Origin of the sequence: Pseudomonas vlassakiae, from assembly GCF_014269035.2 — a bacterium.
Lineage (GTDB): Bacteria > Pseudomonadota > Gammaproteobacteria > Pseudomonadales > Pseudomonadaceae > Aquipseudomonas > Aquipseudomonas vlassakiae.
In genome coordinates this window covers 1-108032 of record NZ_JABWRP020000018.1, presented here as the reverse complement: position 1 = coordinate 108032, position 108032 = coordinate 1, and the positions used below count along the sequence as shown (strand labels likewise).

Annotated in this window: 96 protein-coding genes; 63 read left to right on the top strand and 33 right to left on the bottom strand. The window is 63.5% G+C overall.

Features of this window, described 5'->3' with window-relative positions; translation table 11 throughout:
- Window positions 1-218 precede the first annotated feature (218 nt).
- From HU738_RS21310 to HU738_RS21300, 3 genes are all read left to right on the top strand, one after another.
- The gene (locus HU738_RS21310) at window positions 219-902 is read left to right on the top strand and encodes a response regulator (RefSeq protein ID WP_027921299.1); all 684 of its coding nucleotides are present in this window, start codon (window positions 219-221) and stop codon (window positions 900-902) included.
- A complete protein-coding gene (locus HU738_RS21305) occupies window positions 899-2221 on the top strand; it encodes an ATP-binding protein (RefSeq protein WP_186603756.1) in 1323 nt (440 codons plus the stop codon). Before HU738_RS21310 ends, HU738_RS21305 begins: the two co-directional genes overlap by 4 nt.
- 152 nt (window positions 2222-2373) lie before the next feature.
- Window positions 2374-3765 carry an aspartate aminotransferase family protein gene (locus HU738_RS21300; RefSeq protein ID WP_186603755.1) on the top strand — a complete coding sequence of 464 codons (1392 nt, stop codon included), beginning with the start codon at window positions 2374-2376 and terminating at the stop codon, window positions 3763-3765.
- Between the two features lie 56 nt (window positions 3766-3821).
- Here the strand turns inward: HU738_RS21300 and HU738_RS21295 are convergent, their stop codons facing one another.
- The 3 genes from HU738_RS21295 to HU738_RS21285 are packed head-to-tail and all read right to left on the bottom strand — an operon-like array spanning window position 3822 to window position 8363.
- The gene (locus HU738_RS21295) at window positions 3822-5237 is read right to left on the bottom strand and encodes an efflux transporter outer membrane subunit (RefSeq protein WP_186603754.1); all 1416 of its coding nucleotides are present in this window, start codon (window positions 5235-5237) and stop codon (window positions 3822-3824) included.
- 3 nt (window positions 5238-5240) lie between these two features.
- Window positions 5241-7205 (bottom strand): MacB family efflux pump subunit, encoded by a 1965-nt coding sequence (locus HU738_RS21290; protein ID WP_186603753.1) that lies wholly within the window; start codon window positions 7203-7205, stop codon window positions 5241-5243.
- Window positions 7206-8363: an efflux RND transporter periplasmic adaptor subunit gene (locus HU738_RS21285; RefSeq protein WP_186603752.1), complete on the bottom strand. Its 1158-nt coding sequence runs from the start codon at window positions 8361-8363 to the stop codon at window positions 7206-7208.
- A gap of 204 nt (window positions 8364-8567) precedes the next feature.
- Here HU738_RS21285 and HU738_RS21280 point away from each other — a divergent pair, with 204 nt between their 5' ends.
- The 3 genes from HU738_RS21280 (at window position 8568) to HU738_RS21270 (ending at window position 11097) form a co-directional block, all read left to right on the top strand.
- Window positions 8568-9044 carry a sigma-70 family RNA polymerase sigma factor gene (locus tag HU738_RS21280; RefSeq protein WP_186603751.1) on the top strand — a complete coding sequence of 159 codons (477 nt, stop codon included), beginning with the start codon at window positions 8568-8570 and terminating at the stop codon, window positions 9042-9044.
- Between the two features lie 171 nt (window positions 9045-9215).
- A complete protein-coding gene (locus HU738_RS21275; RefSeq protein ID WP_054884073.1) occupies window positions 9216-9695 on the top strand; it encodes a response regulator in 480 nt (159 codons plus the stop codon).
- A gap of 70 nt (window positions 9696-9765) precedes the next feature.
- Window positions 9766-11097, top strand: a complete 1332-nt coding sequence (locus tag HU738_RS21270; protein ID WP_186603750.1) for an MFS transporter — start codon at window positions 9766-9768, stop codon at window positions 11095-11097.
- A gap of 66 nt (window positions 11098-11163) precedes the next feature.
- Here the strand turns inward: HU738_RS21270 and HU738_RS21265 are convergent, their stop codons facing one another.
- Entirely contained in the window at window positions 11164-12846 is a 1683-nt protein-coding gene (locus HU738_RS21265) for an electron transfer flavoprotein-ubiquinone oxidoreductase (RefSeq protein ID WP_186603749.1), read from the bottom strand.
- A 531-nt stretch (window positions 12847-13377) separates the two neighbouring features.
- Here HU738_RS21265 and HU738_RS21260 point away from each other — a divergent pair.
- From HU738_RS21260 to HU738_RS21220, 9 genes are all read left to right on the top strand, one after another.
- On the top strand, window positions 13378-14127 hold the full coding sequence (locus HU738_RS21260; RefSeq protein WP_176506508.1) for an electron transfer flavoprotein subunit beta/FixA family protein: 750 nt from the start codon (window positions 13378-13380) through the stop codon (window positions 14125-14127).
- Complete coding sequence (locus HU738_RS21255; RefSeq protein WP_176506507.1) at window positions 14128-15057, top strand: electron transfer flavoprotein subunit alpha/FixB family protein; 930 nt, start codon at window positions 14128-14130, stop codon at window positions 15055-15057.
- 79 nt (window positions 15058-15136) lie between these two features.
- A complete protein-coding gene (locus tag HU738_RS21250; RefSeq protein WP_186603748.1) occupies window positions 15137-15958 on the top strand; it encodes a substrate-binding periplasmic protein in 822 nt (273 codons plus the stop codon).
- A gap of 9 nt (window positions 15959-15967) precedes the next feature.
- Window positions 15968-16321: a DUF4398 domain-containing protein gene (locus HU738_RS21245; RefSeq protein ID WP_054884065.1), complete on the top strand. Its 354-nt coding sequence runs from the start codon at window positions 15968-15970 to the stop codon at window positions 16319-16321.
- Window positions 16318-17130 carry an OmpA family protein gene (locus tag HU738_RS21240; protein WP_176506504.1) on the top strand — a complete coding sequence of 271 codons (813 nt, stop codon included), beginning with the start codon at window positions 16318-16320 and terminating at the stop codon, window positions 17128-17130. Before HU738_RS21245 ends, HU738_RS21240 begins: the two co-directional genes overlap by 4 nt.
- 201 nt (window positions 17131-17331) lie before the next feature.
- Window positions 17332-18774, top strand: a complete 1443-nt coding sequence (locus HU738_RS21235; RefSeq protein WP_054884063.1) for an aminotransferase-like domain-containing protein — start codon at window positions 17332-17334, stop codon at window positions 18772-18774.
- Between the two features lie 67 nt (window positions 18775-18841).
- A complete protein-coding gene (locus HU738_RS21230; RefSeq protein WP_186603747.1) occupies window positions 18842-19312 on the top strand; it encodes a hypothetical protein in 471 nt (156 codons plus the stop codon).
- Window positions 19313-19436: 124 nt separating this feature from the next.
- Window positions 19437-19691, top strand: a complete 255-nt coding sequence (locus tag HU738_RS21225) for a YkgJ family cysteine cluster protein (RefSeq protein ID WP_176506502.1) — start codon at window positions 19437-19439, stop codon at window positions 19689-19691.
- 33 nt (window positions 19692-19724) lie between these two features.
- The gene (locus HU738_RS21220) at window positions 19725-20330 is read left to right on the top strand and encodes an START domain-containing protein (protein ID WP_186603746.1); all 606 of its coding nucleotides are present in this window, start codon (window positions 19725-19727) and stop codon (window positions 20328-20330) included.
- A gap of 69 nt (window positions 20331-20399) precedes the next feature.
- Here HU738_RS21220 and gltA read toward each other — a convergent pair whose 3' ends face one another.
- A complete protein-coding gene (gene gltA / locus HU738_RS21215) occupies window positions 20400-21689 on the bottom strand; it encodes a citrate synthase (RefSeq protein ID WP_054884059.1) in 1290 nt (429 codons plus the stop codon).
- Window positions 21690-22039: 350 nt separating this feature from the next.
- Between gltA and sdhC the strand changes: the two genes are divergently transcribed.
- The 11 genes from sdhC to HU738_RS21160 all read left to right on the top strand — a co-directional run bounded on the left by sdhC (window position 22040) and on the right by HU738_RS21160 (window position 36005).
- Complete coding sequence (gene sdhC, locus HU738_RS21210) at window positions 22040-22426, top strand: succinate dehydrogenase, cytochrome b556 subunit (RefSeq protein ID WP_012315350.1); 387 nt, start codon at window positions 22040-22042, stop codon at window positions 22424-22426.
- Window positions 22420-22788, top strand: coding sequence for a succinate dehydrogenase, hydrophobic membrane anchor protein (gene sdhD, locus HU738_RS21205; RefSeq protein WP_027921320.1), 369 nt, complete (start codon window positions 22420-22422; stop codon window positions 22786-22788). Before sdhC ends, sdhD begins: the two co-directional genes overlap by 7 nt.
- A gap of 3 nt (window positions 22789-22791) precedes the next feature.
- Window positions 22792-24564 (top strand): succinate dehydrogenase flavoprotein subunit, encoded by a 1773-nt coding sequence (sdhA, locus tag HU738_RS21200; RefSeq protein ID WP_176506501.1) that lies wholly within the window; start codon window positions 22792-22794, stop codon window positions 24562-24564.
- Window positions 24565-24575: 11 nt separating this feature from the next.
- A complete protein-coding gene (locus HU738_RS21195; RefSeq protein WP_012315348.1) occupies window positions 24576-25280 on the top strand; it encodes a succinate dehydrogenase iron-sulfur subunit in 705 nt (234 codons plus the stop codon).
- A 246-nt stretch (window positions 25281-25526) separates the two neighbouring features.
- Window positions 25527-28358 (top strand): 2-oxoglutarate dehydrogenase E1 component, encoded by a 2832-nt coding sequence (locus tag HU738_RS21190; RefSeq protein ID WP_054884057.1) that lies wholly within the window; start codon window positions 25527-25529, stop codon window positions 28356-28358.
- Window positions 28359-28400: 42 nt separating this feature from the next.
- Window positions 28401-29624 (top strand): 2-oxoglutarate dehydrogenase complex dihydrolipoyllysine-residue succinyltransferase, encoded by a 1224-nt coding sequence (odhB, locus tag HU738_RS21185; RefSeq protein WP_176506500.1) that lies wholly within the window; start codon window positions 28401-28403, stop codon window positions 29622-29624.
- A 93-nt stretch (window positions 29625-29717) separates the two neighbouring features.
- Window positions 29718-31154, top strand: coding sequence for a dihydrolipoyl dehydrogenase (gene lpdA, locus HU738_RS21180; RefSeq protein WP_186603745.1), 1437 nt, complete (start codon window positions 29718-29720; stop codon window positions 31152-31154).
- A gap of 172 nt (window positions 31155-31326) precedes the next feature.
- Complete coding sequence (gene sucC, locus HU738_RS21175; RefSeq protein ID WP_054884054.1) at window positions 31327-32493, top strand: ADP-forming succinate--CoA ligase subunit beta; 1167 nt, start codon at window positions 31327-31329, stop codon at window positions 32491-32493.
- Window positions 32493-33377, top strand: coding sequence for a succinate--CoA ligase subunit alpha (gene sucD / locus HU738_RS21170; RefSeq protein ID WP_004376004.1), 885 nt, complete (start codon window positions 32493-32495; stop codon window positions 33375-33377). Before sucC ends, sucD begins: the two co-directional genes overlap by 1 nt.
- Window positions 33378-33751: 374 nt before the next feature.
- Entirely contained in the window at window positions 33752-35065 is a 1314-nt protein-coding gene (gene brnQ / locus HU738_RS21165) for a branched-chain amino acid transport system II carrier protein (RefSeq protein ID WP_054884053.1), read from the top strand.
- 187 nt (window positions 35066-35252) lie between these two features.
- Entirely contained in the window at window positions 35253-36005 is a 753-nt protein-coding gene (locus HU738_RS21160) for a DUF599 domain-containing protein (RefSeq protein ID WP_186603744.1), read from the top strand.
- 51 nt (window positions 36006-36056) lie between these two features.
- Here the strand turns inward: HU738_RS21160 and HU738_RS21155 are convergent, their stop codons facing one another.
- Complete coding sequence (locus HU738_RS21155) at window positions 36057-36332, bottom strand: hypothetical protein (protein ID WP_060512806.1); 276 nt, start codon at window positions 36330-36332, stop codon at window positions 36057-36059.
- 152 nt (window positions 36333-36484) lie between these two features.
- Here HU738_RS21155 and HU738_RS21150 point away from each other — a divergent pair, with 152 nt between their 5' ends.
- The 4 genes from HU738_RS21150 (at window position 36485) to HU738_RS21135 (ending at window position 40206) form a co-directional block, all read left to right on the top strand.
- Window positions 36485-36961 carry a PaaI family thioesterase gene (locus HU738_RS21150; RefSeq protein WP_176506497.1) on the top strand — a complete coding sequence of 159 codons (477 nt, stop codon included), beginning with the start codon at window positions 36485-36487 and terminating at the stop codon, window positions 36959-36961.
- Window positions 36958-37440, top strand: coding sequence for a PaaI family thioesterase (locus HU738_RS21145; protein ID WP_186603743.1), 483 nt, complete (start codon window positions 36958-36960; stop codon window positions 37438-37440). The genes HU738_RS21150 and HU738_RS21145 overlap by 4 nt, the downstream gene beginning before the upstream one ends.
- A 69-nt stretch (window positions 37441-37509) precedes the next feature.
- Entirely contained in the window at window positions 37510-39417 is a 1908-nt protein-coding gene (gene htpG, locus HU738_RS21140) for a molecular chaperone HtpG (RefSeq protein WP_054884048.1), read from the top strand.
- 63 nt (window positions 39418-39480) lie between these two features.
- On the top strand, window positions 39481-40206 hold the full coding sequence (locus HU738_RS21135; protein WP_186603742.1) for a dienelactone hydrolase family protein: 726 nt from the start codon (window positions 39481-39483) through the stop codon (window positions 40204-40206).
- A gap of 30 nt (window positions 40207-40236) precedes the next feature.
- On the opposite strand, the gene HU738_RS21130 is transcribed toward HU738_RS21135, so the two are convergent.
- Complete coding sequence (locus HU738_RS21130) at window positions 40237-41100, bottom strand: pirin family protein (RefSeq protein ID WP_176506494.1); 864 nt, start codon at window positions 41098-41100, stop codon at window positions 40237-40239.
- 115 nt (window positions 41101-41215) lie between these two features.
- Between HU738_RS21130 and HU738_RS21125 the strand changes: the two genes are divergently transcribed.
- Complete coding sequence (locus HU738_RS21125; protein ID WP_186603741.1) at window positions 41216-42223, top strand: amidohydrolase family protein; 1008 nt, start codon at window positions 41216-41218, stop codon at window positions 42221-42223.
- A 71-nt stretch (window positions 42224-42294) separates the two neighbouring features.
- Here HU738_RS21125 and fabB read toward each other — a convergent pair whose 3' ends face one another.
- The 5 genes from fabB to HU738_RS21100 all read right to left on the bottom strand — a co-directional run bounded on the left by fabB (window position 42295) and on the right by HU738_RS21100 (window position 49217).
- Window positions 42295-43512, bottom strand: a complete 1218-nt coding sequence (fabB, locus tag HU738_RS21120; protein ID WP_054884044.1) for a beta-ketoacyl-ACP synthase I — start codon at window positions 43510-43512, stop codon at window positions 42295-42297.
- An 11-nt stretch (window positions 43513-43523) separates the two neighbouring features.
- On the bottom strand, window positions 43524-44039 hold the full coding sequence (gene fabA / locus HU738_RS21115; RefSeq protein ID WP_176506492.1) for a 3-hydroxyacyl-[acyl-carrier-protein] dehydratase FabA: 516 nt from the start codon (window positions 44037-44039) through the stop codon (window positions 43524-43526).
- Between the two features lie 200 nt (window positions 44040-44239).
- Window positions 44240-46183 (bottom strand): ATP-binding protein, encoded by a 1944-nt coding sequence (locus HU738_RS21110; protein WP_176506491.1) that lies wholly within the window; start codon window positions 46181-46183, stop codon window positions 44240-44242.
- Window positions 46180-47070 (bottom strand): ABC transporter substrate-binding protein, encoded by an 891-nt coding sequence (locus HU738_RS21105; RefSeq protein WP_186603740.1) that lies wholly within the window; start codon window positions 47068-47070, stop codon window positions 46180-46182. The genes HU738_RS21110 and HU738_RS21105 overlap by 4 nt, the downstream gene beginning before the upstream one ends.
- The gene (locus HU738_RS21100; RefSeq protein WP_186603739.1) at window positions 47070-49217 is read right to left on the bottom strand and encodes a TonB-dependent receptor plug domain-containing protein; all 2148 of its coding nucleotides are present in this window, start codon (window positions 49215-49217) and stop codon (window positions 47070-47072) included. The genes HU738_RS21105 and HU738_RS21100 overlap by 1 nt, the downstream gene beginning before the upstream one ends.
- 276 nt (window positions 49218-49493) lie before the next feature.
- Between HU738_RS21100 and HU738_RS21095 the strand changes: the two genes are divergently transcribed.
- The 14 genes from HU738_RS21095 (at window position 49494) to HU738_RS21030 (ending at window position 63559) form a co-directional block, all read left to right on the top strand.
- Window positions 49494-50519, top strand: a complete 1026-nt coding sequence (locus tag HU738_RS21095) for an NAD(P)H-dependent glycerol-3-phosphate dehydrogenase (protein ID WP_186603738.1) — start codon at window positions 49494-49496, stop codon at window positions 50517-50519.
- Between the two features lie 15 nt (window positions 50520-50534).
- Window positions 50535-50882 carry a DUF4389 domain-containing protein gene (locus HU738_RS21090; RefSeq protein WP_176506487.1) on the top strand — a complete coding sequence of 116 codons (348 nt, stop codon included), beginning with the start codon at window positions 50535-50537 and terminating at the stop codon, window positions 50880-50882.
- Window positions 50879-51337 (top strand): phosphohistidine phosphatase SixA, encoded by a 459-nt coding sequence (sixA, locus tag HU738_RS21085; RefSeq protein WP_186603737.1) that lies wholly within the window; start codon window positions 50879-50881, stop codon window positions 51335-51337. The genes HU738_RS21090 and sixA overlap by 4 nt, the downstream gene beginning before the upstream one ends.
- A gap of 110 nt (window positions 51338-51447) precedes the next feature.
- On the top strand, window positions 51448-51822 hold the full coding sequence (locus tag HU738_RS21080) for a hypothetical protein (protein ID WP_186603736.1): 375 nt from the start codon (window positions 51448-51450) through the stop codon (window positions 51820-51822).
- A 91-nt stretch (window positions 51823-51913) separates the two neighbouring features.
- Complete coding sequence (locus HU738_RS21075; RefSeq protein WP_186603735.1) at window positions 51914-52702, top strand: alpha/beta fold hydrolase; 789 nt, start codon at window positions 51914-51916, stop codon at window positions 52700-52702.
- Window positions 52699-53553 carry an alpha/beta hydrolase gene (locus tag HU738_RS21070; RefSeq protein ID WP_186603734.1) on the top strand — a complete coding sequence of 285 codons (855 nt, stop codon included), beginning with the start codon at window positions 52699-52701 and terminating at the stop codon, window positions 53551-53553. The genes HU738_RS21075 and HU738_RS21070 overlap by 4 nt, the downstream gene beginning before the upstream one ends.
- 109 nt (window positions 53554-53662) lie before the next feature.
- Complete coding sequence (locus HU738_RS21065) at window positions 53663-54457, top strand: DUF4892 domain-containing protein (protein WP_176506483.1); 795 nt, start codon at window positions 53663-53665, stop codon at window positions 54455-54457.
- 12 nt (window positions 54458-54469) lie between these two features.
- Complete coding sequence (locus HU738_RS21060; protein ID WP_186603733.1) at window positions 54470-55516, top strand: AI-2E family transporter; 1047 nt, start codon at window positions 54470-54472, stop codon at window positions 55514-55516.
- Window positions 55517-55737: 221 nt separating this feature from the next.
- Window positions 55738-55827 carry a K(+)-transporting ATPase subunit F gene (gene kdpF / locus HU738_RS21055; RefSeq protein ID WP_033696222.1) on the top strand — a complete coding sequence of 30 codons (90 nt, stop codon included), beginning with the start codon at window positions 55738-55740 and terminating at the stop codon, window positions 55825-55827.
- Window positions 55828-55836: 9 nt separating this feature from the next.
- On the top strand, window positions 55837-57531 hold the full coding sequence (kdpA, locus tag HU738_RS21050) for a potassium-transporting ATPase subunit KdpA (protein ID WP_186603732.1): 1695 nt from the start codon (window positions 55837-55839) through the stop codon (window positions 57529-57531).
- 10 nt (window positions 57532-57541) lie between these two features.
- Window positions 57542-59596, top strand: a complete 2055-nt coding sequence (gene kdpB / locus HU738_RS21045; RefSeq protein ID WP_186603731.1) for a potassium-transporting ATPase subunit KdpB — start codon at window positions 57542-57544, stop codon at window positions 59594-59596.
- Window positions 59597-59606: 10 nt separating this feature from the next.
- Window positions 59607-60152, top strand: a complete 546-nt coding sequence (gene kdpC / locus HU738_RS21040) for a potassium-transporting ATPase subunit KdpC (protein WP_186603730.1) — start codon at window positions 59607-59609, stop codon at window positions 60150-60152.
- A gap of 60 nt (window positions 60153-60212) precedes the next feature.
- Window positions 60213-62867 carry a DUF4118 domain-containing protein gene (locus tag HU738_RS21035; protein ID WP_186603729.1) on the top strand — a complete coding sequence of 885 codons (2655 nt, stop codon included), beginning with the start codon at window positions 60213-60215 and terminating at the stop codon, window positions 62865-62867.
- The gene (locus tag HU738_RS21030) at window positions 62864-63559 is read left to right on the top strand and encodes a response regulator (RefSeq protein WP_186603728.1); all 696 of its coding nucleotides are present in this window, start codon (window positions 62864-62866) and stop codon (window positions 63557-63559) included. The genes HU738_RS21035 and HU738_RS21030 overlap by 4 nt, the downstream gene beginning before the upstream one ends.
- Window positions 63560-63597: 38 nt before the next feature.
- Here the strand turns inward: HU738_RS21030 and HU738_RS21025 are convergent, their stop codons facing one another.
- The 9 genes from HU738_RS21025 to gloB all read right to left on the bottom strand — a co-directional run bounded on the left by HU738_RS21025 (window position 63598) and on the right by gloB (window position 77511).
- The gene (locus HU738_RS21025) at window positions 63598-64503 is read right to left on the bottom strand and encodes a LysR family transcriptional regulator (protein ID WP_054884028.1); all 906 of its coding nucleotides are present in this window, start codon (window positions 64501-64503) and stop codon (window positions 63598-63600) included.
- Between the two features lie 61 nt (window positions 64504-64564).
- Complete coding sequence (locus HU738_RS21020; RefSeq protein WP_186603727.1) at window positions 64565-67495, bottom strand: aminotransferase; 2931 nt, start codon at window positions 67493-67495, stop codon at window positions 64565-64567.
- A gap of 242 nt (window positions 67496-67737) precedes the next feature.
- Entirely contained in the window at window positions 67738-69336 is a 1599-nt protein-coding gene (locus tag HU738_RS21015; protein WP_186603726.1) for an ABC transporter ATP-binding protein, read from the bottom strand.
- 1 nt (window position 69337) lies between these two features.
- Entirely contained in the window at window positions 69338-70357 is a 1020-nt protein-coding gene (locus tag HU738_RS21010; protein WP_186603725.1) for an ABC transporter permease, read from the bottom strand.
- Between the two features lies 1 nt (window position 70358).
- Entirely contained in the window at window positions 70359-71432 is a 1074-nt protein-coding gene (locus tag HU738_RS21005) for a microcin C ABC transporter permease YejB (protein ID WP_027919080.1), read from the bottom strand.
- 1 nt (window position 71433) lies between these two features.
- Window positions 71434-73260: an extracellular solute-binding protein gene (locus HU738_RS21000; protein ID WP_186603724.1), complete on the bottom strand. Its 1827-nt coding sequence runs from the start codon at window positions 73258-73260 to the stop codon at window positions 71434-71436.
- The gene (locus HU738_RS20995) at window positions 73257-75029 is read right to left on the bottom strand and encodes an extracellular solute-binding protein (protein WP_186603757.1); all 1773 of its coding nucleotides are present in this window, start codon (window positions 75027-75029) and stop codon (window positions 73257-73259) included. The genes HU738_RS21000 and HU738_RS20995 overlap by 4 nt, the downstream gene beginning before the upstream one ends.
- Window positions 75030-75206: 177 nt before the next feature.
- Window positions 75207-76631, bottom strand: coding sequence for a lytic transglycosylase domain-containing protein (locus tag HU738_RS20990; RefSeq protein WP_186603723.1), 1425 nt, complete (start codon window positions 76629-76631; stop codon window positions 75207-75209).
- A 100-nt stretch (window positions 76632-76731) separates the two neighbouring features.
- The gene (gene gloB / locus HU738_RS20985) at window positions 76732-77511 is read right to left on the bottom strand and encodes a hydroxyacylglutathione hydrolase (RefSeq protein WP_186603722.1); all 780 of its coding nucleotides are present in this window, start codon (window positions 77509-77511) and stop codon (window positions 76732-76734) included.
- Window positions 77512-77596: 85 nt separating this feature from the next.
- Between gloB and HU738_RS20980 the strand changes: the two genes are divergently transcribed.
- From HU738_RS20980 to HU738_RS20965, 4 genes are all read left to right on the top strand, one after another.
- Window positions 77597-78370 carry a class I SAM-dependent methyltransferase gene (locus tag HU738_RS20980; RefSeq protein WP_176506468.1) on the top strand — a complete coding sequence of 258 codons (774 nt, stop codon included), beginning with the start codon at window positions 77597-77599 and terminating at the stop codon, window positions 78368-78370.
- Window positions 78371-78383: 13 nt separating this feature from the next.
- Window positions 78384-78830, top strand: a complete 447-nt coding sequence (rnhA, locus tag HU738_RS20975; protein WP_186603721.1) for a ribonuclease HI — start codon at window positions 78384-78386, stop codon at window positions 78828-78830.
- Between the two features lie 51 nt (window positions 78831-78881).
- Window positions 78882-79640 carry a DNA polymerase III subunit epsilon gene (gene dnaQ, locus HU738_RS20970; RefSeq protein WP_186603720.1) on the top strand — a complete coding sequence of 253 codons (759 nt, stop codon included), beginning with the start codon at window positions 78882-78884 and terminating at the stop codon, window positions 79638-79640.
- Window positions 79641-79711: 71 nt separating this feature from the next.
- Complete coding sequence (locus HU738_RS20965) at window positions 79712-81961, top strand: Orn/Lys/Arg family decarboxylase (RefSeq protein ID WP_186603719.1); 2250 nt, start codon at window positions 79712-79714, stop codon at window positions 81959-81961.
- Here HU738_RS20965 and HU738_RS20960 read toward each other — a convergent pair.
- A complete protein-coding gene (locus HU738_RS20960) occupies window positions 81945-82163 on the bottom strand; it encodes a hypothetical protein (protein WP_027919089.1) in 219 nt (72 codons plus the stop codon). The two genes, HU738_RS20965 and HU738_RS20960, sit on opposite strands and share 17 nt — an antisense overlap.
- 158 nt (window positions 82164-82321) lie before the next feature.
- On the opposite strand from HU738_RS20960, the gene HU738_RS20955 reads away from it, so the two are divergent.
- Window positions 82322-82882: an NADPH-dependent FMN reductase gene (locus tag HU738_RS20955; RefSeq protein WP_176506464.1), complete on the top strand. Its 561-nt coding sequence runs from the start codon at window positions 82322-82324 to the stop codon at window positions 82880-82882.
- Between the two features lie 111 nt (window positions 82883-82993).
- On the opposite strand, the gene phnX is transcribed toward HU738_RS20955, so the two are convergent.
- Together phnX and HU738_RS20945 are read right to left on the bottom strand one after the other, a co-directional pair.
- Entirely contained in the window at window positions 82994-83821 is an 828-nt protein-coding gene (gene phnX, locus HU738_RS20950; protein ID WP_186603718.1) for a phosphonoacetaldehyde hydrolase, read from the bottom strand.
- A 34-nt stretch (window positions 83822-83855) separates the two neighbouring features.
- Entirely contained in the window at window positions 83856-84962 is a 1107-nt protein-coding gene (locus HU738_RS20945; RefSeq protein ID WP_186603717.1) for a 2-aminoethylphosphonate--pyruvate transaminase, read from the bottom strand.
- A gap of 112 nt (window positions 84963-85074) precedes the next feature.
- On the opposite strand from HU738_RS20945, the gene HU738_RS20940 reads away from it, so the two are divergent.
- The 10 genes from HU738_RS20940 (at window position 85075) to HU738_RS20895 (ending at window position 98351) form a co-directional block, all read left to right on the top strand.
- The gene (locus HU738_RS20940) at window positions 85075-85938 is read left to right on the top strand and encodes a LysR substrate-binding domain-containing protein (RefSeq protein ID WP_186603716.1); all 864 of its coding nucleotides are present in this window, start codon (window positions 85075-85077) and stop codon (window positions 85936-85938) included.
- A 38-nt stretch (window positions 85939-85976) separates the two neighbouring features.
- On the top strand, window positions 85977-86996 hold the full coding sequence (locus HU738_RS20935; protein WP_186603715.1) for an AraC family transcriptional regulator: 1020 nt from the start codon (window positions 85977-85979) through the stop codon (window positions 86994-86996).
- A 69-nt stretch (window positions 86997-87065) separates the two neighbouring features.
- The gene (locus HU738_RS26215; RefSeq protein ID WP_186603714.1) at window positions 87066-91631 is read left to right on the top strand and encodes an NEL-type E3 ubiquitin ligase domain-containing protein; all 4566 of its coding nucleotides are present in this window, start codon (window positions 87066-87068) and stop codon (window positions 91629-91631) included.
- Between the two features lie 90 nt (window positions 91632-91721).
- Window positions 91722-93368, top strand: coding sequence for an acyl-CoA synthetase (locus HU738_RS20925; protein WP_186603713.1), 1647 nt, complete (start codon window positions 91722-91724; stop codon window positions 93366-93368).
- 14 nt (window positions 93369-93382) lie between these two features.
- Window positions 93383-94150, top strand: coding sequence for an SDR family NAD(P)-dependent oxidoreductase (locus tag HU738_RS20920; RefSeq protein ID WP_176506458.1), 768 nt, complete (start codon window positions 93383-93385; stop codon window positions 94148-94150).
- A gap of 11 nt (window positions 94151-94161) precedes the next feature.
- Window positions 94162-95355, top strand: coding sequence for an acetyl-CoA C-acyltransferase (locus HU738_RS20915; RefSeq protein ID WP_186603712.1), 1194 nt, complete (start codon window positions 94162-94164; stop codon window positions 95353-95355).
- Window positions 95356-95363: 8 nt separating this feature from the next.
- Window positions 95364-96491, top strand: coding sequence for an acyl-CoA dehydrogenase (locus HU738_RS20910; RefSeq protein WP_186603711.1), 1128 nt, complete (start codon window positions 95364-95366; stop codon window positions 96489-96491).
- A gap of 13 nt (window positions 96492-96504) precedes the next feature.
- Window positions 96505-97278, top strand: coding sequence for an enoyl-CoA hydratase (locus HU738_RS20905; RefSeq protein WP_186603710.1), 774 nt, complete (start codon window positions 96505-96507; stop codon window positions 97276-97278).
- Between the two features lie 288 nt (window positions 97279-97566).
- A complete protein-coding gene (locus tag HU738_RS20900) occupies window positions 97567-97971 on the top strand; it encodes a TraR/DksA family transcriptional regulator (protein ID WP_003259022.1) in 405 nt (134 codons plus the stop codon).
- A 185-nt stretch (window positions 97972-98156) separates the two neighbouring features.
- A complete protein-coding gene (locus HU738_RS20895) occupies window positions 98157-98351 on the top strand; it encodes a hypothetical protein (protein WP_176506453.1) in 195 nt (64 codons plus the stop codon).
- Between the two features lie 6 nt (window positions 98352-98357).
- Here HU738_RS20895 and HU738_RS20890 read toward each other — a convergent pair whose 3' ends face one another.
- The gene (locus tag HU738_RS20890; RefSeq protein WP_186603758.1) at window positions 98358-98657 is read right to left on the bottom strand and encodes a hypothetical protein; all 300 of its coding nucleotides are present in this window, start codon (window positions 98655-98657) and stop codon (window positions 98358-98360) included.
- A gap of 206 nt (window positions 98658-98863) precedes the next feature.
- Between HU738_RS20890 and HU738_RS20885 the strand changes: the two genes are divergently transcribed.
- Both HU738_RS20885 and HU738_RS20880 read left to right on the top strand, forming a co-directional pair.
- Entirely contained in the window at window positions 98864-99334 is a 471-nt protein-coding gene (locus tag HU738_RS20885) for a hypothetical protein (protein WP_054884001.1), read from the top strand.
- Window positions 99331-99543: a hypothetical protein gene (locus HU738_RS20880; RefSeq protein WP_186603709.1), complete on the top strand. Its 213-nt coding sequence runs from the start codon at window positions 99331-99333 to the stop codon at window positions 99541-99543. Before HU738_RS20885 ends, HU738_RS20880 begins: the two co-directional genes overlap by 4 nt.
- Window positions 99544-99554: 11 nt before the next feature.
- Here the strand turns inward: HU738_RS20880 and HU738_RS20875 are convergent, their stop codons facing one another.
- From HU738_RS20875 to HU738_RS20845, 7 genes are all read right to left on the bottom strand, one after another.
- On the bottom strand, window positions 99555-99920 hold the full coding sequence (locus HU738_RS20875; protein WP_176506451.1) for a Na+/H+ antiporter subunit G: 366 nt from the start codon (window positions 99918-99920) through the stop codon (window positions 99555-99557).
- Complete coding sequence (locus tag HU738_RS20870) at window positions 99917-100195, bottom strand: K+/H+ antiporter subunit F (protein ID WP_103446664.1); 279 nt, start codon at window positions 100193-100195, stop codon at window positions 99917-99919. The genes HU738_RS20875 and HU738_RS20870 overlap by 4 nt, the downstream gene beginning before the upstream one ends.
- Complete coding sequence (locus tag HU738_RS20865; RefSeq protein WP_186603708.1) at window positions 100192-100680, bottom strand: Na+/H+ antiporter subunit E; 489 nt, start codon at window positions 100678-100680, stop codon at window positions 100192-100194. The genes HU738_RS20870 and HU738_RS20865 overlap by 4 nt, the downstream gene beginning before the upstream one ends.
- Complete coding sequence (locus tag HU738_RS20860; protein ID WP_176506449.1) at window positions 100677-102356, bottom strand: monovalent cation/H+ antiporter subunit D; 1680 nt, start codon at window positions 102354-102356, stop codon at window positions 100677-100679. The genes HU738_RS20865 and HU738_RS20860 overlap by 4 nt, the downstream gene beginning before the upstream one ends.
- Window positions 102353-102697, bottom strand: a complete 345-nt coding sequence (locus HU738_RS20855) for a Na+/H+ antiporter subunit C (protein ID WP_176506448.1) — start codon at window positions 102695-102697, stop codon at window positions 102353-102355. Before HU738_RS20855 ends, HU738_RS20860 begins: the two co-directional genes overlap by 4 nt.
- Window positions 102697-105612: a monovalent cation/H+ antiporter subunit A gene (locus HU738_RS20850; protein ID WP_186603707.1), complete on the bottom strand. Its 2916-nt coding sequence runs from the start codon at window positions 105610-105612 to the stop codon at window positions 102697-102699. The genes HU738_RS20855 and HU738_RS20850 overlap by 1 nt, the downstream gene beginning before the upstream one ends.
- A gap of 149 nt (window positions 105613-105761) precedes the next feature.
- Window positions 105762-106712, bottom strand: a complete 951-nt coding sequence (locus tag HU738_RS20845; RefSeq protein ID WP_186603706.1) for a DMT family transporter — start codon at window positions 106710-106712, stop codon at window positions 105762-105764.
- Window positions 106713-106796: 84 nt separating this feature from the next.
- On the opposite strand from HU738_RS20845, the gene HU738_RS20840 reads away from it, so the two are divergent.
- Window positions 106797-107360 (top strand): helix-turn-helix domain-containing protein, encoded by a 564-nt coding sequence (locus HU738_RS20840; RefSeq protein WP_186603705.1) that lies wholly within the window; start codon window positions 106797-106799, stop codon window positions 107358-107360.
- Between the two features lie 12 nt (window positions 107361-107372).
- On the opposite strand, the gene HU738_RS20835 is transcribed toward HU738_RS20840, so the two are convergent.
- Complete coding sequence (locus HU738_RS20835; protein ID WP_176506444.1) at window positions 107373-107921, bottom strand: cysteine hydrolase family protein; 549 nt, start codon at window positions 107919-107921, stop codon at window positions 107373-107375.
- Between the last annotated feature and the right edge of the window lie 111 nt (window positions 107922-108032).

The window sequence follows — 108032 nt, the reverse complement described above, 5'->3', positions numbered from 1 at the left end:
AGTCTATTTCGTTGTTGATGGGGGAGACGGGGCGGGATTGAGGTGTTTTTGCGATGGGTAGGGCTTGAGGGATTTGTTGCCTTTGAGATCGAGCGCCGCCCGCGCGGCGCTCGATCGCATAGGCGCTGAAAGCAGCAAGGCAAACACAAAAAGGTCCATAATCCCCCCTTAATCCCCCCATAGTGCAATGCCGCCACACCACTCCGGGAGCCACCACCATGCACGTTCTGCTCTGCGAGGACGACGACCTGATCGCCAGCGGCATCTGCGCCGGCCTCACCGCCCAGGGCCTGACCGTCGATCGCGTGGCCAATGCCGCCAGCGCCCGGGCTCTGCTGCAGGCAGCGCAGTTCGACGTGATGATCCTCGACCTCGGCCTGCCCGACGAAGACGGCCTGAAACTGCTGCGCCGCCTTCGCCAGCAAGGTGTGGACCTGCCCGTGCTGGTGCTGACCGCGCGCGACGCCGTCACCGATCGCGTCGACGGCCTGCAGGCCGGTGCCGACGACTACCTGCTCAAACCCTTCGACCTGCGCGAACTGGCTGCGCGTCTGCATACCCTGCTGCGCCGGGTGGCGGGGCGGGCGGTCAATGTGATCGAGCACGGCCCGCTGCGCTACGACCCGAGCAGCTGCGAAGCGTCCCTGGCCGGCCAGCCGGTAGACCTGTCGCGGCGCGAGCAGGCGCTGCTCCAGGCGCTGTTGCAGAACCCCGGCCGGGTGCTGTCCAGCGAACAACTCAAGGACTGTGTGTACGGCTTCAGCGACGAGGTCGAGAGCAACGCATTGAACGTCCATATCCACCACCTGCGCCGCAAGCTTGGCAACAGCATTGTCGAAACCGTGCGCGGTCTGGGTTATCGCCTGGGGCCGGCACAGGCGCCAGAGGAAGCCGCTTCATGAGCCTGCGGGTACGCCTCAGCCTGATTCTCGGCACCGCCTTCATCATCATCTGGGCGCTGGCAGCCGCGTGGATGTTGCGCGACCTGCGCCAACAGATGATGTTCTCCCTGGACCAGCGCCTGGTGGCGTCGGCGCGCATGGTCGCCGGGCTGATCGACCAGCTGCCGCAACCGTTGGCAGCCAAGGGCGAGGATGCTCATTTTTCCGCCGACCAGTTGAGTGTGCCCGACGGTATGGCCTGCCAGGTGACTTCCCTGCGCGGCGAGATCCTTGCCAGCAACCACAAGCACGACGGCGCCATGGATGACCAGCGCAGCGGCTTCCGCGATCAGACCATCGATGGTGCGTTGTGGCGCACCTTCACCTACAACCACGGTGACGTGCGCATCACCACCGCCGATCGGCACATGGAGCGTGAGGCGCTGAACCAGTCGATTCTGCTGGCCGCCTCGGCGCCGGTGCTGATGGCCTTGCTCGGCAGCCTCGGGCTGCTGTGGATCGGCTTGGGCAAAGGCCTGGAACCGCTCAATCGGATGCGCGACGCTTTGCGCCGACGGCGTGCCGACAGTGTCGAGCCGTTGCAGGTGGCCGGCTTGCCCAGCGAGCTGCAACCCTTGCTCGATACGCAGAACCAGCTGTTCCTGCGTATCGCCCAGACCATCGAGCGTGAACGGCGCCTGACGGATGATGCCGCGCACGAACTGCGCAGCCCGCTGACGGCGATCAAGACCCACCTGCAGGTGGCGCGCATGACCGACGGTGCGGTGCGCGAGCAGGCGCTGGAGCATGCTGAACAAGGCGCCGACCGCATGCATCGGACCCTGGAGCAGTTGTTGATGCTGGCGCGGGTCGAGGGCAGCCTGTCGTTCGACGACGGCGTGCAGTGCAGCGCCGAGCAGGTTGCCCGTCAGGCAGTGCAGGACGCCGGCGGCGGCGACAACCGGCGTATCGTTTTGCACCTGCCGCAGGAGGCTGCACAGATCTACCTGGGCATGCCTGCGCCGCTGGCGGTGGCGGCCTTGCGCAACCTGCTGGACAACGCCCTGCGCCATGGCGGCGATACCGAGGTGGAGCTGGAAGTGCAGATGGCCGATGGGCAGGTGGGGTTCATGGTGCGCGACCATGGTCCGGGGATTGCCGAAGCCGATCTGCAGCACCTGACCGAGCGTTTCTGGCGCAACGGGCAGAGCGGTGGCTGTGGGTTGGGGCTGGCGATCGTTCAGGCGATCGTGCAGCGCTGTGCTGGCAGCCTCAGGTTCGACAGCCGCAGTGATGGGCTGCGGGTGGTGCTACAGGTGCCAGCGCGTGGGGCAAGCTGATCTTTATTGCCTGTACCGGTCCTTTCCCGGGTAAACCCGCGAAAGGGCCGGTACAGGCTAGCGAATTTCCCGCAACAACCGCTAAATCCTCCCCGCACTCAAGCGTTTTCCAAGCGATAACTGCCCATTCGCTTGCTTGCGAGGATTCACCCATGTCCACCGCTACCAGCCTTGCCCAGGTCCCGCCGGCCAGCGCGCCGCAACCATTGTACGAATTCACTGACTCGCCCTTGCTGCAGCGCCAGCAGCAACAGGAATCCAATGCCCGCAGCTACCCCCGGCGCATCCCGCTGGCGCTCAAGCGTGCCCGTGGCATCTACGTCGAGGACGTCGAGGGCCGTCAGTTCATCGACTGCCTGGCCGGTGCTGGAACGCTGGCCCTGGGTCACAACCACCCGGTGGTGATCGAAGCGATCCAGCGCGTGCTGGCTGACGAACTGCCGCTGCACACGCTGGATCTGACCACGCCGGTGAAAGACCGCTTCGTCCAGGACCTGTTTGGCATCCTGCCTGACGCCTTGCGCCGCGAGGCCAAGGTGCAATTCTGCGGCCCGACCGGCACCGACGCGGTGGAGGCAGCGCTCAAGCTGGTGCGCGGCGCCACCGGGCGCAGCACGGTGCTGGCGTTCCAGGGTGCCTACCACGGCATGAGCCAAGGCGCGCTGAGCCTGATGGGCAGCCACGGCCCCAAGCAGCCACTGGGGGCATTGCTGAGCAACGGCGTGCAGTTCATGCCGTACCCCTATGACTACCGTTGCCCGTTCGGCCTGGGCGGAGAAGCCGGGGTCAAGGCCAACCTGCATTATCTGGAAAACCTCCTGCTGGACCCGGAAAGCGGCGTACCGCTGCCAGCGGCGGTGATCCTTGAAGTGGTGCAGGGCGAAGGCGGGGTGATCCCGGCCGATATCGAATGGCTCAAGGGTGTGCGGTGTATCACTGAAACGGCTGGTGTGGCGCTGATCGTCGACGAAATCCAGAGCGGCTTTGCCCGTACCGGGCGGATGTTCGCCTTCGAACATGCCGGCATCGTGCCGGACGTGGTCACGCTGTCCAAGGCCATCGGTGGCAGCCTGCCGCTGGCGGTGGTGGTGTACCGCGACTGGCTGGATACCTGGAAGCCAGGTGCCCACGCTGGCACCTTCCGCGGCAATCAGATGGCCATGGCGGCCGGTTCGGCGGTGATCGACTACCTGGTCGAGCACCGTCTGGCCGAACACGCCGAGGCCATGGGCCTGCGCTTGCGAGGGCATCTGCAGCGGCTGCAGCGGGATTATCCGCAACTGGGTGATATCCGTGGCCGGGGCCTGATGCTTGGGGTGGAGCTGGTCGATCCACAGGGGCAGACCGATGCATTGGGCCATCCGCCTGCCAACCGGGTGCTGGCACCGAAGGTCCAGCGCGAATGCCTCAAGCGTGGCTTGATCCTTGAACTGGGCGGGCGCCATGGCGCCGTGGTGCGCTTCCTGCCGCCGCTGATCATCAGCGCCCAGCAGATCGACGAGGTGGCGCAGCGCTTTGCCGAGGCCGTGGCCGCCGCTGTGTGAATCCGGAAGGGCCGCGTTGCGGCCCTCCTGTCAGGCCTCGTCATGCCCAGGCTGAATCAGCCCTTGTCCGCATGCGTCAACTGCCAACCACCCCCGAGTGCCTTGTACAACGCCACGCTGCCCTGCAGGCGAGCCAGGCGCAGCCGCGCTTGCTGGTCCTGGGCGAGATAAAGCGTGCGCTGGGTTTCGAGCACGCTCAGCAGGGTCTCGGCCCCGGCCGCGTAGCGCCGTTGAGCCAGGTCGAAGGCTAGCTGTGCTTGCTCGACCTCCCGGTCCTGCCACTGGCGTTGCTGTTCAACGCCGTGGACGGCATTGAGGGCCTTTTCGACATCGGCGAAGCCGGCCAGGATGCTGTTGCGGTAGCTTTCCAGCAGCTCGTCCTGCTCGGCTTCGGCCAACTGCTGAGCCGCCCGCAGCCGGCCGTTGTTGAAGATCGGCGCGACCAGGCCGGCAGTCAACGTGTAATAGGTACTGTCGAAGACCTCGGGCAGGGTGCGTGCGCCGGTGCCGAGGTTGGCGCCCAAGGTCACTTTCGGTAGCAGGGCTGCCCTGGCGACTTGCACATTGGCGCTGGCGGCGGCCAGGCGAGCTTCGGCGGCGGCGATGTCCGGGCGCCGGGCAAGCAGTTCGCTGGGCACGCCGCTGCCAACGGGCGGCCAGTTCACGGTGGCCAACGTTTCGCGGGCGGTGGGCAGGGCCTGGACCGGGTCGCCCAGCAGTGTAGCCAGGGTAACGCGGTTGTCTTGCCACTGTTGCTCAAGCAGCGGCACTTGCCGTTCCTGGGCGGCGACCAGGCTGCGCTGCTGGGCCAGTTCCAGGCGTGTCGCCGAGCCGGCGCGCTGACGCGTTTCGACCAGCACCAGGACATCACGGGCGTTACGCAGGTTGAGGCGGGCAATGCGCAGTTGTTCTTCCAGGGCCAGGCCCTGCAGGTAACTGTTGGCCACGCTGCTGACCAGCGTCAACTCGACCGTCTGGCGATCGAAGCGGCTGGCGTCGAGACTGTGCAGGGCACTTGCGCGGGCCGCACGCAGGCCGCCCCAGAAGTCGATCTCGTAGCTGGCGACCAATTGCATGCCGAACGACGTGCTGGTCCGTTCGTATTGGCTGACATCGAGCTGGTCATAGCCCTCGCCGTGCAGCAGGCGCTGGCGGCTGCCGTCGAGCTCGAACTTGAGTTCCGGCAGCAGCGGCGCTCCGGCGATCACCGCCCGTGCCTGAGCCTGGCGCACGCGCGCCGTGGCGGCGGCAAGGTCGTGGGCATTGGACCGGGCGCGTTCGACCAGGCGGCCCAGCTCGGCGCTGTCAAAGCCCTGCCACCATTGTGCCGAGGGCAGGCTGGCAGCAGGTTGGAGAGTTGTGCTTTGCCAGACCGAAGGTGCAGCGATGCCGCTGGGTGGTACGGGCGGCAGGCTGCAGGCGGCGAGGCCCAGGCTCAGGGACAACAGGCTGATGCGGCTTGGCAGGGTCATGGGTTATTCGCTGGTGAGGGCTTTGACCGGGTCGAGTCGGGCGGCTTTGCGGGCCGGCATGAAGCCGAACACGATGCCGGTGAGAACGGCGCAGGAGAACGCACCGAGCATGGCGGGCAGGGTGAAGGCCACGGCAACCTGGCCCAGCATCAAGGCGCCGCCGATCAGCAGGGCCAAGCCGATGCCGGCCATGCCGCCGACCATCGACAGCATCACCGCTTCGCTGAGGAACTGGCGCAGGATGTCGTGCTGGCGTGCGCCGGTGGCCATGCGGATGCCGATTTCGCGGGTGCGTTCGCGCACGGTCATGAGCATGATGTTCATCACCCCGATGCCACCGACCAGCAGCGAGATCGCGGCAATCGCCCCGAGCATCAGCGACAGGCTGTTCTGGGTGCGTGCCTCGGCCTGGATCAGCGCGGCCGAGTTGGTCAGTTCGAAATCGTGACGGCCCTGGTGACGCTGGCGCAGCAGGCGGTCGACGGCAGCTTCGGTTTCATCGACCCGCGCCGCGTCGGCGGCGGCGACGGTGATGTAGTCGGGGGCCCGCTGGCCGAACAGGCGGATCGCCGCGGCCGAGTAGGGCACCACGATGCGTCCGTCGGCATCCTGGTCGCCGGAACTCGCGCCTTTGCCGGCGAGTATGCCAATGACCTGGAAGGGTACGTTGCCTATCAGCAGGTACTGGCCAAGCGGGTCGCGGTCTGGCTCGAGCATTTTCTCCCGGACTTTCTGGCCGATCACTGCCACCGCTGCGCCACTGGCTTCGTCGGCATCAGTGAAGAACGCCCCTTCCACCGCCGGCCAGTTGAAGATCAGCGGGAACTGGTTGTTGTTGCCGCCCACGTAGAACTGCTGGCTGTTGTTGTCATGGCGCACCATCACCTTTTCGCCCAGCACCGGCATGATCTGCCGGACCTGCGGTAGCTGGGCAATGGCGTCGACGTCGTCGAGGGTGATCGTGCCGGCAGGTTCGCCCAGTGTGGCGGGCTTGCTGTTGAGGTAGAGGATGTTCGAGCCGAAGGCGGCCATCTGCGCCATGACCTGGCGCTTGCTGCCTTCGCCGACGGCCAGCATGACCACCACCGACGCGACCCCGATGACGATACCGAGCAGGGTCAGGGCGGTGCGAAAGCGGTTCACCCACATCACCCTCCAGGCAGCCTGCAGGGCTTCGAGCAGCTCGCCTTTCCAGGCCCCGCGCAGGGTCGCGCCTCGGTCCAGGCGCTGACGCAGGTCGTCGGCTTGCAATGTCTGGCGGGCAGGGCAAGGCGCCTGGTCGGTCGCGCTGTCGCTGATCATCCGGCCGTCGCGTATCTCGATCACCCGCTGGGCACGCGCCGCCACCTTGTGGTCGTGGGTGATCAGGATGATCACATGGCCCTGGCTGGCCAGTTCGTCGAGCAGCGCCATGACTTCGGTGCCGCTGTGGCTGTCGAGCGCCCCCGTGGGTTCGTCGGCGAGGATGATATGGCCGCCGTTCATCAGTGCCCGGGCGATCGACACCCGTTGCTGCTGGCCGCCCGAGAGCTGGTGCGGGCGGTTGGCGCTGCGGCTGGCCAGGCCCAGGCGGGCGAGCAGGGCGGCGGCACGGGCGTGCCGCTCGCTGGCGGGCGTACCGGCATAGATGGCCGGCATCTCGACGTTTTCCTGGGCCGAGCCGGAGGGGATCAGGTGGTAGCCCTGGAACACGAAGCCGAACGCCTCGCGGCGCAACCAGGCCAGTTCGTCGTTACCCAGCTCGGCCACGTGCTTGCCAGCGAAGCGGTAGATGCCCGACGTCGGGCGATCGAGGCAGCCAAGTATGTTCATCAATGTCGACTTCCCGGACCCGGACGCACCCACGATGGCAACGAACTCGCCCGGCTGGATGCTCAGGCTGATGCCGCGCAGCACATCGACCTTGGGGCTGTCCTGGCCGCCGTAGGATTTGCGGATATCGACCAGCTCGATCAGCGGCGCAGTCATTCAGCCTCCGCTGGCGCTGGGGGCGCCCATCAGCAGTTGCTCACCTTCGCTGAGCCCGTCCAGCACCTGGACGCGCAGGCGGTCGCTGAGACCGGTGCGCACCTGGCGCTGCACCACCTTGCCGTGCGGGTCGAGCACGCGCGCGATGGACAGGCCGCCGTTGTCGTCCAGCGCGGCCAGTGGCACGGTCAGGACCTGGCTGGCCTGGCCGGCAACGAAGAATACCTGGGTGGTCATGTCAGCCATCAGCGCGCCATCCGGGTTGTCGACGTCGAGCAACACGGTGTATTGCACCACTTGATTGGCAGCATTCAACGGGCTGCCGCCACCCTGACTGGTCTGTTCCAGTGGTTTGGGTGGAATCGGCAGGATTTGCCGCACCTTGCTGTTCCAGCGGCGTTTGCCTCCGGACAGCGTGGTGAAGTAGGCGGTCATGCCGGGTTTCACCTTGCCGATATCCGCTTCCGAGACCTGCGCCCACACGGTCATGGGCGACAACTTGGCAATGCGCAGGATCAAGGGGGTCTGTTGCTGGGCGTTGAGGGTCTGGCCTTCGCGGGCGTTGACGGCGACCACCGTGCCATCCATCGGCGCATAGATACGCGTGTAGCCCAGTTCCGCCTCGGCGCTGCGCAGGCTGGCCTGAGCCTGGCGGATCTGCGCCTGAAACATGTCGATTCGTGCCTGGGTGACCTTGAGCTGGGCGGCAGCGGCCTGGATGTCCTCATCGCGGGTGGCGCCGGCGGCGGCAAGCTCGCGCTGGCGCTTGAGCTGTCGGTCGGCCAGCTCGAACTGCGCTCGCTGTTCGGCGAGCTGGGCCTTGAGGTTGTCGATGGAGAAGCGCCCGGCGTCCAGCCGCGCCTGCTGGGTGGAAGGGTCGATTTCGACCAGCAGCTGGCCCTTGCGCACCGGGTCGCCGGCTTCCACGTGCAGGGTGCGGATCTGCCCAGAGGCCTGCGCGCCCACATCTACATAGCGCCGGGGCTGCAAGGTGCCCAGGGCCGTGACGCTGCTTTCGATGTCTGCCCGGGTGACCGTGACGGTAGCGAGCGGTTGCGCCCCCATGGGCAGGGTGTGCCAGGCCAGCAGGCAGCCCAGGCTAAGCAGGCCCAGGCCAGCGAGAATGAACTGGCGGCGGGGGGAGGTTGAACGGCTCATGCGGACTTCCAGCCAGGGTAGTGGTCACGCGCTGCCAATCGTGGCACGCACCGAAGTCCCAGATAAACGAAGGCTGGCCGGGTGGATTTAGCCTGAACGAGAGGGTAGAGGGTGTGTTGCTGAGAATAGTTATAATTTGTACTATCACAGCCCGGTATCACTCAGTCCCGCACGTGGGTTGCAAGGACGATTTCAGGTGCTGTTGTGGAACATTATTATCGCGAACTGGTGAGCTTCCTGAGTGCGCGCCTGGGCAATCGCCAGGCAGCGGAGGACGTTGCCCACGATGCCTATCTGCGAGTGCTGGAACGTACCGACAGCGGGCAGATCGAGCATCCGCGAGCGTTCCTCTACCGAACCGCGCTCAACCTGGTGATCGACCGGCACCGGCGCCACCGGGTGCGCCAGGCCGAATCCCTGGATGCGCTGGATACCGATGGGCGCTTGCTCAGCGCGGAATTGCAGCAGGACCTGCAGCTCGACCAGCGCCTGGCCATGATGCAAAAGGCCCTGGATGAGCTGAGCAGCGTGTGCCGGGAGTGCTTTCTGTTGCGTAAGCTCGATGGTCTGTCCCACCAGCAGATAGCCGAGCGCCTGGATATTTCCCGCAGCCTGGTGGAGAAGCATATCGTCAACGCCATGAAGCACTGCCGTGTGCGCATGCGGCTGTGGGAGTCCTGAATCCGCAGTGAAGGGCAGGTGAAAATTCTGTGTGATGGCCACTTGATTTCTCCCCGTTTCCCGACAACTATCTAGATTGACCCCTCCAGGTGCAGCCCTGGTAGTTGCCTGTTGCTGGCGCAGTTCGGTCAGGGAGCTGTCCCTCATTCACCTGACGGCCCAGGTCCGACAATGACAAACAAGACCCTGCGCATCCTGATAGCCGACGAGCACCCGCACCAGCGCCTGCAGCTGGAAAAACTGCTCAATGGCCTTGGCTACTACCGGATTGCCCCGGTCGAGTCCTTTGAAGAGTTGCAGCGGCTGGTGCAGTGCGCCTTGCAACCGTTCAACCTGCTGCTGGGCAATATCGAGCTGGCCAGCCACGCCGGCGTCGACCTGGCACGGTTCTGCCGGGTCAATGCGCAGATTCAGCATGCCTTGCTTTACCATTCGCAACACCTGAAAGTGCCTGTCGTGCCGCAGACCGAGCGCCAGGCCGTCAGTGTGAGCCTGCCCCAGGTACCGGATAACGAGGCACTGCAATCCTTCATGGCAATCATCGACAGCCCCGTGCTGGTCGGCAAGATTGCCCTGCCTTCCGGGCTCAAGGGTGGCCCGGTACCGCCGCGCAAGCCGAGGAACTTCGGCCACACCGTGTTCAGCCGTTAGTGGCGTTGCTGGGGCAAGGCGGCGAGCATTTGCTATCCTCTTGCCCTTTGCCGATCTGCGGACCCCTGCCATGACTGCCATCGATACCGCTCGCCCGCCCCGGTTCAGCCGTAGCGACCACCGGACCCTGGGCCTGGCGGCGCTGGGCGGCGCGCTGGAAATCTACGATTTCATCATCTTCGTGTTCTTTGCCCTGACCCTCAGCCAGCTGTTCTTCCCGCCTCAGATGCCCGAGTGGCTGCGCTTGCTGCAGAGCTTCGGCATTTTCGTCACCGGTTACCTGGCACGGCCGCTGGGCGGCATCCTGATGGCCCACTTCGCCGACCACCTCGGGCGCAAGCGGGTGTTCAGTCTGAGCATCCTGATGATGGCCCTGCCATGCCTGCTGATCGGGGTGATGCCGACCTATGCCGACATTGGCTATGCGGCACCGCTGATCCTGTTGGCGCTGCGCATCCTGCAGGGTGCCGCCGTAGGGGGTGAGGTGCCGAGCGCGTGGACCTTCGTCGCCGAGCATGCGCCAAACGGACGTCGTGGTTATGCGTTGGGCTTCCTGCAGGCGGGGCTGACCTTTGGCTACCTGCTGGGGGCGCTGACGGCGACAGCCCTGGCGCAAGTGTTCACGCCGCAGGAGATTCTCGATTACGCCTGGCGTTACCCCTTCCTGCTCGGTGGGGTGTTTGGCGTGATCGGTGTGTGGCTGCGCCGCTGGCTCAGTGAGACCCCGGTGTTCCTGGCCTTGCGCACGCGTCAGGAGCAACCGGTCAAGTTCCCGCTGCGGCAGGTGTTGGGCGAGCACCGCTCGGCGTTGATCCCGGCGGCACTGCTGACCTGCGTACTGACCTCTGCGGTAGTGGTTCTGGTAGTGATTACCCCGACAGTGATGCAGCAACGCTTCGGCATGACGGCGGGGCATACCTTCGCCTTGAGCAGCGTGGGCATCGTCTTCCTCAATATCGGCTGTGTGCTGGCCGGGCTGCTGGTCGACCGTCTGGGCGCCTGGCGTGCACTGATGATCTACAGCCTGCTGCTACCGCTGGGCATCGGTGCGCTGTATGCCAGCCTGGTGGGGCAGTGGGGCATGACGTGGCTGGCTTATGCGCTGGCTGGGCTGGGCTGTGGCGTAGTGGGGGTGGTGCCCTCGGTGATGGTCGGGCTGTTCCCGGCCGAGATCCGCGTATCTGGGATCTCATTTACATACAACGTGGCTTACGCGCTGTGGGCCAGTACCACGCCGCTGGCGCTGATCGCTCTGATGCCGTGGAGCCCGTGGGTGTGTGTCGGCTTTTGTCTGATCATGGGCACGGTGGGGCTGCTGACCGCCGTGTATTTCGGGCGTCGTGAACCCTTGGCGTTTGCAGCGGAGCCGCTGCCGATCATGTGTGCTGACAAGTTGCACTAGCCGATGCAAAAAAAGCCCCCGACTCTCACGAATCGGGGGCTTTGGGTTGCTGCAAGGGCGGTGGCCTTACATGTTCGGGTAGTTCGGCCCGCCAGCGCCTTCAGGGGTGACCCAGGTGATGTTCTGGGCCGGGTCCTTGATGTCGCAGGTCTTGCAGTGTACGCAGTTCTGGGCGTTGATCTGGAAGCGCTTGCTGCCGTCTTCCTGGCTGACCACTTCGTACACGCCTGCCGGGCAGTAACGCTGGGCGGGTTCGTCGTACAGCGGCAGGTTGCTGGCGATCGGTACGTTCGGGTCGGTCAGTTTCAGGTGGCAGGGTTGTTCCTCTTCGTGGTTGGTGCTGGAGAGGAATACCGAGCTGAGCTTGTCGAAGCTGAGCTTGCCGTCCGGTTTCGGGTAGTCGATCTTTTTCGACTCGGACGCAAGCTTGAGGCAGGCATAGTCCGGCTTGGTGTCGTGCAGGGTGAACGGCAGCTTGCCGCCGAACCAGTTCTGGTCGACATAGTTGAACGCACCGCCCAGCAGTGGCCCGAACTTGTGCAGCGCAGGGCCGAAGTTGCGGCTGGCGAACAGTTCTTCATACAGCCAGCTGGCCTTGAAGGCGCTGACGTAACCGTTGAGCTGGTCACCGCCCTCGCTGCCGGCGATCAGTGCATCGGCCACCGCGTCGGCGGCGAGCATGCCGGACTTCATCGCGGTATGGCTGCCCTTGATCTTGGAAAAGTTCAGGGTGCCGAGGTCGCAGCCGATCAGCGCGCCGCCATTGAACACCATTTTCGGCAGCGAGTTCAGGCCGCCCTTGCAGATGGCACGGGCGCCGTAGCTGATGCGCTTGCCGCCTTCGAGGTACTGGCTCATCACCGGGTGGTGCTTGAGGCGCTGGAATTCATCGAACGGCGACAGATACGGGTTGGCGTAGGAGAGGTCGACGATCAGGCCGACGACTACCTGGTTGTTTTCCAGGTGATAGAGGAACGATCCGCCGGTGTTGTCCTTGCTGGTCACGTCCAGCGGCCAGCCTGCGGTGTGCACGACCAGGCCCTGCTCGTGCTTGGCCGGGTCGATTTCCCAGATTTCCTTCAGGCCAATGCCATAGTGTTGGACGTCGGATTCGCTGTCGAGGTTGAAGCGCTTGATCAGTTGCTTGCCGATATGGCCACGGCAGCCCTCGGCAAACAGGGTGTATTTGGCACGCAGTTCCATGCCCGGGGTATACAGGCCTTCCTTCGGGTTGCCTTCGCGGTCGACACCCAGGTCGCCGGTGATGATGCCGCGGACCACGCCGTTTTCGTCGAACAACGCTTCCTGGGCGGCGAAGCCTGGGTAGATTTCCACACCCAGGTTTTCGGCCTGCTGGGCCAGCCAGCGGCACAGGTTGCCCAGGGAGATGATGTAGTTGCCCTGGTTATGCATGGTCTTGGGCACGAACAGGTCAGGGACCTTGGTCGAGCTGCCCGCATCCTTGAGCACATAGATATCGTCGCGTTTCACTTCGGTGTTGAGCGGTGCGCCGAGTGCTTTCCAGTCGGGGAACAACTCGTTCAGGGCGCGGGGTTCGAACACCGCGCCGGAGAGAATATGAGCACCTACTTCGGAGCCTTTTTCCACCACGCAGACGCTGATCTCGCTACCGGCTTCGGCGGCCTTCTGCTTCAGTCGGCAGGCGGCGGACAGGCCGGCAGGGCCTGCGCCGACGATGACCACGTCGAATTCCATGTATTCGCGTTCCACAGGTTCTCTCCTACTCATCAAGGCTCGTGCTGTTGCTATGTCTTATGGGTGCTTGCGTGCGGCGGCGCTTTACTGGCGCGAAACTGTAGCTACGCAATGGATGGAATACACCGTTTTGTCTTGGCGCGCATTATATCTACACCACTTGGCGGGTCCAATACAAACGTTTGTTTGAATTTGCCGGAGCCCAGTAAAATCACAGGAGCGCGGCTGGAAGGTGACCGATTTGCCGTATTGACCGGATTGGGTGTTACGGTCAAGATACGAGCGGTTTTACGTTCGCCGTAGGCTTGCAGCCGGGCGCAGGTACACCTCTAAAGACCAGGTGTGGAGCAGGGTTGTCGGCATGAATGCCGATTTGTAGTGGAGTTTACACGCCACGACAGAAAATGACCCGTGGGTATTTGCCGCAACAGTCGCGACAAGACTGTTCGGTCACCCTGAAGTATGCCCCTTCCGGTACGTTTTTAGAGGTGCCCTTGTACCCACGCGCATCGCAGGGCTCTGCCCCAGGCGACTATCTATTCACCGGAGAGTAACGAGGAATCCATGAAGGTTCTTGTAGCTGTCAAACGAGTGGTCGACTACAACGTCAAGGTTCGCGTCAAGGCGGACAACTCCGGCGTCGACCTTGCTAACGTCAAGATGTCCATGAACCCCTTCTGCGAGATCGCCGTGGAAGAAGCCGTACGCCTGAAGGAAAAGGGCGTCGCCACCGAGATCGTTGTTGTCTCCGTCGGTCCGGCCACTGCCCAGGAGCAGCTGCGTACTGCCCTGGCCTTGGGTGCTGACCGCGCCATTCTGGTCGAAGCCGCTGACGAGCTGAATTCCCTGGCCGTGGCCAAGGCGCTCAAAGCCGTTGTCGACAAGGAGCAGCCTCAGCTGGTCATCCTCGGCAAGCAAGCCATCGACAGTGACAACAACCAGACCGGCCAGATGCTGGCCGCGCTGACCGGCTTCGCCCAGGGCACCTTCGCCTCCAAGGTCGAAGTCGCTGGCGACAAGCTGAACGTCACTCGCGAGATCGACGGCGGCCTGCAGACCGTTTCGCTGAACCTGCCGGCCATCGTCACCACCGACCTGCGCCTGAACGAGCCACGCTACGCGTCGCTGCCGAATATCATGAAGGCCAAGAAGAAGCCGCTGGAGACCCTCACTCCAGACGCGCTGGGCGTTTCCCTCGCCTCCACCAACAAGACCCTGAAAGTCGAAGCGCCGGCTGCCCGCAGCGCTGGCATCAAGGTCAAATCGGTGGCCGAACTGGTCGAGAAGCTGAAGAACGAAGCGAAGGTAATCTAAATGACTATCCTGGTTGTCGCTGAATACGAGAACGGTGCCGTAGCCCCGGCCACCCTGAACACCGTCGCCGCTGCCGCCAAGATCGGTGGTGATATCCATGTACTGGTCGCAGGCGCCAACGTCGGTGGTGTCGCCGAAGCCGCTGCCAAGATCGCTGGCGTAGCCAAGGTGCTGGTTGCCGATAACGCCGCCTACGCCCATGTGCTGCCGGAGAACGTCGCGCCGCTGATCGTCGAGCTGGCCAAGGGTTACAGCCACGTACTGGCTCCGGCCACCACCAATGGCAAGAACATCCTGCCACGCGTCGCTGCGCTGCTGGACGTGGACCAGATCTCCGAGATCATCTCGGTCGAGTCCGCCGATACCTTCAAGCGCCCGATCTACGCCGGTAACGCCATTGCCACCGTGCAATCGAACGCCGCCATCAAGGTCATCACGGTGCGTACCACTGGTTTCGACGCCGTGGCCGCCGAAGGTGGTTCGGCTGCCGTGGAGGCTGTCGGCGCTGCGCACAACGCGGGTATCTCGGCCTTCGTTGGCGAAGAGCTGGCCAAGTCCGACCGCCCAGAGCTGACCGCTGCCAAGATCGTCGTGTCCGGCGGCCGTGGCATGGGCAACGGTGACAACTTCAAGCACCTGTACAGCCTGGCCGACAAGCTCGGCGCTGCCGTCGGTGCCTCGCGCGCCGCGGTCGACGCAGGCTTCGTGCCGAACGACATGCAGGTCGGCCAGACCGGCAAGATCGTCGCGCCTCAGCTGTACATCGCCGTCGGTATCTCCGGCGCGATCCAGCACCTGGCGGGCATGAAGGACTCCAAGGTGATCGTCGCGATCAACAAGGATGAAGAAGCACCGATCTTCCAGGTTGCCGATTACGGCCTGGTTGCCGACCTCTTCGAGGCCGTTCCAGAGCTGGAAAAGCTGGTCTGATCCGCCTGCTTCACTTATAAAGAAGCCCGGCCCTCGCACTGAGGGCCGGGCTTTTTTGTTGCAGGGCAAGGAGTGAAGGATGGTAATGCGCGAAGCGGGCAGGGTGCTGGCATGCATGGTGGCGCTGCTGTCGTCGGCGGTGATGGCGGCAGGCAAGTGCGAGCGCCTGGTGGCCACTGGCAGTCCGGACGCACCACCCTATTCCTGGCAGGACCCGCTCGACCCGAAACACCTGGTTGGCGCCAATGTCGACCTGTTGCGCCAGGTCCTCGGCGAATTGGGCGTGAAAGTCGAGGTGCTCAGTGCCGGTCGGCGCGATCAGGCGCTGGAGGAGGTGCGCAGCGGGCGCATGGATTTGCTGCTCGACACCCCCATGCAAGTGCAGCAGTTGACTGCGTTGGACTACATCCACCCGCCGTTGCAGCTCAATGAATACCTGGTTTGGACCCGTCACGATGCCACGCTGGAGTTCGACGGCCCGGCAGACCTGGCCAAGTATCAGGGCAGCCTCTCCGAACGCGCGCGCCTGACGCCGGCATTCACCGCTTTCGCCAAGGCTCAGCTGAAGCTGGACCCGGCGCAGAACCTCACCCAGGCCTTTCAGAAACTGGTGCTGGGCCAGGTCGATTATGTGCTGGCCGGGCGCTACTCGGGCATGGCAATGACCCAGAGCCTGGGCATGAGCAATAACCTCATCGCCCGCGGCTTGCCGGTCGACCGCCCAGGCCTGTACCTGGCCGTGTCGCATAATTCGGCTTGCAATGATGCGTGGTTGCGTGGGCAACTGGCGAAAAAGCTGACAGAATTGCCGGTCTCCGGTGCGTCCGAAGCCGTGCTGCAGCGTAATGTCGAGCGCTGGAAAGCGCAGATGCAAGTGCAGGCGGACGCCCCAAAACATTAGGAAGAGTGCGTGAGAACCCAATCCCTTATCCTGGCCGTGGCCATGCTCGGCCTGGCAGGCTGCGCCAACGACCCGGCGCCCAATGAGCAGATGCGAATCACCGAGCAGGCGCTGGAACAGGCCAAGGCAGTTGGTGCCAGCGACCAGGTCGAGGCGCTCAAGCTGGCCGAAGACAAGTTCGCCCGGGCCAAGACCAACATGCTGACCGAAGACTACCGTGACGCACGCATGCGTGCCGAGCAGGCCGAACTGGACGCCCGCCTGGCCGAGGCCCAGGTGCTGAACCAGAAGAGCGAAGAGCAGCTTCAGTTGCTGCAATCGCGGGTCAAGCGCCTGCGCAAGCAGTTGGAGGTGCAGCCATGATCAGCCTCAATGCGAAAACCGTACTGGCGCTGCTGGTGCTATCGGCCGGCTTGCAGGGCTGTGCCAGCCAGCGCAGTTCGGCGGCACTGGATGATGCGACGGTGGCCTTCCAGAAGGTCAAGGACGATGCCGACGTACTGCGCAGCGCCCCGCGTGACGTGCTTCGTGCCGGTGAATCGCTGTCCCGCGCCGAGCGCCTCTCCGGCTACATTGGTACGGGCAGCGACGTGCGCCACTATGCCTACCTGAGCCAGCGCTACAGTGAGATCGCCAGCGAGCACGCCAAGCTGGCGCTGAGCGAGGAGCGTCGGACCAAGCTCGACCTTGAGCGCCAGCGTCTCCAGCTTGCCTTGCGAGAGGCCAAATTGGCCAGTGTGCAGCAGCAGGGCAAGTGGGTGGAGAACCAGATTGCCGCGTTGGCTTCGGAGCAGGCCGACCGAGGTCTGGTGATGACCCTGAGCGATGTGCTGTTCGATACCGGCAGTGCCGACCTGAAGAACTCGGCCAGCCGCACCGTGCTCAAGCTGGTGCAGTTCCTCCAGCTCAATCCGCGCCGCGTGGTGCGGATCGAGGGCTATACCGACAGCACTGGCGCGCCTGAGGACAACCTCAAGCTGTCGCGCGATCGTGCCCAGTCGGTGGCTGACATGCTGGTCGACCTGGGGATCGATGAGAAGCGCATGCAGGTCGAGGGTTACGGCGACCAATACCCGATCGAGGCCAATGCGTCGGAGCGGGGCAGGGCGCAGAACCGCCGGGTGGAAATCGTTTTCTCTGACGATAAGGGCAGGCTTGCCCCGGCACGCTGACTTCGAAACACCAGGGGCCGCTTAGCGGCCCTTTTCGATAGGGCGGAGCGGCCCGCGGTTAATCAGTTAGATGGCGGTCACACACTGTATTGTTGACTAACTTGCCATCTGTCCCAGTACACTTTGCAACTGTTACGGTATGCTCTACCGTCAGTAAAGTCGTACAAGAACAACAGGCCGCCTGCGCATCGAGATACCGCCATGACCAACCTGCTGCTGTACCAGCGTATCGCCCAGCAACTGGCCGATGACATCCGTCGCGGTGTCTATCAGCCAGGTGAGCGCGTACCGTCCGTGCGCAAGATGAGTGCCCAGCTCAACGTCAGCCATGCCACGGTGTTGCAGGCCTACGCCAATCTCGAGGATCAGGGCTTGATCCGGGCCCGGCCGCAGTCGGGCTACTATGTGCACCAGACTCCCGCCCTGACTGCGCAGACCCCGGATATCGCTCGCGTCGAGCGCCCTGGGCTGGTTACGCGGGCCAGCATCATTCAGCAGGTGCTGACCGAGGCGCGTCGCGATGGCGTGTTCCCGTTCGGCGCCGCCGTGCCGCACGTCGACTACCTGCCGGTGCGTGCGCTGCATCAGCAGATCGCCAAGGTCACCCGCTTTCACAGCCCACGTGCCTTCAGCTATATGTTCAGCCCTGGCTTCGAGCCACTGCGCAGGCAGATCGCAATCCGCATGCGCGACGCCGGTGTGCTGGTCGACCCGCGCGAGGTGATCGTCACACATGGCTGTGTCGATGCCTTGCAGATGTCGCTGCGGGTGCTGACCCGCCCGGGGGACCTGATCGCAGCCGAGTCGCCGACCTATTACGGGCTGTTGCAATTGGCGGACCTGCTGGGGCTGAAGGTCATCGAAATCCCCAGTGACCCATCCACTGGGATCAGCCTTGAAGCTTTGCAATTGGCCGCCAATCAGTGGTCGATCAAGGCCTTGGTGCTCACCACGCGCCTGAGCAATCCGCTGGGTGGCACGGTGCCTGAGGAGCGACAGAAGCAGTTGCTGCGCCTGGCGTCGGACTTCGATATCCAGATCGTCGAAGACGACATCTATGGCGAATTGATGTTCGAGCAGGGCAAGACCAAGGCGCTCAAGGCCTTCGACCGGCTGGACCGGGTCATCTATTGCTCGAGCTTTTCCAAGACCCTTTCGCCCGGGGTGCGGGTTGGCTGGATGGTGGCAGGGCGTTACCAGGATGAAATCCAGCGCCTGCAGACCTTCACCACTCATTCGGCGTGCAGCGTGACGCAGATGGGCGTGGCGGCGTACCTGGAGAACGGTGGCTACGACCGGCACCTGCGCTATATCCGCCAGGAGTACCGCAAGAACCTCAGCGCCTACCAGCTGGCGGTGCAGCAGCACTTCCCGGAAGGTACCCAGATGACCCGGCCAACCGGCGGTTTCATCCTTTGGGTCAGCCTGCCGGGGCGGGTCAATACCCAAGAGTTGCATGTGCGTGCGCTGGAGCAGGGCATCAGTATCGCGCCCGGGTTGATCTTCAGTAACACCGAACAGTTCAACCACTGCATCCGGCTCAACTGTGGCATTCCATGGAACAAGGAGGCCGAGCGCGCGGTTATCACGCTTGGCCTGTTGGCCCAGCAATTATGCAGAGAATCGCAGTCCTCGCTTTTGTAGGCTTGCCAGCCGCGGGCGGAACGGGGAGCATACGCACTTTTCCAGCCCCGTCTGCCTGTCGATGTCCATGAACCTGTTGCGTAGTGCTGCCCTGTTTATCTGTATTGCCCCGTTCTACCTGCCTTGCGGTGTGGTTCAGGCTGCCCAGCCTGCTGCCCAGGTGCAGGCGGGGCATGACAAGGCAGCAGGCAAGGCGCCAGCGAAGCCGGTAGCGAAGGCCAAGCCGGCTGCCAGCAAGGCCAAAGCCAAAGTCAAAGCCAAGTCGGTCAGCAAGGCGGTCACGCAGCCGTTGCCCAAGGCCAGGCTGGACTTGAGCCTGCCGACTGACATGGTCAACAATCTCGAGCCTGAAGTCGGCGATCCAGCGACTCGTCGCAAGCCGTTGCTACCCGCCATGTTCGCCGAAAAACCGGAATCCAGCGACAGTCCGTTCCAGCTCAACGGCCGTTTGATCAGCAACGAGATGCAGCTGCAGCTGCGCAACGACAGTCGCCACGAAGTGGAAGGTGCGGCAATCGATTTCCAGTTCCGCAATTGAGCAGGCTCAACTGACTGCTGGGTCACGGCAGATTTCATCGGGCCAGCAATTTCAAACGTATGTTTGAGCGGTTACTATCCAGGGACGTTCGTCCCGTTTTGTTCCAGGGAGTCCTGATTCAGCCATGAAGTGTCGTGAGGGTTGTGGTGCCTGTTGCATCGCCCCATCCATCAGCTCGGCGATGCCGCGCATGCCACAGGGCAAGCCGGCGGGCGAGCGCTGCCTGCACCTGACGCCTGAAAACCTCTGTGACCTGTTCGGCAAGCCCGAGCGGCCGGCGGTGTGCGGTGGATTCAAGGCGGATATCGAGGTGTGCGGCAGTAACCGCGACGAGGCAATCAGGATTCTTGGCTGGTGGGAGCAGATGACGGCGGCGTGAGAGGCTGGATCTTCGACAACAAGGATAAACATGATGAGATCGTTCAAGCGTATTGCACTGCTGTGTGGCATGGGTGTCCTGCTGGCGCCGGCGGCCTGGGCCGAGAACTGGCAGGTGGCCAAGGACGAAGAGGGGATCAAGGTCTCGCTCAGTGAGGTGCCGGGCTCCAAGTACAAGGCCTACCAGGGCGTGACCGTCATCAAGGCGCCATTGGCCAAGGTGCAGGCGCTGCAGGAGGATGTGGCAGGGGCTTGCTCGTGGATTCACGAATGCAGGTCGCAAAAGCTGCTCAAGCACGAAGGCGACCAGAGCTGGACCTACACCCAGTTCAATACACCGTGGCCGGTGACGCCCCGGGACTCGGTGTTGCGCGTGACCACGGTCAAGGGTGCGGATGGCAGCTTGACGCGAAACCTCAAAGAAGAGCCAACGTATATCCCGGAAGAAAAGGGCTTTGTGCGGGTGGCGAAGGTGGAAGGTTTCTGGAAGCTGGTGCCCAAGGGTGACAGTACCGAAGTGACTTACCAGGTGCACACCGAGCCGGGCGGCAGCGTGCCCTCGATGATCGCCAACAAGTTCGTGGTCGATTCGCCGTTCAATACCCTCAAGGCGTTGCGCGAGCGGGCCGAGAAGAACTGAGGTCGACTCGCCGGCAAGGCAATAAAAAAGGCTGCCCGAGGGCAGCCTTTTGCGTTCGGCGGGTAAGGCTTACTTGCGGTCCTTCAGCTCGACGATGTCGCGCTGCAGTTCGCCGGTGTAGAGCTGGCGAGGGCGGCCGATCTTGTACGGGCTGGAGAGCATTTCTTTCCAGTGCGAGATCCAGCCGACGGTGCGTGCCAGGGCGAAGATCACGGTGAACATGCTGGTCGGAATGCCGATCGCCTTCAGGATGATGCCCGAGTAGAAGTCGACGTTCGGGTACAGCGAGCGCTCGATGAAGTACGGATCGGTGAGGGCGATCTCTTCCAGGCGCATGGCCAGTTCCAGCTGCGGATCGTTCTTGATGCCCAGCTCGCCCAGGACTTCGTCGCAGGTCTTCTTCATCACGGTGGCGCGCGGGTCACGGTTCTTGTAAACCCGGTGACCGAAGCCCATCAGCTTGAACGGGTCGTTCTTGTCCTTGGCCTTGGCGATGTACTTGTCGATGTTGGAAACATCGCCAATTTCATCGAGCATGGTCAGCACCGCTTCGTTCGCGCCGCCATGGGCCGGGCCCCACAGTGCGGCGATGCCGGCAGCGATACAGGCGAACGGGTTGGCGCCCGACGAGCCTGCCAGGCGCACGGTCGAGGTGGAGGCGTTCTGCTCGTGATCGGCGTGGAGGATGAAGATCCGGTCCATCGCCTTGGCCAGTACCGGACTGATCGGTTTGATCTCGCACGGGGTGTTGAACATCATGTGCAGGAAGTTTTCCGCGTACGACAAGTCGTTGCGCGGGTACATCATCGGCTGGCCCATGGAGTACTTGTAAACCATTGCGGCCAGGGTCGGCATCTTGGCGACCAGGCGCACCGCGGAGATTTCGCGGTGTTGCGGGTTATTGATGTCCAGGGAGTCGTGGTAGAACGCCGACAGGGCGCCGACCACGCCGCACATCACCGCCATCGGGTGTGCGTCGCGGCGGAAACCGTTGAAGAAGGACTTCAGCTGTTCGTGAACCATGGTGTGGTTCTTGACGGTGCTGACGAACTGGGCCTTCTGCTCGGCATTCGGCAATTCGCCGTTGAGCAGCAGGTAGCAGGTTTCCAGGTAATCCGATTGCTCGGCGAGCTGTTCGATCGGGTAGCCGCGGTGCAGCAGCACGCCTTTGTCGCCGTCGATGTAGGTGATCTTCGACTCGCACGAGGCAGTCGCCATGAAACCAGGATCGAAGGTGAAGTGACCAGTGGCCCCCAACCCGCGGACGTCGATTACATCAGGACCAACGGTGCCGGTTAAAATGGGCAGCTCGACGGGGGCAGCGCCCTCGATGACCAACTGCGCTTTTTTGTCAGCCATGTGGCCTCCTATTAATGCTTGAAATCATCAGACAGCCCCCCACGCAGGGCCCGCACCACTATAGAGAAGTAAATTCGAATGTCAATTTGCCTAAAGGCTGGTTGAAACGGCCTTCGAGGCCTGATTTTTCACGAAATTCTCGCCCATTTACGCCTTTTGCTCGCTAAAGGCAATCCGCTATTTGGGCTACCCCGTCACGTTGTCATAAGCAGCCTAACTGTCTATACTCGGCACCCGACTCCCATGGGCTTGCAAGCCCGAACTGCTGGGGTCGCCGTTCCCTGGGTGGTGGGTACCTGACCAGTACACTTACCAACAACTTTGCCCTGATTCGCTAGGGGCTCTTCAGTGTGAAAAAAGCCGTGAAAAGCCAACGACCTGTAAACCTAGACCTAAGGACCATCAAGCTTCCTGTCACTGCGTACACGTCCATTCTGCACCGTATCTCCGGCGTCATCCTGTTCCTCGGCCTTGCCATCATGCTTTATGCACTGGGCAAGTCGCTGGGTTCCGAGGAAGGCTTCGGTGAGGTGAAGGCGTGTCTGACCAGCCCGCTGGCCAAGTTCGTGACCTGGGGCCTGCTGTCCGCCCTGCTTTATCACCTCGTGGCAGGTGTACGCCACCTGATCATGGACATGGGCATCGGTGAGACGCTGGAAGGCGGCAAGCTGGGCTCGAAAATCGTGATCGTCATCTCCGTGGTGCTGATCGTTCTGGTGGGAGTTTGGGTATGGTAACCAATGTCACGAACCTGTCGCGTTCGGGCCTCTATGACTGGATGGCGCAGCGCGTATCGGCGGTCGTTCTCGCGGCTTACTTCATTTTCCTGATCGGCTACGTGGTCTGCCACCCAGGCATCGACTACACCCAGTGGCATGGTCTGTTCTCCAACAACGCGATGCGGATCTTCAGTCTGCTGGCCCTGGTTGCCCTTGGCGCTCACGCCTGGGTCGGCATGTGGACCATCGCCACCGACTACCTGACGCCGATGTCGTTCGGCAAGTCGGCGACTGCGATTCGTTTCCTGTTCCAGGCGGTATGCGGCGTTGCGATGTTCGCTTACTTCGTCTGGGGTGTGCAGATTCTCTGGGGTATCTGATCCATGGCTAGCATTCCAACCATTTCCTTCGACGCCATCATCATCGGTGGCGGCGGTGCCGGCATGCGCGCAGCGCTGCAGCTGGCCCAGGGCGGTCACAAGACTGCCGTAGTCACCAAGGTCTTCCCGACCCGTTCGCACACTGTATCCGCCCAGGGCGGCATCACTTGCGCCATCGCTTCGGCCGACCCGAACGACGACTGGCGCTGGCACATGTACGATACCGTCAAGGGCTCCGACTACATCGGTGACCAGGACGCTATCGAATACATGTGTCAGGAAGGCCCGGCTGCGGTCTTCGAGCTGGACCACATGGGCCTGCCGTTCTCGCGTACCGAAACCGGCCGCATCTACCAGCGCCCGTTCGGTGGCCAGTCCAAGGACTTCGGTAAAGGTGGCCAGGCCGCCCGTACCTGTGCTGCATCCGACCGTACCGGTCACGCGTTGCTGCACACCCTGTACCAGGGCAACCTCAAGGCCGGCACCACCTTCCTCAACGAGTACTACGCCGTTGACCTGGTGAAGAACCAGGACGGCGCATTCGTGGGTGTGATCGCGATCTGCATCGAAACCGGCGAAACCCTGTACATCAAGTCCAAGGCCACCGTACTGGCCACTGGCGGTGCCGGCCGTATCTACGCCTCCACCACCAACGCCCTGATCAACACCGGTGACGGTATCGGCATGGCCCTGCGTGCAGGCGTACCGGTACAGGACATCGAAATGTGGCAGTTCCACCCGACCGGTATTGCCGGCGCCGGTGTACTGGTCACCGAAGGTTGCCGCGGTGAAGGTGGCTACCTGATCAACGCCCACGGCGAGCGCTTCATGGAGCGTTACGCGCCGAACGCGAAGGACCTGGCTGGCCGCGACGTGGTTGCCCGTTCCATGGTCAAGGAAATCATCGCCGGCAACGGCGTGGGCCCGAACAAGGACCACGTGCTGCTGAAGCTGGACCACCTGGGCGAGGAAGTGCTGCACAGCCGCCTGCCAGGTATCTGCGAACTGTCCAAGACCTTCGCCCACGTCGACCCGGTCGTCGCGCCGGTCCCGGTCGTTCCGACCTGCCACTACATGATGGGTGGTGTTGCCACCAACATTCATGGCCAGGCCATCACCATGGACGCCGAAGGCAAGGACCAGATCATTCCAGGTCTGTTCGCCGTAGGTGAAGTGGCGTGCGTATCGGTACACGGTGCCAACCGCCTGGGCGGCAACTCGCTGCTCGACCTGGTGGTGTTCGGCCGCGCCGCCGGCCTGCACCTGGAGAAGTCGCTGAGCGAAGGCGTGGAATACCGCGACGCCAGCGATACCGATATCGATGTCGCCCTGAACCGCCTGAACAAGCTCAACGAGCGTACTTCCGGTGAAGACGTTGCCAGCCTGAAGCGTGAGCTGCAGAGCTGCATGCAGAACTACTTCGGTGTATTCCGTACTGGCGAATACATGCAGAAGGGTATCGAGCAGCTGGCTGGCCTGCGTGAGCGCATCGCCAACGTCAAGATCAACGACAAGTCCAAGGCCTTCAACACCGCGCGTATCGAGGCGCTGGAGCTGCAGAACCTGCTGGAAGTCGCCGAAGCTACCGCCATTGCGGCCGAAGCCCGTAAAGAGTCCCGCGGCGCTCACGCCCGTGAAGACTTCGAAGACCGTGACGACGAAAACTGGCTGTGCCACACCCTGTACTACCCGGGTGAGAAGCGCGTCGCCAAGCGTGGTGTCAACTTTGCGCCGAAGACTGTTCCAGCCTTCGAACCAAAAGTCCGGACTTACTAAGGGTGGCTGCTATGTTGAAAGTCGAAGTTTATCGTTACAACCCGGACACCGACTCGGCGCCCAAGATGGAGTCGTTCGACGTCGATACCGGTGGCAAGGACCTTATGGTGCTGGACGTGCTGGCGCTGATCAAGGAAAAGGACGAGGGCTTCTCGTACCGTCGCTCCTGCCGCGAAGGCGTTTGCGGTTCCGATGGCATGAACATGAACGGCAAGAACGGCCTGGCCTGCATCACCCCGCTGTCGGGCGTGGTCAAGGGTAACAAGCTGGTCCTGCGTCCGCTGCCAGGCCTGCCGGTCATTCGTGACCTGGTGGTCGACATGAGCATCTTCTACAAGCAGTACGAGAAGGTGAAGCCGTTCCTGCAGAACGATACGCCGGCTCCGGCCATCGAGCGTCTGCAGTCGCCGGAAGACCGCGACAAGCTGGACGGTCTGTACGAGTGCATCCTGTGCGCTTGCTGCTCGACCTCCTGCCCGTCGTTCTGGTGGAACCCCGACAAGTTCCTGGGCCCGGCCGCTCTGCTGCAAGCCTACCGTTTCCTGGCCGACAGCCGTGACACCAAGACCCAGGAGCGCCTGGCGTCCCTGGATGACCCGTTCAGCGTATTCCGCTGCCGCGGGATCATGAACTGCGTCAACGTTTGCCCGAAGGGTCTGAACCCGACCAAGGCAATCGGTCACGTACGTAACATGCTGCTGCAAAGCGGCACCTGATACAAAGCGTTGTAACTGCAGTAAGCCGAGGTGCGGGCGCTGAGCCCGCACTGAGGTAAAACCTGAGCAAGGACCCAAAAAGCCCGCGCTCGATACCTATGAAGATATGAGACCAGCAGGGGCTTTCCGGGCTGGTACCCGGAAAATCAGCAGGATCCAAGTGGCGTGGTTCAGTCGCTTTATTCGGACTTTTCCAGGTTTGCTGTGGCTCTCGCCGATCAGTCCCCTAACCGAGGGTGACCAAGCATGCAAGAAAGCGTGATGCAGCGCATGTGGGATAGCGCCCACCTTTCAGGTGGTAACGCTGCATATGTGGAAGAGCTCTACGAGCTCTACCTGCACGACCCTAACGCTGTGCCAGAAGAGTGGCGCACTTACTTCCAGAAGTTGCCAGCCGACGGCAGCACCGCTACCGATGTATCGCACTCGACGATCCGCGACCATTTCGTACTGCTGGCAAAGAACCAGCGCCGCGCACAACCGGTTTCCGCCGGGAGCGTGAGCACAGAACACGAGAAGAAGCAGGTTGAAGTTCTGCGACTGATCCAGGCCTATCGTATGCGCGGCCATCAGGCTGCCAAGCTCGACCCGTTGGGGTTGTGGCAGCGACCTGCGCCTGTAGACCTGTCGATCAATCACTACGGCTTGACCAATGCCGATCTTGATACGACCTTCCGTGCCGGCGACCTGTTCATCGGCAAAGAGGAGGCGAGCCTACGCGAGATCTTCGAGGCGCTCCAGAAGACATATTGTCGCACCATTGGCGCCGAGTTCACCCACATCGTCGATTCCGAGCAGCGCAGCTGGTTCCAGCAGCGTCTGGAAAGCGTGCGCGGCCGTCCGGAGTTCTCGGTCGACGTGCAGACGCACCTGCTCGAGCGCGTGACCGCCGGTGAAGGTCTCGAGAAGTACCTGGGCACCAAGTATCCAGGCACCAAGCGTTTCGGCCTCGAGGGCGGCGAAAGCCTGATCCCGATGCTGGACGAGATGATCCAGCGCTCCGGTTCCTACGGCACCAAGGAAGTCGTGATCGGCATGGCCCACCGCGGCCGTCTGAACGTGCTGGTCAACACCTTCGGCAAGAACCCGCGCGAGCTGTTCGACGAGTTCGAAGGCAAGAAGATGAACGAGCTGGGCTCCGGTGACGTGAAGTATCACCAGGGCTTCTCCTCCAACGTGATGACCCCGGGTGGCGAAGTGCACCTGGCCATGGCGTTCAACCCGTCCCACCTGGAAATCGTCTCGCCAGTGGTGGAAGGTTCGGTGCGCGCCCGTCAGGACCGTCGCAACGACACCGTGGGTGACAAGGTTCTGCCGATCTCGATCCACGGCGACGCCGCGTTCGCTGGCCAGGGCGTGGTCATGGAAACCTTCCAGATGTCGCAGACCCGCGGTTTCAAGACCGGCGGTACCGTGCACATCGTGATCAACAACCAGGTCGGTTTCACCATCAGCAACCCGCTGGACGCACGTTCCACCGAGTATGCAACCGACGTCGCCAAGATGATTCAGGCGCCGATCCTGCACGTCAACGGTGACGATCCGGAAGCCGTGCTGTTCGTGACTCAGCTGGCTATCGATTACCGCATGCAGTTCAAGCGTGACGTGGTCATCGACCTGGTCTGCTACCGTCGTCGCGGCCACAACGAGGCCGACGAGCCGAACGGCACCCAGCCGCTGATGTACCAGCAGATCTCCAAGCAGCGCACCACCCGTGAGCTGTATGCCGATTCGCTGATCCAGGCCGGTCGCATCGACGCCGAGCGCGCTCAGGCCAAGATCGATGAGTACCGCAACGCCCTGGACAACGGCCTGCACGTGGTGAAGAGCCTGGTCAAGGAGCCGAACCGCGAGCTGTTCGTCGACTGGCGTCCGTACCTGGGCCATGCCTGGACTGCGCGTCACGATACCCGCTTCGACCTCAAGACCCTGCAGGACCTGTCGGCCAAGCTGCTGGAACTGCCGGAAGGCTTCGTCGTCCAGCGTCAGGTCGCGAAGATCTACGAAGATCGCCAGAAGATGCAGGCCGGTGGCTTGCCGATCAACTGGGGTTATGCAGAGACCATGGCTTACGCCACGCTGCAGTTCGAAGGTCACCCGATCCGCATGACCGGCCAGGACATCGGCCGTGGCACCTTCTCGCACCGTCATGCGGTGCTGCACAACCAGAAGGACGCCAGCACCTACGTACCGCTGAAGAACCTGTTCCCGGGCCAGCCGCGTTTCGAACTGTACGACTCCTTCCTGTCGGAAGAGGCGGTATTGGCGTTCGAATACGGCTACTCGACCACCACGCCGAACGCGCTGGTGATCTGGGAAGCTCAGTTCGGCGACTTCGCCAACGGTGCCCAGGTGGTGATCGACCAGTTCATCACCAGCGGCGAGCACAAGTGGGGCCGCCTGTGCGGTCTGACCATGCTGCTGCCACACGGTTATGAAGGGCAGGGGCCGGAGCACTCCTCCGCGCGTCTGGAGCGTTACCTGCAGCTGTGCGCCGAGCACAACATCCAGGTCTGCGTACCGACCACCCCGGCACAGATCTACCACCTGCTGCGTCGTCAGGTCATTCGCCCGCTGCGCAAGCCGCTGATTGTCCTCACGCCGAAGTCGCTGCTGCGCCACAAGCTGGCCGTCTCGACCCTGGAAGATCTGGCCGAAGGCTCGTTCCAGACCGTGATCCCGGAAATCGACAGCCTCGATCCGGCCAAGGTCGAACGCCTGATCCTGTGCGGCGGCAAGGTCTACTACGACCTGCTGGAAAAACGCCGTGCCGAAGGCCGCGAAGACATCGCGATCCTGCGTCTGGAACAGCTGTATCCGTTCCCTGAGGACGATCTGGTCGAAATCCTGGCGCAATACACCAACCTCAAGCATGCGGTCTGGTGCCAGGAAGAACCGATGAACCAGGGCGCCTGGTACAGCAGTCAGCACCACATGCGCCGGATCCTGGGCCGCCACAACAAGGCACTGGTCCTGGAATACGCCGGCCGCGACGCTTCCGCCGCGCCAGCCTGTGGTTACGCATCGAAGCACGCCGAGCAGCAGGAGAAACTGCTGCAAGACGCCTTCACTGTCTAATGCCTTCGCGCACCTGAAACCGAATTTAAGGAAACACAGATAATGGCTATCGAGATCAAAGCCCCAACCTTCCCGGAATCGGTTGCCGATGGCACCGTTGCCACCTGGCACAAGCAGCCGGGCGAGGCCGTCAAGCGTGACGAGCTGATCGTCGACATCGAGACCGACAAGGTCGTCCTGGAAGTGCTGGCCACCGCCGATGGCGTGCTGGGCGCCATCGTCAAGGGCGAGGGCGACACCGTCCTGTCCGACGAAGTGCTGGGTTCGATCGTTGAAGGTGGTGCTGCTGCCGCTGCCCCAGCAGCTGCTCCGGCCGCCGCTGCCCCGGCTGCCGCTGCTGCTGCCGACGCTGGCGAAGATGACCCGATCGCTGCACCTGCCGCACGCAAGCTGGCCGAAGAAAACGCGATCGACCTGGCTACCGTTGCCGGCACCGGCAAAGGCGGGCGCATCACCAAGGAAGACGTCGTCGCCGCCGTCGCCAACAAGAAGTCGGCCCCGGCCCCGGCGGCCAAGCCGGCTGCTGCCGCCGCCGCTGCCCCGGTTGTCGTTGCCGCTGGCGACCGCACCGAGAAGCGCGTGCCGATGACCCGTCTGCGCGCCAAGATCGCCGAGCGTCTGGTCGAAGCCCAGTCGAACATGGCCATGCTGACCACCTTCAACGAAGTCGACATGACCGAAGTCATGGCCCTGCGTTCGAAGTACAAGGACCTGTTCGAGAAGACCCACAACGGCGTACGCCTGGGCTTCATGTCGTTCTTCGTCAAGGCCGCCACCGAAGCCCTGAAGCGCTTCCCGGCGGTCAACGCCTCGATCGACGGCAACGACATCGTCTACCACGGCTTCGCCGACGTCGGCGTTGCCGTGTCGAGCGACCGTGGCCTGGTGGTTCCGGTGCTGCGTAACGCCGAGTCGATGAGCCTGGCTGAAATCGAAAACGGCATCGCCACCTTCGGCAAGAAGGCCCGTGACGGCAAGCTGTCGATCGAAGAGATGACCGGTGGTACCTTCACCATCACCAACGGCGGTACCTTCGGCTCGATGATGTCGACCCCGATCGTCAACCCGCCACAGGCTGCCATCCTGGGCATGCACAACATCATCCAGCGTCCGATGGCCATCAACGGCCAGGTGGTTATCCGCCCGATGATGTACCTGGCACTGTCCTACGATCACCGCCTGATCGATGGCAAGGAAGCGGTAACCTTCCTGGTCACCATCAAGAACCTGCTGGAAGATCCGTCTCGCCTGCTGCTGGACATCTAACCCTCTGGCTGCGTACCGTGCCGGGCCTGGCTTCGCAAGAAGCCACGCCGCGCGGTCCGCGGCCTGTAGCTTGTAGCTGATAAGGAATCTTTTATGACCCAGAAATTCGACGTAGTGGTAATCGGTGCAGGTCCTGGCGGCTATGTTGCTGCCATCAAGGCCGCACAACTTGGTCTGAAGACTGCCTGTATCGAGAAGTACACCGACGCCGAGGGCAAGCTGGCCCTGGGCGGCACCTGCCTGAACGTAGGCTGCATTCCGTCCAAGGCGCTGCTGGACAGCTCCTGGAAGTACAAGGAAGCCAAGGAGAGCTTCAACGTCCACGGTATCTCCACTGGCGAAGTGAAGATGGACGTCGCCGCGATGGTTGGCCGCAAGGCCGGCATCGTGAAAAACCTGACCGGTGGCGTCGCCACCCTGTTCAAGGCCAATGGCGTGACCTCGATCCAGGGCCACGGCAAGCTGCTGGCTGGCAAAAAGGTCGAAGTCACCAAAGCCGACGGCACCACTGAAGTCATCGAAGCCGAGAACGTGATCCTCGCTTCCGGCTCGCGTCCGATCGACATTCCTCCGGCTCCGGTCGACCAGAACGTCATCGTCGACTCCACCGGCGCACTGGAGTTCCAGAGCGTACCGAAGCGCCTGGGCGTGATCGGTGCTGGTGTCATCGGCCTTGAACTGGGCTCGGTATGGGCTCGCCTGGGTGCTGAGGTCACTGTCCTGGAAGCCCTGGACACCTTCCTGATGGCTGCCGACACCGCAGTGTCGAAAGAAGCCCAGAAGACCCTGACCAAGCAAGGCCTGGACATCAAGCTGGGCGCTCGCGTCACCGGCTCGAAAGTCAACGGCAACGAAGTCGAAGTGACCTACACCAACGCCGAAGGCGAGCAGAAGATCACCTTCGACAAGCTGATCGTCGCGGTCGGCCGTCGCCCGGTGACCACCGATCTGCTGGCTGCAGACAGCGGCGTGACCATCGACGAGCGTGGCTACATCTATGTCGATGACTACTGCGCTACCAGCGTACCGGGCGTCTACGCCATTGGTGACGTGGTGCGTGGTCTGATGCTGGCCCACAAGGCTTCGGAAGAGGGCATCATGGTCGTCGAGCGCATTAAGGGCCACAAGGCCCAGATGAACTACGACCTGATCCCTTCGGTCATCTACACCCACCCGGAAATCGCCTGGGTCGGCAAGACCGAACAAGCCTTGAAGGCCGAGGGTGTTGAGGTTAACGTAGGCACCTTCCCGTTCGCGGCCAGCGGCCGTGCGATGGCGGCCAACGATACCGGTGGTTTCGTCAAGGTCATCGCTGACGCCAAGACCGACCGCGTTCTGGGTGTTCACGTGATTGGCCCATCGGCTGCCGAACTGGTACAGCAGGGCGCGATCGCAATGGAATTCGGCACCAGTGCCGAGGATCTGGGCATGATGGTCTTCAGCCATCCAACCCTGTCCGAAGCGCTGCATGAAGCAGCGCTGGCAGTGAATGGCGGCGCCATTCACGTGGCCAACCGTAAGAAGCGTTAATTATAAGAAACCACGGCGGGCTGCCCGTCGTGAGTCTTGCGTGCATGACTCACCGCGGAACGTCCGCCGGACCGGACAACACGGGAAAACCCGGGGTCAATGGTCACAGGTGGTGCGGCGCCAGCAATGGCGCAGCGCCGAAGCGCAGTACCTAACGAAGACGGTAAAAAGCATGAATCTTCACGAGTATCAGGGTAAGCAGCTGTTCGCTGAGTACGGCCTGCCAGTTTCCAAGGGTTTCGCAGTCGACACCCCTGAAGCTGCAGCAGAAGCCTGCGACAAGATCGGCGGGAACGAGTGGGTAGTCAAAGCCCAGGTTCACGCAGGTGGTCGCGGCAAGGCGGGCGGCGTCAAGCTGGTTCGCAGCAAGGAAGACGCCAAGGCGTTCGCTGCACAGTGGTTGGGCAAGAATCTGGTTACCTACCAGACTGATGCCAACGGTCAACCCGTCTCCAAGATTCTGGTCGAATCCTGCACTGACATCGCCAAAGAGCTGTACCTCGGCGCTGTAGTGGATCGTTCGAGCCGCCGTATCGTGTTCATGGCTTCCACCGAAGGTGGCGTGGACATCGAGAAAGTGGCGCACGACACGCCTGAGAAGATCCTCAAGGCTACCATCGACCCACTGGTTGGCGCTCAGCCGTTCCAGGGTCGTGAGCTGGCGTTCCAGCTGGGCCTGGAAGGCAAGCAAGTTCAACAGTTCGCCAAGATCTTCGTGGGCCTGGCCAAGCTGTTCAAGGATCACGATCTGGCCCTGCTGGAAGTGAACCCGCTGGTGATCAAGGCCGATGGCGACCTGCACTGCCTCGATGCCAAGATCAACATCGACGCCAACGCCATGTACCGTCAGCCTAAGCTGAAGACTTTCCACGACCCGTCGCAGGACGACGCCCGTGAAGCCCACGCTGCCAAGTTCGAACTGAACTACGTTGCCCTCGAAGGCAACATCGGCTGCATGGTCAACGGTGCCGGCCTGGCCATGGGTACCATGGACATCGTCAACCTGCACGGCGGCAAGCCAGCCAACTTCCTCGACGTGGGCGGCGGCGCTACCAAAGAGCGCGTTACCGAAGCGTTCAAGATCATTCTGTCCGACACCAACGTCGCGGCCGTTCTGGTCAACATCTTCGGCGGCATCGTTCGCTGCGACATGATCGCCGAAGGCATCATCGGTGCAGTGAAAGAAGTCGGCGTTAAAGTTCCGGTTGTCGTTCGCCTTGAAGGCAACAACGCCGAACTGGGCGCTAAAGTACTGGCAGAAAGCGGTTTGAACATCATTGCGGCCACCAGCCTGACCGACGCTGCTCAACAAGTTGTCAAAGCTGCGGAGGGCAAGTAATGAGCGTCCTGATCAATAAAGATACCAAAGTCATCTGCCAGGGCTTCACCGGCTCGCAGGGTACTTTCCACTCCGAACAGGCCATCGCCTACGGCACCAAGATGGTCGGCGGCGTTACGCCAGGCAAGGGTGGCACCACCCACCTGGGCCTGCCGGTGTTCAACACCGTCAAGGAAGCCGTGGAAGCCACCGGCGCTGACGCTTCGGTCATCTACGTTCCGGCTCCTTTCTGCAAGGACTCGATCCTGGAAGCAGCCTTCGGCGGCATCAAGCTGATCGTCTGCATCACCGAAGGCATTCCTACCCTGGACATGCTGGATGCCAAGGTCAAGTGCGACGAGCTGGGCGTGACCCTGATCGGCCCTAACTGCCCAGGCGTAATCACTCCGGGCGAGTGCAAGATCGGCATCATGCCAGGCCACATCCACCTGCCAGGCAAGGTCGGCATCGTTTCGCGTTCCGGCACCCTGACCTACGAAGCGGTCAAGCAGACCACCGACGCCGGCTTCGGCCAGTCGACCTGCGTGGGCATCGGCGGCGACCCGATCCCGGGCTCCAACTTCATCGACATCCTGAAGCTGTTCCAGGAAGACCCGAAAACCGAAGCGATCGTCATGATCGGTGAAATCGGCGGTTCGGCTGAAGAAGAAGCGGCGGCCTACATCAAGGCCAACGTCACCAAGCCAGTCGTTTCCTACATCGCCGGTGTTACTGCCCCGGCGGGCAAGCGCATGGGCCACGCTGGCGCCATCATTTCCGGCGGCAAAGGCACTGCGGACGAGAAGTTCGCCGCGCTGCAGGACGCTGGTGTGAAGACCGTGCGTTCCCTGGCTGACATCGGCAAGGCCCTGGCCGAGCTGACTGGCTGGGAAGTCAAGAAGTAATACCTGCTATACCCCCCACGCGCACAGAGGCCACCTTCGGGTGGCCTTTGTCGTTTTTGCGGTTCGAACAGGCAGTTAGGTTTTTCGATAGTTTTGATAGGAATTTTCGCGCAGACGAATGTTTCAATCAGAGGATAATTCCTACTGTTCACGGTCACACAGACGACAAACATGTACGCACATCGGACAAGCAGCACTGTGCCAGTGCGTTTGCCGGGTAAAACGGTTAATCTACGCGTTCACTCTGTGCCCGTACCCCAAAAGGGAACGACACGCTAAACGGGTCTGGCCTATCAAGCCGGGCAGCATTTCCCCTCATCCAAAAGGGAAATCCCCTCTCGAATCCCGATTTCAGCAGTGTGGTACTACCTTAAATGAAAGTTCTCAAAGGCCAGGATATCCTGGCGCTTGGCTTTATGACGTTTGCGCTTTTCGTAGGCGCGGGCAACATCATCTTCCCGCCTATCGTTGGCCTGCAGTCTGGCCCGCACGTGTGGATGGCGGCCCTGGGCTTCCTGGTCACCGCCGTGGGGCTGCCGGTCATTACCGTGGTCGCCCTGGCCAAGGTCGGTGGCGGCATGGATGCCCTGAGCAGCCCGATCGGCAAGTTCTTCGGTGGCCTGCTGGCGGCCGTGTGCTACCTGTCGGTCGGCCCGCTGTTCGCGACGCCGCGAACCGCGACCGTGTCGTTCGAAGTGGGTGTGGCGCCGCTGACCGGTGAAAGCCCGACAGCGCTGTTCATCTATAGCCTGGTGTACTTCGCCGTGGTACTGGCAGTGTCCATGTATCCGGGCAAACTGCTCGACACCGTCGGTCGCTTCCTCGCGCCACTGAAGATCATTGCCCTGGCGGTGCTGGGCATCGCTGCCTTCGCGCTGCCGGCCGGAACCATCGGTGAAGCTCAGCCGGCCTATGCGGCCGCTGCGTTCTCCAAGGGCTTCTCCGATGGCTACCTGACCATGGACACCCTCGGTGCCCTGGTATTCGGTATCGTCATCGTCAATGCCATCCGCTCGCGCGGTGTCGAGTCGCCGAAGTTGATCACTCGGTATGCCATCATCGCTGGCCTGATCGCTGGTGTTGGCCTGGCGCTGGTGTACATCAGCCTGTTCCGCCTCGGTGCCGGCAGCCATGAGATTGCCGCCGGTGCCACCAACGGTGCCGCTGTCCTGCATGCCTATGTGCAGCACACCTTCGGCTCGCTGGGCAGTGGCTTCCTCGCCGTGCTGATCGCGTTGGCGTGCCTGGTGACTGCGGTCGGCCTGACCTGTGCCTGTGCCGAGTACTTCAGCCAGGTCCTGCCGCTGTCGTACCGTGCGCTGGTGGTGATCCTGGCAGGCTTCTCGTTGCTGATCTCCAACCTGGGCCTGACCAAGTTGATCATGTTCTCGATCCCGGTACTGACCGCCATCTATCCCCCATGCATCGTGGTGGTGGGGCTGAGCTTCGTGAAGGAGCTGTGGCATTCGCCGACCCGTATCCTGGCCCCGGTGATGCTGGTGTCGCTGGTGTTCGGTATCGTCGACGCGATCAAGGGCAGCGAGATTGCCCATGTCTTGCCAGACGTTCTGGCGCATTTGCCGCTGAGCGATCAAGGCCTGGCCTGGCTGGTACCTTCGGTGGTAACGCTGGTTGGCGCAGTGGCCTGCGACCGCCTGCTCGGCAAGCCGCGCGAAGCCTTGGCCTGATGGCATAGGTCGAAGCCTGAGGGCAGCACCGGTCACGAGCCGCAGGGTGCTGGCCAAGGGTTGAAACCCGCAAGCCCCGAATCCGTATGGATGCGGGGCTTTTTCGTTTCAGGTTGTGCCTTTTGCCGCTTGTGGGCGTCGAAACCCGGTCACTATCCTTTGTGCACCTGGCTCTCGGGAATCCTGCATGAACTTCATCCAAAGCAATCTACACAACCTCCTGGCCGTCTGCTGGTTCGCCCTCTGCTGGGGCGGCTACACCCGCTATGCCATCTGGAAAGGCCGAGACACTGCCTGCCTGGCCAGCGTGCTGCATCTATACCGGGAAGACTGGATGCGCCGCATGCTGCTGCGCGACAACCGCATCGCCGACGCCAGCGTGATTGGTAACCTGGAGCGCAACGCCTCGTTTTTCGCCTCCAGCACGCTGATCATCCTTGCCGGTATTCTCACCGTGCTAGGTGCTTCGGATCGCGCCCTGTCGCTGCTTGCAGACCTGCCGCTGGTACAGCAGGCATCCCAGGGTATGTCGGAAATCAAGCTGCTGTGCCTGGCGATGGTCTTCGTCTACGCCTTCTTTACCTTCAGCTGGTGCATGCGCCAGTACAACTTTGCCGCGGTATTGGTGGGGTCCGCGCCAATGATTGGTGAACGCCAGGTCAACGAACTGGAGCGCAAGGCGTTTGCCTCGCGGGCGGCGCGGGTGCTTTCGCTGGCGGCCAACCAGTTCAACTTCGGCCTGCGCTCTTATTACTTCGGCATGGCCATGCTCACGTGGTTTATCAGCCCGTGGCTGTTCATGATCGTGAGTGTCGGGGTAGTGCTGATTCTGTATCGCCGAGAGTTCCATTCCGACGTATTGGACGTCATGGTGTTCACCCCCACCGAAAGTGTCCCGACAGAAGTGCCCAATACAAGGACTGAAACGATTAACTCGTAAGACGCAGGCACAAAAAAACCCGACAATGTCGGGTTTTTTTGTGCCTGTCGTTTACTGCTTGGCAGGTTCGGCAGGCGCGGTGGTCGGTGCCGGAGTAGTCGGGGCGGCCTCTTCGGCGGCCTTCTGCTCGGCTTCGGCCTGATCTTTGGCGGCTTCGGCGTTTTCCTTGGCGGCGTCGTTCATCTTATCCTGAGCATCACCCATCTTTTCCTGGGCTTGTTCACGGTGTTCTTGTGCGTCCTGGGCTTTGTCTTCGCTCGCTTTATCGCAAGCAGCCAGGCCCATGGCAGCAGCCAGCATCAGAGCAAAAGCAAAAGGTTTACGCATGGGGGTGTTTCCTCTTGGTGAATAACTGAGTTGTTCCTTCGAGTTCGGCGGTGTGGAATAAGTTCCACGTTTTTTCAGATATATAACGCCGTGTTCTATATGGACTTTTTACTGTTTTTGTGCCGTAACGGCAGTGATCCTGGGAACTGCATATGAACGCATCAAGCTTGCAGGCCATGGCCGAACGCTTTCTTTCAGCATTGAAGCATTGCCAGTTGTTACAGATGCGTGTGGTCCATGCCGACCGCGACGGCATGACGCTGATGTTGCCTTGGTCAGCGTCGATTGTCGGCAACCCGCAGACCGGTGCGGTACATGGCGGCGCCCTGACCACGCTGATGGATACCACCTGCGGCATGGCCACCCTGTGCGTGCTGCCGCGCTTCGAGGTGTGCCCGACCCTCGACCTGCGCATCGACTATATGCACCCGGCCGAAGCGGGTAAGCCCATCTATGGCCATGCCCAATGCTACCGGGTCACCCGCGATGTGATCTTCACCCGCGGTAGCGCCTACCAGGACGACCCGGATCAGCCGATCTGCCAAGTGGTCGGCACCTTCATGCGTCTGGGCCAGCAGATCAAAGGCGGCATCGGTTTCGCCAACACCCTGAAGGAGGGCGGGGCATGATTCCTGAGGGCATTCGTCAGCAGTTGAATGCGGCCCACGCTGTCGGTGATTACCGCCCGTTACTGGCCTTGATCCCTTATGCAGGCCTGATTGGCATCGAGTGCGAGCGCGAGGGCGATGACCTGCTGTTTCGCCTGCCGGCCAACCAGGACAACATCGGCAACCCCTTGCTGCCGGCCATCCATGGCGGCGTGATCGCCGGGTTCATGGAGTTGTCCGCGGCGCTCTACCTACTGATCTACAGCGAAAGCGCGAGCATTCCGAAGATCATCGATTTTTCCATCGACTACCTGCGCGCCGGGCACTTGCGCGACACCTACGCCCAGTGCCAGCTCTGGCGTCAGGGGCGGCGGGTCACCAACGTCGCCATCACTGCCTGGCAGGCTGACCGCCAGTCACCGATCGCCACCGCCCGTGCGCACTTCAAGATCGAACCGGAAAAGCCCTTGAAATCGTCTGGGCAGCCCCCATCTGCATGACATCCGCCGTTAACGCTGGCCATGTCGGCCGCGGGGCGCCACTGCCATCAGATCGGAGTTTTGAAGACCATGAGTGTGGAGACTCAAAAAGAAACGCTGGGCTTCCAGACCGAGGTAAAGCAGCTGCTGCACCTCATGATCCATTCGCTGTACTCGAACAAGGAGATCTTCCTGCGTGAGCTGATCTCCAACGCCTCCGACGCCGCCGACAAGCTGCGCTTCGAGGCCCTGGCCAAGCCAGAACTGCTCGAGAACGATGCCGACCTGAAGATCCGCCTGAGCTTCGACAAGGACGCCGGTACCGTGACCCTCGAAGACAACGGCATCGGTATGAGCCGTGAGGATGTCATCGCCCACCTGGGCACCATTGCCAAGTCCGGCACCGCCGACTTCATGAAGAACCTCACCGGTGACCAGAAGAAGGACTCGCACCTGATCGGTCAGTTCGGTGTCGGCTTCTACTCGGCCTTCATCGTTGCCGACAAGGTCGATGTATACAGCCGCCGCGCTGGCCTGCCAGCCGCCGAAGGCGTGCACTGGTCGTCGAAGGGCGAAGGTGAATTCGAAGTTGCCACCATCGACAAGCCGCAGCGTGGCACCCGTATCGTCCTGCACCTGAAGAAGGGCGAGCTGGAGTTCGCCGATGGTTGGCGCCTGCGCAATGTGGTCAAGAAGTACTCCGATCATATTGCCCTGCCGATCGAACTGCCCAAGGAGCAGGCTCAAGCCGCTGAAGGCGAAGAAAAGCCCGCGCAGGAATGGGAAACCGTCAACCGCGCCAGCGCCCTGTGGACCCGTTCGCGCTCCGAGGTGAAGGACGAGGAATACCAGGAGTTCTACAAGCACATCGGCCATGACTTCGAGAACCCGCTGGCCTGGAGCCACAACAAGGTCGAAGGCAAGCTTGAGTACAACTCGCTGCTGTACGTGCCGGCCCGTGCGCCGTTCGACCTGTACCAGCGCGAAGCGCCACGTGGCCTGAAGCTGTACGTTCAGCGCGTGTTCATCATGGACCAGGCCGAGTCGTTCCTGCCGCTGTACCTGCGCTTCATCAAGGGTGTGGTGGATTCCAACGACCTGTCGCTGAACGTGTCCCGCGAGATCTTGCAGAAAGACCCGATCATCGACTCGATGAAAACCGCGCTGACCAAGCGCGTGCTGGACATGCTGGAGAAGTTGGCCAAGAACGAGCCTGAGCAGTACAAGAGCTTCTGGAAGAACTTCGGCCAGGTGCTGAAGGAAGGCCCGGCTGAAGACTTCGCCAACAAGGAAAAGATCGCCGGCCTGCTGCGTTTTGCCTCCACCCAGGACGACAGCGGCGAGCAGAGCGTTGCCCTGGCCGATTACCTGGCACGCGCCAAGGAAGGTCAGGACAAGATCTACTACCTCACCGGCGAATCCTACGCTCAGGTCAAGAACAGCCCGCACCTGGAAGTCTTCCGCAAGAAAGGCATCGAGGTCCTGCTGCTGACCGACCGTATCGACGAGTGGCTGATGAGCTACCTCAACGAGTTCGATGGCAAAGCATTCGTCGACGTCGCCCGTGGCGATCTCGACCTGGGCAAGCTGGACTCGGAAGAGGACAAGAAAGCCCAGGAAGAAGTGGCCAAGGACAAGGAGGGCCTGGTCGAGCGTCTGAAAGGTGCCTTGGGTGACAGCGTCGCCGAAGTCCGCGTCTCGCACCGCCTGACCGACTCGCCGGCGATCCTTGCCATTGGCGAACAGGACCTGGGCCTGCAAATGCGCCAGATTCTCGAGGCCAGCGGCCAGAAGGTGCCGGAATCGAAGCCGATCTTCGAATTCAACCCGACTCATCCGCTGATCGAGAAGCTGGACAACGAGCAGAGCGAAGACCGCTTTGCCGAACTGTCGCACATCCTCTTCGATCAGGCCGCGCTGGCGGCCGGTGATAGCCTGAAGGATCCGGCAGCTTACGTTCGTCGCCTGAACAAGCTACTGGTCGAGCTGTCTGCTTGAGTTGATGCACAGGAAAGCCCGCTTCGGCGGGCTTTTTTATAGTCAGTGCCTGAGGAGTGCTTGATGAGCAAGGTAATCGTCGAATCGCTGGTCTATCACCTGTCCGGCAAGACCTATGAAAGCCGCCTGGTCTACGAGCCAGGTGCGCTGGGTCGCCCGGGCCTGGTGATGGCGCCGAACTGGATGGGTATCGGTGACGGCGCCGAGCGTATCGCCAAGGAAGTGGCCGAGAAGGGGTATGTGGTTCTGATTGCCGACCTGTACGGGCAGTCGGTGCGTCCGTCCAATGCCGATGAGGCCGGGGCGGCAATGATGCCGCTGAAAAATGACCGGGGCGAACTGCGCAAGCGCATGAAGGAAGCGCTGGATCAACTGTTGGGGCAATCCAAGGCGCTGCTCGAGCCGGGCAAGGTAGCCACCTTCGGCTTCTGTTTCGGTGGCTGCTGTGCGCTGGAGCTGGCCCGTACCGGTGCCGACCTGAAGGCTGCGGTGTCTTTCCACGGCACACTGGATACCCCGAACCCTGAAGATGCCAAGCGTATCAAGGGCTCGGTGCTGGTCTTGCATGGTGCCTCCGACCCGCTGGTACCCAAGGAGCAATTGCCTGCGTTCGAGGACGAAATGAACGCCGCCAAGGTGGACTGGCAATTGCTGAGCTACGGTGGAGCGGTGCATTCGTTCACCGACCCGAGCGCCAATGTGCCGGGCAAGATGCAGTACGACCGTCGCACCTCGGAGCGGGCGTTCCGCGCGATGCACAACCTGCTTACTGAAGTGTTCCAGCGTTGATGTTCTGAGGGGCCGCAACGCGGCCCCGATTCAGCGAGGCAATTCGATTCTTGAGGTTTCCCCCGGCACCGTCGGCCAGTCCCCGGCAGCCCACCTGGCCCTGGCCCGCTCGATCAGCTCCCCATCACTGGCCACAAAATTCCAGTTCATCCGCCGCGGCCCATCCAGTGGCTCGCCGCCAATCAGCACCAGCTGGCATTCTTCCTCCGCATACAGCGTGACCTCTTCCCCCTCCGGCAGCACGACCAGGCTACAGGCTTCGACTGCCTCGTCGTCCATCAGCAGCTCACCATCGAGCAGATACAGCGCACGTTGCACATGTTCGGCCGGCACCACCAGCGTGGTAGCGGGCTGCATGAGCACATGGGCATAGAGGGTAGGGGAGAGCACCGGCACCGGTGACTTCAGGCAGAACCCACTGCCAGCAATCATGCAGATGCGCACGCCCAAACTGTCGCTGACCGGCAGGCTTGCCGCTGGATGGTGGCTGTAGCTCGGCTCGCCCTGTTCCAGCGCCTTTGGCGCGGCCAGCCACACCTGCAGCCCGTGCAAGCGTGAGCCATGGGCCAGGGCGTCCGCAGGCGTGCGCTCGACATGCGCCACGCCGCGGCCGGCAGTCATCCAGCTCACATCCCCAGGCAGCACACGTTGCTCCGAGCCCAGGCTGTCCTTGTGCAGGATCGCGCCTTCGAACAGGTAGGTGAGGGTGGAGAGACCGATATGCGGATGCTGGCGAATATCCATGCCATGGCCCGGCGCATAGTCGGTTTCGAGCATATGGTCGAAGAACACGAAGGGGCCGACACTGCGGCACTGTGCCGAGGGCAGCGGGCGCAGGATCGGCTGGCCCTCGACCGATTCGGCGCGTGGGCGGATGATCAGGGGGCTGCTCATGGCGGGCTCCAGGCGAGGGGGAAATGCCCCAAGCATAGCGGTTTGCCGAGCAATGCTGAACCGTTGCGCTGGCTACCCGGTCTACCCTGCTGATGCCCGGAAAAGGAGATTGCCCATGATTGCCAGAGCGCTGGCCTGCATGCTGTTGTCAGGCTGGCTGTGCCAGGCGGCCCAGGCCCGTGACTATCGCTACAGCGATGCCCATCTGCACTACGTGGACTTCTTCCAGGAGACCGAGGGCATGTCAGCGCTGATCAAGGCCATGGATGATGCCGGTGTCGAGCATTCGATGATTTCCGGCATTCCGGTGGCCAAGAAATGGCACGAAGATGAGCCAAAGCGCCCACGCTATTACGCAGGAGACGACGCCGATGCTTATTGGTACAGCGCGACCGATACCTATGTGGCTGCGGCGCTGGAAAAACTACCGGTCGAACAGCGAAAGCGTTTCCATCCGTTTCTGACCGGTTTCAACCCGGTGGACAAGAATGCCGTCAGCCATATCGAGCGCATGCTCGAACTGAACCCGGGGTTGTGGCAGGGGATCGGTGAGGTGTTCACCCGCCATGACGACCTGACCGCGCTGACCAGTGGTGATACACCGCGCGCCAACAACGAAGCGATGACCCGTATCTATCACCTGGCGGCCGAACGCGATATGCCGGTGTTGCTGCATTCGAACATCACCTCCAAGCGCGAGCGCAATCCGCTGTACCTCGCCGAACTCGAAGAGCCCCTGCGTAATCATCCGCATACCCGCTTCATCTGGGCGCATGCGGGTAGCAGTGCGGAGATCCATCGGCATCAGACCCGGATGGACTTCCTCTTGCCTGTGTTGACGCGATTGCTGGCGGACTATGCGAATTTGTATGTGGACTTGTCGTGGAGTGTGCTGGAACCCTATCTGCTGGACGAGCAGGGCGTACCGCGCCAGGAATGGGTGGCGCTGGTCAAGCGCTATCCGGACCGGTTCATGCTGGGGTCGGATGTGGTGGGGCGGTTTGGCAGCCTTGGCGAGCAGATGCATGGCTTCAGGCCGTTCCTGGATGCGTTGCCTGAAGAAGTGGCCAGCAAGGTGGCTCGGGATAATTTCCTGGCGGTGTTGCCCAAGGGGAAGAAGTAGCTGCCCGTATAAGCAATACAAATGAAAACGCCCCGAACCAGTCGGGGCGTTTCACTTACCGCAGCAGCGTCTTACTTGCCTTCCCAGCGCTTGAGCACCAGCGTGGCGTTGGTGCCACCGAAGCCGAAGCTGTTGCTCATCACGGTGGTGAGCTTGGCGTCTTCGGTCTTGCGCACGATCGGCAGGTCCGCGACTTCAGGGTCCAGCTCGTCGATGTTGGCGGAGCCGGCGATGAAGTTGTTTTCCATCATCAGCAGGCAGTAGATCGCCTCGTGTACGCCTGCGGCACCCAGCGAGTGGCCCGACAGGCTCTTGGTCGAGCTGATCTTCGGCGCCTTGTCGCCGAACACTTCGCGAACACCCTTCATTTCTGCCACGTCACCGACCGGGGTCGAGGTGCCGTGGGTGTTCAGGTAGTCGATCGGGGTGTCGACGGTGGACAGCGCCTGCTGCATGCAGCGGATGGCGCCTTCGCCGCTTGGTGCGACCATGTCGTAGCCATCGGAAGTGGCGCCGTAGCCGACGATTTCGGCGTAGATCTTGGCGCCACGGGCCAGGGCGTGCTCCAGTTCCTCGACCACCACCATGCCGCCGCCGCCAGCGATGACGAAGCCGTCACGGTCGGCGTCGTAGGCGCGCGAAGCCAGTTCCGGGGTTTCGTTGCGCTTGGTCGACAGGGCGCCCATGGCATCGAACAGGAACGACTGGCTCCAGTGCTCTTCTTCACCGCCGCCGGCGAAGACGATGTCCTGCTTGCCCCACTGGATCTGCTCCAGGGCGGTGCCGATGCAGTGTGCGGAAGTGGCGCAGGCCGACGAGATCGAGTAGTTGATACCTTTGATCTTGAACGGGGTCGCCAGGCACGCCGAAACGGTGCTGCCCATGGTCCGGGTGACGCGATACGGGCCGACGCGCTTGACGCCTTTTTCGCGCAGGGTATCCAGCGCTTCCATCTGGTTCAGGGTCGAAGCGCCGCCCGAGCCGGCGACCAGGCCGGTACGCGGGTTGGAAATCTGCTCTTCGGTCAGGCCGGCGTCCTTGATCGCGTCCTGCATCGCCAGGTAGGCGTAGGCAGCGGCGTGGCCGACGAAGCGGTAGACCTTGCGGTCGATCAGTTCTTCGAGGTTGAGGTCGATGGAACCGGAAACCTGGCTACGCAGCCCCATTTCCTTGTATTCCGGGTTGTAACGGATACCCGGACGGCTGTTGCGCAGGTTTTCGGTGACGGTAGCTTTGTCATTGCCCAGGCACGATACGATGCCCAGACCAGTGATAACGACGCGGCGCATGCGAATAACCCTTAGAAATTGTCAGTGGAGGTGAACACGCCGACCCGCAGGGCCTCGGCGGTGTAGATCTCGCGGCCGTCGACGCTGACCGAACCATCGGCGATGGCCATGTTCAGCTTGCCCTTCAGGACGCGCTTGATGTGGATGTTGTAGGTGACTTTCTTGGCGGCAGGCAGCACCTGGCCGAAGAACTTCACTTCGCCCGAACCCAGCGCACGGCCACGGCCCGGCAGGCCCTGCCAGCCGAGGAAGAAGCCGACCAGCTGCCACATGGCGTCAAGGCCCAGGCAGCCCGGCATCACCGGGTCGCCTTCGAAGTGGCAGGCGAAGAACCACAGGTCCGGGGTGATATCCAGCTCGGCGACCAATTCACCTTTGCCGTACTTGCCGCCTTCTTCGCTGATGTGGGTGATGCGATCGACCATCAGCATGTTCGGCGCGGGCAGTTGCGCATTACCTGGGCCGAACAGCTCACCGCGACTGCAGCGCAGCAGGTCTTCCCGAGTAAAGGCGTGTTGTTTGGTCATGCGAGCTCCTCAATAACCCCCTGTGGCAGGGGATGAATCTTCCCGGCCGACCCTTCTGCTTCTGGGACGGCAGCCTACAGGTAGACTATTGCGTTGTGGTGAAAGTCACAGCGCACCTGGTGAAAGAAGTACAGGTGTGCACTGAAACGCTATTTTCAGGTCCGAACAAGGTCCTGTCCAGTACTTAAGACTGCCGCAATTTAGCATTTATCGCCAGTCGCATCGCCAGTTGCAGCTGTCCGTCCGGGCAACCAGCGCTGCAATACCCGCTGCAACTCGGTGCGGCGGAACGGTTTGCTCAGGTAATCATTCATGCCGGCGGCCATGCAGCGCTCGCGGTCACCCTGCAGGGCATTGGCGGTCAAGGCGATGATCGGTAACTGCGCGCAAGCCGGCAACAGGCGGATACGCCGGGTCGCTTCGTAGCCATCCAGCTGCGGCAGGCGGCAATCCATCAGCACGGCGGCGAACGGCTGCTGGCTGACCAGCTCCACCGCTTGAAGCCCGTCGTGGGCCACGCTGACCTCCATCCCCAGGCTGCGCAACATGGCTTCGATGACGCTCTGATTGACCGGATTGTCCTCCACCAACAGGATGCGCTTGCCCACCTGAAGTGGCGCGCTGGCCGCCGAGTTGCCGGGCAGCGTTGCGGGCACGGTGCTGGCCAGCGGCAGCGGCATTTCCAGGGTAAAGGTCGAACCCAGCCCCTCGCGGCTTTCACCGCGCAGCTTGCCGCCCATGCGTTCGGCCAGGGTGCGGGCGATCGACAGGCCCAGGCCGGTGCCGCCATAGCGCCGGGAAATCGAACTGTCGGCCTGCTGGAAGGCAACGAACATCATTTCCAGGCGTTCGCTGTCGATGCCGATGCCGGTGTCACGCACGCTGCAGGTGAACCACAGTGATTGCCGGTCCAGCGACTGCCAGCGCGCTTCGACCTGAACCTGACCGCGCTCGGTGAACTTCAAGGCGTTGCCGATCAGGTTGAGGAGGATCTGGCGGATGCGCGTCGGGTCGCCGATCACGTGTGGCTGTGCGCCGTCTGCCGGCAGTTGCAGGCGCAGTTCCAGGCCGCGCTGCTGTGCGCTGTGCTGGAACGACTGCACGCTGCTGGTGATAAGTTCACCCAGGTTGAACTCGATGTGCTCCAGTTCCAGCGCAGTGCGTTCGATCCGCGAGAAATCGAGGATGTCATTGATGACCTTCAGCAAGTGCCCGGTGGACTCGCTGGCCACGGCGGTGTAGTCGGCCTGCTCGCTGGTCAGCTGGGTGGTCTCCAGCAGTTGCAGCATTCCCAGCACGCCGTTCATGGGGGTGCGCAGTTCATGGCTCATCATTGCCAGGAACTCCGACTTGGCGCCGTTGGCCTGCTCGGCTTCCTCGCGCGCCTGGATCAGCTGGGCGATGGCCCGTTTCTGTTCGGCGCTGGCCTGCTCCAGGGCATTGGCGAGGTTGTTGATATGGCGCGCCAGGTGGCCGAGTTCGCTGTCGTCGACGACCGGCAGCGGAGCGTTGTATTCGCCCTGCTGGATGGCCTTGACCGCATGGCCCATGTCACTGATCGGCTTGGCCAGGCTCATGGCCAGGCGGCGGGCCAGGAGAAAGGTGAACAGCAGGGCGAACAGCGCGAGAATGCCGGCCTTGATCACGATTTCCTGTTGGCGCTGGCTGAAGGCATCGTCCGACATGCCGACGATCACCCGCCCCAGGTAGTCGTCACCGATGGCCGGTGTCGGCGCCTTGCCCTGTTGCAGGAAGTCGCTGTCCAGGCGGATTTGCTGGAGGCGGATCGGCGCCTGGAACACTTCTACCTGCTGTGCCCGGTTGTTGCTCTCGTCCTGCTGCTCGACGTACACCAGGATGTGGTTACGGCTGTCCTGCACCTCGAGGAAGCGCACGTGCGGGATGCTCAGGGTGGCGCGCATCAGGCCTTCGAGGACTTCATTGTTACCGGAGATGACGCCGTATTCGGATGCCGGGGCCAGCTGGTTGGCAATCAGCTGCCCGGTGTGGTTCAGCTCCTGGCGCAGATCCTGGATCCGCACGAAGGTGAAAAAACTGATCAACAGCAGGGTCAGCAACAGTGCCGGGCCGAGGCTGATGATCTGGGTGCGGGTGTGGATGTCCCAGCTCAGGCGTTTGCTCATGGGGTGGGTTCTCCTTCGGCCAGGGCCTTGGCAGTGGCGTTCGGATCGATCGGTTCAAGGCCCAGGGCACGCGCTACCTGCTGGTTGCCGCTGACCCCATAGCGTGCCGGATACAGGCTGCGGGGCCAACGTGCTGGCGGCTGGTCGAGCAACTGGTCGAGCACGGCCAGCCAGTCGTCCTGGTCGCTGTAGGTACTGGCCAGGGCGCCGGCGCGAACGAAGCCGGCGTTCGGGCCGATCAGTGCCATTTGCCGGCCGTAGCTGCTGAGCAAGAGGTTTTTCGCGGTCTTGGAGTTGTACAGGTCGGGGTCATCGAGGCCTAACAGTACGTCGCTGTTGGCCAGCAGATGTTGCAAGGGCCGGCTGTCGCGTTGGTCTGGCCAGTCCTGGGCGACGATCTCAAGGCCCAGTGGGCGCGCCGCCTGGCGTAGCTCGTCCAGCAGGAAGTGGCTGTGCTCACCGTACAGTACGCCGATGCGCTGGGCCTGTGGCAACAGGTAGCGGGCCAGGCGCAGTTGCCGCGCCAGCGGCGGGTCGCTCCACAGCAGGGTCAGGTAAGCAGGGCGCGACTTTCCCAGGCGTTGTTCAGCCTGTACCCGGCTGATACGCATGGCCAGCGCAGGCGGCCCGCTGCTTTCGCTCAGGCGCCAGTCCAGCGCGCTGGCGTCGAGCAGCACCAGGCGCACGTCAGCCTTGAGCTGAGCGGGGCGGGGCAACGCGGCGGTGCTCTGGAAACGCACCTGGTCGTGGCCGCGGCGGCCTTGCAAGGCTTCGACGAAGCTGCGCACGCCGGGCTGCTCTTCGCCGCCGACCAGCAGGATTTCGCTGGCGGACAGCGTACCCACAGGCCACAGGCAGAACAGCAGCAGGCGCAGCAGCCGGGCCATCAGAACTCCAGCTCCGCGCTGACGCTCAGGCGGTGGCGGCTGTCATAACGGTTCTGTTCGACCGTGGTGGGCTGGTCGTCAAGGCGTTGCTGCCACAGTGCGGCCAGCTCCAGGGTGCTGCCCTGGATGCGGAAGCGCTTGGCCACGCGCAGGTCGATGCGTTCGTAGCGATACTGGTTGAGGGCGTCGTCGCCGTAATAGAACAGTGCGCTTGACCAACCCTCGCCCCATTCGCGCATCCACCCGGCCGAGCCACTGTTGCGTGCGCTGAGGCGACGGTCGGCAGGGTTGCTGGCCCAGGCATCGACATAGGCATAGGTCAGGCGCAGGCGGTCACGCGGTGCCAGGCGCCAGTCGAGTTGCGCCTCGCTACCGCTGAAGCGGGCCTTGTTGGCATTGCTGGCGATGTACTGGTTGTTCTTCAGGGGTTCGCTGATCATTCCGGTGATCTCGTCGTAGAACAGCTTCACATCCATGTTCAGGTCGAAGTCGCTGAAGTAGCCGTTGTAGCCCAGCTCGCGTGAGCGCATGCGTTCCTGTTCGAGGTCTCCCGGGCCGCGGGTCTTGACGAAGTATTCGCCATCTTGCAACCCAAATTTATTAGGCGTCAGGTTTTTGACCGTGTAGCTCCAGTTGACGTTGTTCTCGAACATGTCCGGCGAGCGCACGGCCTCGGAATACACCGCGCGCAGGCCGTGGCGCGGTGTGATCAGGTAGTTGACCGCCATGCGTGGGGTCAGCGAGCTGCCGGACAGGCGCGAGTCCTCAAACATCGCGCCGCCCTGGACAATCCAGTGCTCATCGGCGCGCCACTCCAGTTGGCCGAACAGACGCCAGGTCTGGTCGTCGATACTGCCGTTGAAGTAGGTCTGCGAATCGGCGCGATCATAGCGGTAGTTCATGCCGCTCAGCAGGCGCAGGCTGTCGGTCAGGCTCAGGGTGTCCTGGATTTCGAGGTCGTATCGGGTCTCGCGGGTGCTTTGGTCTACGTCGCCGCATACCGGGTCCTTGCCACCAGCGTTCCATTGAGCCTCCACCTGTCGAGTGAGCTCTTTGAGGACAGGGTCGTTGGTGGACGGGGTTTGACCCAGCGCAATTCCGCGGGCGACCTTTTCCGCGTAATCAGGATTGATCTGCCAAAGTCGTGTCAACTCGGGACTAAAAGACTCGAGGGCGTCACAGGCGCGCCAGACTTGCTGGCGATCAAATTGTTGTGCCGAACCCTGTATATAAAGGCTGTGCTCTGCGTTGAAGTCTTTGGTCCAACGCATAGAGCCTGCGTAATCCTTGGCGTTGACGTCTGCATCTTTACCTGCTTGGTAGCTACCAAACACTGGCTGATAGGTGTACGGCCGCTGGTTGCTGCCCTCCTTGGCTGCCAGTTGCCATTCCAGGGTCTGGTCTGGCGCAAGGACGTGGCTGACACTGAGGTTGAAGCGGTTCAGGCGGCGGCTGTCGCGGTAATCCTGGCCGAACTGGTTCTCGTCGAAGCCATCGTCCTGCTGACCGGACACCGACAGGCGCAGGTCGCCGCCATCCCAGCCGAAACCATGGCTGAGGTAATAGTCGTTGATGCCATCCTGGCCGCGGGTCAGTTTCATCCGCGTGCCGTGGCTGTCGGCCGGGTTGCGGGTGAGGATGTTGACCACCGCCATCAATGCGTTGGCACCGTAGCTGACGGTGTTGGGGCCGCGGAACACCTCGATGCGCTCGATGTCTTCGATGGCGACCGGGATGTCGCTCCAGTCCACCGTGGCCAGGCCGGCCCGGTACACCGAGCGGCCGTCGATCAGTACCTGCATGCGTCGCGCATCGTTGACGTTGCTGCCGTGGTAGTTGACCGTCGGTTGGTTGCCGGCGCCGTAGCCGATCATCATGCCCGGTACCAGGCGCAGCAGTTCGGGGATGTCACGGGCACCGCTGGCGCGGATCAGCTCGTTGTCGAGCACGGTCATGCTGCCCGGTACCGCAGCGGGGGATTGCTTCAGCCGCGTGGCGGTCAGAACCTGCGGCAGGTCGGTGTTGTCGATGAACAAGTCATCGGCCATGGCCGAGCCGCCGAGCAAGGCAGTCAGCAACAGCAGGCGAGGGTAAGGGGGCGGGCCGGGGAACACAGGACTGCCTTGTCTCAGGATTGAAACAGGCATGTTAACTGACCGACAAGGTTTTGCCAGTGATCCCGGGTGGATTTGCCTTTCATTGCGAAGCGGACAAGGCGGACAGCGGTGACCTCACAGGAGGGATTGGCCAGAAACAGACTGTAGGAGCGGAGTGATCCGCGATGCGCCGCGCGGGCGGCGCTCGATCTCACAGGCGCCAAAAATCCCCCGCCGGACCCAAAGGAGCCCGCCACTGGCTCTGTCGCAAGCGACCCGTATAATGTTCAGGTCGCCACTTAACTTAATGGCTTTAACGGATTGATTATGACTGAACAGCAACCTGTTGCAGTTCTGGGAGGCGGCAGCTTCGGCACCGCCGTGGCGAACCTGCTGGCCGAAAATGGCGTGCCGGTGCGCCAATGGATGCGCGACCCCGAGCAGGCCGAGGCGATGCGGGTCAACCGCGAGAACCCGCGCTACCTCAAGGGTATCCGCCTGCAGGACGGTGTCGAACCGGTCAACGACCTGCTGGCCACCTTGCAAGCCAGCGACCTGATCTTCGTCGCGCTGCCGTCGAGTGCCCTGCGCAGTGTGCTGGCGCCCCATGCCGAGCTGCTGCGCGGCAAATACCTGGTCAGCCTGACCAAAGGCATCGAGGCGCAGAGCTTCAAGCTGATGAGCCAGATCCTCGAGGAGATCGCCCCCGAGGCCCGCATCGGCGTGCTTTCCGGCCCCAACCTGGCCCGCGAGATCGCCGAACACGCCCTGACCGCAACCGTGGTCGCCAGTGAAGACGAACACTTGTGCCAGCAGGTGCAGGCCGTGCTGCATGGGCGCACCTTCCGGGTCTACGCCAGCAGTGATCGCTTCGGTGTCGAGCTGGGTGGCGCGCTGAAGAACGTCTACGCGATCATCGCCGGCATGGCCGTGGCCCTGGGGATGGGCGAAAACACCAAGAGCATGCTCATTACCCGCGCCCTGGCCGAGATGACCCGCTTTGCCGTGAGCCAGGGCGCCAACCCCATGACCTTCCTTGGCCTGGCCGGTGTCGGTGACCTGATCGTCACCTGCTCCTCGCCCAAGAGCCGCAACTACCAGGTCGGTTACGCCCTGGGCCAGGGCCTGAGCCTGGAGCAGGCCGTCAGCCGCCTGGGCGAGGTGGCCGAAGGGGTCAATACGCTCAAGGTGCTCAAGGCCAAGGCCCAGGAGGTGCAGGTCTACATGCCGCTGGTGGCCGGCCTGCACGCCATCCTCTTCGAAGGGCGCACGCTGAACCAGGTGATCGAGCACCTGATGCGCGCCGAACCAAAGACCGACGTCGATTTCATTTCCATCAGTGGTTTCAATTAAGCGAAGGAGCAGCACATGAACGATACCCCCGAGCGCGCCCAGCGCGAGTCGATCATCCTGCGGGTGCTGTGGATGCTGGTGTTCCTGGTGGTGTGGCAACTGGCCGAGCTGCTGCTCGGCGGCCTGGTACTGGTGCAGCTGATCTACCGCTTGGTCTATGGCGCACCGAGCGCCAGCCTGATGAACTTCGGTGACAGCCTCAGCCAGTACCTGGCGCAGATCGGCCGTTTCGGGACCTTCCACACTGACCAGAAGCCTTGGCCGTTCGCCGATTGGCCGACCGCGCGTGCCCCGGATGGCGAGGCGCCCCACATCGTGGCCCCGGCGCCGCACCCGGTGCGTGACGAGGAGCCCAAGCTGTGAAGCTGTGGGTGCTGCGCCATGGTGAGGCCGAGCCACGCGCCAATACCGATGCCGAGCGGCGCCTGACCGGCCATGGCCGCGAGCAGGTGCTGCACAGTGCAGCCCGGCTGCTTGGCCAGCCGTTGCAGGCGATCATTGCCAGCCCATATGTCAGGGCACAACAGACAGCGGCCCTGGTGCATGACACCCTGGGCTTCGCTGAACCCGTGCGCACCGTGCCGTGGCTGACACCTGACAGCGAGGTGCGGCTGGTGATCGGCGAGATCGAGCGCCTGGGCCTGGAACATGTGTTGCTGGTCAGCCACCAGCCATTAGTAGGTTCGCTGGTCGGTATGCTCGAGCATGGCCACCAGCAGCAGCCGGCGCCCATGAGCACTGCCAGCCTGGCGGAACTGGAAGGCGACTGGCCGCTGGCAGGGCTGATGACCGTGCGCGCGCTCAATTCCCCTGAGTGAGCGAAAGCAACTGGCATTTTTGCCAGTTGCCAGCCATGTGCGGCCGACGGATGCTTGGCACCAGGTTGTTCAGCAGGTGACAGGGCAGGGAGCGTTGGATGAGTGGTTTGATGCACGAGCTTCTGCGCTCCCTGGATCTGCAACCCACGATTGAAGCCGTACAGCGTGACAAACCACTCGATTTCGCCCGGCACGCCCTGTTGCGCGAGGCCGCCGACGCCAAGCTCCGGCACCTGCGGGGCAAAATCCGTAGCCAGGCAGTGCCCCCTCCTCAAAACAACCTGGTACTCGAACAGGACCTGCTTGAACTGCAACAGTCGTGCATGCGCATGTCCCAGCTGCTGCAAACCAGCTGCCTGGCCTTGCGCCGGCTGCAACTGGATGTCCATGACCAACGCCTGGCCCGTGAGGCGTTGGAAAGCCAGATCGCCTACATGCAAGCCTGTCTGCGCCGCTCGCTGGCGAGTTTCGACGAGTCGGCATGACCTGATTGCCATCGGCGATGACAGTTACAGACGTTGCCGAGAACCGGTGCGATGCCGACAATGGGCCATCATCCCGTCCGGACCAGGCGCCATGTCGCAGCAGATCTTCTTCGCCCATGCCAACGGTTTTCCCTCGGCCACCTACGGCAAGCTGTTCGCCGCCCTGGCGCCGGATTATCAGGTCAGTCACCTGGCCCAGCATGCCCATGACCCGCGATTTCCGGTCAACGACAACTGGCAGAACCTGGTCGACGAACTGCTGCATCACCTGGCGCAGCAGACGGCGCCGGTGTGGGGTGTCGGCCATTCGCTGGGCGGCGTGCTGCACCTGCACGCCGCCTTGCGCCGGCCTGAGCTGTACCGCGGCGTGGTAATGCTCGACTCGCCGGTATTGACCCGTGCTGACCAGTGGCTGCTGCGCACCGCCAAGCGCTTTGGCTTCATCGACCGCATCACCCCTGCTGGCCGGACGCTCGGGCGGCGTGAAGCCTTCGCCGACCGTGACAGCGCACGTGACTACTTCGCCAGCAAATCGTTGTTCCGTCACTTCGACCCGGATTGCCTGGAGGCCTACCTCGAGCATGGCCTGCAGCCGGCCGAGCAGGGCTTGCGCCTGCGCTTCGACCCGGCCACCGAGATCAGCATCTATCGCAGCATCCCGCACGCCAGCCCGGCGCCCGCGCGCCAGTTGCAGGTACCCTTGGCGATGGTGCGTGGCGAGCGCAGCAATGTCATCCGCCGGCACCACGCACTGGCGGTGCGTGGCATGGCTCGGGGCGAATACCACAGTGTGCCGGGCGGGCATATGTTCCCGCTGGAACGGCCGACCGACACGGCGAGCCTGATCAAGGGCCTGTTCGACCGCTGGAGCCAGGCATGAGCGCGCAGGTCGAGGAAATCCGCCTGAGCCTGGGCCATATCGAGCTGGCTGCGCACCTGTTCGGACCGGCCGATGGCCTGCCGGTGATCGCTCTGCACGGCTGGCTGGACAACGCCAACAGTTTCTCCCGCCTGGCCCCGCAGTTGAAGGGGCTGCGCATCGTTGCCCTCGACCTGGCCGGGCACGGTTATTCCGAGCACCGCCCAGTGGGTGCGGGTTACGCCTTGGCCGATTACGCCCATGATGTGCTGCGGGTGGCCGAACAGCTGGGTTGGCAACGGTTTGCCCTGCTCGGGCATTCGTTGGGCGCGATCATTTCGGTGCAGCTGGCCGGTGCCTTGCCCGAACGGGTCAGCCACCTGGCTTTGATCGACGGTGTCATTCCTCCCACCGGCGCCGAGCAGGATGCCGCCGAGCGGCTGGGCATGGCCCTGCAGGCTCAGCTGCGCCTCGATGGCAAGCGCAAGTCGGTTTACCCGACCCTGGAGGAGGGTGTGCAGGCGCGCATGAAAGGCATGGTTGCGGTCAGCCGCGATGCTGCCGAGCGGCTGGCCCAGCGCGGCCTGATGCCAGTGCCCGGCGGTTACAGCTGGCGCAGCGACAGTCGCCTGACCTTGCCATCGCCCGTGCGCCTGAGCCAGGCCCAGGCCATGGCCTACGTGCGGCGGGTGAGCTGCCCAGCGAGCCTGGTGGTGGCGGCCGACGGCATGCTGGTGCGTCACAGCGAACTGCTGGAGCAGCTACCCTTTGAGCAGACGGTGCTGCCCGGCGGGCATCACCTGCACCTGAACGACGAACAGGGCGCGGCCCTTGTCGCAGACTGTTTCAATCGCTTCTTTGGCTTTACTTGACTTGCACCGGACAAGTGTCGAGGCTTGGCGGGTTGAACAGGGAGACAACCATGCAACTGCCAGACATCCTGGAGCTTCAATCCGGCGCGCCGCGCCCCCTGGTTCGCCGATGAGCGCGCCCGTTTCCATCCGTGCCGCCGTTGCCGCCTGCCTTGCACTGGCCAGCCCCTTGCTGTGGGCCGGCAGCCTGCCTGTACCCGTGGACGCCAAGGTGGTCGACCAGCGCCCGGCCGTGGAGCAGGAGCGCGTCTACCCCATGGGCCCGCTGCGCAAGATCAGTGGCCGCCTGCGCGTCGAAGACAAGATCGAAAGCCGTGGCCAGGTCAGCTCGGTCACCTATGAACTGCCGGTCGAGCGTAGCGCCCGCGAAGCCTTCACCAGCGCCCGTGAAGCGCTGCAGCACGATGGCGGTTATCCGTTGTTCTGGTGCCAGGGCCGCGATTGCGGCGAAGGCAGCCTGTGGGCCAACGACGTGTTCGCCAATGCCCGGCTGAACGGCGGCGACGAACAGCAGGCGTTCATCCTGCTGCGTCGCTCGGCCGAAGAGGCCGACACCCTGGTGGCGCTGTACAGCGTCACCCGTGGCAACCGCCGTGCCTACCTGCATGTGGAAGAATTCGTCGCCAGCAGCCCGCTGGGCGAGAGACTGCCCACAGCCGCCACGGTGCTGCGTGAAATGCGCGACACCGGCAAGCTTGACTACCCTGACCTGGCCGCGCCACAGGCAAGCTGGGTGACCTTGCTGGCGCGCAGCCTGAACCTCGACAGCACCTTGCGGGCAAGCCTGAGCGGCGCCCAGGCCGAGGCGTGGCGCGAGCAACTGGTCAAGGCTGGGGTGCGTGATGGCCGGCTCGAACTCGGCAGCGCAGCCACCGATGGCCTGCACCTGGAACTGATCCGTTGAGTGAGCGCCACCATGGCCAACAATGACCGCCTGCTGATCCAGATTCTGTTGCTGACGCTGCTGGGTGCTGCCCTGTGGGTCATGGCGCCGTTCATGTCCGCGTTGCTGTGGGGCGCCATCCTGGCCTTCGCCAGCTGGCCACTGATGCGCTTGTTGACGCGTGTGCTGGGCGGGCGTGAAACCCTGGCCGCCAGCCTGCTGACCACGGCCTGGATCCTGATCGTGGCCTTGCCGCTGGTGTGGCTGGGCTTCAACCTGGCCGACCACATCCGCGACGCCACCGCTTTTGTGCGTGACGTGCAGGTCGATGGCCTGCCCGATGCACCTGACTGGCTCGGCGGTATTCCCTTCGTCGGCGAACGCCTGGTCAGCGGGTGGCAATCGCTCGATCAACAGGGCGCGGCCTTGCTGGCGTCAGTCAAGCCGTATCTGGGGCAGGTCGGCAACTGGCTGCTGGCTCGCAGTGCGCAGATCGGCAGTGGTGTGCTGGAGCTGACCCTGAGCCTGGTATTCGTGTTCTTCTTCTACCGCGACGGGCCGCGCCTGTCGGCCTTCGTGCTGCGGCTGCTGAACCGGCTGGTGGGCGAGCGGGCCGATTACTACCTGGAACTGGTGGCCGGTACCGTGCAACGGGTGGTCAACGGCGTGATCGGCACGGCGGCGGCCCAAGCCCTGCTGGCACTGATCGGCTTCCTGATCGCCGGGGTACCCGGGGCGATCGTGCTGGGGCTGGTAACCTTCATGCTCAGCCTGATCCCGATGGGGCCACCGCTGGCGTGGATTCCGGCGACCGGCTGGCTGGTGTGGAAGGGCGAATACGGCATGGCCGTGTTTCTGGGGATCTGGGGTACGTTCGTGATCAGCGGCGTGGACAACGTGCTCAAACCGTACCTCATCAGCCGCGGCGGCAACCTGCCGCTGGTGATCGTGCTGCTGGGCGTGTTCGGTGGCTTGCTTGCCTTTGGCTTCATCGGCCTGTTCATCGGGCCGACCTTGCTGGCGGTCGGTTACAGCCTGCTGCTGGACTGGAGCCGTAACGCCGGGCAGGCCTCGCAGTAAACCTGCACGGGCCTCTTCGCGGGTAAACCCGCTCCCACAAGGGGCAGGTGATCCCTGCAGGAGCGGGTTTACCCGCGAAAGGGCCGGTGCAGGCAGTCGATACACCTCATATTTACGCATTCTTTATTCCCATCCCCACCCCCTGATCTCGCCCCTTTACGTCCCTCCCTCGGACAATTCCCTCAAAGCGGCCCAGGCCGCACCACGGGGGAGTCTCACTCATGTACATGCTCGACGGGTTGTCACTGCTGCTGGCAGTGGCCTTGGCGGTTTACCTGCTGGTAGCGCTGCTGCGCGCCGATCGCAGCTAGGGAGCGGCCATGCACAGTTACGATTACCTTTTGCTGTTGGCCTTTTTCGCCATCGTGCTGTTGCCAGCACCCTGGCTCGGGCGCTTTTATTACAAGGTCATGGAAGGGCAGCGCACCTGGCTGAGCCCCGCGCTCGGGCCGTTGGAGCGTGGCTGCTATCGTCTGGCCGGCGTGCGCGCCGATCAAGAGCAGAACTGGAAGCAGTACACCCTGGCCCTGCTGGCCTTCAACCTGGCAGGTTTCCTGCTGCTGTTCAGCGTGCTCCTGCTGCAGGGCTACCTGCCACTCAACCCGCAGCACCTGCCCGGCCAGGAATGGTCGCTGGCATTCAACACGGCGGTGAGCTTCGTCACCAACACCAACTGGCAGGCCTACAGCGGTGAGGCTTCGGTCAGCTACCTGAGCCAGATGCTCGGCCTGACCGTGCAGAACTTCGTCAGTGCCGCCACTGGCCTGGCCGTGCTGGTTGCGCTGTGCCGTGGCATCGCCCGGCGCTCCACCACAAACCTGGGCAACTTCTGGGTCGACATGACCCGCGCCACCCTCTACGGCCTGCTGCCACTGTGCCTGCTGCTGGCGCTGCTGTTGGTGTGGCAGGGCGTGCCGCAGACCTTCGCCGACTACGCCCACGCCGTGACCCTGCAAGGCGCTGACCAGACCATCCCGCTGGGCCCGGCTGCCAGCCAGATCGCCATCAAGCAGCTGGGCACCAATGGCGGTGGCTTCTTCGGCGTCAACTCGGCACACCCGTTCGAAAACCCTACGGCCTGGAGCAACCTGTTCGAGGTGGCCTCGATCATCCTGATCCCGGTGGCGCTGGTGTTCACCTTCGGCCACTACGTCAAGGACCTGCGCCAGAGCCGCGCCATCATCGCCTGCATGCTTGGCCTGTTCCTGCTTGGCGGCGCCACGGCGCTGTGGTCGGAATACCAGCCGAATCCGGCGCTGGAGAGCGCCCAGGTGCAGCAGAGCGCGCCCATGGAGGGCAAGGAAAGCCGTTTCGGCACCACCGGCTCGGTGTTGTGGACGGTGACCACCACGGCGGCCTCCAATGGCTCGGTCAACGCCATGCACGACAGCCTCAACCCGCTGACCGGCATGGTCGCGATGGTCAACATGATGGTTGGTGAAGTGATCTTCGGCGGTGTCGGCGCCGGGCTCTACGGGATGCTGCTGTTCGTGCTGATCGCTGTGTTTTTGGCCGGGTTGATGATCGGTCGGACGCCAGAATACCTGGGCAAGAAACTGCAGGCGCGGGAAGTGCAACTGCTGGTGGCTACCTTGCTGGTGATGCCGGTCGGCGTGCTGGTGCTCGCGGCCATCGCCGCCAGCCTGCCAGGGCCTGCCAGCGCGGTCAGCAACCCAGGTGCCCATGGCTTCAGCCAGCTGCTTTATGCCTATACCTCGGCCACTGCCAACAACGGCTCGGCGTTCGCCGGGTTTGGCGCCAACACGGTGTTCCACAACGTAATGATCGGCCTGGCCATGCTGATCGGCCGCTTCGGCTACATCCTGCCGATCCTGGCCCTGGCCGGCAGCCTGGCGGCGAAGAAGAGCGCGCCGCAGGGCAGCAACAGTTTCCCCACCCACGGCCCGCTGTTCGCCTGCCTGTTGCTGGTGACCATCCTGCTGGTCGGTGGCCTGACCTTCCTGCCGACCCTGGCCCTCGGGCCGATCGCCGAACAACTGAGCCTGGGTTTCTGAGGAATCATCCATGAACATGCCCATTCCTGAAGTGAAAGCCTCACACAGCGCCAAGGATCAGACCCGTTTCGCGGCCCTGTGGCGCCCGGCGCTGGTACAGGCCTTCGTCAAGCTCGACCCGCGCCAGCTGAAGCGGGCACCGGTGATGCTGGTGGTCGCCCTGACGGCCATCCTCACCACCGCATTGTGTTTCGCGCCTGGCAATGGCGTCAGCAGCGGCGTTGCCGCGCAGATTGCCCTGTGGCTGTGGTTCACCGTGCTGTTCGCCAACTTCGCCGAAGCCCTTGCCGAAGGCCGTGGCAAGGCCCGCGCCGACAGCCTGAAGGCGGGTAGCCAGGGGCTGACGGCACAGCGCCGCAAGCGCGATGGCAGTTTCGAAAGCGTCGCCGCCACCGCGCTGCGCAAGGACGATGTGGTGCGGGTGGTGGCTGGCGAGATGATCCCTGGCGACGGCGAGGTGCTCGAAGGCATCGCGGCGGTCAACGAAGCGGCCATCACCGGCGAATCCGCACCGGTCATCCGCGAATCCGGCGGCGACCGCTCGGCCGTGACCGGCAACACCCGGCTGGTCTCCGACTGGCTGCTGATCCGTATTACCAGCAACCCCGGCGAGTCGACCCTGGACCGCATGATTGCCCTGGTCGAAGGCGCCAAACGGCAGAAGACCCCCAACGAAATCGCCCTCGATATCCTGCTGATCGGCCTGACCCTGATCTTCCTGATCGTGGTGGTGACCCTGCAACCGTTCGCGCACTTTGCTGGAGGCAGCCTGCCGCTGATCTTCCTCGCTGCGCTGCTGGTGACGCTGATCCCCACTACCATCGGCGGCCTGCTCTCGGCCATCGGCATCGCCGGCATGGACCGCCTGGTGCGCCTGAATGTGATCGCCCGCTCCGGCCGCGCGGTCGAGGCGGCCGGCGACGTGCACACGTTGATGCTCGACAAGACCGGCACCATTACCTTCGGCAACCGCCGCTGCAGCGCCCTGCATGCGGCCCCGGGCGTGACCGCCAAGGAGCTGGGGGAGGGTGCCTTGCTCGCTTCGCTGGCCGACGACACCGCCGAAGGCAAGTCGATCGTCGAGTACCTGCGCCAGTTGCACGACTTCGTCGAACCGTCAGCCGGGCAGTACCAGGCCATCGCCTTCAGTGCCGAGACCCGCCTGTCGGGCATCGACTTCCAGCAGCGCCGCTACCGCAAGGGTGCCGTCGATGCCGTGTTGGCCTTCGTCGGCATGCAGCGCCTGGACTTGCCTGCCGCGCTGGCCCGTGAAGTGGAGCGCATCGCCCAGAGCGGTGGCACCCCGCTGCTGGTGTGCCTGGACAAACGCCTGCTCGGCGTGATCCACCTCAAGGACGTGGTCAAGCCGGGCATCCGCGAACGTTTCGCCGAGCTGCGCAAGCTGGGCATCCGCACCGTGATGGTGACCGGTGACAACCCGCTGACCGCCGCCGCCATCGCGGCCGAGGCCGGGGTGGACGACGTGCTCGCCGAAGCCACGCCGGAGAAGAAGCTGGCACGTATCCGCCAGGAGCAGAACGATGGCCGCCTGGTGGCGATGTGCGGCGACGGCGCCAACGACGCCCCGGCGCTGGCCCAGGCCGACGTCGGCATGGCCATGAACGATGGCACCCAGGCCGCGCGCGAGGCGGCCAACATGGTCGACCTGGACAGCGACCCGACCAAGCTGCTGGACGTGGTACAGGTGGGCAAGGAGCTGCTGGTGACCCGCGGTGCGCTGACCACTTTCTCCATTGCCAACGACGTGGCCAAGTACTTCGCCATCCTGCCGGCGCTGTTCGCCGCCATCTACCCGCAGCTTGGCGTGCTCAACCTGATGCAGCTGGCCAGCCCGCAGAGTGCGATCCTCTCGGCGATCGTGTTCAACGCGCTGATCATCATCGCGCTCATCCCGCTGGCCCTGCGCGGCGTGCGCGTGCAGGCGGCGAGCGCGGCGCACCTGCTGCGGCGCAACCTGCTGATCTATGGGCTGGGCGGCATCCTGGTGCCGTTTGCCGGGATCAAGCTGATCGACCTGCTGCTCACTGCCCTGCACCTGGTCTGAGGAGGCCATCATGAATCGTTACGTACGCCCGGCGCTGAGCCTGATCCTGCTGATGACCGTGGTCACCGGCGCCCTTTACCCGCTGGCGGTGACCGGGGTTGCCCAACTGGCGTTCCCCGAGCAGGCCAATGGCAGCCTGGTGCGCGATGAGCGCGGGCAGGTGCGGGGTTCGGCCTTGATCGCCCAGGATTTCCAGGGTGATGGCTGGTTCCATCCACGGCCTTCTGCCGGTGCCTTTGCCACTGTCGCCAGTGGCGCGAGCAACCTGGCACCGAGCAACCCGGCGCTGGCCGAACGGGTCAAGGGCGATGCGGCGGTGCTGTACCAGGCGCAGCTGGGGCCGGTGCCGCAGGCGTTGCTGACCACCTCGGGCAGCGGGCTGGACCCGCACCTGCCACCGCAAGCCGTGGCCTACCAGATTCCTCGGGTAGCGGCAGCGCGGCAGGTGCCGGTAGAGCGCTTGCAAGCCTTGCTGGAAGAGGCCACCCTCCACCCATTGATCGGGCCACCGGTGGTCAATGTGCTGGCCCTGAACCAGGCGCTGGAACATCTTTGACCGTGGTCTGCTCTGCAGGCCCAGGGAATACGCAATGGTGCAACTTCTGAAGGATGATAAATGAGTGACTCCACCCGCGCAGACGCGCTGTTGGCCACCCTCCCACGCAGCGGTCGCGGCCGGCTCAAGGTCTTCCTTGGCGCCGCCCCGGGCGTGGGCAAGACCTTCGCCATGCTCCAGGCCGCCCACGCCCAGCAACGCCAGGGCGTGCGAGTGTTGGCCGGGGTGGTCGAAACCCACGGCCGCAGCGAAACCGAAGCGCTGCTCGGCGGCCTGCTCCAGCAACCGCTGCTGCGCAGCGAATACCGTGGTGTCACCCTCGAGGAAATGGACCTCGACGGCCTGCTCAAGGCTGCCCCGACCTTGGCCCTGGTCGACGAACTGGCCCACACCAACGCCCCCGGCAGCCGCCACGCCAAACGCTGGCAGGACGTGCAGGAACTGCTCGCCGCCGGTATCGACGTGTACACCACGGTCAATGTCCAGCACCTGGAAAGCCTTAATGACAAAGTCCGCGGCATTACCGGCGTACAGGTGCGTGAAACCCTGCCTGACTGGGTGCTGCAGGAAGCCTTCGAACTGGTGCTGATCGACCTGCCGCCACGCGAACTGCTCGAACGCCTGCGCGAGGGCAAGGTGTACGTGCCGGAGCAGGCGCGCGCCGCCATCGATGCCTATTTCTCGCAAACCAACCTCACCGCCCTGCGCGAACTGGCCATGCAGACCGCCGCCGCCCAGGTCGATGCCGACCTGGCCCACGGTTACCGCCTGCGCGGCGAAGCGGCTCCGGCCTTGCGCGGGCGCTTGCTGGTGGGCGTGGATGGCGATGACCAGGCCGAGCGCCTGGTGCGCCACGCCAGCCGCGTTGCCCAGCGTCGCCACCTGCCATGGAGCCTGGTGCACGTCGACAACGGCCGGCTGCGTGACGAAGCCGCCCGCCAGCGCCTGCAGGCGGCCCAGCAACTGGCCGAGCGCCTGGGCGGCGAGGTGGTGCTGCTGCGTGCCGGCGAAGTGGCGCGGACCTTGATCCAGCACGCCGCCGAGCGTCGTGCCAGCCTGGTGCTGGTCGGGCAATCCCGTGACCGGCTGCGGCGGCGCCTGTTCGGCGCCGGTGTCGCTACCCGGCTGCTGCGTGAAAGCCATGGCCTGGAAATCAACGTGCTCGACCGCGACAGCCAGGCACGGCCGGCACGTGCGGCGGTGAGCCGGGTGTGGGTGTGGCGCCATTACCTGCTGGCGCTGGTGGCGACCGTGCTGGCAGCGGGCCTCGCCTGGGGCGTGTCGAGCGTGCTGGCGCTGCCCAACATCTCGCTGGTGTTCCTTGCCGCCGTGCTGCTGGTGGCCGTGCGCAGCAGCCTGGGCCCGGCGCTGGCCTGTGCGGCGCTGTCGTTCCTGACCTACGACTTCCTGTTCATCCCGCCGAATTTCTCGTTTGCCATCCAGCGAGAGGAGGATGTGCTGACGCTGGTGTTCTTCCTGCTCATGGCAGCCCTCACCGGCAACCTCGCGGCCCGCCAGCGCAGCCAGTTGCAGGCCCTGCGCGAAACCCAGGCGCAGACCAACCAGCTGCTCGACCTGTCGCGTCGGCTGACCGTGGCCACCGACCGCCAGGCGGTGTTCAACGCTGCCGGTCGCCACCTCAATGGCTGGAAAGACGTACAGGTCTGCCTGCTGGAGCGCAACAGCGAAGGCCTGCTGCAGGTGGCGAGTGGCGAAGCCCAGGCGTTGAGCGACAACGAGCGTGCCGCCGCCGAGTGGGCCTGGCAGCATGGCCAGGCAGCAGGCCACGGCAGCGATACCTTGCCCAATGGCCGCTGGTGGTGGTGGCCGTTGGCGGTTGACGACCGGCCACTGGCCCTGCTCGGTGTACGCCCGCGCTCCGGCGAGCCACTGAGTGCCCAGCGCCGGCGCCTGTTGATGGCACTCGGCCAACCCCTGGCCCAGGCCCTGGCCCGTGCCCGGCTGGCCGAACAGCTCGAAGCCGCCCGCCTGCACGGCGAAACCGAGCAGTTGCGCAGCGCCCTGCTGGCCTCGGTGTCGCACGACCTGCGCACCCCGCTGACCGCCATGCGCGGCAGCATCGACAGCCTGCTGGCGCTGGGCGAGGCGATCCCCGTCGAAGACCGCCGCGAGCTGCTCGAAGGCACGCGTAACGAAGCGGAACGCCTGGACCGCTACATCCAGAACCTGCTGGACATGACCCGCCTCGGCCACGGCGGCCTCAAGCTGGCCCGCGACTGGGTGGCCCCGGCCGATATTGTCGGCAGCGCCCTCAACCGCCTGCGCGCGGTACTGGCGCCCTTGCAGGTACATACCGAGGTGCCCGGCGAGCTGCCACTGCTGTTCGTGCATGCGGCGTTGATCGAGCAGGCACTGATCAACGTGCTGGAAAACGCCGCACGCTTCTCGCCCGCCCAAGGTCGCCTGGACCTGCAGGTCTCGGTACACGATGAGCAGCTGCATTTTGCCGTCAGCGACCAGGGCCCCGGCATCCCGCTGGCCGAACGCGAAAAGATCTTCGACATGTTCTACACCGCTGCCCGTGGCGATCGCGGCGGGCAGGGCACCGGCCTGGGCCTGGCGATCTGCCAGGGCATGATCGGTGCTCACGGCGGGCAGATCCTGGTCGGCGAAGGCATCGATGGCCACGGCACCTGCATCACTCTATGCTTGCCGCTGCCCCAGCAACCAGAAGCCGAAAGCGAAACCCCATGAGCCAGTCCGCCACCCTGTTGGTCATTGACGATGAACCACAGATCCGCAAGTTCCTGCGCATCAGCCTCAGTTCCCAAGGCTACAAGGTGATCGAAGCCGCCACCGGCAGCGAAGGCCTGGCCCAGGCCGCGCTGGCCAAGCCCGACCTGGTGGTGCTCGACCTGGGCCTGCCCGACATGGACGGCCAGCACGTGCTGCGCGAGTTGCGCGAGTGGAGCGCGGTACCGGTGCTGGTGCTGTCGGTGCGGGCCAGTGAGGTGCAGAAGGTCGACGCGCTGGATGGCGGCGCCAATGACTACGTGACCAAGCCTTTCGGCATCCAGGAATTCCTGGCCCGGGTGCGCGCGTTGTTGCGTCAGGTGCCGCAGTCCGGTGGTAGCGAAGTGACGGCAAGCTTCGGGCCGCTGGTGGTGGATTTCGCCTTTCGCAAAGTGACCCTGGCGGGGGTGGAGATCGCGCTGACGCGCAAGGAGTATGCCCTGCTGGCGCAACTGGCCGGGCATCCGGGCCGGGTGATTACCCAGCAGCAATTGCTCAAGGACATCTGGGGGCCGACGCATGTCGACGACACCCATTACCTGCGCATCGTGGTGGGGCATTTAAGGCAGAAGCTTGGCGATGACCCGACCGCGCCGCGGTTCATCATTACCGAGGCCGGGGTCGGCTACCGCCTGGTGGCACCGCAGCCCTGAACTGAAGCCGGGCAGGGCACTCTATGGGAGCCTGTGTTTCAGGCTCTTGGGGGTTCCTTTTCGAACAGCTGGCGCATGACTTCCAGGTAGCGCCTGGCGCCCAAACCCAACGGCCTGGGCTTCAGCCAGATGATGTCTACCCACAACCGCAACCGACTGGCCATGTTGTCAAAGCGCACCTCGGCCAGCGCACCCGAGGCAATAAGGGGCTCCACCAGCGGCTGCGGCAAGTAGGCCCAGCCCAGGCCGGACTGCACCAGGTCGAGCGTTGCCAGGTAGCTGTCGGTCAACCAGATCCGCCGCGACAGCACCATGCGTGGGTCCGAACCGGTGGCCTTGCCAGAGGCGACGATGATCTGCCGCTGTTCGGCAAACGCTTCCTCAGGCAGCGGCGTGCCACTGTTGCTGCCAGCCGGATGACGCGGTGACGCGACGGCCACCAGCAACTGGCTGCCTGCTTCGAGAAAGGACTCGCGCTCATCGATCCCCGGGCGTTCGAACACCAGCGCCAGTTGCACGCTGCCTTCATGCAGCAAGCGCACCGCCTCGGTCTGGGTCGCCGAGCGCACTTCGATCTCCAGGCTGGGAAATTCCTTCGCCAGGGTTTCCAGCGGCTGGCTCCAGCGGCCGGTCTGCAGTTCCGGGGCCATGGCGATGCTCAGGCGCTTTTCCAGCCCTTGGTGCAACTGCAGGGCCTGGGCGTCGAGCAGGTTGAGCTGGCAGATCACCTGCCGCGCCTGGGGCTCCAGGGCCAGGGCGGCGCTGGTTGGCAAGGCCTTGCGGGTGGCGCGGTCGAACAGGGCCAGGTCCAGTTCGGCCTCCAGTTGCGCGATGGCCATGCTCACGGCAGACGGCACACGCCCCAGCTTGCGGGCGGCGGCAGAGAACGAACCCGCTTCCAGCACCGCGAGGAAAATTGCCAGGGAGTCGCTGCTGAAGGCCATGTCCGCAAACCTGAGGAAGAGGCCGGAAAGTATGAACACTCGCCGGCCCGGTTGATAGCCCTTACAAGCCTTCGCCAAGCACCCGGTCAATGCTGTCGACGAAGTAATCGACGCTGGCCCGGGTGGTGCACATCGGCGGCTTGATCTTGAGGATGTTCAGGTAGTCGCCAGTTGGCTGCATGAAGATCCCCAGCTCACGCAAGCGGTCGCACAGCAGCATGGTTTCCTCGGTGGCCGGCTCCAGGGTCGCGCGGTCGCGCACCAGCTCCAGCCCCAGGTAGAAGCCCGAGCCATGTGCCGCGCCAGCCAGTGGGTGTTTGTCGACCAGTGCCTGCAGGCGCGCCTTGAAATAGCGCCCGGTGTCGCGAGCGTTGTCCCACAGGCCTTCCTCCTGCATCACGTCCAGCACCGCCATGCCGATGCGGCAGCTGACCGGGCTGCCACCGGCCGAGGAGAAGAAGTAACCCTCGGCTTCCAGGGCCTCGGCGATCTCGCGGCGGGTAATCACTACCCCCAGCGGCTGGCCGTTGCCCATGCCCTTGGCCATGGTGATGATGTCAGGCACCACGCCCTGTTCCTCGAAGCCCCAGAAGTACTCGCCCAGGCGGCCATAACCGACCTGCACCTCGTCGGCGATGCACACGCCGCCGCGGGCACGGACCTTGGCATACGCCTCGCGCAGGTAACCGGCCGGCAGCGAAATACCCCCGGCGTTGCCGTACACCGGCTCGCAGATGATGCCGGCCAGCTGGCGCCCGCGGGCATCGAGGTCGGCCAGCTTGGTGTCGACGTCGCGCAGGTAGTCGGCGGCCGTGTCGGCACCGCGGAAGCGGCCGCGGAAGGTGTTCGGTGCCTCCACCGGGTGCACCCAGTCCGGGCGGGTTTCCAGGGCCTGCGGGTTGTCGGCGATGGAGGTGGAAATGGCATCGGTGGCCACCGACCAGCCGTGGTAGGCCTCCAGCACGCTGAGCAGGTCACGGCCACCGCTGTAGGCCCAGGCCAGGCGGATCGCCAGGTCGTTGGCCTCGGTGCCGCTGTTGACCATGAAAACCCGGTCGAAGCCTTCGGGCGCGAGGGCGAGCAGGCGCTCGGAGAACTCGGTGATGGCGGCGTAATGGAAGCGTGAGTTGGTGTTGAGCAGCGACCACTGGCGCGCCGACTCGGCGACCATGCGCGGGTGGCCGTGGCCCAGCACGGCGACGTTGTTGAGCATGTCCAGGTATGACCGGCCCTGCAGGTCGATCAGGTAGTTGCGCCAGCCGCGTTCGATCTGCGGCGGCTGTGCGTAGTAGTGCTTCTGCGACCGGGCGAAGCTGGCGTCGCGACGGGCCAGCAGGGCCTGCGGGTCGGGTAATGGTTCGGCATCGCAATCGAACCCCAGCAGCGCTGAAGGCGACGGGCACAGGGCCAGCCAGGCGGCAGCCTGGGACGGTGTGGCGAAGAATGGCGGCTGGATGCGGGTGTCCAGGCACAGCTGGACACTGAGGTAGCCGCAGCTGCTGCCCAGTGATTGCCCTTTTGCCAACGCCTGGCCATCGGCCGGGGCATCTTCCAGGCCTTGCAACCACAAGGCCCAATGGGGCGTGCGCAGGCAGCCGCGGCCGTCGCCATCGCCGTGCCAGATGCCCGCGTCGGGCGCCTGGACCGTACTGCCATTGGGCACATGCAGCTCTACGCCCAACGCGCAGGTTGCCGGTTCTTCGGGGCGATCGATATGGGTCTGTGACAGCCGGTACTGGCCATGCAGGCTGCAGGCCGGCGCCGGTTGTGCGCTCAGCAGGCGCTGGTCGAAGCCCGGCTGTTCCCAGTTGCCGGCTTCGCAATGCACGCTGAGCACGCCCAGGTCGACGCGCTTGACCGGCAGCCCTGCCAACTCGGGTAGTAGCGGCGCACAGCCCGTCAGCTCGGCTGCGTCGGCTGACAGGCCGGCCGCCTGGAGGATGGCCGCCTCCATCAAGGCGAATGGCACGGCCGTGGCGGTATCGAAGATTTCCCACTCATGGGCGACGTTGTCGCGGGTGTACTGGTTGTCCGGGTCCACGGCCAATTGCTGCGCGCTGCTCAGCACCAGCACCGCTGCACGGTTGAGTACCAACGGCCACAGGGCACGCAGTTCTGCTTCGGTCAGCGGGTTGAGGGCCTGGTAGGCGCTGACCGCCGGCAGGATGCGCAGCGGGTCGCCTTCGGCATGGTGCAGCAGCGCAGCGCAGGTCACCGAGAGGTCGGCGATGCGCCAGGTGCGCGACAGGTCGCCGAAGTCAATGACACCTTGCAGTTGCCATTGGCGCTGGTCGTCGCGGGCCCAGACGGTGTTGTCGTCGGTGATGTCCAGGTGCACGGCCTGGGTTGGCAGCCGCTCTGCCAAGGGCGCGAGGCGCTCGCTGGCCAGGCGCGTGGCCTGCTCGATGCGGGTGCGCTGCCCGGCGTCCTGCAGCACCGGCAGCAGGTGTGTGATCAGCGCCTGGGCATGCTGCGGGTCCCATTGCAGGGTACGCACCAGGCCCGGATGGTCAAAGTCGACCAAGGCCTTGTCGAGCCGTGCGCACAGCCCGCCCAGTTCGGCCATCAGGCGCGGCGGCATGTGCTTGAGGCGGGTCACTGGCTGGCCGTCAATGTAGTCGAGCAAGCGTACACGCAAGGGCTGCCCGTCGATGGCCTCTGCCAGCAAGGTGTCGCCATTTCGCGCAGCCTGCACGGCGGGCACTGGCACGTCCTGCTCGCGCAGGTAGGCGAGGGCGGCGTGCTGCGCCTGCAGTTCGACCTCGGCGTAGCTGCCGTGGCAGGCCTTGAGCACGAAGCGCCCTTGCGCGGCGTCCACGCGCAAGTTCAGGTCCTGCTGGCTGCCCAGCGCCGTCAAGTCGCCATCCAGGCCGTAATGCGTCTGCAGCAGCGCATGCGCCTGGGCTTCGCTGAGCGCAGGGCTGGGCAGGGCGGAGCGCTGGATCAGCGTGTCGAGGACAGGGGAGGCGGGTATTTGTTGTGGGCTGGACATGAGCTCTACCGTTGTTGCCGGGGTTGACGGAAGAGAATCTATGCCCGATCTGGTTGATGATGAAAGACAATCGTGATCAGAATTTCTGATGATTGGCTCAGGTCCGGTGACCGGGACTGTTTGGAGTCGCAGCTGGGTCGACAGGTGTATGACGTGGTTTTTGCAGGGGGGCTGAAATCGAGCGCCGCGCGGGCGGCGCTCGATCTCACTGGCACTGCAAAGCGCTTGGCAGGCACCGGGAATCACGCCCCCAAAAACGCCGCCTCCAACAGTTGTTTCGTATAAACATGTTGCGGCGCATGAAAGATCTCCCGCGCTTCCCCTTGCTCCACCACATGCCCATGCTTGATCACCATCAACTGGTGGCTCAGCGCTTTCACCACTGCAAGGTCATGGCTGATGAACAGGTACGTCAGGTTGTACTTGGCCTGCAGATTGCGCAGCAACTCCACCACCTGCCGCTGCACCGTGCGGTCGAGCGCCGAGGTCGGTTCATCCAGCAGGATCAGTGCAGGCTTCAACACCAGCGCCCGGGCAATGGCGATGCGCTGGCGCTGGCCACCGGAAAACTCATGGGGGTAGCGATGGCGGGTGCGCGGGTCCAGCCCCACTTCCTCCAGCGCCGCAATGATCGCTGCCTCTTGTTCCGCCGGCGTGCCGATCTTGTGTATCCGCAACCCCTCGCCAACGATATCCGCCACGCACATGCGCGGGCTCAGGCTGCCGAAAGGGTCCTGAAACACCACCTGCATTTCCCGCCGCAGCGGCCGCACTTGCTTCTGGTTCATCCCTTCGAGCTGTTGCCCATGAAAGCGGATCCCACCCTGGCTGGAGATCAACCGCAGAATCGCCAGGCCCAGTGTCGATTTGCCCGACCCGGACTCGCCGACGATGCCCAGCGTCTGCCCCTGGGGCAGGCTGAAGTTGATGCCGTCCACCGCCTTCACATGGTCCACGGTCTTGCGCAGCAGCCCCTTCTTGATCGGGAACCACACCTTCAGGTCATTCACCTCCAGCAGCGGCGCCCCTACCGGGTTATGCGCCGGCAGCCCGCTGGGCTCGGCGTTGATCAGCATCTGCGTGTAGTGATGCTGCGGTGCACTGAACAGCGTGGTGCACTCGGCCTGTTCGACGATCTGCCCGCGCTGCATCACGCACACACGATGGGCGATGCGGCGCACCAGGTTGAGGTCGTGACTGATCAGCAGCAGGGCCATGCCTAACTTCGCCTGTAGTTTTTTCAGCAGGTCGAGGATCTTCAACTGCACGGTCACATCCAGCGCCGTGGTCGGCTCATCGGCGATCAACAGCTCGGGCTCGTTGGCCAGCGCCATGGCGATCATCACCCGTTGGCGCTGGCCGCCGGACAGCTCATGGGGCAGGGCCTTCAGGCGCTTGCGCGGTTCGGGGATGCCGACCATTTCCAGCAGCTCCAGCGTTCGCGCAGTGGCTTGCTTGCCAGTCAGGCCCTTGTGCAGCAGGAGGATTTCATTGATCTGTTTCTCGATGCAGTGCAACGGGTTCAGCGAGGTCATCGGTTCCTGGAAGATCATCGCGATGCGGTTGCCGCGAATGCGCTGCAGGGCCTTTTCGTTCTGCTGCAGCAGGTCCTTGCCCTCATAGCGGATGCAGCCACTGGGGTGGCGCGCCAGTGGGTAGGGCAGTAGCCGCAGAATCGAGTGAGCGGTGACGGATTTGCCCGAGCCGCTTTCGCCGACCAGGGCCAGGGTCTCGCCCTTGCGGATGTCGAAGCTGATGCCGTCGACCACTCGGTTGACGTGTTCGCCGGTGACGAACTCCACGGCCAGGTCACGCACTTCGATCAGGTTCTGTTCGCTCATTTCACTTCCTCGGGTCGAAGGCATCGCGGGCGGATTCGCCGATGAACACCAGCAGGCTGAGCATGATCGCCAGCACGGCAAAGGCGCTGATGCCCAGCCACGGGGCTTGCAGGTTGGACTTGCCTTGCGCCACCAGTTCACCCAGCGACGGCGCGCCAGGGGGCAGGCCGAAGCCGAGGAAGTCCAGCGCGGTCAGGGTACCGATGGCACCGGTGAGGATGAACGGCATGAAGGTCATGGTCGAGATCATCGCGTTGGGCAGGATGTGCCGATACATGATCGCGCCGTTGCGCATCCCCAGGGCGCGGGCCGCGCGCACGTATTCCAGGTTGCGCCCACGCAGGAACTCGGCACGTACCACGTCCACCAGGCTCATCCACGAGAACAACAGCATGATGCCCAGCAACCACCAGAAGTTGGGCTGCACGAAGCTGGCGAGGATGATCAACAGGTACAGCACTGGCAGGCCGGACCAGATTTCCAGGAAGCGCTGCCCGGCCAGGTCGACCCAGCCGCCGTAGAAGCCCTGCAGGGCGCCGGCAATGACGCCGACGATGGAACTCAACACCGTCAGGGTGATGGCGAACAGCACCGACACACGGAAACCGTAGATCACCCGTGCCAGCACGTCGCGGCCCTGGTCGTCGGTGCCCAGCCAGTTGTCGGCCGAGGGTGGCGCCGGGGCCGGTACGCGCAGGTCGTAGTTGATGCTCTGGTAACTGAACGGGATCGGCGCCCAGACCACCAGGCTGTCCCTCTTCTGCAGCAGGTCGCGGATATACGGGCTCTTGTAGTTGGCCTCCAGCGGGAATTCACCGCCGAAGGTGGTTTCCGGGTAGCGCTTGAACGCCGGGAAGTACCACGAGCCTTCGTAGCGCACGGCAATCGGTTTGTCGTTGGCGATCAGCTCGGCGCCCAGGCTCAGGCCGAACAGGATCAGGAACAGCCACAGCGACCACCAGCCTCGGCGGTTGGCCTTGAAGCGCTCGAAGCGCCGGCGGTTGAGGGGGGACAGGGCCATGTCAGTGCTCCCGGCTGGCAAAGTCGATGCGTGGATCGACCAGGGTATAGGTCAGGTCGCCGATCAGTTTCACCACCAACCCGAGCAGGGTGAAGATGAACAGGGTGCCGAAGACCACCGGGTAGTCGCGGTTGATCGCCGCTTCGAAACTCATCAGGCCCAGGCCATCGAGGCTGAAGATCACCTCGATCAGCAGGGAGCCGGTGAAGAAAATGCCAATGAATGCCGACGGGAAGCCGGCGATCACCAGCAGCATGGCGTTGCGGAACACATGCCCGTACAGCACGCGTGGCCGGCTCAGGCCCTTGGCCTTGGCGGTGACCACGTACTGCTTGTTGATCTCGTCGAGGAAGCTGTTCTTGGTCAGCAAGGTCATGGTGGCGAAGTTGCCGATCACCAGGGCGGTGATCGGCAACACCAGGTGCCAGAAGTAGTCGAGCACCTTGCCGGTGGTGGACAGCTCGTCGAAATTGTTGGAGGTCAGGCCGCGCAGCGGGAACCAGTCGAAATAGCTGCCGCCGGCGAACAGCACGATCAGCAGGATGGCGAACAGGAACGCAGGGATGGCGTAGCCGACGATGATCGCCGAGCTGGTCCAGACGTCGAAGTGGCTGCCGTGGCGTACCGCCTTGGCGATGCCCAGCGGAATCGACACCAGGTACATGATCAGCGTGCTCCACAGCCCCAGCGAAATCGACACTGGCATCTTCTCGGCGATCAGGTCGATGACCTTGGCGTCGCGGAAGAAGCTGTCACCGAAGTCCAGCGTGGCGTAGTTCTTGATCATGATCCACAAGCGTTCGGGCGCCGATTTGTCGAAGCCATACATGTGCTCGATCTCGGCGATCAGCGCCGGGTCCAGGCCCTGGGCGCCGCGGTAGTTGGAACCGGCCACCGAGACCTCGGCGCCGCCGCCGGCAATGCGGCTGGTGGCGCCCTCGAAACCTTCGAGCTTGGCGATCATCTGTTCCACCGGGCCGCCGGGGGCAGCCTGGACGATGATGAAGTTGATGATGAGGATGCCGAACAGGGTCGGAATGATCAGCAGCAGGCGACGCAGGATGTAGGCCAGCATGTCAGTTGGCCTCGTCTGCAGGGGTTTCGCTCACGGCAGGGGTGACGTTGGGCTTGATCCACCAGGTGTCGATGCCGACGTCGTACTTGGGCGAAACCTTGGGATGGCCGATGTGGTTCCAGTAGGCCACGCGCCAGGTCTTGATGTGCCAGTTGGGGATCACGTAGTAACCCCACAGCAACACGCGGTCCAGCGCCCGGCAATGGTCGATCAGGCTCTGGCGCGAATCGGCGTTGATCAGCTGCTCCACCAGCTGGTCGATGGCCGGGTCGCGCAGGCCGATGAAGTTGCGGCTGCCCGGGTTGTCGGCGGCGCTGCTGCTCCAGTACTCGCGCTGCTCGTTGCCCGGCGAGTTGGACTGTGCGAAGCCGCTGACGATCATGTCGTAATCACGCGAGCGCAGGCGGGTGATGTACTGCGAGACATCGACGCGGCGAATGTTGAGGTCGATGCCCAGGTCGGCAAGGTTCCGCTTGAATGGCAGCAGGATGCGCTCGAACTCGGTCTGCGCGAGCAGGAACTCGATCACCACCGGCTTGCCCTGGGCGTCGACCATCTTGTCGTCGACGATCTTCCAGCCGGCTTCCTGCAGCAGCTTGTAGGCCTTGCGCTGTTGCTCGCGGATCATGCCGCTGCCATCGCTGACCGGGTTGTGGAAGGCCTCGCTGAAGACCTGATCAGGAACCTTGCCGCGCAGCGGCTCGAGGATCTTCAGCTCATTGGCGCTGGGCAGGCCGCGGGCAGCCATTTCCGAGTTCTCGAAGAAGCTGCCGGTGCGGGTGTAGGCGCCGTTGAACAACTGCTTGTTGGTCCATTCGTAGTCCAGCAACTGGCTCAGCGCCTCGCGCACGCGCACGTCCTGGAACAGCGGGCGGCGGATGTTGAAGACGAAGCCCTGCATCCCGGTGGGGTTACCGTTGGGCAGCTCTTCCTTGATCAGGCGGCCTTCACGAACGGCCGGCACGTTGTAGGCGCTGGCCCAGTTCTTTGCGCTGACTTCAAGGGCATAGTCGAAGGCACCGGCCTTCAAGGCTTCCAGGGCGACGGCGGTGTCGCGGTAGGCGTCGAAAGTCATGGCGTCGAAGTTATAGAAACCGCGGTTGATCGGCAGGTCCTTGGCCCAGTAGTCCTTGACCCGCTCGTAACGGATGCTGCGCCCGGCCTTGACCTCGGCGACCTTGTAAGGCCCGCTGCCCAGCGGGATTTCCAGGTTGCCGCGGTTGAATTCGCGGTTTTCGTACCAGTGCTTGGGCAGCACTGGCAGCTGGCCGAGGATCAACGGCAGCTCGCGGTTGTTCTTGTGCTTGAACCTGAAAAGCACCCGCAGCGGGTCTTCGGCAACCACTTCGGCGACGTCGCCGTAGTATTGGCGGTAGAGCGGGGCGCCATCCTTGATCAGGGCGTTGAAGGTGAACACCACATCCTCGGCGCGCATCGGGTGGCCATCGTGGAAGCGCGCTTCGGGGCGCAGGTAGAAACGCACCCAGCTATTGTCCGGGGCTTTCTCGATCTTGCCGGCGACCAGGCCGTACTCGGTGAACGGCTCGTCCTGGCTCTGACGCATCAGGGTGTCGTAGATGATGCTGATGTTTTCGGCTGACACGCCTTTGTTGATGAACGGGTTGAGGCTGTCGAAGCCACCGAAGCTGGACTGGCGGAAGGTGCCGCCTTTGGGCGCGTCGGGGTTGACGTAGTCGAAGTGCTTGAAGTCGGCCGGGTATTTCGGCGGCTCGTCATACAGGGTCAGCGCGTGTTGCGGCGCCGCCAGCGCGGGCAGGCTCAGGCAGGCGAACAGCAGGCTGCAGGCCAGGCGATGCGTCGGCTTCATTGGGCTTTCTCCGAAGGCTTTAGCCACCAGCTATTCAGCCCGAGGGTATAGGGCGGTGTGGTGACGAAGGCGAACCGGTTACGGTAGGCCAGGCGGTGATTGTCGAGGTACCAGTTGGGAATCATGTAGTACTGCCATGAGAGCACGCGGTCCAGGGCGCGGGCGGCGGCGACCTGGTCATCACGGGTGCGCGCTGCCAGCAGGGTGTCGAGCAGGTGGTCGACCACCGGGTCCTTGACCCCCGCATAGTTCTTGCTGCCCTTGGTCGAGGCCTGGCTGGAATGGAAGTACAGCCACTGCTCCAGGCCCGGGCTCAAGGTCTGGTTCAGGGTCATCAGGATCATGTCGAAGTCGAACTGGTCCAGGCGTTGTTTGTACTGGGCACGGTCCACGGTGCGCAAGCGCGCCTCGATGCCGATGCTGGCCAGGTTTTCGACATAGGGTTGCAGGATGCGTTCGAGGCTCGGGTTCACCAGCAGCAGTTCCATGCGCAATGGCTGGCCCTTGGCGTTGACCAGGCGCTGGCCGTCGAGCTTCCAGCCGGCCTGGTTCAGCAGGCCCAAGGCCTGGCGCAATGTCTGGCGGCCGATGCCGCGCCCATCGGTGTGGCTGACCTGAAAGGGCTGGGTGAACAGCTTGTCGGGCAACTGGTCGCGGAACGGCGCCAGCAGCAGCCATTCCTTGCCGGTGGGTACGCCGCTGGCCGCGAACTCGCTGTTGGGGTAGTAGCTGCTGGCGCGGCGGTAGGCGCTGCTGAACAGCGCACGGTTGGTCCACTCGAAGTCGAGCATCAGGCCCAGCGCCTGGCGCACCCTGGGGTCGCTGAAGGTAGCCCGGCGGCTGTTCATGAACAGGCCTTGGGTCTGGGTGGGGATACGGTGCGGGATCTGCGCCTTGATCACTTCGCCACGGCGCACCGCCGGGAAGTTGTAACCGTTGGCCCAGTTCTTGGCCTGGTGCTCGATATAGATGTCGAACTCACCGGCCTTGAACGCTTCGAAGGCCACGGTGGCATCGCGGTAGAACTCGAATTCGACGCGGTTGAAGTTGTACTTGCCGCGGTTTACCGCCAAGTCCTTGCCCCAGTAGTGCTTCACCCGCTCGAACACCAGGCGGCGGCCAGGCTCGACCTGGGTGATGCGATACGGCCCGCTGCCCAGCGGCGGCTCAAAGGTGGTGGCCTCGAAGGCACGCTGTTGCCAGTAGTGCTTGGGCAACACCGGCATCTCACCCAGGCGCAGGATCAACAGCGGGTTGCCGGCACGCTTGAAGACGAAGCGGATGCGCAGCGGGCCGAGGATATCGACCCGCTGCACTTCCTGCAGGTTGGTGCGGTAGATCGGGTGGCCTTGCTTGAGCAGGGTGCGGTACGAGAAGGCCACATCGGCTGCGGTGATCGGCACGCCGTCGTGCCAGCGCGCCTCCGGGCGTAGATTGAACACTACCCAGCTGCGGTCTTCGCTGTACTCCACCGAGCGGGCGATCAGGCCATAGCTGGAGGTGGGTTCGTCACCGGACGGGTCGTACTGGCCGGTGCCGACCATCAGCGTTTCGTTCAGCTCGCTGACGCCGTATTGCAGGAAGTTCGGCGTGGTGACCGGGCTGGTGCCCTTGAAGGTATAGGGGTTGAGCGTATCGAAGGTGCCGAATGCCATGGCCCGCAAGGTGCCGCCCTTGGGCGCTTGCGGGTTGACCCAGTCGAAGTGGGTGAATGTGGCTGGGTACTTGAGCGTGCCGAACTGCGCGTATCCGTGGCTTTCGCTCACCATCGCGACGGCGGGGAAGCTCAAGGCCAGGCTGAGTGACAGCAGGAGGGGACGTATCAATTCGGCATCCGATCCAGAGGCGTTGGGCTTTGGTCGGGGTACAGTAACAGCTTGGCCGGTATGGAAAAAGAGAGCTTTTGCAGGTGGTTGTCGGAGCCGCCATGCGGCCCCGGCATCTCATCAATGCGAGAGGTAGACGGTCAGGGTTTGGCCCGGCTTGAGTGCATGCCCGCTACGCGGGTTCCAGCGCTTGAGGTGCTGCATCTCGACATTGAAACGTTTGGCTACAAGATACAGCGAATCACCCTTGCGTACCTTGTACTGGGTGGAGCGCTGCCCCGAGGCTGCCACGCGGTTGCCTGCAGCGCTCGGGGCGCTGCCGCCGCGCAGGGCCAGGACCTGGCCCGCTTTCACACGGTTGCCCGGCAGTTTGTTCCAGCGCTGGATGTCCTTGACCGCAACGCGATTGGCCTTGGCGATGCTGCTCAGGCTGTCGCCACGCTTGACCCGGTAGCTGCGCGCGGCAGGTGCGTTGGCTTCGGCCACGGCGGCGGCGAACACGGCCTTGTTCGGTTGCAGGCTGACCAGTTGCTCGGGCTTGAGGTTGGACAGGCTGTCGCTGAGCAGTTGCGCCTTGGCGGTCGGAACCAGCAGCTGCTTGGGGCCATCGACGGTCATGCGTTTCTTGAAGGCCGGGTTGAGCTGGATCAGTTCGTCTTCGTCGATGTTGGCGAAGGCGGCGACCCGCGACAGGTCGAGGCGGTCGTTGATCGCCACGGCTTCGAAGTAGGGTTCGTTGGCGATCGGCGTAAGGTTCACGCCATAGGCTTCAGGTGTGGAGACCACCTGCGACAGTGCCAGCAGCTTGGGCACGTAGTCACGGGTTTCCTGCGGCAATGGCAGGTTCCAGTAATCGGTGGGCAGGCCAAGCTTCTCGTTGCGCTCGATGGCGCGGCTGACGGTGCCTTCGCCGGCGTTGTAGGCCGCCAGTGCCAGCAGCCAGTCACCGTTGAACATGTCGTGCAGACGGGTCAGGTAGTCCAGCGCGGCGTTGGTCGACGCGGTGATGTCGCGACGGCCGTCATAGAAGTTGGTCTGGCGCAGGTTGAAATGACGACCGGTGGCGGGCATGAACTGCCACATGCCCGCTGCACTGGCGCGCGAGTAGGCCATGGGGTTGTAGGCGCTCTCGATCGCCGGCAGCAGAGCGAGCTCCAGCGGCATGTCGCGTTCTTCGAGGCGTTCGACGATGTAGTGCAGGTACAGGCTGCCGCGCTCGCCGGCGCTTTCGAGGAACGTCGGGTTGCTGGCAAACCACAGGCGTTGCTGCTCGATGCGCGGGTTGACGTCGATGTTGTCCTGCAGGGCGAAACCTTGACGCATGCGCTCCCACACATCCTGCGGCGGTTCGGCAGGCTTGACCGCCAGCGGCGAGGGCTTGTGCTTGATCCGGGCCTGGTAGTTGTGCGCGCGAACGCTGTCGGTTTCATCGAGCTGACGGGTGCTCTGGCAACCCACCAGTGTGGCGGCCAGCGCCAGCGCACTGATTTGGGCCAGGCGCGTCAGGGCGACTGAATGAGCGATTCTGCGGCTACGGGAAGACATCGGCTGACACAGGTTTCCGAGCGAAAAATTTCGGCGATTCTAGAAACCGCTCCCGCCTGGGTCAACCGTTGCGAACCCTCTGCGATATATCTTGAGGTTATCAGAAGCGGTCCTTCCAAGACCTCAAGGCAGCAAAAACAGTGACCTGCGAGTCGTTTGAATGTCCCTTCCATTCGTCTGCTTTTTGTTTAACTAATGTTTCAGCGGTACGCAGGAATGGGTTGGTCAGGCGCTCGAGGCCGATCGTTGAAGGCAGGCTGATGCGATTTTCGGCGCGCAACCGGGTAACGTCTTCGAAACGCTGCAGAACGTGGGGGTTTGCCGGTTCCACCGCCTTGGCGAAGCGCAGGTTGCTGAGGGTGTATTCGTGGGCACAATAGACTTCGGTCTGCTCCGGCAGTGCTGCCAGGCGGGCGAGGGCAGGCTGCATCTGCTCTGGAGTGCCTTCGAACATGCGCCCGCAACCGGCGGCGAACAAGGTGTCGCCACAGAACAGGAGGGGTGTCGCTGGCTGGTCACTGAAGTAGGCGATATGCCCCAGGGTGTGGCCGGGCACGGCCAGAACCCGGAAGGCCACGCCCAGGACGCTGACCTGATCGCCCTCGTCCAGCGCCAGGTCGCGGCCCGGGATCTGCTCGTGGGCCGGGCCGCAGACGCGGGCACCGGTCTGTTGCTTGAGGCGTTCGACACCCCCGACATGGTCGTCGTGGTGGTGGGTCACCATGATGGTGTCCAGCGCCCAGCCGGGGTTGGCAGCCAGCCAGGCTTCCACCGGGCCGGCATCACCCGGGTCGACCACCGCGCAGCGGCGTTTGGCAGTATCCTGTAACAACCAGATGTAGTTGTCGGAGAAAGCGGGGAGAGCGTCGATCTGTATCATGGTGCGGATCCGTATCGCCATGGGTGGCACATGAGGGCATCTTAGCCACGATGGCGCGGTGCGGGAACCTTCGAGGGAGAGCGCAATGACCGACCAAGCCTTTGCCCAGGCCGACCCGGAATGGGTCGAACTGATCAGCCTGGCCCGTGAGTGGTTCAACGGCCCACTCGGCCAACTGATGCTGAAGGAAGAGGAGAAACTGCTGGAAGAAGAGCTCGGGCGCTTCTTCGGTGGCTACCTCGTGCACTATGGCCCTTGTGCCGAGGCGCCGCCCAGCGCGCCGCAGGTGCAGCGCAACGTGCGCCTTGGCGCGCCGTTGCCGGGGGTGGAGATCGTCTGCGAGGAGCAGGCCTGGCCATTGGGCGAGCACGCCGCCGACGTGGTGGTGCTGCAACATGGGCTGGACTTCAGCCTTTCGCCACACGGCCTGCTGCGTGAGGCGGCCAGCGCGGTGCGCCCCGGTGGGCACCTGCTCATTGTCGGCATCAACCCCTGGAGCGGTTGGGGCCTGCGCCATTTCTTCAGCCAGGGTGCCCTGCGCAAGGCCCGCTGCATCTCGCCGTCACGGGTCGGCGACTGGCTCAACCTGCTGGGCTTTGCGCTGGAGAAACGCCGCTTCGGGTGCTATCGTCCGCCGCTCACTTCGCCGGCCTGGCAGCAACGCCTGGCAGGCTGGGAACGCATGGCGGGTGGCTGGCAGAGTGCCGGCGGCGGGGTCTACCTGCTGGTGGCGCGCAAGATGGTGGTTGGCCTGAGGCCGTTGCGCCAGGTGCGCCGCGAACCGATGGGCAAGCTGCTGCCGCTGCCACTGGCCAAGGTCAACCGCACCGCCGTCAGGCCAAATACCGAAAAGCACTGAACATGAGTGGTACATGAGCGATAGCGTCGAGATGTATACCGATGGCGCCTGCAAGGGCAACCCTGGCCCCGGTGGCTGGGGCGTCCTGCTGGTCTTCAAGGGCGTCGAAAAGGAACTGTGGGGCGGCGAGCGCGAAACCACCAACAACCGCATGGAACTGATGGCCGCGATCCAGGGGCTCATGGCGCTCAAGCGTGAGTGCGATGTGGTGCTGACCACCGACTCGCAGTATGTGATGAAGGGCATCAACGAGTGGATGGCCAACTGGAAGAAGCGCGGCTGGAAGACGGCGTCCAAGGAACCGGTGAAGAACGCCGACCTGTGGCAATTGCTCGACGAGCAGGTCAACCGCCACAAGGTCACCTGGAAGTGGGTGCGCGGGCATATCGGCCACCCCGGCAACGAACGCGCCGACCAGCTGGCCAACCGTGGCGTCGAGGAAGTGCGCGCCACGCGTTGAGCTGCGGTACAATCGCCGCCTTTGTCACTGATGCAAGTTGGAGCGCCCCGCGTGGAGCAGCAGCAAGATAAACGCCTGGTCATTCTCGATACCGAAACCACCGGTATGCCGGTCACCGAAGGCCACCGCATCATCGAGATCGGCTGTGTCGAGGTCGTTGGCCGGCGCCTGACCGGGCGGCACTTCCACGTCTACCTGCAGCCCGACCGGGAGAGTGACGAGGGCGCGATCAACGTCCACGGCATCACCGATGCGTTCCTGGTCGGCAAACCGCGCTTCGCCGATGTGGCCGAAGAGTTCTTCGAATTCATCCAGGGCGCCACCCTGGTCATCCACAACGCCGCGTTCGACGTCGGTTTCATCAACAACGAGTTCGCGCTGCTGGGGCAGAGCGACCGCGCCGACATCGCCAACCATTGCACCGTCCTCGACACCCTGCTGTTGGCCCGTGCCCGCCACCCGGGGCAACGCAACAGCCTCGATGCGTTGTGCAAACGCTACGACATCGACAACTCTGGCCGTGAATTGCACGGCGCATTGCTCGACGCCGAATTGCTGGCCGACGTCTACCTGGCGATGACCGGCGGCCAGACCAGCCTGTCGCTGGCCGGGCACGGCGCCGACAGTGACGGTGATGGACAGGGCGCTGGCGGCAGCGAGATCCGCCGCATCGTCGGGCGGGCACCGGGGCGGGTGATCATGGCCAATGCCGCAGAACTGGAAGCCCACGCCGAACGGCTGGCGGCCGTGGCCAAATCGGCGGGCGGGCCTTCGCTGTGGCAGACGCTGACCGAGGCACCTGCCAGCTAACAGGCCGGCACAGGCAGCACAAGGCCTACTACCCTCAATAGGACAACAAGTCCAGCGGAGGTAGTTGCCGGATGTACAAGGACCTCAAGTTCCCGATCCTCATCGTCCACCGTGCGATCAAGGCCGACAGCGTCGCCGGCGAGCGCATCCGCGGCATTGCCGAGGAACTGAGCCAGGACGGTTTCGCCATCATCAAGGCTGCCGATCACACCGAAGCGCGGCTGGTCGCCACCACCCACCATGGGCTGGCCTGCATGCTGATCGCCGCCGAGGGCGTCGGCGACAACACCCACTTGCTGCAGAACATGGCTGAGCTGATACGCCTGGCCCGGTTGCGTGCGCCCAACTTGCCGATCTTCGCCCTGGGCGAGCAGGTCACCCTGGAAAACGCGCCGGCCGAGGCCATGGGCGAACTCAACCAGCTGCGCGGCATTCTCTACCTGTTCGAGGACACCGTGCCGTTTCTCGCCCGTCAGGTGGCGCGTGCCGCGCACAACTACCTTGATGGCCTGTTGCCGCCGTTCTTCAAGGCCCTGGTGCAGCACACTGCACAATCCAACTATTCCTGGCACACCCCCGGCCACGGCGGCGGGGTGGCCTACCGCAAGAGCCCGGTTGGCCAGGCATTCCACCAGTTCTTCGGCGAAAATACCCTGCGCTCGGACTTGTCCGTGTCGGTGCCGGAGCTAGGCTCGCTGCTCGACCACACCGGCCCCTTGGCCGAGGCCGAGGCGCGGGCCGCGCGCAACTTTGGCGCCGACCACACGTTCTTCGTCATCAATGGCACTTCCACCGCCAACAAGATTGTCTGGCACGCGATGGTCGGCCGCGATGACCTCGTGCTGGTGGACCGCAACTGCCACAAGTCGGTGGTCCACGCCATCATCATGACCGGCGCCATCCCCCTCTACCTATGCCCCGAACGCAACGAGCTGGGCATCATTGGCCCGATACCGCTCAGCGAGTTCAGCCCCGAGTCGATCAAGGCCAAGGTGCTGGCCAATCCCCTGGCCAAGGGGCGTGAGCCGCGGATCAAGCTGGCGGTGGTGACCAACTCCACCTACGACGGTCTGTGTTACAACGCCGGGCTGATCAAGATGGCACTGGGCGCCAGCGTCGAGGTGCTGCATTTCGACGAGGCCTGGTTCGCCTATGCGGCGTTTCACACATTCTTCGAGGGCCGCTACGCCATGGGTACCGTGTGCAGCGAGGGCAGCCCGCTGGTGTTCAGTACCCATTCCACTCACAAGCTGCTGGCCGCCTTCAGCCAGGCCTCGATGATTCACGTGCAAGATGGTGCCCAGCGTCAGCTGGATCGCGACCGCTTCAACGAAGCGTTCATGATGCATATCTCCACCTCGCCGCAATACAGCATGCTCGCCTCGCTGGATGTGGCTTCGGCCATGATGGAGGGCCCGGCTGGCCACTCGCTGCTGCAGGAGATGTTTGACGAAGCCTTGAGTTTCCGCCGTGCGCTGGCCAATCTGCGCGAGCACATCGCCGCCGAAGACTGGTGGTTCAGCATCTGGCAGCCGCCAGCGGCGGAGGGCATCCAGCGCCTGTCGGCGCAGGACTGGCTGCTGCAACCAGGCGCCGAGTGGCATGGCTTTGGCGACGTGGCGGACGACTATGTCCTGCTCGACCCGCTGAAGGTGACCTTGGTGATGCCTGGGCTGAGCGCGGACGGCGTATTGGGCGAGCACGGTATTCCGGCGGCGGTGGTCAGCAAGTTTCTTTGGGAGCGCGGGCTGGTGGTGGAGAAGACCGGCCTGTACAGCTTTCTGGTGCTGTTCTCGATGGGAATCACCAAGGGCAAGTGGAGCACGTTGCTCACCGAGCTGCTGGAGTTCAAACGCCATTACGACGGCAACACAGCGCTGAGTCGCTGCCTGCCGAGCATCGTTGCGGTCGATGCCGCTCGTTACCAGGGGCTGGGCCTGCGCGACCTGTGCGACCAGCTGCATGACTGCTACCGCGCCAATGCCACGGCCAAGCAGCTCAAGCGGTTGTTCACGCGGTTGCCGGAGGTGGCCGTGAGCCCGGCGCGGGCTTATGACCAGATGGTGCGCGGGGAGGTAGAGGCAGTGCCGATAGAGGCCCTGCTGGGTCGTGTGGCAGCAGTGATGCTGGTGCCGTACCCACCGGGAATCGCGCTGATCATGCCGGGTGAGCGGTTCACCGAAGCAACCCGCTCGATCCTCGACTATCTGGCGTTTGCCCGGGCGTTCAACAGCGGTTTCCCGGGCTTCGTCGCTGATGTGCATGGCCTGCAGAATGAGAGCGGCCAATACACGGTCGACTGCATCAAGGAATGCGAATGATCTCGACGCCGGTCTGTGCCAGTTCGAAGCGGTTCTCACCCAAGTGGTTGACGCGATCGCCGATCGCCAGGCGGTAGGTGGTGATCGGGGCACCCAGTGCGCTGCCGTCCGCCTGGAGGGTGGACTCCTGGAACTCGTGCACGGGGTAGATACGGCCTTCGGCGTCACGGGCGTGGAACTGGCCGACCATTACTGCTGCCATTTGGGTGAAAACCTCTGAATTACGTAGGAAATGTCTGCAGGGATAGACCGTAAAAGGTACTTGGAAGTTTTCACAGTCTGGAAAAAAAACCGGGCCGCCGAGGAACGGTCATCTATAACTACAGACGTCCCTTTCTCCAGCAACGGATGGATAACGCCATGAGCCAGGTGTATTCGGTAGCGGTTGTCGTCGGCAGCTTGCGCAAGGACTCCTACAACCGCAAGGTTGCCCGCGCACTTTCGGAGCTGGCACCGTCCAGCCTTGCCCTTAAGATTGTCGAGATCGGCGACCTGCCGCTGTACAACGAGGACGTCGAGGCCGAGGGCGTGCCCGAGGCGTGGAAGCGGTTTCGCGATGAGATCCGCCGCAGCGATGCGGTGCTGTTCGTCACCCCGGAATACAACCGTTCGGTGCCAGGCTGTTTGAAGAATGCCATCGACGTGGGTTCGCGGCCGTATGGGCAAAGCGCGTGGAGCGGCAAGCCGACGGCGGTGGCCAGTGTGTCGCCCGGGGCCATTGGCGGGTTTGGTGCCAATCATGCGGTGCGCCAGTCGCTGGTGTTCCTCGACATGCCGTGCATGCAGATGCCCGAGGCGTATATCGGCGGGGCGGCGAGCCTGTTCGATGAGGCGGGCAAGCTCAGTGACAAGACCCGGCCATTCCTGCAGGGCTTCATCGACAAGTTCGCGTCCTGGGTGAAGTTGAACCGCGCGGTCTGATCCATTGCTGTTGCATGATGTATGACGCATTCGCGGGTAAACCCGCTCCTACAGGGGAATGCATAAACCTGTGGAAGCGGGTTTACCCGCGAATGGCCAGGAACTGATCCGTCAGAAGGCCTGCGGCATCTCACCCTTGGCCAGGCGGCGGTTGATATCGGCTACCACCTCCGGCAGTTGGTTGATGGTGTCGATCAGGTAGTGCGGCCGCGAGCCGGCAAACAGTTGGTGAATGCGCTTGCGCTCGCTTTCCAGTTTTTCTGAGCTCAACGCCTGATAATCCTCCCAGGTCAGCCCCAGAGCGTTGCCCGAGCACACCAGGGCCACGGTCCACATCCCGGCGCGGCGGCCTTCGAGAATGCCCGGCACGGTGTCGTCGACCTTCACGCACGCCGCCACATCATCGATCCCCAGGGCAATCACGTTGGCCAGGGCCTGGGCCGGCCACGGGCGGCCATTCGGGGTTTCGTCGGTGGCCACCACGTGGTCGGCGACGTAGCCGTTCTGCGCCGCCAGTTCCACCACTTTGTCCATCACCACCTTCGGGTAGCCCGAGCACGAACCGATCCTCAGGCCGCCCTGGCGCAGGCCGGTGAGGGTGTCCAGGGCGCCGGGTATCAATGCCGAGTGCACGGCGATTTTCTCGATCTGCAGTGGCATGAAGCGGTTGTAGATGGCGGTAACGTCATCGTCGGTCGGGGTGCGGCCGAACACCTTGCGGTAGCGCTCGGCGATCTCTGGCACATCGCACAGGGTGCGGATGTGGTCCCACTTGCCCATCCCCATCGGGCCCCGGGCTTCCTCGATGGAGACCTGCACATCGAACTCGGCGAAGGCCTCGACGAAGATCTGGGTCGGGGCGAAGGAGCCGAAGTCGACCACGGTGCCAGCCCAGTCGAGGATGGCGGCTTGCAGCTGGGTAGGATTGCTGTAGTTCATGTGAGCGGGTTCCTGAAATTGGGTGGGCAAAGGGTTAGATGTCCAGCACTTCCATTTCCCGCAGCACTTCGGCCACGGCATTGACGGCAGCTTGCATGCCGTCGGCACCGACCACGCCGATGCAGCCGACGCGGAACGTTTCGACCTGGGTCAGTTTGCCCGGGTAAAGGATGAAGCCCTTGGCCTTGACCCGCTCGTAGAAGTCCTTGAACTGGTAGCGGGCATCGTTCGGCGCATGGAAAGTGACGATGATCGGCGCCTGGATGTCGGCCGGCAGGAAGCTGCGCAGGCCGATGGCGGCCATGCCGGCGAGCAGGGTCTTGCAGTTGTCGGCGTAGCGCTGGTGGCGGGCGGGCAGGCCGCCTTCCTCACCGTACTGTTGCAGCGCTTCGTGCAGGGCGGCGACCACGTGGGTCGGCGGGGTGAAGCGCCACTGGCCGGTCTTGGCCATGTAGGCGTGCTGGTCGTGCAGGTCCATGGCCAGCGAGTGGGCGTTGCCTTCGGCGGCGGCCAGGGCGCGTTTCTCGGCAAACACGAAGCCCATGCCGGGCACGCCTTCGAGGCATTTGCCGGACGCAGCGATCAGCGCTTCGAAAGGAATCTGGCGGGCATCGATGGGCAGTGCGCCGAACGAACTCATGGCATCGATGATCAGGCGCTTGCCGTGGCCTTTGACCACCTGGGCGATTTCCGCTAGGGGGTTGAGGATGCCGGTGCTGGTTTCACAGTGGATCAGCGCCACGTGGGTGACGGCCGGGTCGGCGGCCAGCAGGCGGTCGACATCGGCGGCGGTGGTCGGTTGGTCTTCGGCGGTCTCGAAGGTGCTGTAGGTGCGGCCCAGCACTTTGCAGATCTTCGCCAGGCGCTGACCATAAGCGCCATTGATCAATACCAGGACCTTGCCGTCACGCGGCACGAGGGTGCCAATGGCTGCCTCCACGGCGAAGGTGCCGCTGCCTTGCAGGGGCACGCAGTGGTGGCTGGCGCTGCCGTCGATGATCGCCAGCAGTTGCTCGCAGACACTGGCGGTCAGCTGGTTGAAGTCGCGGTCCCACGAGCCCCAGTCCACCAGCATGGCTTGGCGGGTGCGGAGTGAAGTGGTCAGTGGGCCAGGGGTCAGCAAGATCGGGGCATTGCTCATTCCGTTATTCCTCACAAGCAGTGGGCTGAAACTACCGGGCCTAGGTTGCAATTGGCGCTGCCATCAATCAAATTGTTTGTTGTTATCCGAGCTATAAGTCAGGCCGATACTCATGAACCTGTTTCAACTGCGCGCCTTCGATGCCGTTGCCCGTGAAGGCAGCTTCACCCGCGCTGCCGCGCGGCTGTTCATCAGCCAGCCGGCAGTGACCGGGCACGTCAAGGCACTGGAGGAGCACTACCAGATCACTTTGCTGCGGCGCACTGCACGGCGGGTGGAGCTGACCGAAGAGGGCATCCGCCTGGCGGCGATCACGCGGGCCATGTTCGGCCTGGCCGAAGAGGCGCAGGCCATGCTCGAGGCCAATCGGCAGTTGCTGACCGGGCGCCTGGAGGTGGCGGCCGATGGCCCGCACCGGGTCATGCCGATGCTGGCGCTGCTGCGCGAGCGCTACCCGGGCATCACCGTCAACCTGCGCCTGGGCAATGCCCAGGAAACCCTGGCGGCGTTGCTCAGCGAGCACGCCGACGTCGCCGTGCTGACCGAGATCGCGCCGCGCAAAGGGCTGCACCTGCAGAGCCTCTGCGAATCGCGCCTGTGCGCGCTGCTGCCAGCGGGCCACGCCTGGGCGCAGGCTGGGCAAGACCTGCCGTTGGCCGAGTTGCACCAGCAGATCATGGTGCTGCGCGAGCCCAGCTCCACCACCCGGCGCACCTTCGACAAGGCCTGCAGCATGGCCGGCGTGCAGCCGCGGGTGTTGCTGGAGCTGGACAGCCGCGAAGCAGTGACCGAGGCGGTGGCGTCCGAGCTGGGCATCGGCGTGGTGTCGTCGACCGAGGTGGCCAACGACCCGCGGGTGGTGGCGCGGCCCCTGGCTGGCCAGGGCCTGCGCAACCAGCATATGGTTGGCTGCCTGGAACGGCGCCGCGAGCTGCGCTTGATCCAGGCTTTCTTCGGCCTGGCGTCGAGCCTTTGAGCCAGCCTAAGATGCCTGCATCAGCGAATGGATTGGCAATGAGCGAGAAAGACACCATCTCCATGCAACTGGTGCGCGAAGCCCTGTTGCAGACCTGCCCGGCGGGCGAGCCGGATGCCGCACTGCTGGTCCGTGCCGGGATCGATGCCGGGCAATTGCAGGCGCCTGCAGCGCGGGTCAGCGCCGGGGCCTATGCACGGCTGTGGCGGCTGTTGGCGCGCCGCTGCAACGACGAGTTCTTCGCCATGGACCCGCGCGGCCTGCGCAGCGGCAGCCTGGCCTTCATGTGCCGGGCGAGCATGGCCCAGCCGACCCTGGGGGCAGGGCTGGACACGGCCCTGGAGTTCCTGTCGCTGATGCTTGAAGACCTGCAACCGAGCCTGGTGCGCCAGTACGAGCTGGCCGAAATCGTCATCAACGAACCTCGCGACCAACCGCGTCGCGCCTTCACCTATTTCACCTTCTGGATGATCGTCCATGGCCTGGCCTGCTGGCTGGCAGGGCGGCGCATCCCGATCCTGGCCATCGAGCTGCGCTGCGCCGAACCCTTGTTTTGCGACGACTACCGGGTGATGTTTTCGCAAAACCTGCAGTTCGAGCGCCCGCGTACACGCATGATCATCAGTGCTGATAGCCTCGACCTGCCACTGCGGCGCACACCGGAGGAACTGCAGCGCTTCCTGGCCGAGGCACCTGGTAACATCCTGGTCAAATACCGTGATGCCGCTAGCCTGGGGCGGCGCATCCGCCACGACTTGCTTCATCAGGACCCCAATCACTGGCCTGATGGCGATGCGTTGGCGCGGCAATTATGCCTGTCGCCTTCCACCCTGCGTCGGCGCCTGGCAGAAGAGGGGCAGACCTATCAAGGGCTCAAGGACAGCGTGCGGCGAGAGCTGGCAATCGCCTGGCTGAGCCAGGCAGAGCCTGGCATGGGCGAAATTGCGGCGCGGCTGGGCTTTGCCGACAGCAGCTCTTTCTACAAGGCGTTTCGCAAATGGTTCGGTTGCAACCCTGGGCATTATCGCGCGCTGGCTCATGCGCGCGAACAGGGGTAGGTCAGTTCCCTCTGAATCGGGCAGGCAGGCAATGAAAGAGTGTGCGCTTCCATCGCATAGGAGACGCCCGTGCTCAATCGTAAATTTCCCAACGTTCAAGCCCCGCATGAAGTCGCGGCAGATCCGCCTGTCAGCGAATCTGCACTCAGCCAGAAGATAACCGATACCTTCATCCATCAGCGGACGCCGCAATGGATCAAGGCGGCCTCAGTGGCAGATATCCGCACGTTGCGAAAGCTGTACCTCCAGCACAAGACCACCCAGCAACAGGTGAGTGCCGCGACGGCCGCCGCCGTGACCCCCCATGCGTTTGCAGACACTGCGTTTTCTGAAGCCTTTGCCAATCTTCTGCCAGACGATCAGCCGTTGAAGCAGTTGTTGTGGCAGGACAAGGTGTACAAGCTGGAAGGCTTCTCGGTGCCTCGTCTGGAGCCCGAAGACAAAACACAGCCTGCGCTGGCGCGTCTGATGCAGAACTTTGCCGAAAATGCCACGCCGCTGGATGGCAGTGGCCTGGTCGCTGTGGGTAGCAACACGGTATTGTCGGGCGACGTGGGGACCTTTATCGCAACCTGCCGCCGGCTGGATGTGGGGGCCCGCTATCAGACCCAGCAGGACAGCATCTTTGAAAAAAACGCTGCTCTGCTCATGGAAGACAAGCTGGCGGGCTTCAAGCTGGCTGTGCAGATGGCGTTCCTCAAAGGTGCCATCAAGGCTGATGTCAGGGATGCCTTGCTTGCGAGTGTCAGCGGCTCTGCACAAGCCAATGGCGAGACCACACCTGCCGCCACAGCCGTGCCCGCTCGGCCAGGCGATGCGCCAGTGCTCACGGCCTATCCTGGGCTGATGTCGATGTTGGGCGTCCGCGTGCATGAAGCATTGTTTGTCCAGCTCCGCGGCGTCGATGACCAGGACGACGGCATTGTCGTCTACTTGCCCGGCCAGCCAGAACCGCTGCGCTGGTTCGCCTCGAAGCTGGACTGGGTCAAGGAAATGGCCGGTTCGCTCAAGCACGATGACCAGCTCGCAGCCTTCATTCAGTTGATCGCCCTGGAGGACCGTGCGGCATTCTTCGCTACATTGCAATTGCGGCTCAAGGATGACGAACCAGACCTGGAAGTGGAGGGTGATACGCACCACGAGCCAGTTTTCAAACGTTGGGTCGACGAGCAGATCGAGCGCGTCAAGGCCGATGCCAGGCTACTTCTGGTGCCTACCGCCGATGCCGATGCCAAGGCCAGCCGTGAACGTCTGGAAGCCTGGTCTTCGCTGGGATGGGGCTTGGCCAGCCTGGCCGGGTTCTTCATACCTGTGGTTGGGGCGCTGTTGCTCGCCCACCTGGTCACGCATGTGTGCACAGAAGTGTTCGAGGGTGTCGAGGATTGGGCAGAGGGGCACGATCACGAAGCGTTGCAGCATGTCCTGAACGTTGCCGAGACGGTGGCGGCGGCTGCAGTCACCACGGCGGTAGCGGCAGGAGCAGGCGCTGCCGCCAGCGCATTCGAACGCAGTGCTTTTGTCGATGGCCTTGAACCTGTTGGTGTCGGGCCGCACACCCAGCGTTTGTGGAGTGATGACCTGACGCCCTACCGGACCTCGGCGCAGGGAGCCAGGCTGGAGGATGATGGCCTCTACCACAGCGGGGCACGGCGCCTGTTGCGTGTTGACGAGCACTATTACGAGGTTTGTCAGGTTGAGGAGCAGGGGCCCTGGCGCCTCCGTCATCCGTTGCGCCCGACCGCCTATGGCCCCGTGGTCGAAGGTAACGGTGAGCGCTTCTGGCGAGTGCGTGGCGAGCTTCCGCAAGCCTGGAACGATGAAGCAAAGTTGCTCGATCGGCTGTGGCCCCAGGAGCGTCCACTTGATCCTCTGCAAGCGCGGCGAGTGCTGCAAGCGGCCTGCACTGATGTCGATGAGTTGCGTGGCATTGCGGTGGAAAACCGTGCCCTGCCAGCCAACTTGCGTGATACGTTGCGCCGTTTCGAGGCTGACGAGCGTATCGAGCGCTTCTTCGGCAAGCCTCCCGTTTTGGCGCCTTTCGATGATCAGGAACTGCTTGAGTGGTGCAGACAGCGCCCGCAGTTTGCGGGGATGGACGGCGAGCGTCTGCATGGTGCGCTTGAGGAAAACGCAAGCCACCTGCGTTCGGAGCTGTTCAGGCATCTGACCGAGATCGAGCCATCCACCGATAAAGCTGCGCAGGTGATCCGGCGTGACTTTTCCGGTTTGCCACATGACTATGTCAGCGATCTGGTGACTACGCTTAGCGCCTCCGAACGGGAGGTGATCGAGATACGGGGGCGGTTGCCATTGAGCGTGTCGCAAAGAGCCCGCTCATTGCTGCAGTTGGCCAGGCTCAACCGAGCCCAGCAAGGTCTGATGTTGCGCAATGCCTACGTCGACGGGGCGGGTGAGCTGGCATTCAACCTGTTTGCGCAGGTCGATCATTGGCCGTTGAATACGCGCCTGGAGCTGCGCAAGGGCTCTTCGTCGGGGCGATTGCTGGCGGTGCTCAACCCGCAATCGCCTGAAGCGACTCAGCAGATCCTGGTGCATCTCGACGGCCAGTTTCACCTTTATGACCACCGTGGCCTGGAGCTGGAGGCGCAACCGGCAGAGCCTGACGATTTCTTCCAGGCCATCCATGACCTGCTGACACCCTCGCAGCGCGATCGTCTTGAGCTTGACCAGGCGCACCCTGTCGATGCCTTGCGGCAACGGGTATTGAGCAAACTGCCAGGCGAGCGTCAGCGGCTCATGGCCGTGCTGGGGCAGGTTGAGAGCAAAGGCTGGTTCAATCCTGGCCAACGTCTGCCCGACGGCCGTGTCGGCTATCCGCTCGGGGGTGGCACTTCGAACCAGAGCGGGGCATATCGGCAACTGAGGCGTCGACTGGCCGCGCTTTACCACGGCGACTCGCCTGAACGGATCCAGGATCACATGGACAGAGTGCTGGATACCGAGGACCCTTTCGAGCAACTGGTCTACGAAGAGCAGAACCTGCAAATGCTCGACAGCCGCCTGGACCAATGGGTTTCTGCTGCACCAGAGGCTGAGCTGGCTGCGCGCCGCCAGGTGTCACAGCGGCTGCGAGCGGCCTGGCGCAGGCAACTGGATATCGACATGGAGCATCTGGCTTTGCAGGGGCGCATCCTCGATCTGAGTGGTTGCCAGGTAAGTACATTGCCTGAACTGACCCGGGAGCTTGACTTCCATTTCGTGACTTCAATGTTGATGGTCAACACACCCCTGCAGGAGGTGCCAGCATCGTTCTTCAGCTGCTTCGCCGGGCTGCAACGGCTGAATCTTTCGAGGAACGCCCTTCAGGCGTTACCTGAAGGCATCCGCCAGCTGGGTCAGCTAAGGCGTCTGCAACTGTCCTACAACCGCATCCGGTGGAATGATGCGGCGACCCGTATTCTGGGGGAACTGCACAACCTCGTCTCGCTGGACTTGAGCTTCAACCCACTGCGCACAATGGCGCTGCGCTTTGCCAGGGTGCCTGCGTTGCGGCGGCTGCAGCTGATGCATTGTGGCCTGCTGGAATGGCCTGAAGGATTGCAGCTGTGCAGCCAGCTTCGCCTCGTCAACCTGAATTCCAATGTACTGAGCGGCATTCCCGATGCGATCATGCAGATGCCGTATGAATTTCGCGCGTCCATCCAGCTGGAACGCAATGCCATTCAGCGTAGGCGCCTGGAGCTTCTTTACGCGCGCCCGGCACATCCGATGCATGGCCCGAACGTGGCGGAAGGCTTGGTACCCGCTGCCAGGGCACTGTGGGTGACGGGGGAGCAGGCTGAAGCGCGCGGAGCGCGTTGGGACCGTTTGTTTCCAGATCACGCAGATGCTGAGCAACAAGACAGTGTTCTGCGCATTCTGAGCGATCTGCGGGAAAGTGCCGACTTCCGCAACATGGCTTACCGAGAGGTGCTGACCCGCCAGGTATGGAGCGTGCTCGATGCCATGGATGCTGATGCGCAGCTGGCGCAGGAGCTGCATTCGATTGCCGACGATCCTGTCACCTGCGCAGACAGTGTTGCCGAGCGTTTCGCCGACTTGCAACTGCGGGTGCTGGTGGCGAACGCTGAACGTGCGGCGCCAGGTCAGCGTGATGAGCTGCTGAAGCTTGGTTCAGGCATGTTTCGCCTGCAGACGCTCGAGGCCTTCATTCACGAGGATATCGAGCAACGCCTGCAAGCAACGCCCGACCTGGATCAGATCGAAGCCAGGCTGTACTACATCGTCAACCTCGCAGCGGAGCTGCAACTCCCTGGCCAGCCGGCGTCGATGAGGTTTTCGAATCTCAGTGGCGGTAACGCGTACCAGCTCGCCAAAGCGCTCGCCTATGTAAACGCCGCCGAAACCGTCGAAGCCAAGGCACGTTTCCTCAGTGAGCAGGCATTCTGGACCGCCTGGCTGCAGTCCCAGTATCCAGACGAATTCGCGGCCTTGACCGATGAATTCGACACGCTTGGGGTTGAACTGGATGAGTCTCGGGAAACGCTCAGCGACGGGCAATACAAGGACCAATGGGACGCGTTGACAGCCGATCGGGCTGCCCGTCTGTCGCGCCTGAGGATACTGCTGACCACGCAAGTGCTGGAAACCGGCCAAACCAGTCATCCAGATTGACGACTTAGGCCATTGCCGCCGTGCTTTGGCGGCGCGAACATCGTCGGACCGATGGTTCAACTCCAAAAACAAGAAACCAGGAGTCCGACGATGCGCGATTACGTCGAGGCCGTTCGTGCGTTCGACCATGCCCAGGCCGCCGCTGCGGCGCTGCATGGCGAACTCACCGCCCTCAATGCTTGTGTCGAATGCTGTGACCGCCATGCCGGAGCCGGCAAGCTGGCGTTGGTCTGCGAAGACCGTGATGGCAACAGTGCCCGCTACAGTTTCGACCAGCTTAAAACTCAGGCCGCCCGCTTTGCCAATGTACTCAGGGCGCAGGGTGTGCAGCCGGGTGACCGGGTGGCCGGCCTGATGCCACGCACCGCCGAATTGCTGGTGACGATTCTCGCCACCTGGCGCCTGGGCGCGGTGTACCAGCCGCTGTTCACCGCCTTCGGTCCCAAGGCCATCGAGCACCGCCTGGAGCAGTCCGGCGCCCGCGTTGTCGTCACCGACGCGCAGAACCGCGCCAAGCTCGACGACGTGCACGGCTGCCCGACGATCATCACGGTCAAGGCGCGCGACGGCGAACTGGATTTCCAGCAGTGCCTGGATGCGGCGGCAGATGGGTGTGAGCCGGTGATGCGCTGCGGCGACGACCCTTTCCTGCTCATGTTCACCTCCGGTACCACAGGCCCCGCCAAGCCGCTGGAAGTGCCGCTGCGCGCCATCGTTGCGTTCCAGGGGTACATGCGCGACGCCATCGACCTGCGTCCCGATGATCACTTCTGGAACCTGGCCGATCCGGGTTGGGCCTATGGCCTGTACTACGCGGTCACCGGGCCGCTGGCGTTGGGCCACGCTACCACCTTCTACGATGGCCCGTTCAGCGTCGACAGCTGCGCGCGGGTGATCGACAAGCTGGGAATCACCAACCTCGCGGGTTCACCTACGGCGTACCGTTTGCTGATCGCCGCTGGCAAAGGCTTCTCGGCACCGATCAAAGGCCGTCTGCGGGTCGTCAGCAGCGCCGGCGAACCACTCAACCCCGAAGTGATCCGCTGGTTCGCCGACGAACTGGGCGTGACCATCCACGACCATTACGGCCAGACCGAACTGGGCATGGTGCTGTGCAACCATCATGGCCTGCGACACCCGGTGCACCCGGGTTCGGCCGGCTTCGCCATCCCCGGTCATCGCATTGTCGTACTGGGTGAGCAGGGCAACGAATTGCCGGCTGGCCAGCCGGGCATCCTGGCGGTGGACCGCGAGCAGTCACCGCTGTGCTGGTTTGGCGGCTACCTTGGCGCGCCGACCAAGGCCTTCGTCGGCAAGTACTACCTCAGTGGCGACACCGTCGAACTGAACCAGGACGGCAGTATCAGCTTCGTTGGCCGCAGCGATGACGTGATCACCACGTCCGGTTACCGCGTAGGGCCATTCGATGTGGAAAGCGCGTTGATCGAGCACCCGGCGGTGATCGAAGCGGCAGTTGTCGGCAAGCCGGACCCCGAGCGCACCGAGCTGATCAAGGCCTTCGTCGTACTGGCCGACGGATACCAGGGCAGCGCCGATCTGGAGGAAGCCCTGCGTCAGCACGTACGCCAGCGCCTCTACGCGCATGCCTACCCCCGAGAAATCGAATTCGTCAGCGAGCTGCCCAAGACCCCGAGCGGCAAGCTGCAACGCTTCATCCTGCGCAATCAGGAAGTCGCCAAACAACAAGCGCAACAGGCCACCCCTGTCAGCGCCTGAAAAGGAAGCAGATCATGCAGATAGCCAACAAACACTTCATCGTCAGCGGCGCTGCCTCCGGGCTGGGCGCTGCCACCGCGCAGATGCTGATCGAGGCCGGCGCCAAGGTCATGCTGGTCGATCTCAATGCCCAGGCCGTCGAGGCCAAGGCCCGCGAACTGGGTGACAACGCCCGCTTCGCGGTGGCCGACATCAGCGACGAGCAGGCCGCCCAGGCGGCGGTCGATGCGGCTGTTACGGCCTTCGGCAGCCTTCACGGGCTGGTCAACTGCGCCGGCATCGTCGGCGCCGAGAAAGTGTTGGGCAAGCAAGGTCCGCACGGTCTGGCCAGCTTCGCCAAGGTCATCAACGTGAATCTGGTCGGCAGCTTCAACCTGTTGCGTCTGGCAGCGGCAGCCATGGCTGAAGGGCCGGCCGATGAGGGCGGGGAGCGTGGGGTCATCATCAATACCGCGTCCATCGCCGCCTATGACGGCCAGATTGGCCAGGCCGCCTACGCGGCATCCAAGGGCGCGATTGCCAGCCTGACCTTGCCAGCCGCGCGCGAACTGGCGCGGTTCGGTATTCGCGTGATGACCATTGCCCCAGGCATTTTCGAAACGCCGATGATGGCCGGCATGACCGAGGAAGTGCGTGCATCGCTGTCGGCTGGCGTACCGTTCCCGCCGCGCCTGGGCCGCCCGCAGGAATACGCCGCTCTGGCCCGCCACATTATCGAGAACAGCATGCTCAACGGCGAGGTGATCCGCCTCGACGGCGCACTGCGCATGGCTGCCAAGTAAGGAGACCGATCATGACCTTCGCCAATGACCCGATCGTTATCGTCAGCGCTGTGCGCACGCCCATGGGCGGCCTGCAGGGCGACCTCAAGAGCCTGACCGCGCCACAACTGGGCAGCGCCGCGATCCGTGGTGCCGTCGAGCGTGCCGGGATCGATGCCGCCAGTGTCGAGCAGGTGCTGTTCGGCTGCGTGTTGCCCGCAGGCCTCGGCCAGGCCCCGGCCCGCCAGGCGGCACTGGGTGCCGGGCTGGACAAGCACACCACCTGCACCACCCTGAACAAGATGTGCGGCTCGGGCATGCAGGCGGCGATCATGGCCCATGACCTGCTGCTGGCAGGTACTGCCGACGTGGTAGTGGCCGGCGGCATGGAAAGCATGACCAACGCGCCTTACCTGCTGGACAAGGCCCGTGGCGGCTACCGCATGGGCCACGGCAAGATCATCGACCATATGTTCATGGATGGCCTGGAGGACGCTTACGACAAGGGGCGTCTGATGGGTACCTTCGCCGAAGATTGTGCCCAGGCCAACGCCTTCAGTCGCGAAGCGCAGGACCAGTTCGCCATCGCCTCGCTGACCCGCGCCCAGGACGCGATCAAGCGCGGCCGTTTCGCCGCCGAGATCGTGCCGGTGGAGGTCACCGAGGGCAAGGAGACGCGCGTCATCAAGGACGATGAGCAGCCGCCCAAGGCGCGTCTGGACAAGATCCCGCAGCTCAAGCCGGCCTTCCGCGAAGGCGGCACGGTGACGGCCGCCAACTCCAGTTCCATCTCCGACGGTGCCGCAGCCCTGGTGTTGATGCGCCGCTCCGAGGCTGAAAAGCGGGGCCTCAAGCCGCTGGCGGTGATCCACGGCCATGCTGCCTTCGCCGATACTCCCGCGCTGTTCCCGACGGCGCCGATCGGTGCCATCGACAAGCTGATGAAACGCACGGGCTGGAACCTTGCTGATGTCGACCTGTTCGAGATCAACGAAGCATTTGCCGTGGTTACCCTGGCGGCCATGAAGCACCTCGACCTGGCGCACGACAAGGTCAACATCCACGGCGGCGCCTGCGCCCTGGGCCACCCGATCGGTGCTTCGGGTGCGCGCATCCTGGTGACCCTGCTGTCGGCCTTGCGCCAGAACAACCTGCGCCGTGGCGTGGCGGCCATCTGCATCGGCGGTGGTGAGGCCACGGCCATGGCCATTGAATGCCTGTACTGAGGTGAACCATGCTGGTAACTGACGAGCAACAACAGATCGCCGATGCGGTACGCGCCTTTGCCCAGGAGCGCCTCAAGCCGTTCGCCGAGCAATGGGACAAGGAACACCGGTTCCCGAAAGAGGCCATCGAGGAAATGGCCGGGCTCGGTCTGTTCGGCATGCTGGTGCCGGAGCAGTGGGGCGGCAGTGACACCGGTTACGTGGCGTATGCCATGGCACTGGAAGAAATCGCTGCGGGTGATGGCGCCTGCTCGACCATCATGAGCGTGCACAACTCGGTAGGTTGCGTGCCGATCCTGCGCTTTGGCAACGAACAGCAGAAGGAGCAGTTCCTCAGGCCCCTGGCCATGGGCTCGATGCTCGGCGCATTCGCCCTGACCGAACCGCAAGCCGGTTCCGACGCCAGCAGCCTGAAGGCCCGGGCAAGGCTTGAGGGGGAGCACTATGTGCTCAATGGCAGCAAGCAGTTCATTACCTCTGGGCAGAATGCCGGTGTCGTGATCGTCTTCGCCGTGACCGACCCGGATGCCGGCAAGCGCGGCATCAGTGCCTTCATCGTGCCTACCGATTCGGCGGGCTACCAGGTGGCGAGGGTCGAAGACAAGCTCGGCCAGCACGCCTCCGACACCTGCCAGATCGTCTTCGACAATGTGCGCGTGCCGGTGGCCAACCGCCTGGGCGCGGAAGGCGAGGGCTACAAGATCGCGCTGGCCAACCTCGAAGGTGGCCGGATCGGTATCGCTTCGCAGGCAGTGGGCATGGCCCGTGCGGCCTTCGAAGTGGCACGCGACTACGCCCATGAGCGTCAGAGCTTCGGTAAACCGCTGATCGAACACCAGGCGGTGGCCTTCCGCCTGGCCGACATGGCGACCAGGATTGCCGTGGCCCGGCAGATGGTGCTGCATGCCGCCGCACTGCGCGATGCCGGGCGCCCGGCGCTGGTGGAAGCGTCGATGGCCAAGCTTTTTGCCTCGGAAATGGCCGAAAAGGTCTGTTCGGATGCCTTGCAGACCCTGGGCGGATATGGCTATCTGAGTGACTTCCCGCTGGAGCGGATCTACCGCGACGTTCGGGTCTGCCAGATCTACGAAGGCACCAGCGACATTCAGCGCATGGTCATTGCGCGCAATCTTTGAAGGAGCAGACTGCATGGCATTCGAAACCATCCTGTTGGACATCCACGGCAAGGTCGGCCTGATCACCCTCAACCGCCCGCAGGCGCTGAACGCACTCAACGCGCAGATCGTCAGCGAGATCAACCAGGCCTTGGACCAGCTCGAGCGCGACCCAAACATCGGCTGCGTGGTGCTGACAGGTTCCGCCAAGGCCTTTGCCGCTGGCGCCGACATCAAGGAAATGGCCGAGCTGCAGTATCCGCAGATCTACGTCGAGGACCTGTTCAGCGATTCGGACCGCATCGCCAACCGACGCAAGCCGATCATCGCTGCCGTGTCCGGTTTTGCCCTGGGCGGTGGCTGTGAGCTGGCGATGATGTGTGACTTCATCCTGGCAGCCGACAACGCCAAGTTCGGCCAGCCGGAAATCAACCTCGGCGTGCTGCCAGGCATGGGTGGCACCCAGCGCCTGACGCGGGCCGTGGGCAAGGCCAAGGCCATGGAACTGTGCCTGACCGGCCGCCTGATGGGGGCTGAGGAAGCCGAGCGTGCCGGCTTGGTGGCGCGTATCGTGCCGCAGGCCGAGCTGGTGGAAGAGGCATTGAAGGTAGCAGCGATCATCGCCAGCAAGTCGGTGCCGGTCAGCATGATGGTCAAGGAAAGCGTCAACCGAGCGTTCGAGGTCACCCTCAGCGAAGGCGTGCGCTTCGAACGCCGAGTGTTCCATGCTGCGTTTGCCACCGAGGACCAGAAGGAAGGGATGGCGGCTTTCATCGCCAAACGCGAGGCACAGTTCAAAGACCGTTGACAGGGGCAGGGCACGTCCTGCTGCAAGGTTGAGTTAAATGTCGCCACGGCATCCCTCGGGATACCGTGGCGCGTTCGCATTTATGGCGGGCAAGGGTGCCAGCGGGCGGATTCCAAGCCATTTCGGGCAATTTCTCCCCTGATTGCTGTTGCTCATGACGGCTTGGCGCCTTAGACTGCCGCCCCCTGTAAAAGAGTGCCGGTTGGCGCTTGAAGAATTCCGCTGCCGATGCGAAGGCGTCGGCGGCACCCGAATCGCCCAAATGCACATTTTTTCATAGAGAATTCGATGACCAAGGAACAGTTGCTGGCCATGTCGGCCGATGACTACATGAACGCTGACCAGCTGGCTTTCTTTGCTGGCCTGCTGCAGGCGATGAAAGTCGAAACCCATGAGCGCATCGAGCTGAGCCGTGCCACCATCGAAGGCCTGGACACCCCGTCGGACCCTGCCGACGTGGCATCGGTCGAGGAAGAGCGCAGCTGGCTGGTGAATGCCATCGACCGCGATCAGCGCTTGCTGCCGCAGCTGGAAATGGCGCTGGACCGCATCGCCGACGAAAGCTTTGGCTGGTGTGATGATAGCGGTGAGCCGATTGGCCTGAAGCGCCTGCTCATCAGCCCGACCACCAAATATTGCATCGAAGCCCAGGAGCGCCACGAGCAACTCGACCGCCACCAGCGTCAGGTCTGACCGGCCGGCTTGCGCCAGCCCCATGGAGTAATCCCTGGGGCTTTTTGCGTTTTTGCGTCGAAGGCGCTGGCAGGTTTTGTTGCTCGGAACGTAACACTGCTGTACCGGGATGTGCTGTTTCAGGGCAGTCGGCGGGCGTATCATGACCCCATCGTTAGGGTGCTATCAAAGTGCCGGAGGGAATGATGAACAGCCGAGTCGATGTCGCCGTGATGATCGGTTCAGGTGTGCCAGCAGGCTTGCAGGCGCTGGGCAAGCGGGTGTGCTGGGTGGTTTTGGTCAATGGCGAGCGCCGTGGTACGGCGTTCGCCACCCGTCGCGAGGCCATGGAATGCCAAGCCGCCTGGTTGCAGATCCTGCAGGATGGCCACGCCGCTTGAGGTCATTCAGGCTTCCAGGCTGCGGGCCAGTGCGCAGGCATCGCGGTGCAGGCGGCGAAAACCCTTGACCCTGCCAGTGGCACTTTCGGTCACGTGGAAGAATTCGATACCTGCGGGTATGACGACGTAGCGTGGCCTGCTGCTGACGTATGCGTGGTAAGAAATGCTCTTTACCTCTCGACGGATTTCGGTGTTTTCGTGCATATTCATTCCCCGGTAATGCGTTGATTGGATAGCTGAGCCCATCGTGCCAAGGGGCTTGCAGTTATCTATTGCATCTTTTCTGGCGGGTTTGTTGTCAGACATTACGCTTCCCTGACAGGGAATATGCCGAAAGCCTGTTTTGAGGCCACGTCTGGCAAGCCAGAGTAAAGTTTCCTGCGAGCTACATCGCCAGCAGGCACAGACGTTTCGCGCATCACTTTATTATTCTTTTCGCCTATCGAATTGAAATGGCCGCGCCTCACCGACTCCGAGTGAGGGCGGATGTCACCGGTTTGAGGATTACTTCATTGGCAGTCAGTACACTGGATACCCACGCCTTGTTTGCCCTGGGCGATTTGCGCGGCAAATTGGCCAAGCTGTTTCAGGGCCGTTTCATCTATGTCACCGAACAGAACCCCGAAGGCCTTTACATGGCCGAGATCGATACCGAGAGCGCCTTGGTAGTCGATGACAAGCAACGCCTGGAACTGAAGGTCGGCGATCACTTCCGTGCCGCAGTGTTGCCTAGCCGCGAAGGCGGCAAACTGGAAATGCGCTTTCGCGACATCAAGCTGAATGTCTACGGTGTAGGCGACTACGCATTTGTTTCGGTGCCGGAAGGTGAGGGCATCGTATTCCGCGAGGGCCACGGTGTGATGCTGGTGTTCGCCGCGCAACAACAGGTTCAGGAAGGCCTGGGCAAACTGCTCAAGGCGGTGACCGGCAAGGTCGCGAAGTGGCGCAAAGGCGAGCTGACCACCTTCAAGGCCAGTGAATGAACGAAGGTGACGAAGCGCCAGGAACCCGTGCCGAGTTTCATCGGCAATACCAGGCGCAAGCCATGGCCGAGGCCCGGCGCCTGCTGGCGCAACGAGAGGCGATGGGCTTGGGCTGGCTGACCTGGGTGGCGGCCCAGTTGTATCAGCTGAGCCCTCCGCCGTATGCCGCCATGGTACGTCGCGAGTTGCAGCGCCTGACCCAAGGCTGAGCACAGCCGCTTCAGTTGCCGCGATCCCGGCCGCTGCTGACTTCTTCCGGTACGGCTTCGTTCGCCATGCGTTTGCGGAACAGCGCCGCCCTGGCCAGCAACAGGGTAGTGACCGGCACGGTGATCGACAGCAGGATCGGAATCAGCCAGGCGTGCAGCACCGGGCTGTCCTTTAGCCAGGAAAAGTAGATGATCGATGCCAGGGCCACGCACCAGGCGCCGATGGTCGATGCCAGGGCCGGTGGGTGCATGCGCTGGAAGTAGTCTTTCAGGCGCAGCAGGCCAATGGCGCCGATCAGCGCGAAGAGGCTGCCGATCAGCAGCAGGACTGCAGTCACCAGCTCCAGCCAGAACGGCAGTTCAAGGGTTTCGGTCATTCGATCACCTCACCGCGCAACAGGAACTTGGCCAAGGCGAACGACCCGACAAAGCCGAACAGGGCAATCAGCAGTGCACCTTCGAAATAGGTGTCGCTGGCATAGCGGATCCCCAATACCAGCATCGTCAGCATCCCCAGGATGTACAGGTAGTCCAGTGCCAGCACCCGGTCCTGTGCAGAGGGGCCGCGGAACAGCCGGATCAACGCCAGGCCCATGGCCAGGGCGAAGATGAACAGGCTGGCGAGGACTGCGTTGGCGAGCAGGCCTGTCATTCGAAAATCTCCATCAGCGGGCGTTCGTAGGTGAGCTTGAAGTGCTCGATGAAGGCGGCTTCGTCGTCGAGGTCGAACACATGCAGCAGCAGTACGCTGCGGTCCAGGGCCAGCTCCGACCATACGGTGCCGGGTACCACCGTGGTGATCATCGACAGTGCCGCGAGGCCGTGGGCGTCGCGCAGGTCCAGTGGGATGTGCACGAATGCCGAGCGAGGTGGGCGTTGCCCGGCGCGCAGCACGCCGATGGCCACCAGCAGGTTGGATTGGATGACATCAATGCCGACCCGGCCAATCAGCCTTGCCACCACCCAGGGTTTGCGCACATGCGCGTACTGCGGGCGCAACGGTGCCATCAGCAGCGGGGCCAGCACGCCAAGCGCTGCGCCCAGCAACAGGTTGCCGGGACTGACCGACAGGTTCAACAGCAGCCACAGCACGAACAAGGCCATGGACAGCAGAGGTGCGGGGAACAGTCGGCTCATGGCTGCACCTGTACGTCGAGTGTGGTCGGGCCGGGAATGGGCCGGGCCGCCATCACCGCTTCGATGTAGGCTTCCGGTGCCTGGAGGCTGGCCGCCGTGTCCTGGGTATAGCGCAGCAGCGGTTCGGCCCTGAAACTGAGGATGATGCACAGGCCGAGCAGGATCACGATCGGCAGGCACTCGTAGCCGCGCAGTACGGGCGATGGGCGCTCTTCGGGCTTCCAGAAACGCTGGATGCCGACCCGGCCAAAGGCGATCAGCGAGGCCATGCCCGAGACAATGAGCAAGGCCACCAGCACCCAGCCTGCCACCGATAGCGGTTGTTCGGCGGGCATGCCCAGGCCTTGTGGATTGAACAGCGCGCTGATCAGGTTGAGCTTGCCAACGAACCCGGATAGCGGCGGCATGCCGATGATCAGCAGGGCGCAGGCGATGAAGCTCAGGCCAAGGAACGCCATGGTCCAGGGAATGATCTGGCCGATGACCACTTTCTGCTCGTCGTCGAGGTTGATGCCCTTGGGTGGGTGCAGCGACTCGAGCGGTGAAGGCATGGCGTCTTCTTCTTCATCCAGTGGCGCTTCGTTGGCCGAGCGCGAGCGCTCGACCAGTTCGGCCAGCAGGAACAGCGCGCACAGCGCCAGGGTCGAGTTGACCAGGTAGAACAGCGCAGCGCCCGTAAGCGCCGGCTGGGCGAAACCGACCGCGCCGAGCAAGGTGCCGGCGGAAACCAGGATGCTCAGTGCGGCCATGCGCTCCAGGCGCTGTGCGGCCAGTATCGACACCGCTGCCACGGCGAGGGTCGCCAGGCCGCCGTAGATCAGCCATTGCCCGCCAAAGTGCGCCGAGGCCCCTGCCTGCCCGGAGAACAGCAGGGTCCACAGGCGCAGTACGGCGTACAGGCCGACCTTGGTCATGATCGCAAACAGCGCCGCGACTGGCGCACTGGCCGAGGCGTAGGCGGGCACCAGCCAGAAATTCAGCGGCCAGATGCCGGCCTTGGCCAGGAAGGCCATGGCCAGGATCGCTGCACCTGCATGCAGCAGGCCACGGTCGGCTTCCGGCACCAGAGGGATCTTCAGGGCGAGGTCGGCCATGTTGAGGGTGCCGGTGACGCCATACAGCATCGCTGCCCCGACCAGGAACAGCGATGAGGCGAACAGGTTTATGGCGATGTAGTGCAGCCCGGCACGCACCCGAGCACGGCCCGAGCCATGCAGTAGCAGGCCGTAGGAGGCGGCCAGCAAGACTTCGAAGAACACGAACAGATTGAACAGGTCGGCGGTGAGGAAGGCGCCATACAGGCCCATCAGCTGAATCTGGAACAACGCGTGGAAGCTGGCGCCGGCGCCATCCCAGCGGGCGCGGGCGAACAGCAGGGCGCTGATGCCGATGACACCCGTCAGGGTCAGCAGCAGTGCGGAAAGATGGTCCACCACCAGCACGATGCCAAAGGGCGCGGGCCAGTTGCCTGGGAGGTAGACGCCGATCGATTCGGCCTGCCCCTGGGTGCGTACCCATAGCAGCAGGCTCACGGCGATGGCCAGGCCGGTGAAGGTCGACAGCAGGTTCAGGCGCGCCTTGATCCGCCGATGCTTTTCGCCAAGCAGCAGCATCACTGCGGCAGTCAGCAGCGGTAGCAGGATGGGGGCGACGATCAATTGACTCATGCCACTCATTCGTCACGCTCCCGGCCATCCACATGGTCGGTGCCGGTCAGGCCACGCGATGCCAGCAGCACTACCAGGAACAGTGCGGTCATGGCAAAGCTGATGACAATGGCGGTGAGCACCAGCGCCTGTGGCAGCGGATCGGTGTAGTGCAGCAGGTCCTGAGTCACGCCTTGCTTGATGATCGGCTCCTTGCCGATGAACAGGCTGCCCATGCTGAAGATGAACAGGTTGACCCCATACGACAGCAGGCACAGGCCCATGATCACCTGGTAGGTCCGAGGGCGCAGGATCAACCACACCCCCGAGGCGGCCAGTACACCGATGGCGACTGCGATGACTTCTTCCATCAGGCGGCTCCTGCTTGGCTGGATTTCGACGGGCTGCCCGGGCGGTAGGCGCGCACCGACTGGTGCGCGAGGGCGGTGAGGATCAGCAGGGTCGAGCCGACCACCACGGTGAACACGCCGATGTCGAAGAACAGCGCGCTGGCCACGTGCACATCGCCGAGCAGGGGCAGGTGCAGGTGGGCGGTATGGGTGGTGAGGAACGGATAGCCGAGCAGCATGGCGCCAGCCCCGGTCAGGGTTGCACAGAGTAGCCCGGTGCCCATCCAGCGCAGCGGCCGCAGGCTCATTTGCGCCTCGACCCACTGGGTGCCGGCCACCATGTACTGAAGGATGAACGCCACCGACATTACCAGGCCAGCGACGAAACCGCCGCCCGGCTGGTTATGGCCACGCATGAACAGGTACATCGATACCAGCAGGGCGATCGGCAGCAGCAGGCGCACCAGCACCGCCGGCACCATCATGAAGCCCAGAGCGGTGTCGGTGGCATGCCGCGGGTTGATCAGGTCGGTGACCACGTCTGGCGCCAGCTGACGCTGCTGCGCGGGTAACTGCATGCTCTCTTTCGGCGGGCGGAAGCGCCGCAGCAGGGCGAACACCGTCAGCGCCACGGCCACCAGCACGGTGATCTCGCCGAGGGTGTCGAAGCCGCGGAAATCCACCAGCATCACGTTGACCACATTGGTGCCACCGCCTTGTGGCAGGGCGCGGCTGAGGTAGAACGAAGAGATGTCGTTGGGTGTCGGCCGGGTCAGCATGGAGTAGGACAGCACGGCCATGCCGCCGCCGACCAGTATCGCCAGCAGCAGGTCGCGCAGGCGGCGAACACGGGCACGGTCGAGGCTGCCAGGTAGCGGCGACACACCTTCGATCCGCCGTGGCAACCAGCGCAGGCCAAGCAGGATCAGCACCGTGGTGACCACTTCGACCACGAGTTGGGTCAGGGCCAGGTCAGGGGCGGAGAACCAGACGAAGGTGATGCAGGTCATCAGGCCGCAGACGCCGACCATGATCAGCGCGGCCAGGCGATGGTACTTGGCCTGATAGGCAGCCCCGATGGCACAGGCGATAGCGATCAGCCACAGCGCGACGAACACCCCGGAGCCCGGGATCTTCGGCCGGTCACCCCAGCTCAGGCCGCTGTACAGCAGCGGCGAGAGGCCGGCGATGAAGGCGGCCAGTACCAGCATGAACAGTTGCGACTGCAGGCGGCGGCTGGTCAGCAACCGCTCGATACGCCGCGCCAGCAGCATCAGCCGGACCTGTCCGTGTTCGAACAGGCGCTTGCCATTGAAGCGCTCGATCAGCGGTGGATAGGGGAAGCGCCCGAGACGCAGCTGGTTGCGCAACAGCAGGTAGAGCACGATACCGCCGCACATGGCCATCAGGCTCATGATCAGCGGGGCATTCCAGCCGTGCCAGATGGCCAGGCTGTATTCCGGCAGCGTGCCACCCACCACCGGCAGTGCAGCGGCGGCCAGCAGCGGGCCGACCGACCGGGCCGGGAAGATGCCCACTACCAGGCAGGTGAGTACCAGCAGTTCGACCGGTGCGCGCATCCAGCGAGGTGGTTCGTGCGGCGTGTGTGGCAGGTCCTCTGCCGTAGGCCCGAAAAATACATCGACAGTGAAGCGCAGGGCATAGGCGACGCTGAAGGTCCCGGCGAGGGTGGCGATCACCGGCAGGATCGCTTCGACCCAGGCGGTGGAACTGATGAACACGGTTTCGGCGAAGAACATTTCCTTGGACAGGAAGCCGTTCATCAGCGGTACGCCGGCCATCGAGGCGCTGGCCACCATGGCCAGGGTCGCGGTATAGGGCACCAGGCGGACCAGGCCGCTCAGGCGGCGGATGTCACGGGTGCCGCTTTCATGGTCGATGATGCCGGCGGCCATGAACAACGAGGCCTTGAAGGTGGCGTGGTTGAGAATGTGGAACACGGCGGCGACCGCTGCCAGCGGGCTGTTGAGGCCCAGCAGCAGGGTGATCAGGCCCAGGTGGCTGATGGTCGAATAGGCCAGCAGGCCCTTGAGGTCGTTCTGGAACATCGCGGCAAATGCGCCGAGCAACAGGGAAATGGCACCCGCGCCGCCCACTATCCAGAACCATTCTTCGGTGCCCGACAGCACTGGCCAGAGGCGTGCCAGCAGGAACACGCCGGCCTTGACCATGGTCGCCGAGTGCAGGTAGGCGGAAACCGGAGTGGGTGCTGCCATGGCATGGGGCAGCCAGAACTGGAAGGGGAATTGCGCACTCTTGCTCAATGCGCCGATCAGGACAAGGGGCAGCAACACCGGGTACAGGGCGTGCTGGCGGATGGTTTCGCCGGCAGCCAGGACCTTGTCCAGGTCGTAGCTGCCGACCACATGGCCAAGCAGCAGGGCCCCGACCAGCAGGCACAGGCCACCGGCCCCGGTGACCATCAAGGCCATGTAGGCGCCGCGGCGGGCGTCGGCGCGGTGATGCCAGTAACCGATCAGCAGGAACGAGAACAGACTGGTCAGTTCCCAGAAGAACACCAGCTGGATCAGGTTGCCGGAGATCACCAGGCCGAGCATGGCCCCCATGAATGCCAGGAAGAAGGCGAAGAAGCGCGGCACCGGATCTTGCGGCGACATGTAGTACCGGGCATACAGCGACACCAGCGCGCCGATACCCAGTACCAGCAGTGAGAACAGCCAGGCGAAACCGTCCATGCGCAGGACCAGGTTCAGGCCCAGGCTGGGCAGCCACAGCAGTTCTTCGCGGATAACCCCGCCATCGACAACCTGAGGGTACAGCAGTGCTACCTGGACGGTGCCGACCAGGGCCACGAGCCCAGCCAGGATGGACTCGGCGTTACGTGCGTTGTGCGGCAGCGCAGCTGCCAGGCAACTGCCCAGGAACGGCAGAAGCAGTAGCACTATCAATGACATAGCGTTCTATTCTGGAAAGGTTTGCAAGGATCATACGTGCCGGGCCGTTGATCACCAACACGCAAGCTGTCGCAGAATCCTACAAAAGCGCTGTGACAAGCTGTTTTTTTATAACAGTTTTTTACACAGCATAGACGCTGCCGGGCGCTTCACAGGCCGGCTTCAGTCTCGCGCGGGGCTGGCGCCTCGAGGGTATCGCTGCTTTCGCGGCTGCGCCGGATCTTCAATTCGCTCACCACCACGGCAATGACGATCAGCAACCCACCGATCAGTGCGATGCCTGGCAAGCGCTCGCCAGCGATGCGCCCAACGATGCCGGCCCACACCGGCTCGCCCGCGTAGATCAGCGTGGCGCGGGTGGGTGAAACCGACTTCTGTGCCCAGTTCATCGCCACCTGGATCACTGCGCTCATGGCGCCAAGGCCCAACGCGCTGAGCAACAGCAACCAGGAAAAGTCGGGCAGACGCTCCTGGGTCGGCACGATCATCAAGAACGCCAGCAGCGAAGCGGTCGCCAACTGCACCACGGTGACCCGGCGCACATCGACCTGGCCGGCGAAGCGGCTGATCAGGATGATCTCGGCGGCGATGGCCACGGCGCTCACCAGGGTCACCACTTCACCTTCGCTGAAGTGCAGCGCGCCGCCTTCCGGGCCGGCCAGCAGCATCAGGCCGACGAACGCCAGGCAGATGCCGATGCTCGGCATCAGCCCTGGACGGCGGCCCAGCACCAGCCATTGGAGCAATGGCACGAACGGCACATAAAGCGCCGTGATGAAGGCCGACTGGCTGCTGCTGATGGTTTGCAAGCCCATGGTCTGCAGGCCGTAGCCCAGCATGATGGAGACGCCGATCAGCACGCCGGCTTTCAATTCGGTGAAGGTCAGGCCGGACAATGCACGCGCCGATGCCAGGCCGACGAACAGCGCCGCTGCGGCGAAGCGCAGGCCGACGAAGAACATCGGGCCGCTCACGGTCATGACGTTGTGCACCAGCAGGAAGGTACCGCCCCACAGCATGGTGATGAACACCAGCACCATTTCGGCCTTGCTCAGGCGAAAAGAGACTGCGGTTTGTGGGCTGCTGGTCGGTCGGCTCATGGTCTTGCGCACTCGGAGGGAGCGGCGCACAATCGCCGCAAAGTGGGCAGTATACTGCGCAAATTCGTACAGGTGAGCAATATAGTGCACAAAGATTCCACGCACCGTGCCTCGGTGCTGCAGCATGTCAGCCTTAATGTCCGCAGCCTGCGCAATGCGACCGGGCTGAGCCAGAGCTCCCTGGCCGAACGCTCCGGGGTGAGCCGGCGAATGCTCGTGGCGATCGAGGCGGGCGAGAAGAATGTGAGCCTGACGACACTCGACCTGATTGCCGAAGCCCTGGGTGTCGCCTTCAGCACCCTGATCCAGGCTCCCGGTCAGCGCGACCCCAGCCGCATCGACGAACTCGCCTGGACGGGCAAGCACCCGCAGAGCAAGGCCGTGCTGCTGGCCAGCAGCAGTGCCCGGCGCGAAGTGGAAATCTGGGAATGGACCCTCGCGCCTGGCGAGTGCTACACCAGCGAAGCCGATGCCGAGGGCTGGAGTGAGCAGATCTATGTCGCCGAAGGCCAGTTGACGCTGATTATCGAGGGCGCCGAGCACTGCCTGCAGGTCGGGCAGTTCCATGTGTTCCCCAGCAACTGCCGCTATGCCTATCGCAATGATGGGACAGTGCCCGTGCGCTTTGTGCGTAATGTGGTGATCTGATGCCTTTGAAGGTCAACCGTTGAGCAATTCGTCGGTCTTCACCACCTTGGCATAGGCGAACGCCAACGCCGCCATGGCCGAGTCGTGCACATGGGCGGCCGGGACCTGCTTGCCCTCGAACTCCAGCGGCAAGGTGGCGCAGGCATCGTGGGCCACGGTGACGTCGAAGCCGAAGTCGGCGGCGGCGCGGGAGGCGGCATCGATGCACATGTGGCTCATGCTGCCGACGATGGTCACAGCCTTGACCTGATGCCGGTCCAGCGTCTGCTTGAGATCGGTACCGAGGAACGCGTTGACCTTGTGCTTGAGCACGACCGGCTCGCCTGCTGCAGGGGCCACCTTGTCGTGGATGGCTGCGCCCTCGGAGCCTGGCGCGAAGAAGGGCGCATCGGCGCTCTCGAACTCATGCTTCACATGCACCACCAGATCACCCTTGGCGCGTGCTGCAGCGAGCAGGCGTGCGGCGTTGTCAGCTGCCTGGTCGGCCCCCTCGAGGGCCCATTTGCCGCCTGGGAAATAGTCGTTCTGGATGTCGATGATGATCAGGGCCTGCTTGCTCATGCTGCCTCCTGTGGCAGTAGTCGTTGGATGACGATAGTTATAGGCTGTGGCCATCGACTTGAGGATTGGCGCGATCGACACAATGACGGCAAAAACTGACAGCCCCGGCAT

Excerpts from the sequence above, each read along its gene's own strand:
- HU738_RS21310 (WP_027921299.1), top strand. The coding sequence starts at position 219 with ATGCACGTTCTGCTCTGCGAGGACGACGACCTGATCGCCAGCGGCATC.
- HU738_RS21305 (WP_186603756.1), top strand. The coding sequence starts at position 899 with ATGAGCCTGCGGGTACGCCTCAGCCTGATTCTCGGCACCGCCTTCATC.
- HU738_RS21300 (WP_186603755.1), top strand. The coding sequence starts at position 2,374 with ATGTCCACCGCTACCAGCCTTGCCCAGGTCCCGCCGGCCAGCGCGCCG.
- HU738_RS21295 (WP_186603754.1), bottom strand. The coding sequence starts at position 5,237 with ATGACCCTGCCAAGCCGCATCAGCCTGTTGTCCCTGAGCCTGGGCCTC.
- HU738_RS21290 (WP_186603753.1), bottom strand. The coding sequence starts at position 7,205 with ATGACTGCGCCGCTGATCGAGCTGGTCGATATCCGCAAATCCTACGGC.
- HU738_RS21285 (WP_186603752.1), bottom strand. The coding sequence starts at position 8,363 with ATGAGCCGTTCAACCTCCCCCCGCCGCCAGTTCATTCTCGCTGGCCTG.
- HU738_RS21275 (WP_054884073.1), top strand. The coding sequence starts at position 9,216 with ATGACAAACAAGACCCTGCGCATCCTGATAGCCGACGAGCACCCGCAC.
- HU738_RS21270 (WP_186603750.1), top strand. The coding sequence starts at position 9,766 with ATGACTGCCATCGATACCGCTCGCCCGCCCCGGTTCAGCCGTAGCGAC.
- HU738_RS21265 (WP_186603749.1), bottom strand. The coding sequence starts at position 12,846 with ATGAGTAGGAGAGAACCTGTGGAACGCGAATACATGGAATTCGACGTG.
- HU738_RS21260 (WP_176506508.1), top strand. The coding sequence starts at position 13,378 with ATGAAGGTTCTTGTAGCTGTCAAACGAGTGGTCGACTACAACGTCAAG.
- HU738_RS21255 (WP_176506507.1), top strand. The coding sequence starts at position 14,128 with ATGACTATCCTGGTTGTCGCTGAATACGAGAACGGTGCCGTAGCCCCG.
- HU738_RS21250 (WP_186603748.1), top strand. The coding sequence starts at position 15,137 with ATGGTAATGCGCGAAGCGGGCAGGGTGCTGGCATGCATGGTGGCGCTG.
- HU738_RS21240 (WP_176506504.1), top strand. The coding sequence starts at position 16,318 with ATGATCAGCCTCAATGCGAAAACCGTACTGGCGCTGCTGGTGCTATCG.
- HU738_RS21235 (WP_054884063.1), top strand. The coding sequence starts at position 17,332 with ATGACCAACCTGCTGCTGTACCAGCGTATCGCCCAGCAACTGGCCGAT.
- HU738_RS21230 (WP_186603747.1), top strand. The coding sequence starts at position 18,842 with ATGAACCTGTTGCGTAGTGCTGCCCTGTTTATCTGTATTGCCCCGTTC.
- HU738_RS21225 (WP_176506502.1), top strand. The coding sequence starts at position 19,437 with ATGAAGTGTCGTGAGGGTTGTGGTGCCTGTTGCATCGCCCCATCCATC.
- HU738_RS21220 (WP_186603746.1), top strand. The coding sequence starts at position 19,725 with ATGAGATCGTTCAAGCGTATTGCACTGCTGTGTGGCATGGGTGTCCTG.
- gltA (WP_054884059.1), bottom strand. The coding sequence starts at position 21,689 with ATGGCTGACAAAAAAGCGCAGTTGGTCATCGAGGGCGCTGCCCCCGTC.
- sdhD (WP_027921320.1), top strand. The coding sequence starts at position 22,420 with ATGGTAACCAATGTCACGAACCTGTCGCGTTCGGGCCTCTATGACTGG.
- sdhA (WP_176506501.1), top strand. The coding sequence starts at position 22,792 with ATGGCTAGCATTCCAACCATTTCCTTCGACGCCATCATCATCGGTGGC.
- HU738_RS21195 (WP_012315348.1), top strand. The coding sequence starts at position 24,576 with ATGTTGAAAGTCGAAGTTTATCGTTACAACCCGGACACCGACTCGGCG.
- HU738_RS21190 (WP_054884057.1), top strand. The coding sequence starts at position 25,527 with ATGCAAGAAAGCGTGATGCAGCGCATGTGGGATAGCGCCCACCTTTCA.
- odhB (WP_176506500.1), top strand. The coding sequence starts at position 28,401 with ATGGCTATCGAGATCAAAGCCCCAACCTTCCCGGAATCGGTTGCCGAT.
- lpdA (WP_186603745.1), top strand. The coding sequence starts at position 29,718 with ATGACCCAGAAATTCGACGTAGTGGTAATCGGTGCAGGTCCTGGCGGC.
- sucC (WP_054884054.1), top strand. The coding sequence starts at position 31,327 with ATGAATCTTCACGAGTATCAGGGTAAGCAGCTGTTCGCTGAGTACGGC.
- sucD (WP_004376004.1), top strand. The coding sequence starts at position 32,493 with ATGAGCGTCCTGATCAATAAAGATACCAAAGTCATCTGCCAGGGCTTC.
- brnQ (WP_054884053.1), top strand. The coding sequence starts at position 33,752 with ATGAAAGTTCTCAAAGGCCAGGATATCCTGGCGCTTGGCTTTATGACG.
- HU738_RS21160 (WP_186603744.1), top strand. The coding sequence starts at position 35,253 with ATGAACTTCATCCAAAGCAATCTACACAACCTCCTGGCCGTCTGCTGG.
- HU738_RS21155 (WP_060512806.1), bottom strand. The coding sequence starts at position 36,332 with ATGCGTAAACCTTTTGCTTTTGCTCTGATGCTGGCTGCTGCCATGGGC.
- HU738_RS21150 (WP_176506497.1), top strand. The coding sequence starts at position 36,485 with ATGAACGCATCAAGCTTGCAGGCCATGGCCGAACGCTTTCTTTCAGCA.
- HU738_RS21145 (WP_186603743.1), top strand. The coding sequence starts at position 36,958 with ATGATTCCTGAGGGCATTCGTCAGCAGTTGAATGCGGCCCACGCTGTC.
- htpG (WP_054884048.1), top strand. The coding sequence starts at position 37,510 with ATGAGTGTGGAGACTCAAAAAGAAACGCTGGGCTTCCAGACCGAGGTA.
- HU738_RS21135 (WP_186603742.1), top strand. The coding sequence starts at position 39,481 with ATGAGCAAGGTAATCGTCGAATCGCTGGTCTATCACCTGTCCGGCAAG.
- HU738_RS21130 (WP_176506494.1), bottom strand. The coding sequence starts at position 41,100 with ATGAGCAGCCCCCTGATCATCCGCCCACGCGCCGAATCGGTCGAGGGC.
- HU738_RS21125 (WP_186603741.1), top strand. The coding sequence starts at position 41,216 with ATGATTGCCAGAGCGCTGGCCTGCATGCTGTTGTCAGGCTGGCTGTGC.
- fabB (WP_054884044.1), bottom strand. The coding sequence starts at position 43,512 with ATGCGCCGCGTCGTTATCACTGGTCTGGGCATCGTATCGTGCCTGGGC.
- fabA (WP_176506492.1), bottom strand. The coding sequence starts at position 44,039 with ATGACCAAACAACACGCCTTTACTCGGGAAGACCTGCTGCGCTGCAGT.
- HU738_RS21110 (WP_176506491.1), bottom strand. The coding sequence starts at position 46,183 with ATGAGCAAACGCCTGAGCTGGGACATCCACACCCGCACCCAGATCATC.
- HU738_RS21105 (WP_186603740.1), bottom strand. The coding sequence starts at position 47,070 with ATGGCCCGGCTGCTGCGCCTGCTGCTGTTCTGCCTGTGGCCTGTGGGT.
- HU738_RS21100 (WP_186603739.1), bottom strand. The coding sequence starts at position 49,217 with ATGCCTGTTTCAATCCTGAGACAAGGCAGTCCTGTGTTCCCCGGCCCG.
- HU738_RS21095 (WP_186603738.1), top strand. The coding sequence starts at position 49,494 with ATGACTGAACAGCAACCTGTTGCAGTTCTGGGAGGCGGCAGCTTCGGC.
- HU738_RS21090 (WP_176506487.1), top strand. The coding sequence starts at position 50,535 with ATGAACGATACCCCCGAGCGCGCCCAGCGCGAGTCGATCATCCTGCGG.
- HU738_RS21080 (WP_186603736.1), top strand. The coding sequence starts at position 51,448 with ATGCACGAGCTTCTGCGCTCCCTGGATCTGCAACCCACGATTGAAGCC.
- HU738_RS21075 (WP_186603735.1), top strand. The coding sequence starts at position 51,914 with ATGTCGCAGCAGATCTTCTTCGCCCATGCCAACGGTTTTCCCTCGGCC.
- HU738_RS21070 (WP_186603734.1), top strand. The coding sequence starts at position 52,699 with ATGAGCGCGCAGGTCGAGGAAATCCGCCTGAGCCTGGGCCATATCGAG.
- HU738_RS21065 (WP_176506483.1), top strand. The coding sequence starts at position 53,663 with ATGAGCGCGCCCGTTTCCATCCGTGCCGCCGTTGCCGCCTGCCTTGCA.
- HU738_RS21060 (WP_186603733.1), top strand. The coding sequence starts at position 54,470 with ATGGCCAACAATGACCGCCTGCTGATCCAGATTCTGTTGCTGACGCTG.
- kdpF (WP_033696222.1), top strand. The coding sequence starts at position 55,738 with ATGTACATGCTCGACGGGTTGTCACTGCTGCTGGCAGTGGCCTTGGCG.
- kdpA (WP_186603732.1), top strand. The coding sequence starts at position 55,837 with ATGCACAGTTACGATTACCTTTTGCTGTTGGCCTTTTTCGCCATCGTG.
- kdpB (WP_186603731.1), top strand. The coding sequence starts at position 57,542 with ATGAACATGCCCATTCCTGAAGTGAAAGCCTCACACAGCGCCAAGGAT.
- kdpC (WP_186603730.1), top strand. The coding sequence starts at position 59,607 with ATGAATCGTTACGTACGCCCGGCGCTGAGCCTGATCCTGCTGATGACC.
- HU738_RS21035 (WP_186603729.1), top strand. The coding sequence starts at position 60,213 with ATGAGTGACTCCACCCGCGCAGACGCGCTGTTGGCCACCCTCCCACGC.
- HU738_RS21030 (WP_186603728.1), top strand. The coding sequence starts at position 62,864 with ATGAGCCAGTCCGCCACCCTGTTGGTCATTGACGATGAACCACAGATC.
- HU738_RS21025 (WP_054884028.1), bottom strand. The coding sequence starts at position 64,503 with ATGGCCTTCAGCAGCGACTCCCTGGCAATTTTCCTCGCGGTGCTGGAA.
- HU738_RS21020 (WP_186603727.1), bottom strand. The coding sequence starts at position 67,495 with ATGTCCAGCCCACAACAAATACCCGCCTCCCCTGTCCTCGACACGCTG.
- HU738_RS21015 (WP_186603726.1), bottom strand. The coding sequence starts at position 69,336 with ATGAGCGAACAGAACCTGATCGAAGTGCGTGACCTGGCCGTGGAGTTC.
- HU738_RS21010 (WP_186603725.1), bottom strand. The coding sequence starts at position 70,357 with ATGGCCCTGTCCCCCCTCAACCGCCGGCGCTTCGAGCGCTTCAAGGCC.
- HU738_RS21005 (WP_027919080.1), bottom strand. The coding sequence starts at position 71,432 with ATGCTGGCCTACATCCTGCGTCGCCTGCTGCTGATCATTCCGACCCTG.
- HU738_RS21000 (WP_186603724.1), bottom strand. The coding sequence starts at position 73,260 with ATGAAGCCGACGCATCGCCTGGCCTGCAGCCTGCTGTTCGCCTGCCTG.
- HU738_RS20995 (WP_186603757.1), bottom strand. The coding sequence starts at position 75,029 with ATGGTGAGCGAAAGCCACGGATACGCGCAGTTCGGCACGCTCAAGTAC.
- HU738_RS20990 (WP_186603723.1), bottom strand. The coding sequence starts at position 76,631 with ATGTCTTCCCGTAGCCGCAGAATCGCTCATTCAGTCGCCCTGACGCGC.
- gloB (WP_186603722.1), bottom strand. The coding sequence starts at position 77,511 with ATGATACAGATCGACGCTCTCCCCGCTTTCTCCGACAACTACATCTGG.
- HU738_RS20980 (WP_176506468.1), top strand. The coding sequence starts at position 77,597 with ATGACCGACCAAGCCTTTGCCCAGGCCGACCCGGAATGGGTCGAACTG.
- rnhA (WP_186603721.1), top strand. The coding sequence starts at position 78,384 with ATGAGCGATAGCGTCGAGATGTATACCGATGGCGCCTGCAAGGGCAAC.
- HU738_RS20965 (WP_186603719.1), top strand. The coding sequence starts at position 79,712 with ATGTACAAGGACCTCAAGTTCCCGATCCTCATCGTCCACCGTGCGATC.
- HU738_RS20960 (WP_027919089.1), bottom strand. The coding sequence starts at position 82,163 with ATGGCAGCAGTAATGGTCGGCCAGTTCCACGCCCGTGACGCCGAAGGC.
- HU738_RS20955 (WP_176506464.1), top strand. The coding sequence starts at position 82,322 with ATGAGCCAGGTGTATTCGGTAGCGGTTGTCGTCGGCAGCTTGCGCAAG.
- phnX (WP_186603718.1), bottom strand. The coding sequence starts at position 83,821 with ATGAACTACAGCAATCCTACCCAGCTGCAAGCCGCCATCCTCGACTGG.
- HU738_RS20945 (WP_186603717.1), bottom strand. The coding sequence starts at position 84,962 with ATGAGCAATGCCCCGATCTTGCTGACCCCTGGCCCACTGACCACTTCA.
- HU738_RS20940 (WP_186603716.1), top strand. The coding sequence starts at position 85,075 with ATGAACCTGTTTCAACTGCGCGCCTTCGATGCCGTTGCCCGTGAAGGC.
- HU738_RS20935 (WP_186603715.1), top strand. The coding sequence starts at position 85,977 with ATGAGCGAGAAAGACACCATCTCCATGCAACTGGTGCGCGAAGCCCTG.
- HU738_RS20925 (WP_186603713.1), top strand. The coding sequence starts at position 91,722 with ATGCGCGATTACGTCGAGGCCGTTCGTGCGTTCGACCATGCCCAGGCC.
- HU738_RS20920 (WP_176506458.1), top strand. The coding sequence starts at position 93,383 with ATGCAGATAGCCAACAAACACTTCATCGTCAGCGGCGCTGCCTCCGGG.
- HU738_RS20915 (WP_186603712.1), top strand. The coding sequence starts at position 94,162 with ATGACCTTCGCCAATGACCCGATCGTTATCGTCAGCGCTGTGCGCACG.
- HU738_RS20910 (WP_186603711.1), top strand. The coding sequence starts at position 95,364 with ATGCTGGTAACTGACGAGCAACAACAGATCGCCGATGCGGTACGCGCC.
- HU738_RS20905 (WP_186603710.1), top strand. The coding sequence starts at position 96,505 with ATGGCATTCGAAACCATCCTGTTGGACATCCACGGCAAGGTCGGCCTG.
- HU738_RS20900 (WP_003259022.1), top strand. The coding sequence starts at position 97,567 with ATGACCAAGGAACAGTTGCTGGCCATGTCGGCCGATGACTACATGAAC.
- HU738_RS20895 (WP_176506453.1), top strand. The coding sequence starts at position 98,157 with ATGAACAGCCGAGTCGATGTCGCCGTGATGATCGGTTCAGGTGTGCCA.
- HU738_RS20890 (WP_186603758.1), bottom strand. The coding sequence starts at position 98,657 with ATGTCTGACAACAAACCCGCCAGAAAAGATGCAATAGATAACTGCAAG.
- HU738_RS20880 (WP_186603709.1), top strand. The coding sequence starts at position 99,331 with ATGAACGAAGGTGACGAAGCGCCAGGAACCCGTGCCGAGTTTCATCGG.
- HU738_RS20875 (WP_176506451.1), bottom strand. The coding sequence starts at position 99,920 with ATGACCGAAACCCTTGAACTGCCGTTCTGGCTGGAGCTGGTGACTGCA.
- HU738_RS20870 (WP_103446664.1), bottom strand. The coding sequence starts at position 100,195 with ATGACAGGCCTGCTCGCCAACGCAGTCCTCGCCAGCCTGTTCATCTTC.
- HU738_RS20865 (WP_186603708.1), bottom strand. The coding sequence starts at position 100,680 with ATGAGCCGACTGTTCCCCGCACCTCTGCTGTCCATGGCCTTGTTCGTG.
- HU738_RS20860 (WP_176506449.1), bottom strand. The coding sequence starts at position 102,356 with ATGAGTGGCATGAGTCAATTGATCGTCGCCCCCATCCTGCTACCGCTG.
- HU738_RS20855 (WP_176506448.1), bottom strand. The coding sequence starts at position 102,697 with ATGGAAGAAGTCATCGCAGTCGCCATCGGTGTACTGGCCGCCTCGGGG.
- HU738_RS20850 (WP_186603707.1), bottom strand. The coding sequence starts at position 105,612 with ATGTCATTGATAGTGCTACTGCTTCTGCCGTTCCTGGGCAGTTGCCTG.
- HU738_RS20845 (WP_186603706.1), bottom strand. The coding sequence starts at position 106,712 with ATGAGCCGACCGACCAGCAGCCCACAAACCGCAGTCTCTTTTCGCCTG.
- HU738_RS20835 (WP_176506444.1), bottom strand. The coding sequence starts at position 107,921 with ATGAGCAAGCAGGCCCTGATCATCATCGACATCCAGAACGACTATTTC.